This window comes from Burkholderia sp. MSMB1835, assembly GCF_001526365.1.
Taxonomy (GTDB): domain Bacteria; phylum Pseudomonadota; class Gammaproteobacteria; order Burkholderiales; family Burkholderiaceae; genus Burkholderia.
Genome location: NZ_LOYP01000043.1, coordinates 1 through 115,343, shown reverse-complemented (window position 1 = coordinate 115,343; position 115,343 = coordinate 1). Strand labels below are relative to the sequence as shown.

At 66.7% G+C, this 115,343-nt stretch carries 95 protein-coding genes and 1 pseudogene (1 of these 96 running past the window's edge); 59 read left to right on the top strand and 37 right to left on the bottom strand.

Translation table 11 applies throughout. The features are described 5' to 3' along the window. On the top strand, nucleotides 1–4,841 hold the 3' portion of the coding sequence (locus WS96_RS19355) for a glycosyltransferase (RefSeq protein ID WP_059834633.1). It extends 160 nt beyond the left edge of the window; the window shows 4,841 of its 5,001 coding nt (coding positions 161–5,001); its start codon lies beyond the left edge, outside the window; the stop codon is at nucleotides 4,839–4,841. A 182-nt stretch (nucleotides 4,842–5,023) separates the two neighbouring features. After that, nucleotides 5,024–6,835 (top strand): FkbM family methyltransferase, encoded by a 1,812-nt coding sequence (locus WS96_RS19350; RefSeq protein ID WP_257128021.1) that lies wholly within the window; start codon nucleotides 5,024–5,026, stop codon nucleotides 6,833–6,835. Nucleotides 6,836–6,856: 21 nt separating this feature from the next. Here the strand turns inward: WS96_RS19350 and WS96_RS33765 are convergent, their stop codons facing one another. From WS96_RS33765 to WS96_RS19340, 3 genes are all read right to left on the bottom strand, one after another. Then, nucleotides 6,857–8,233 (bottom strand): hypothetical protein, encoded by a 1,377-nt coding sequence (locus WS96_RS33765; RefSeq protein ID WP_156443666.1) that lies wholly within the window; start codon nucleotides 8,231–8,233, stop codon nucleotides 6,857–6,859. A 60-nt stretch (nucleotides 8,234–8,293) separates the two neighbouring features. Further along, a complete protein-coding gene (locus WS96_RS19345; protein ID WP_059834631.1) occupies nucleotides 8,294–9,601 on the bottom strand; it encodes a glycosyltransferase family 4 protein in 1,308 nt (435 codons plus the stop codon). Between the two features lie 103 nt (nucleotides 9,602–9,704). Beyond that, complete coding sequence (locus WS96_RS19340) at nucleotides 9,705–10,877, bottom strand: polysaccharide biosynthesis/export family protein (RefSeq protein WP_059824466.1); 1,173 nt, start codon at nucleotides 10,875–10,877, stop codon at nucleotides 9,705–9,707. 162 nt (nucleotides 10,878–11,039) lie between these two features. Here WS96_RS19340 and WS96_RS32645 point away from each other — a divergent pair, with 162 nt between their 5' ends. The 4 genes from WS96_RS32645 to WS96_RS19325 all read left to right on the top strand — a co-directional run bounded on the left by WS96_RS32645 (nucleotide 11,040) and on the right by WS96_RS19325 (nucleotide 16,724). Beyond that, nucleotides 11,040–12,161: a glycosyltransferase family 4 protein gene (locus WS96_RS32645; protein WP_082720306.1), complete on the top strand. Its 1,122-nt coding sequence runs from the start codon at nucleotides 11,040–11,042 to the stop codon at nucleotides 12,159–12,161. After that, nucleotides 12,162–14,216, top strand: a complete 2,055-nt coding sequence (locus WS96_RS32640; protein WP_082720304.1) for a capsular polysaccharide export protein, LipB/KpsS family — start codon at nucleotides 12,162–12,164, stop codon at nucleotides 14,214–14,216. Nucleotides 14,217–14,301: 85 nt separating this feature from the next. Further along, entirely contained in the window at nucleotides 14,302–15,726 is a 1,425-nt protein-coding gene (locus tag WS96_RS19330; RefSeq protein ID WP_059824469.1) for a mannose-1-phosphate guanylyltransferase/mannose-6-phosphate isomerase, read from the top strand. A gap of 185 nt (nucleotides 15,727–15,911) precedes the next feature. Then, entirely contained in the window at nucleotides 15,912–16,724 is an 813-nt protein-coding gene (locus tag WS96_RS19325) for a mechanosensitive ion channel family protein (RefSeq protein WP_059501051.1), read from the top strand. Between the two features lie 84 nt (nucleotides 16,725–16,808). On the opposite strand, the gene WS96_RS19320 is transcribed toward WS96_RS19325, so the two are convergent. Continuing rightward, complete coding sequence (locus WS96_RS19320; RefSeq protein WP_034206490.1) at nucleotides 16,809–17,492, bottom strand: DedA family protein; 684 nt, start codon at nucleotides 17,490–17,492, stop codon at nucleotides 16,809–16,811. A 183-nt stretch (nucleotides 17,493–17,675) separates the two neighbouring features. On the opposite strand from WS96_RS19320, the gene mutL reads away from it, so the two are divergent. Next, entirely contained in the window at nucleotides 17,676–19,670 is a 1,995-nt protein-coding gene (mutL, locus tag WS96_RS19315; protein ID WP_059834625.1) for a DNA mismatch repair endonuclease MutL, read from the top strand. Beyond that, nucleotides 19,667–20,641 carry a tRNA (adenosine(37)-N6)-dimethylallyltransferase MiaA gene (miaA, locus tag WS96_RS19310; RefSeq protein ID WP_059834623.1) on the top strand — a complete coding sequence of 325 codons (975 nt, stop codon included), beginning with the start codon at nucleotides 19,667–19,669 and terminating at the stop codon, nucleotides 20,639–20,641. The genes mutL and miaA overlap by 4 nt, the downstream gene beginning before the upstream one ends. Nucleotides 20,642–20,645: 4 nt before the next feature. Here miaA and tetR read toward each other — a convergent pair whose 3' ends face one another. After that, a complete protein-coding gene (gene tetR / locus WS96_RS19305) occupies nucleotides 20,646–21,278 on the bottom strand; it encodes a tetracycline resistance transcriptional repressor TetR (protein ID WP_059834621.1) in 633 nt (210 codons plus the stop codon). 56 nt (nucleotides 21,279–21,334) lie between these two features. Here tetR and tet point away from each other — a divergent pair, with 56 nt between their 5' ends. After that, complete coding sequence (gene tet / locus WS96_RS19300) at nucleotides 21,335–22,537, top strand: Tet(A)/Tet(B)/Tet(C) family tetracycline efflux MFS transporter (protein WP_218920985.1); 1,203 nt, start codon at nucleotides 21,335–21,337, stop codon at nucleotides 22,535–22,537. A gap of 34 nt (nucleotides 22,538–22,571) precedes the next feature. Here the strand turns inward: tet and WS96_RS19295 are convergent, their stop codons facing one another. Further along, complete coding sequence (locus WS96_RS19295) at nucleotides 22,572–22,967, bottom strand: YybH family protein (RefSeq protein ID WP_059834737.1); 396 nt, start codon at nucleotides 22,965–22,967, stop codon at nucleotides 22,572–22,574. Nucleotides 22,968–23,077: 110 nt separating this feature from the next. Further along, on the bottom strand, nucleotides 23,078–24,133 hold the full coding sequence (gene purM, locus WS96_RS19290; RefSeq protein ID WP_027783630.1) for a phosphoribosylformylglycinamidine cyclo-ligase: 1,056 nt from the start codon (nucleotides 24,131–24,133) through the stop codon (nucleotides 23,078–23,080). Between the two features lie 250 nt (nucleotides 24,134–24,383). Between purM and hda the strand changes: the two genes are divergently transcribed. From hda to panB, 6 genes are read left to right on the top strand one after another with little or no spacing between them, the layout of a single operon-like run. Next, complete coding sequence (hda, locus tag WS96_RS19285; RefSeq protein ID WP_034206485.1) at nucleotides 24,384–25,118, top strand: DnaA regulatory inactivator Hda; 735 nt, start codon at nucleotides 24,384–24,386, stop codon at nucleotides 25,116–25,118. Nucleotides 25,119–25,129: 11 nt separating this feature from the next. Then, nucleotides 25,130–25,807 carry an HAD family hydrolase gene (locus WS96_RS19280; RefSeq protein ID WP_059824480.1) on the top strand — a complete coding sequence of 226 codons (678 nt, stop codon included), beginning with the start codon at nucleotides 25,130–25,132 and terminating at the stop codon, nucleotides 25,805–25,807. A 5-nt stretch (nucleotides 25,808–25,812) separates the two neighbouring features. After that, on the top strand, nucleotides 25,813–27,360 hold the full coding sequence (pcnB, locus tag WS96_RS19275; protein WP_059834619.1) for a polynucleotide adenylyltransferase PcnB: 1,548 nt from the start codon (nucleotides 25,813–25,815) through the stop codon (nucleotides 27,358–27,360). A 35-nt stretch (nucleotides 27,361–27,395) separates the two neighbouring features. Then, nucleotides 27,396–27,938 (top strand): 2-amino-4-hydroxy-6-hydroxymethyldihydropteridine diphosphokinase, encoded by a 543-nt coding sequence (folK, locus tag WS96_RS19270; protein ID WP_059779268.1) that lies wholly within the window; start codon nucleotides 27,396–27,398, stop codon nucleotides 27,936–27,938. Then, a complete protein-coding gene (locus WS96_RS19265; protein WP_059501043.1) occupies nucleotides 27,935–28,621 on the top strand; it encodes a deoxynucleoside kinase in 687 nt (228 codons plus the stop codon). The genes folK and WS96_RS19265 overlap by 4 nt, the downstream gene beginning before the upstream one ends. A 43-nt stretch (nucleotides 28,622–28,664) precedes the next feature. Further along, nucleotides 28,665–29,480, top strand: coding sequence for a 3-methyl-2-oxobutanoate hydroxymethyltransferase (gene panB, locus WS96_RS19260; protein WP_059834616.1), 816 nt, complete (start codon nucleotides 28,665–28,667; stop codon nucleotides 29,478–29,480). 144 nt (nucleotides 29,481–29,624) lie between these two features. On the opposite strand, the gene WS96_RS19255 is transcribed toward panB, so the two are convergent. The 5 genes from WS96_RS19255 to grpE form a co-directional block, all read right to left on the bottom strand. Next, nucleotides 29,625–31,532: a chorismate-binding protein gene (locus tag WS96_RS19255; protein ID WP_059834615.1), complete on the bottom strand. Its 1,908-nt coding sequence runs from the start codon at nucleotides 31,530–31,532 to the stop codon at nucleotides 29,625–29,627. A gap of 4 nt (nucleotides 31,533–31,536) precedes the next feature. Next, nucleotides 31,537–32,673: a molecular chaperone DnaJ gene (gene dnaJ, locus WS96_RS19250; RefSeq protein WP_034206478.1), complete on the bottom strand. Its 1,137-nt coding sequence runs from the start codon at nucleotides 32,671–32,673 to the stop codon at nucleotides 31,537–31,539. 253 nt (nucleotides 32,674–32,926) lie between these two features. After that, the gene (gene dnaK, locus WS96_RS19245; RefSeq protein WP_059834613.1) at nucleotides 32,927–34,879 is read right to left on the bottom strand and encodes a molecular chaperone DnaK; all 1,953 of its coding nucleotides are present in this window, start codon (nucleotides 34,877–34,879) and stop codon (nucleotides 32,927–32,929) included. Between the two features lie 148 nt (nucleotides 34,880–35,027). Beyond that, nucleotides 35,028–35,471 carry a thioredoxin family protein gene (locus WS96_RS19240; RefSeq protein WP_059834611.1) on the bottom strand — a complete coding sequence of 148 codons (444 nt, stop codon included), beginning with the start codon at nucleotides 35,469–35,471 and terminating at the stop codon, nucleotides 35,028–35,030. Nucleotides 35,472–35,481: 10 nt separating this feature from the next. Further along, entirely contained in the window at nucleotides 35,482–36,027 is a 546-nt protein-coding gene (grpE, locus tag WS96_RS19235) for a nucleotide exchange factor GrpE (RefSeq protein WP_034206475.1), read from the bottom strand. Nucleotides 36,028–36,380: 353 nt separating this feature from the next. On the opposite strand from grpE, the gene WS96_RS34090 reads away from it, so the two are divergent. Then, complete coding sequence (locus WS96_RS34090) at nucleotides 36,381–36,542, top strand: hypothetical protein (RefSeq protein WP_006476841.1); 162 nt, start codon at nucleotides 36,381–36,383, stop codon at nucleotides 36,540–36,542. Here the strand turns inward: WS96_RS34090 and WS96_RS19230 are convergent. From WS96_RS19230 to hrcA, 3 genes are all read right to left on the bottom strand, one after another. After that, nucleotides 36,514–36,921 (bottom strand): RNA-binding S4 domain-containing protein, encoded by a 408-nt coding sequence (locus tag WS96_RS19230; RefSeq protein WP_034206474.1) that lies wholly within the window; start codon nucleotides 36,919–36,921, stop codon nucleotides 36,514–36,516. The genes WS96_RS34090 and WS96_RS19230 overlap by 29 nt on opposite strands. Nucleotides 36,922–37,005: 84 nt before the next feature. After that, complete coding sequence (hemH, locus tag WS96_RS19225; protein WP_059791790.1) at nucleotides 37,006–38,070, bottom strand: ferrochelatase; 1,065 nt, start codon at nucleotides 38,068–38,070, stop codon at nucleotides 37,006–37,008. 175 nt (nucleotides 38,071–38,245) lie between these two features. Further along, a complete protein-coding gene (hrcA, locus tag WS96_RS19220; protein WP_011544637.1) occupies nucleotides 38,246–39,268 on the bottom strand; it encodes a heat-inducible transcriptional repressor HrcA in 1,023 nt (340 codons plus the stop codon). Between the two features lie 131 nt (nucleotides 39,269–39,399). Here hrcA and WS96_RS19215 point away from each other — a divergent pair, with 131 nt between their 5' ends. Together WS96_RS19215 and recN are read left to right on the top strand one after the other, a co-directional pair. Beyond that, on the top strand, nucleotides 39,400–40,302 hold the full coding sequence (locus tag WS96_RS19215) for an NAD kinase (RefSeq protein WP_034206472.1): 903 nt from the start codon (nucleotides 39,400–39,402) through the stop codon (nucleotides 40,300–40,302). Between the two features lie 19 nt (nucleotides 40,303–40,321). Continuing rightward, the gene (recN, locus tag WS96_RS19210) at nucleotides 40,322–41,971 is read left to right on the top strand and encodes a DNA repair protein RecN (RefSeq protein WP_034206471.1); all 1,650 of its coding nucleotides are present in this window, start codon (nucleotides 40,322–40,324) and stop codon (nucleotides 41,969–41,971) included. A gap of 100 nt (nucleotides 41,972–42,071) precedes the next feature. Here recN and glnE read toward each other — a convergent pair whose 3' ends face one another. Continuing rightward, nucleotides 42,072–44,873, bottom strand: a complete 2,802-nt coding sequence (glnE, locus tag WS96_RS19205; protein WP_059834609.1) for a bifunctional [glutamate--ammonia ligase]-adenylyl-L-tyrosine phosphorylase/[glutamate--ammonia-ligase] adenylyltransferase — start codon at nucleotides 44,871–44,873, stop codon at nucleotides 42,072–42,074. Nucleotides 44,874–45,104: 231 nt separating this feature from the next. On the opposite strand from glnE, the gene WS96_RS19200 reads away from it, so the two are divergent. The 7 genes and pseudogenes from WS96_RS19200 to WS96_RS19175 all read left to right on the top strand — a co-directional run bounded on the left by WS96_RS19200 (nucleotide 45,105) and on the right by WS96_RS19175 (nucleotide 53,997). After that, complete coding sequence (locus tag WS96_RS19200; RefSeq protein WP_059834607.1) at nucleotides 45,105–49,304, top strand: YhdP family phospholipid transporter; 4,200 nt, start codon at nucleotides 45,105–45,107, stop codon at nucleotides 49,302–49,304. Between the two features lie 62 nt (nucleotides 49,305–49,366). Then, the gene (locus WS96_RS19195; RefSeq protein ID WP_059834605.1) at nucleotides 49,367–50,194 is read left to right on the top strand and encodes a carbon-nitrogen hydrolase family protein; all 828 of its coding nucleotides are present in this window, start codon (nucleotides 49,367–49,369) and stop codon (nucleotides 50,192–50,194) included. Between the two features lie 85 nt (nucleotides 50,195–50,279). Then, nucleotides 50,280–51,746 (top strand): metalloprotease TldD, encoded by a 1,467-nt coding sequence (gene tldD, locus WS96_RS19190; protein ID WP_059501033.1) that lies wholly within the window; start codon nucleotides 50,280–50,282, stop codon nucleotides 51,744–51,746. 4 nt (nucleotides 51,747–51,750) lie between these two features. Then, nucleotides 51,751–51,951 (top strand): annotated as a pseudogene (locus WS96_RS34790) (hypothetical protein). Nucleotides 51,952–52,143: 192 nt separating this feature from the next. Beyond that, nucleotides 52,144–53,217 (top strand): 3-deoxy-7-phosphoheptulonate synthase AroG, encoded by a 1,074-nt coding sequence (gene aroG, locus WS96_RS19185; RefSeq protein WP_034206466.1) that lies wholly within the window; start codon nucleotides 52,144–52,146, stop codon nucleotides 53,215–53,217. Between the two features lie 124 nt (nucleotides 53,218–53,341). Then, the gene (locus WS96_RS19180; RefSeq protein WP_059834604.1) at nucleotides 53,342–53,611 is read left to right on the top strand and encodes a type II toxin-antitoxin system Phd/YefM family antitoxin; all 270 of its coding nucleotides are present in this window, start codon (nucleotides 53,342–53,344) and stop codon (nucleotides 53,609–53,611) included. After that, complete coding sequence (locus WS96_RS19175) at nucleotides 53,608–53,997, top strand: type II toxin-antitoxin system VapC family toxin (protein ID WP_059834602.1); 390 nt, start codon at nucleotides 53,608–53,610, stop codon at nucleotides 53,995–53,997. The genes WS96_RS19180 and WS96_RS19175 overlap by 4 nt, the downstream gene beginning before the upstream one ends. An 87-nt stretch (nucleotides 53,998–54,084) precedes the next feature. On the opposite strand, the gene hmpA is transcribed toward WS96_RS19175, so the two are convergent. Together hmpA and WS96_RS19165 are read right to left on the bottom strand one after the other, a co-directional pair. Continuing rightward, on the bottom strand, nucleotides 54,085–55,293 hold the full coding sequence (gene hmpA / locus WS96_RS19170) for an NO-inducible flavohemoprotein (RefSeq protein WP_059834600.1): 1,209 nt from the start codon (nucleotides 55,291–55,293) through the stop codon (nucleotides 54,085–54,087). Nucleotides 55,294–55,387: 94 nt separating this feature from the next. Next, nucleotides 55,388–55,939: a cob(I)yrinic acid a,c-diamide adenosyltransferase gene (locus WS96_RS19165; RefSeq protein ID WP_027783609.1), complete on the bottom strand. Its 552-nt coding sequence runs from the start codon at nucleotides 55,937–55,939 to the stop codon at nucleotides 55,388–55,390. Nucleotides 55,940–56,075: 136 nt separating this feature from the next. On the opposite strand from WS96_RS19165, the gene WS96_RS19160 reads away from it, so the two are divergent. The 6 genes from WS96_RS19160 (at nucleotide 56,076) to proC (ending at nucleotide 63,217) form a co-directional block, all read left to right on the top strand. Then, nucleotides 56,076–57,485 (top strand): FAD-binding oxidoreductase, encoded by a 1,410-nt coding sequence (locus WS96_RS19160; RefSeq protein ID WP_059834599.1) that lies wholly within the window; start codon nucleotides 56,076–56,078, stop codon nucleotides 57,483–57,485. Between the two features lie 38 nt (nucleotides 57,486–57,523). Beyond that, entirely contained in the window at nucleotides 57,524–59,017 is a 1,494-nt protein-coding gene (locus tag WS96_RS19155) for an FAD-linked oxidase C-terminal domain-containing protein (protein WP_059834597.1), read from the top strand. Between the two features lie 184 nt (nucleotides 59,018–59,201). Then, nucleotides 59,202–60,290, top strand: a complete 1,089-nt coding sequence (glcE, locus tag WS96_RS19150; RefSeq protein ID WP_059834595.1) for a glycolate oxidase subunit GlcE — start codon at nucleotides 59,202–59,204, stop codon at nucleotides 60,288–60,290. Nucleotides 60,291–60,297: 7 nt separating this feature from the next. Then, nucleotides 60,298–61,524, top strand: coding sequence for a glycolate oxidase subunit GlcF (gene glcF, locus WS96_RS19145; protein ID WP_034206459.1), 1,227 nt, complete (start codon nucleotides 60,298–60,300; stop codon nucleotides 61,522–61,524). 128 nt (nucleotides 61,525–61,652) lie between these two features. Beyond that, nucleotides 61,653–62,351, top strand: a complete 699-nt coding sequence (locus WS96_RS19140) for a YggS family pyridoxal phosphate-dependent enzyme (RefSeq protein ID WP_034206458.1) — start codon at nucleotides 61,653–61,655, stop codon at nucleotides 62,349–62,351. A 53-nt stretch (nucleotides 62,352–62,404) separates the two neighbouring features. After that, nucleotides 62,405–63,217: a pyrroline-5-carboxylate reductase gene (proC, locus tag WS96_RS19135; RefSeq protein WP_059834593.1), complete on the top strand. Its 813-nt coding sequence runs from the start codon at nucleotides 62,405–62,407 to the stop codon at nucleotides 63,215–63,217. A 110-nt stretch (nucleotides 63,218–63,327) separates the two neighbouring features. Here the strand turns inward: proC and ubiA are convergent, their stop codons facing one another. The 6 genes from ubiA to recG form a co-directional block, all read right to left on the bottom strand. Then, nucleotides 63,328–64,191 (bottom strand): 4-hydroxybenzoate octaprenyltransferase, encoded by an 864-nt coding sequence (gene ubiA / locus WS96_RS19130; RefSeq protein ID WP_059834591.1) that lies wholly within the window; start codon nucleotides 64,189–64,191, stop codon nucleotides 63,328–63,330. A 206-nt stretch (nucleotides 64,192–64,397) separates the two neighbouring features. Continuing rightward, nucleotides 64,398–64,886 carry a non-specific DNA-binding protein DpsA gene (gene dpsA, locus WS96_RS19125; protein WP_034206455.1) on the bottom strand — a complete coding sequence of 163 codons (489 nt, stop codon included), beginning with the start codon at nucleotides 64,884–64,886 and terminating at the stop codon, nucleotides 64,398–64,400. A gap of 120 nt (nucleotides 64,887–65,006) precedes the next feature. Then, nucleotides 65,007–65,177, bottom strand: a complete 171-nt coding sequence (locus tag WS96_RS34085) for a hypothetical protein (RefSeq protein WP_179949959.1) — start codon at nucleotides 65,175–65,177, stop codon at nucleotides 65,007–65,009. 110 nt (nucleotides 65,178–65,287) lie between these two features. After that, a complete protein-coding gene (katG, locus tag WS96_RS19120) occupies nucleotides 65,288–67,474 on the bottom strand; it encodes a catalase/peroxidase HPI (protein ID WP_059834589.1) in 2,187 nt (728 codons plus the stop codon). A 622-nt stretch (nucleotides 67,475–68,096) separates the two neighbouring features. After that, nucleotides 68,097–69,056 (bottom strand): LysR substrate-binding domain-containing protein, encoded by a 960-nt coding sequence (locus WS96_RS19115; protein WP_006754461.1) that lies wholly within the window; start codon nucleotides 69,054–69,056, stop codon nucleotides 68,097–68,099. A gap of 126 nt (nucleotides 69,057–69,182) precedes the next feature. Further along, the gene (recG, locus tag WS96_RS19110) at nucleotides 69,183–71,531 is read right to left on the bottom strand and encodes an ATP-dependent DNA helicase RecG (RefSeq protein WP_059834587.1); all 2,349 of its coding nucleotides are present in this window, start codon (nucleotides 71,529–71,531) and stop codon (nucleotides 69,183–69,185) included. A 167-nt stretch (nucleotides 71,532–71,698) separates the two neighbouring features. On the opposite strand from recG, the gene queA reads away from it, so the two are divergent. The 6 genes from queA (at nucleotide 71,699) to WS96_RS19080 (ending at nucleotide 79,613) form a co-directional block, all read left to right on the top strand. Further along, entirely contained in the window at nucleotides 71,699–72,766 is a 1,068-nt protein-coding gene (gene queA, locus WS96_RS19105) for a tRNA preQ1(34) S-adenosylmethionine ribosyltransferase-isomerase QueA (RefSeq protein ID WP_059834585.1), read from the top strand. 180 nt (nucleotides 72,767–72,946) lie between these two features. Then, nucleotides 72,947–74,146, top strand: a complete 1,200-nt coding sequence (gene tgt / locus WS96_RS19100) for a tRNA guanosine(34) transglycosylase Tgt (RefSeq protein WP_059834583.1) — start codon at nucleotides 72,947–72,949, stop codon at nucleotides 74,144–74,146. Nucleotides 74,147–74,401: 255 nt separating this feature from the next. Then, nucleotides 74,402–74,725: a preprotein translocase subunit YajC gene (gene yajC / locus WS96_RS19095; protein WP_006476868.1), complete on the top strand. Its 324-nt coding sequence runs from the start codon at nucleotides 74,402–74,404 to the stop codon at nucleotides 74,723–74,725. A 106-nt stretch (nucleotides 74,726–74,831) separates the two neighbouring features. After that, complete coding sequence (gene secD, locus WS96_RS19090) at nucleotides 74,832–76,862, top strand: protein translocase subunit SecD (protein ID WP_059834581.1); 2,031 nt, start codon at nucleotides 74,832–74,834, stop codon at nucleotides 76,860–76,862. Between the two features lie 18 nt (nucleotides 76,863–76,880). After that, on the top strand, nucleotides 76,881–77,831 hold the full coding sequence (gene secF, locus WS96_RS19085; RefSeq protein WP_034206449.1) for a protein translocase subunit SecF: 951 nt from the start codon (nucleotides 76,881–76,883) through the stop codon (nucleotides 77,829–77,831). 207 nt (nucleotides 77,832–78,038) lie between these two features. Beyond that, nucleotides 78,039–79,613, top strand: coding sequence for a S41 family peptidase (locus WS96_RS19080; RefSeq protein ID WP_179949958.1), 1,575 nt, complete (start codon nucleotides 78,039–78,041; stop codon nucleotides 79,611–79,613). Nucleotides 79,614–79,631: 18 nt separating this feature from the next. Here the strand turns inward: WS96_RS19080 and WS96_RS19075 are convergent, their stop codons facing one another. From WS96_RS19075 to WS96_RS19060, 4 genes are all read right to left on the bottom strand, one after another. Continuing rightward, entirely contained in the window at nucleotides 79,632–80,909 is a 1,278-nt protein-coding gene (locus WS96_RS19075) for an MFS transporter (protein WP_059834580.1), read from the bottom strand. Between the two features lie 216 nt (nucleotides 80,910–81,125). Beyond that, the gene (locus WS96_RS19070; protein WP_006476873.1) at nucleotides 81,126–81,707 is read right to left on the bottom strand and encodes a YceI family protein; all 582 of its coding nucleotides are present in this window, start codon (nucleotides 81,705–81,707) and stop codon (nucleotides 81,126–81,128) included. Nucleotides 81,708–81,772: 65 nt separating this feature from the next. Further along, nucleotides 81,773–82,333 carry a YceI family protein gene (locus WS96_RS19065; RefSeq protein WP_059834732.1) on the bottom strand — a complete coding sequence of 187 codons (561 nt, stop codon included), beginning with the start codon at nucleotides 82,331–82,333 and terminating at the stop codon, nucleotides 81,773–81,775. 8 nt (nucleotides 82,334–82,341) lie between these two features. Then, a complete protein-coding gene (locus WS96_RS19060; RefSeq protein WP_034206446.1) occupies nucleotides 82,342–82,902 on the bottom strand; it encodes a cytochrome b in 561 nt (186 codons plus the stop codon). Between the two features lie 259 nt (nucleotides 82,903–83,161). Here WS96_RS19060 and WS96_RS19055 point away from each other — a divergent pair, with 259 nt between their 5' ends. The 6 genes from WS96_RS19055 (at nucleotide 83,162) to WS96_RS19030 (ending at nucleotide 90,832) form a co-directional block, all read left to right on the top strand. Next, nucleotides 83,162–83,827 carry a paraquat-inducible protein A gene (locus WS96_RS19055; RefSeq protein ID WP_059834578.1) on the top strand — a complete coding sequence of 222 codons (666 nt, stop codon included), beginning with the start codon at nucleotides 83,162–83,164 and terminating at the stop codon, nucleotides 83,825–83,827. Continuing rightward, nucleotides 83,824–84,459, top strand: coding sequence for a paraquat-inducible protein A (locus tag WS96_RS19050; RefSeq protein ID WP_059834576.1), 636 nt, complete (start codon nucleotides 83,824–83,826; stop codon nucleotides 84,457–84,459). The genes WS96_RS19055 and WS96_RS19050 overlap by 4 nt, the downstream gene beginning before the upstream one ends. Then, complete coding sequence (locus WS96_RS19045) at nucleotides 84,452–86,071, top strand: PqiB family protein (protein ID WP_034206443.1); 1,620 nt, start codon at nucleotides 84,452–84,454, stop codon at nucleotides 86,069–86,071. Before WS96_RS19050 ends, WS96_RS19045 begins: the two co-directional genes overlap by 8 nt. Next, nucleotides 86,068–86,787 carry a PqiC family protein gene (locus WS96_RS19040; protein ID WP_059834574.1) on the top strand — a complete coding sequence of 240 codons (720 nt, stop codon included), beginning with the start codon at nucleotides 86,068–86,070 and terminating at the stop codon, nucleotides 86,785–86,787. The genes WS96_RS19045 and WS96_RS19040 overlap by 4 nt, the downstream gene beginning before the upstream one ends. A gap of 471 nt (nucleotides 86,788–87,258) precedes the next feature. Continuing rightward, nucleotides 87,259–89,373 (top strand): site-specific recombinase, encoded by a 2,115-nt coding sequence (locus tag WS96_RS19035; RefSeq protein ID WP_059834572.1) that lies wholly within the window; start codon nucleotides 87,259–87,261, stop codon nucleotides 89,371–89,373. 157 nt (nucleotides 89,374–89,530) lie between these two features. Continuing rightward, nucleotides 89,531–90,832, top strand: a complete 1,302-nt coding sequence (locus tag WS96_RS19030; RefSeq protein WP_034206440.1) for a THUMP domain-containing class I SAM-dependent RNA methyltransferase — start codon at nucleotides 89,531–89,533, stop codon at nucleotides 90,830–90,832. Between the two features lie 73 nt (nucleotides 90,833–90,905). Here WS96_RS19030 and WS96_RS19025 read toward each other — a convergent pair whose 3' ends face one another. Further along, complete coding sequence (locus WS96_RS19025) at nucleotides 90,906–91,370, bottom strand: SRPBCC family protein (RefSeq protein ID WP_059834570.1); 465 nt, start codon at nucleotides 91,368–91,370, stop codon at nucleotides 90,906–90,908. Continuing rightward, the gene (locus tag WS96_RS19020) at nucleotides 91,363–91,695 is read right to left on the bottom strand and encodes an ArsR/SmtB family transcription factor (protein WP_059834568.1); all 333 of its coding nucleotides are present in this window, start codon (nucleotides 91,693–91,695) and stop codon (nucleotides 91,363–91,365) included. Before WS96_RS19020 ends, WS96_RS19025 begins: the two co-directional genes overlap by 8 nt. A 171-nt stretch (nucleotides 91,696–91,866) precedes the next feature. Here WS96_RS19020 and WS96_RS19015 point away from each other — a divergent pair, with 171 nt between their 5' ends. After that, a complete protein-coding gene (locus WS96_RS19015; RefSeq protein ID WP_034206437.1) occupies nucleotides 91,867–92,271 on the top strand; it encodes a VOC family protein in 405 nt (134 codons plus the stop codon). Nucleotides 92,272–92,344: 73 nt separating this feature from the next. Further along, entirely contained in the window at nucleotides 92,345–93,031 is a 687-nt protein-coding gene (locus tag WS96_RS19010; RefSeq protein WP_059501008.1) for a helix-turn-helix transcriptional regulator, read from the top strand. 254 nt (nucleotides 93,032–93,285) lie between these two features. On the opposite strand, the gene WS96_RS19005 is transcribed toward WS96_RS19010, so the two are convergent. The 3 genes from WS96_RS19005 to WS96_RS18995 are packed head-to-tail and all read right to left on the bottom strand — an operon-like array spanning nucleotide 93,286 to nucleotide 96,214. Then, complete coding sequence (locus WS96_RS19005; RefSeq protein WP_006483443.1) at nucleotides 93,286–94,740, bottom strand: NAD(P)(+) transhydrogenase (Re/Si-specific) subunit beta; 1,455 nt, start codon at nucleotides 94,738–94,740, stop codon at nucleotides 93,286–93,288. After that, complete coding sequence (locus WS96_RS19000; protein ID WP_012327914.1) at nucleotides 94,737–95,063, bottom strand: NAD(P) transhydrogenase subunit alpha; 327 nt, start codon at nucleotides 95,061–95,063, stop codon at nucleotides 94,737–94,739. Before WS96_RS19000 ends, WS96_RS19005 begins: the two co-directional genes overlap by 4 nt. Nucleotides 95,064–95,074: 11 nt before the next feature. Next, complete coding sequence (locus tag WS96_RS18995) at nucleotides 95,075–96,214, bottom strand: Re/Si-specific NAD(P)(+) transhydrogenase subunit alpha (RefSeq protein WP_059834566.1); 1,140 nt, start codon at nucleotides 96,212–96,214, stop codon at nucleotides 95,075–95,077. 304 nt (nucleotides 96,215–96,518) lie between these two features. On the opposite strand from WS96_RS18995, the gene WS96_RS18990 reads away from it, so the two are divergent. The 3 genes from WS96_RS18990 (at nucleotide 96,519) to WS96_RS18980 (ending at nucleotide 99,966) form a co-directional block, all read left to right on the top strand. Continuing rightward, complete coding sequence (locus WS96_RS18990) at nucleotides 96,519–97,028, top strand: NUDIX hydrolase (RefSeq protein ID WP_059834564.1); 510 nt, start codon at nucleotides 96,519–96,521, stop codon at nucleotides 97,026–97,028. Next, nucleotides 97,025–98,227, top strand: coding sequence for a tRNA 2-thiouridine(34) synthase MnmA (gene mnmA / locus WS96_RS18985; RefSeq protein WP_059834562.1), 1,203 nt, complete (start codon nucleotides 97,025–97,027; stop codon nucleotides 98,225–98,227). The genes WS96_RS18990 and mnmA overlap by 4 nt, the downstream gene beginning before the upstream one ends. 119 nt (nucleotides 98,228–98,346) lie before the next feature. Further along, nucleotides 98,347–99,966 carry an FMN-binding glutamate synthase family protein gene (locus WS96_RS18980; protein WP_059824515.1) on the top strand — a complete coding sequence of 540 codons (1,620 nt, stop codon included), beginning with the start codon at nucleotides 98,347–98,349 and terminating at the stop codon, nucleotides 99,964–99,966. A gap of 106 nt (nucleotides 99,967–100,072) precedes the next feature. On the opposite strand, the gene WS96_RS18975 is transcribed toward WS96_RS18980, so the two are convergent. Beyond that, entirely contained in the window at nucleotides 100,073–100,687 is a 615-nt protein-coding gene (locus WS96_RS18975) for a glutathione S-transferase family protein (protein WP_027783574.1), read from the bottom strand. Between the two features lie 184 nt (nucleotides 100,688–100,871). On the opposite strand from WS96_RS18975, the gene WS96_RS18970 reads away from it, so the two are divergent. The 10 genes from WS96_RS18970 (at nucleotide 100,872) to WS96_RS18925 (ending at nucleotide 111,468) form a co-directional block, all read left to right on the top strand. After that, on the top strand, nucleotides 100,872–102,269 hold the full coding sequence (locus tag WS96_RS18970; RefSeq protein WP_059779219.1) for an aminopeptidase P N-terminal domain-containing protein: 1,398 nt from the start codon (nucleotides 100,872–100,874) through the stop codon (nucleotides 102,267–102,269). A gap of 74 nt (nucleotides 102,270–102,343) precedes the next feature. Next, nucleotides 102,344–103,531 (top strand): UbiH/UbiF/VisC/COQ6 family ubiquinone biosynthesis hydroxylase, encoded by a 1,188-nt coding sequence (locus tag WS96_RS18965; RefSeq protein WP_059834561.1) that lies wholly within the window; start codon nucleotides 102,344–102,346, stop codon nucleotides 103,529–103,531. 137 nt (nucleotides 103,532–103,668) lie between these two features. Continuing rightward, nucleotides 103,669–104,736: a tRNA dihydrouridine synthase DusB gene (gene dusB / locus WS96_RS18960; RefSeq protein ID WP_034206429.1), complete on the top strand. Its 1,068-nt coding sequence runs from the start codon at nucleotides 103,669–103,671 to the stop codon at nucleotides 104,734–104,736. Then, the gene (locus tag WS96_RS18955; protein ID WP_006476892.1) at nucleotides 104,733–104,966 is read left to right on the top strand and encodes a Fis family transcriptional regulator; all 234 of its coding nucleotides are present in this window, start codon (nucleotides 104,733–104,735) and stop codon (nucleotides 104,964–104,966) included. The genes dusB and WS96_RS18955 overlap by 4 nt, the downstream gene beginning before the upstream one ends. A gap of 44 nt (nucleotides 104,967–105,010) precedes the next feature. Continuing rightward, complete coding sequence (gene purH / locus WS96_RS18950; protein ID WP_034206428.1) at nucleotides 105,011–106,576, top strand: bifunctional phosphoribosylaminoimidazolecarboxamide formyltransferase/IMP cyclohydrolase; 1,566 nt, start codon at nucleotides 105,011–105,013, stop codon at nucleotides 106,574–106,576. Between the two features lie 154 nt (nucleotides 106,577–106,730). Further along, nucleotides 106,731–107,273, top strand: coding sequence for a crossover junction endodeoxyribonuclease RuvC (gene ruvC / locus WS96_RS18945; protein ID WP_006476894.1), 543 nt, complete (start codon nucleotides 106,731–106,733; stop codon nucleotides 107,271–107,273). A gap of 174 nt (nucleotides 107,274–107,447) precedes the next feature. Beyond that, the gene (ruvA, locus tag WS96_RS18940) at nucleotides 107,448–108,029 is read left to right on the top strand and encodes a Holliday junction branch migration protein RuvA (protein WP_021162490.1); all 582 of its coding nucleotides are present in this window, start codon (nucleotides 107,448–107,450) and stop codon (nucleotides 108,027–108,029) included. A gap of 108 nt (nucleotides 108,030–108,137) precedes the next feature. After that, on the top strand, nucleotides 108,138–109,211 hold the full coding sequence (gene ruvB / locus WS96_RS18935; protein WP_059500998.1) for a Holliday junction branch migration DNA helicase RuvB: 1,074 nt from the start codon (nucleotides 108,138–108,140) through the stop codon (nucleotides 109,209–109,211). A gap of 23 nt (nucleotides 109,212–109,234) precedes the next feature. Continuing rightward, nucleotides 109,235–110,188 (top strand): oxygenase MpaB family protein, encoded by a 954-nt coding sequence (locus tag WS96_RS18930; protein WP_059779210.1) that lies wholly within the window; start codon nucleotides 109,235–109,237, stop codon nucleotides 110,186–110,188. Nucleotides 110,189–110,331: 143 nt separating this feature from the next. After that, a complete protein-coding gene (locus WS96_RS18925; RefSeq protein WP_082720301.1) occupies nucleotides 110,332–111,468 on the top strand; it encodes a ParB/Srx family N-terminal domain-containing protein in 1,137 nt (378 codons plus the stop codon). Between the two features lie 59 nt (nucleotides 111,469–111,527). Here WS96_RS18925 and WS96_RS18920 read toward each other — a convergent pair whose 3' ends face one another. The 3 genes from WS96_RS18920 to tyrS are packed head-to-tail and all read right to left on the bottom strand — an operon-like array spanning nucleotide 111,528 to nucleotide 113,910. Next, nucleotides 111,528–112,190, bottom strand: a complete 663-nt coding sequence (locus tag WS96_RS18920; protein ID WP_034206425.1) for a histidine phosphatase family protein — start codon at nucleotides 112,188–112,190, stop codon at nucleotides 111,528–111,530. Between the two features lie 23 nt (nucleotides 112,191–112,213). After that, nucleotides 112,214–112,672, bottom strand: a complete 459-nt coding sequence (gene dtd, locus WS96_RS18915; RefSeq protein ID WP_059834559.1) for a D-aminoacyl-tRNA deacylase — start codon at nucleotides 112,670–112,672, stop codon at nucleotides 112,214–112,216. After that, entirely contained in the window at nucleotides 112,669–113,910 is a 1,242-nt protein-coding gene (tyrS, locus tag WS96_RS18910) for a tyrosine--tRNA ligase (RefSeq protein WP_034206423.1), read from the bottom strand. The genes dtd and tyrS overlap by 4 nt, the downstream gene beginning before the upstream one ends. Before the next feature lie 142 nt (nucleotides 113,911–114,052). On the opposite strand from tyrS, the gene WS96_RS18905 reads away from it, so the two are divergent. After that, on the top strand, nucleotides 114,053–115,201 hold the full coding sequence (locus WS96_RS18905; RefSeq protein ID WP_059834557.1) for an anhydro-N-acetylmuramic acid kinase: 1,149 nt from the start codon (nucleotides 114,053–114,055) through the stop codon (nucleotides 115,199–115,201). Nucleotides 115,202–115,343: the final 142 nt, after the last annotated feature.

The following is a 115,343-nucleotide window of genomic DNA, read 5'->3' as shown; positions in this document are numbered from 1 at the left end:
GTGACCTGATAGAGGATGCGAAGCGGCGTGTGCACACGGGCGCCATCAAGGAGCTGTGCGAAGAATATTTGAAGCATGAGAGCTATCGGATTGCGCGGCGAATTCTCGATCTCGCGAAAAACGCATTTCCTAATGACGCGAGCGTGCATGAACTCTTGGCACGCGCGTGTCACTTCCTTGGTGATCACGCCGCAGAAGCAGACGCTTGGCATCATGCCGCTGAATTGACCAATCGGATCGAGTTCAAGGTCTGCGAAGCGCACGCCCGGATGCGTACCAGCGATTTCACAACAGCCGAGACGATTCTCCAGGCAGTCTCCAGCGACGGCATCACTCGCTTCGACGTCGCCGCTGGCCTTGCGGAATGCGCATACCGGCGCCACGATCTAATGCGCGCTTTCGAGTACTGGACGCGTGCGGCGGAACTCGATCCTGAAGATTTGAATGCCTCACTGCAGCGAACCAATGTCCTGATCGAAATGGGAGACTTGCGTACAGCCGAGGCCATTATCGACGACGCGCAGGAGAGGTGGCCAGGCTCGGCGCTCGTTGCGGAAACAAAGGCACGCGTTCTGAAGAGCCGTGCCGATTATCCTGCGGCGCTCGAGTTCAGCCAGATTGCTGTCGTCATGGATTCGTCACCCAATCTGCATTTGACCCATGCAAGTGTCTTGCTGGCACTCGGTCGCGCAGATGACGCGTGTCAAACGCTACGACAGGCGCTCGTACGGCAGCCTCGAGATACGAGTGTGCTTGCCATGCTCGCTGAATGCGAAGAGGCCGCTGGTCGCCGTTCGATAGCATTGGCAACCTGGCGCGGCTTGCTGCACTTTCAACCGGATTTTGTTCGAGCGCACATTGAGACGGCCAGGTTGGAAAATGTCGGACGTTCTGCACAGGATTACCGCGATGCATTGCTGAAGATTGCTGGACGCTATCCGCTGGCAGCAGAGCCTCTTGTAGCAGTGGCCGATATTGCACGCGACGCTCGTCAACAAACAGAAGTCGCGTCGCTTTGGAATCGAATCCTGACTATCGCACCTGGTCGCAAAGAATTCTGGCTACGGTGTGCAGCAGCCCTGCGCGAGTGTGACAAACTCGACGACGCAGAAAAAATGGTGTGGAATGCTCTCGAACGTTTCCCAGAGGATCGTGATCTTCTGGAGGACGCTCTCGACCTAAGTACCGGCCTGGAACATCAGGGCCGAGCGATTGAAGCCGGTAGGCGTCTGACTTCACTGCTGCGCCGCACCCATAGCGACGAGCCGGGATCACCCGATATGGCCAATCCCCTGTTCAACGCATATACGCGCCTGACTTGGTTGCATTTCAACGTTTGGGATTTTAAGAATTCCCGTGCGGTATGCGAAGAAATCGCGGAAATCTGGCCGAATTGCGCGTTCTATCTTGAACTGCGCGCGATGATGTCGATCCGGGAGCGTAACTGGCAAGATGCGCTCGACTCGGCACGTACCTACAATTACCTGTTCCCGCACTATCCGCGTGGCATTGAACTCGAGTACGAAGCGCTGCTTGGCGCTCGGGAATTCAATGCTGCAGCAGAGCTGCTTACTCGCGAAGACCTCGCGATGCGTTTTCCCGAATGGACTAGCCGATTCGCAGCCTGGCGCGACGCGGTTCGCTCCATTCGTCCTCCTGAACAGCCTACTGATACCCGTCTTGTGCTAGACGTCACAAGCCTCGCCACCGTTGTTGCGGCATCTGCCGCACCTGGCGGGATCGAGCGAACGATCGTCGAAGTCGTACTGGAATTGTTCGAAAGCTGGAAGGGCAACCTTGTACTCGTGAACTGGAAAACGATCGCCGTCGAAGTCGATCAAGCGGATTTCACGTCGGCTATCTTCCCATCGAGCTTCGGCGAAGCATCACAGCAAAAAGTCAATCCGTTCGTCCAACGTACGCTCACGAATGGAGAGAAAGCGTTCGAATCGAGCCCGTACGACATCGTCGTCATTCTCGGCTCGGCTTGGCACTACGATGCAAATAACGCGATTCTCAACGAATACAAGCGAGCTGGATCGCGTGTCGCAATATACATCCACGATCTGTTGCAGTTGTACTATCCAACGCTCGTCAGCGAAAAATGGGCGGCCATTTTCCGCTACTGGATCGGACCTGCGCTCGACCAAGCTGATCTGGTGATGGTCAACTCGAACCACTCCGGACGAGAAATTCAGCAGTTTTGCGCCGAAACCGGCCGCCAGCCGATCGAAGCCATCAAGGTCGAACTCGGTGACGATTATCGTTGCCTGCCTCGGAAACAACGTGTCGACGAGGCAAAAGTCGCGTCCGTTCTTCGCCTTGCGAAAAGCTCCGGCTACGTCATGTTCGTGTCAGCACTTGGCAAACGCAAGAATCACGGGTTCCTCGTCCGTGCGTGGGACAGACTGCGCAAGATGAGCGGTGAGGATTGTCCGACGCTCGTGTTCGTCGGCTCGCCGGGCGATGGCATGACCGCAATCGAGGCAGAACTTCGCGCCACGCAATATGCCGGTGGCAAGGTTGTCCTATTGCACAATGTCGATGATGCGAGTCTGGACAAGCTCTACGAGAATTGCTTGTTCACCGTGTTTCCAAGTCTGTGCGAAGGCTGGGGGTTACCGATTGCTGAAGCCTTGTCTCACGGGAAAGTTTGCCTCGCATCAGCGACAACATCCATGCCGGAAGTCGGCGGCGACTGCGCGGACTATTTCCAGCCAACCGACGAAGACGCATTCATTGCCCTGGCAACCCAATATGTCTACGATCAGCCAAAGCGCAGCGAGCGCGAAGCGTACGTCCGAGAGCACTATCAGCGTCGCAAATGGAGCGCCACGACAGAGCATATCGTCTCCCTAGTCGATACGCGCCTGCTCGCATCGGGCGGCAAGCCGGTCCTGCCAATTCCGAGAACAACGCAAATTGCAGGCGTCATTCAGGTATGCGCGAGCTACGGAAAGCAATGCGGTATCGCTAGCTACACATCCCACGTCGCAGCCGCAATGCGAGGACAAGGTCGGGATACCGTGATCGTCCGCGGGGTCGACGAATGTGAACCGTATCTGGCGACGGGTCGTTATGGCTATGTATTCGTGCAGCATGAATACGGGTTGTATGATTCCTTCAATCCGTCTCTTGCCGGACCGGATACGACCGGAGAATTGATCGAGCGACTCGAAGACTACGCGGAGCGTTACCCGAACGTGAGCTCAGCTGTCGTGATGCACACGATCGACATGAACAAGCCCGATCTACGTGAGCGCAGTCAAATGCTGTTTAACTCGACGATTCCTGTCGTTACTCTAAGCAGTGCCGCTGCACGCAATACCCGTGCAATATTCGTTGAGCACGGCATTCATGTGACGTCACCGATCGCTCCAGTTGAAGCCACCGCACGTGCCAACGGAAATGCTCTAACCGTATCGTCCTTCGGCTTCCTGTCCCCTCATAAACGTATCGATCGGATTCTCCAGGCGTGCGTCGAGTCGAATAGTCGTCTTGTCGCCAACTTCGCATGTGATTCCGCTGAGCGGGCACAGCGAGCTCGAGAACTGGTCGCGAGCATGGGCGTTGCTGGCAAGGTCACTTTTGACTTCCAAACCGACGAGGAAATTCTCGCAACGTTGCGCTCGGGCGATGTCGTGTATTTCCCGCAAGGTCCGATTTCTTATTGGGCGACTACCGGCTCCGCTCGTGTGGCAATGACGGCCGATCGGCCAGTCGTCACCTCCCCGGAAGATCAGTTCGAGGACATGGCCGCCGGCGTTATTTTTGCGACCGATGCCGATTTGCCGACCGTTCTTCGCAGATTGTCGAACCCAACCTACTACGCACAAGTTCTGGGCCGGTTAAGGGCGTTTCGTGACGAAAACACGATCGATGCAGTCTATCGCGACGCGTTGGCTGTGTTGAATTCCGAAAATCGTGCTGCGCGCATTCCGAGTGCCCGGTCCGCAATCATCGTGTCGGATCTACTCGCGCTTCCGGCACGCACGGCTGTAAAGACCCTCTATACTTCTCAATTCGATCGACAACCCACATCAAACGAACTCGAATCGTTCGAAGCTACCGAAGGTGGCTCCGTTGATACTCGACTGGTAGCGATTTTTGATGCTGCTTGCAATGCTCTCACGCAGGGGCGCCCGCTGGATCTGGCCGTTGATCCATGTCATGCTGATCTGCTCGCAAATTCCGAGCTCTCCGCTATAGACGGCAACCGACTCGTCAGTGCACTTTCGCTATTGTTGCTCGACCAAACTGACTTCATCGACACGGCCATGTTGGCCATCGCCAAGCGTCGTCCGTCCGATTCCGAACGCGCGGAACTGGATGCGATGCCCGCCGACGATATCGCTGCACGAATGTCCGTTCTGCGTGCAATCGTACGCATTGCAAATAAGGTACGCGCGACACGCAGCGCAATCGGTGACTTGCAGGCCCACCTATACCTCCAAGCACCGGTTCCCGGTCAAATCCAGCATTCGCGACGCCGTTATCATCTATCGGAATTGTGTGTGTATCCTGCTATCTACCGTGCGATCGCGGTTTATCGCACGCTCTTCAAGCGCGATCCGTCACTCGAGGAGCATCTTGCGCTATCGTCGGTAGATTCATACGAGGCTATCGACAGAATCAGCCAATTGGCAACCACCACCGATGCAGTTCATTTGATCGACAATATCCCCGATCGCGCCGGCTGGTTGATGACAATGCAACGCGTACAGTCGGTGCTCGAAGAAATTAGCGATACACAGGCTGATGAGATGACCGGTGAGAATCTCTGTTCGCTCGAGAAGCGACGGTTGTCACGTGCATTCCCCAGCTTTTTGCTGCTCAACTGAAACCTCATCGTGCGCGCGAATCTATCGCGCGCACGATGTTGGTCACGGTCAATTCAATCCTCGACGCGGAAGATTCTCTACGTCCGGACGACAATATCCCCGCGAACCGGCCATGTTGCGCCGTTTTGCTACCACCGGTGTCTACCGCAGGATATGAACTGCGATCGCACCGCTCTATTTCTATGAAGCTGATTCTCCACATTGGCACAGAGAAGACGGGAAGTTCTTCACTGCAACTCACGCTTGCACACCAACGAGACCGCCTCGCCGACCAAGGTGTATGGTACTCGCGAGTGCTAGGTGAATACGCTCATCGCAAGCTGTCGCTCTATGGGAGGGACCCGCTGAATGTGATGACGGACAGCCGACTCGCCGCATTCGGTGTCCAGAATTCGCAGCAGTACGCGGCGCTTTGCGCGTCGATTGAAAGCGATCTGCAGAGCGACTTCGAAGCGGCACTCTCCCGCAACTGCCGATACTTTATCGTCAGTTGTGAGTATTTCAGCAGCTTGTATCGCAATACAAACGAAACGGCTCGACTTGCCGGCATGCTCTATCGGTACTTTGACGAAATCGAGGTCATTTGCTTTATTCGACCTCAGATCGACGTATTGATTTCCCGAGTATCAACACTCGCCTGCGACGGGATCGAAATCAACGAATCGATGATCCACGATCTCGCTGAAGACGAGCAGTATTTTAATTTTGACCTTCTGCTTGATAGATGGGCACATAGTTTCGGCCACGATTCTATCAACCCGATTCCTTATAAACGGAATCGCGATACCCTCGCTTATCTAACGAACAAAATCGGAATTCGGATTGAAGAGATTGGACTCGAACGTATCAACCAGTCTATTGACGTCGAATCGATTGCACTGCTGAATGCAGCTCGCTTATCAGGTAGCACACTCGAATCGGTTGCGACTTATCTCAAGGATTTCGGTGCAACAAACAAGCTCAATTTGTCGCGCCAAGGTCAACAGAGACTGCAATTAAAATTCGAAGAAAGCAACTCGGCACTTTGCTCGAAATGGCCGATGATTGCGCCAGCGGATCTACAACCAAGCGATGTAGCGGACGATGAGGGCGGAAATCTCCATTTGCTCACTGCAGCAGATCGGTTCGCACCGCAACTTCGCTACGTGCTCGAACGCTTTCAGACCGAAGTGGCTTCACGCGCTCGCCGGCACACCTTCGTCCGCGCGTGCGACTTCACGCTAGCCATTCCGGAGGGACACTTTGCAACCCGCTATCTTCAGGAAGGGGGGCTTTTTCGACCGCGATTTATTCCCGTGTTCGAGAAATTGCTGCATAACGGTCACGTGGTCATCGACGTCGGCGCCAACATCGGTTTCTTCAGTTTGCTCGCGGCCCAACGCGTTGGGCCGAGCGGGAAAGTCATCGCCTTTGACCCGAGTGCCAAGGCGATCTCCGCACTGTTGCACGCATCAGCCATCAACAATCTGTCCAATATCGAGGTGCACAACGTCGCGTTGTACGAGCGATTTGATACGCTGGCGATCGTCCACAACCTAGTATCGACCAACTGTGTCGTAAAGCCAGTCAGCGCGATACCAAGTCATTTGATTGACTACTCACAACTCGATCTTGTTTCTGCAATACAAGCTGACGTTGCGCTCTGCGATCTCACGCGCTGCGATCTCGTGAAGGTCGCCGTAGGCGGCAACGAACTTCCCGTCATGCGTGGTGCGCAAAGATTACTCGATCGATTTAAACCAGTCGTCTTGTCGGAGTACTCCCCCGCTTATCAAGCTGACGTTTCGGGCACTGCACCCGATGCCTACTGGCAAGTGTTCGCCGAACTCGGTTACCGCTGCCGTGTTATCGGGGTTGACGGCCAATACGAAACCATGGCGGATTTATCGCAATTGCTCGAACGTTACGAAGCGGAAGAACGAACATGTGGAGGCGTGACTCACCTTGAGCTCTGCTTCGACCATCCGGCTTCGTCATTGCGGCTCTTCGAATAAACGTCAGTATGTGTACGACGCTTAAAGATCCGCTTCCGTTGTCGTCGCCTCGAGTTCCGCAGCTTCCCATTGACGTCCGACGGCAATGAGTTTTGTACTAAGCTGGGAACTAATTGACTGAATCCAGTGCTTATCGAAGCGATGCACATGTACAAAATGCCGGAACAAGCCGATCGTCCACGATCCGTGGCGTTCAGCACTGGCCAAAAGCAGCGACCGAGCGTAGTGTTGAGACCCGTTTCGAATATCCGTGCGCAACTGGCGCACCGAAATTGGCACATCCTCGATTAGATCGCGAATCAACGTACTCAGTCGACGACATTCGAATAGTGCAGTTGCACTAGGGTGCCCAGAGAAAGGCAATGCAATATCGTCGTGATTCGGGAAAACGAATTTCAGGCACTCTACATGGCGTCGATCAGACGCCATCCTCGAATCATAAATGAAATACGCGTGCTGCCTGACAGGCTCACGCCATCTATGGGAGTAGCCCATGCGGCTACGCACGTCATGCCATCGATCCTCGAATGACGTATCTGCCGGCCTTGGTGAGTATTGCGGACTAATTGCAATAACTTTATCCACACCGAGTGCTTGAGAAAAATACAACGCAGCGTACGCACCCATACTCGAACCATACGAAATACGTCGACTATATCTTTTGAGCAAGGCGCGACAGTAATGCTCGATCATACCGGTGGTGATGTCCTGATACCAAATATTGCGCTTCGGTTTAAAGCACAGTACGTCCAGCCCCAGGGATGAGAAATAATCCTCCCCAAATCCCGGCCTCTCGAAGCCCACATAATCAAATGGCTGAAACGTAATAATAATGGTATCCGAACCAACTGACGTTAATTCGGCAATCGTCTCCTCATTATCAAAAATCACTCGTTTGCAACGCTGACTATTAGCTTCCGTAGACACGAGCTTCGTCACGCTAATCCGGTCAATAGCCACCATCGAGTGTGCGTCAACATGTGTGCGAATTTCGAGATCTTGACAAGGCGCGTCGAGAGTGAAAATCAGGTTCCGAACCAACCTTCGGCTTGACGTGCTCGCTTCGATTTGAGCCACCACGTGCTTTCCAAGATCGACAGTCACTTCGACAAGACATATGCCGCCATCGGCGATCGTACCCTCGCCGTCAATATCGACACGATATCGTCCCTTGTCCAAGGTCAAATACGGTCCGTAGGTCAACCAACCTGCGGCACCTGACGAGACGAGCCGATCGCCTTTGAAGGCGCCCACGACGGACTTGATCTCCTGCTTAGCCGCCAGTAATGAGCAAATTGTCTCGGCAGCCGATGCTGGCGCCGTAGTGGTTGCGATCCGGTTCGACTCATCCGATCGATTACCACCGAACAACTTTGCTGCTCGCCTCAAAAACATCATTGATATCTTGCCTCTATCGAAATATTTCGAAACGACCGTGTGCTCGGGTCGATATGAACATCAAGGCATTATGCGGTTATACATTGCCTGCAGGCGATCGGTATAAGCCGCTGAATCGAACATTTGAGCACGTGCGACTCCACGTACCGCAAGCTGAGCTCGCAACTCAGCGTCCTGTTCGAGTTGACGCAAGCCATGAGCAATCGAGTTCACGTCGTACGGATCGACAATTACGCTAGCATCTCCAGCGATTTCCGGCAGCGAACCGCCCGTCGAACATAGCGTAGGGGTACCAAGCTGCATTGCCTCAAGGATTGGTAGGCCAAATCCCTCGTATAGCGACGGGAACACCACAGCCTTGGCCGCGCGAATAAGGCTGATCAGGAATGAGCGCGGCGTGTAGTCGAACACATGAATTCGGCGCCTCAGGTCGGGCCGCTGCTTCAGCATCGCGTTAATGAGCTTCATTTCCTCGTCCGCCTTCCATGCGAGCGAACCGACAATGACCAACTGCGTGTTCAATCGCGCAGAGAGAAATGCCTCGACCAGGCGCCCAACATTCTTCTTCGGCTCAATTGCACCGAAGAACAAAAAATAACTCCGAGGCTCCAGTCCAAAAATTCCCTCGACCTCAAGCTCCGCATCATACAGACTCTTGCCAGCGGCCACGTCACTTGTGTCAACCGCCTGATAGGTATTGCTGACGTGTTGCGGCGACGTACCGAACAATTCAATAATATCCATCTTGGAACGCTCCGATACCGTACAGATGTGAGCGCTCGTTTCGAGACAAGATTTGATCAATCGATAGTAATAGCGCTTATTGTCGAGAGTGGTATACGGCAATCGCAGCGGTACGAGGTCGTGAATTGTGTAGACGTTAGGTACACCCTCTATACGAATAGGAAGTGGGTAGGTCCAATGCATCACGTCCGGCTTTTGTGGAAGACGAATCGTGAGGAACTTTCCATAACGCCGGAAATGTGCACGCGCGACAGAAAAGAGATCTGTCACATTCCAGATATCGGACTCTCTCGGTAACCGCTCCGCAAAACGGGCAGTTTCCACCTTCCCCGAGACTGGTATGGGGCTGGCCTCGTAGCCGAACGGAGCCGACAGTGTCGACTTTACGTAAGACACGGCAGTCTGGAGCAGCTTGCGATTCGGTGTCGTTCCGCCAAGATAGTCGAAGAATGAAATCTCGCGCAGCAACGGAAGCAGTTTCGGTGAAATGGGGGCGCCATACAGTGTCTGGGTACGCCCCCCCATCTGACTCACGTGATTCGCGAGATTGCGCGCATAGGTGGCAACGCCCGTTCCGCGTTGAAGCGCAAGATTGTGTCCGTCGATAGCAACAACTTTATTCATTGAAACGGGTCACAACATAGATTTCTTGATCAGATGGCCAGCGCACGAGCCGCTCGACCGCACAATAGTGACGGCCGACATCCAGTGCGATGGACGTACACAACTATTTGAAATTCTGGACGCCGGTCACGACCGGATAGGCGACCGAAAACACAAGATTCAGCACCTTTTGAATTTCAGTAACAGGTGCGTTCGAAACATAGAGCAGGTCCTTATTATCCATCATGAAACTCTGGGCGACGAAAAAGGCATTTGGATCGCGCAAATTCACTCGATAAATAACTGGAACCTTGCCGTCGACCGTAGTTCGGACAGGTGAATTGGGCCATGTAATCGCATTCTGATCTTCCAGTCGGAAAATAAACACACCCTGTGCATCCGAACGCGAATCCTCCAATCCGCCGGCCCTTGCCAACGCTTGCGCCAGTGTGATCCCCTGCGCTTCGAAGTTAATTTCTTGGTTCTTGCCGGTAGCTCCAAGCGCCGTAAAGCTGTATGGCTGATATAACGCCGTCACGACATCGCCGGCTCGCAACACGACATTTTGGCGAGGATCCCGGATGATCGCTTCCAGTGGCTGCGAAACGACTGTGTTACCCCGCGTAACCTGTATCGTCACTTTATTGATCGACTCGCGCACGCCGCCTGCGGTCGCCAGCGCGTCAAGTAGGCGCTCACCACGCGCGGTCAGTTGCATCCTGTTGCTGGCGGCGACATCGCCGACGATGGTCACATACGACGTCACATTCTTGGACAACTTGACAAGAACTTGCGGGTTGTGAGCCATGCCGCGCAGCCGTGCGGCGATACGCTCCTGCAATTGCGAAGAAGTACTACCGGCGGCCTTGACCGCGCCGATAAAGGGCACATTTATATTGCCATCACCGTCGATCATTTGATCCGGCAGGACCGTAACACGCGCGCCATTCACGCCGCTAGCCGACTCAAGCTGCTGGCCCGCACCAAACAAAGCCGCGGGCGGCGCCTCCCAAATCGACACGGAAATGGTATCGCCAGTCCCGAGTTGCTGCTGGAATTCCGACCCTCCACCAAGCGTCGAAAAAAAGTCAGTTTGCTTGCGATCTGCATACAGCTGGCGTGCGACTTCATCCGTAACATCGACGATCTGAATGCCGGAAGCGTTATTCCGGGCCTGCCCTGCACCATCGATCTGAGCTCTACTTGGGCCCGACGTCGGAATTGCAGAACAGCCCGCAAGCCATACGACGCCACAGCAGAGCAATCGCCCACCGATACCTCGAAACAAATGCAGCATTTTTGACACACGTGATTGAGTTCGACGCAAATTGTCTCACGTAGTCCATTAGAATGAAGCGTAGAAGCAAAAAAACCACGCTCGAAGTGCGAACGCGTCTCGATTGACTAGCACACAAATGTAACAGCAGTGTTGAATATCTTCCTTGACGTCTCCCGCCTGATGACGCGGTTGTACGATGGCCTGCACCCCACCGGGGTCGATCGCGTAGGACTTGCTTACATCCAGCGATACGGGACAAACGCGCGTGCGGTGCTAAGTGAGCGAGGCTTCTGTTCCATCTTGTCCGCCGTGGACACGCGCGCGACCTTCGACCTACTCCTTTCTTCAAGAATCGACCGCTGGGCAATACGCAAGATTGTGGCGCGAGCATGCGTGCAGAGCGTCTCGAGACAGGCAACGAACGGCGGTATATTGCTACATACCAGTCACAATGGGATGGAGCATGGCCGTTACTATGACGCTCTGGCGCGTCGAAATATTCGCCCAGTCTTCTTGATTCATGATTTGATTCCTGTCACTCACGCCGAATTTTGTCGCCCTGGCGTCGATGCATTACATCGTCATAGAATCGATACTGCGCTGCGACGTGCTGCTGGACTGATCGCGAACTCCAATGCCACCTTGGAGAGTCTTTTAACAGAGGCAGTAAAAGCGGGTATAACAAGACCTCCACCAACTGTCGTTGCGCGCCTCGCGCCGGGCACTGTCGAGTGCCCGTCATCTCCTGCCCCCATCGATGAGCCGTATTTCGTTATGTTGGGCACGATCGAACCTCGCAAGAACCACTGGCTCATTCTTCATGTCTGGCGGCGCCTTGTTGAACAGATGGGTAACGACGCGCCCAAGCTTGTCATTATCGGTCGGCGTGGCTGGGAGTGCGAAAACGTTATAGATATGCTTGAACGCTGCGAGCCGTTGCGTCGAGTGGTCATCGAAGAATCGGATTGCAGCGATATACAACTCAGCGCATGGCTGCAGCACGCACGCGCCTTGTTGTTCCCTTCTTTCGTCGAAGGTTACGGCATGCCGCTTGTGGAAGCGTTGGGCCTTGGTGTACCGGTAATCGCGAGTGACCTGCCGGTGTTCCACGAAATTGCGTCGGATTTCCCGACGTATCTTGACCCGCTCGATGGACCCGCCTGGTATGCAAATATCCGGGCCTATATGGAACATGACAGCCCTGAGCGTCGCCATCGGATTCAAAAAATTGCCAGCTTCCGCACGCCGACATGGAGCGAACATTTCGAGCAAGTTGATAGCTTTCTCGATTCGTTACGTTAAATGATGCCCCCATCACACTCCTACTCCACGTCGATGGCCGACCGCGAATTTGATGCGCGTTCGATAGTTCGCGGCAGACGACTAATCGGATGGATGACCGGTAGGTCACCGCTGATGTGGGTAGACACGTTGCTGGGTCGCATAGCGGCTCGTTCGGCACTCGCCGTCGGAGCCGCCGTGCAGGCGACCTATCCGGGGCCGATACTCGGACACCGCAAGCAACATGCACCTCCGCTTTCGTGGTTCGCGTGTCCTGATGATTGCCTCTCCCGTGGCGGACTCGTTGCCGCACTGGAGTCGCAACTTTTGCGTTCCTCCGATGCCATGTCACAAGAGCATATAGAGGATGCAATGGCCCGCGTTCTCGCAACGGATGCTCTCCATATCCGTCATCGCGACACGCCATTGCCGAAACAATGGCACGACCTATGTGCCACCTCACGAGTCGTTTTGCTGGACGAGCGCGCAACTACGCACATTGACTACTGTACGCCGCGTGCCTCTCGAAGAGCGGCATTCATTGAAATGGTGGCCAATGCAAGCCGCTCGCATCCTGATGCGCAATTCTGGCTACTGAGGTCGTCAGACTCCGGCCACGGCACGTGGCTGTCAAGCCAGACGACACTGCCTCCGGATACGACCTTACTTGAAGTCGACCACTCACTATACGAAATGCTCGGTCGAATAGATGCGGTGTATGTCGTCGGAGCCTCGGAAGGAATGGCCGCTCTGTTGGCAGGCATACCAACTCACGTCTTTGGAACCCCTTACTATGCGGGATGGGGTCTCACTCAAGACTATGCAGCGATGCCCGAACGTACGGCGCGCCCCACGCTCAATATGTTCTTCAACGTAGTGTTTCAACAACTTGCTCGTTATCTCGATTCGACTACCGGTCAGCCTGGTTCGCTCGATGCGGCACTGGATAGTGTCGCCCTGCAGCACTCGGTCGCTAGTCGCTTCGTTGACTTGAAGGCGATCGCTGCATTGCGCTTTCAGTGGTGGAAACGCGCATATGTCGCTCCTTACCTGCTTGCTGGCGGCTCCAACTTGCGTTGGGTTGGAAAAACCGGGGACATTAGCTCTGACGAGACCGCAGCCGTTTGGGGTGGCCGCACCGCAGACGGCTTGCCCGCCGGCACGCGCGTGGTTCGTATAGAAGACGGGTTTCTGCATTCGGCGGGTCTCGGTTCGGACATGTCAGCGCCGTATAGTCAGGTAGTCGATTTTCAAGGAATCTACTTCGACGCCACCCGTCCAAGCGACTTAACCACGATACTCAATACCGCGCAGTTTGACGAACGGGAACTTGAACGCGCAGCAGCGTTGCGTCACGCTATCGTGCGATTCGGGCTGACCAAATACAATCTTGGCAGGCGCGCGCCTGCATGGCGCGCCCCGTCTGGACGACGCATTGCATTGGTTGCCGGCCAGGTTGCGGATGACGCTTCAATCAGGCTGGGAACCGGAAGTATCGCAACGACCGAGGCTTTGCTTAAGGAAGTGCGCTCACGCTATCCCGACACGTTCATCGTGTATAAGCCGCACCCTGACGTGATGTCCGGAAATAGGCCCGGTGTCATCGATGGAGCGAAACTCGCTGACATCGTCGACGACCGATCAGACCTCGTATCGCTCATCAACGCAGTAGACGAAGTCCATACGTTGTCTTCATTGACGGGCTTCGAAGCACTGTTGCGCCGTAAAAAAGTCTACACCTACGGACTGCCGTTCTATGCCGGCTGGGGACTAACCCACGACGCGCTACCCCAGCCCTGGAGAACTCGAACGCTAACGCTCGACATGCTGACAGCCGGTGTATTGCTCCGGTATCCAATCTATTGGGACTGGGATCTTGCACTATTCACCAGCCCCGAGGCGGTCGTTCTGCGGTTATCGCGGATGGCCAATCGCCCTCTTGGCGAAATCCGCAAGGACCGCAAACGCCTGTTCGTCAAAGCAGCACGATGGAGTCGCAATGTGCTTTGGCATGCGCTATGGCACTGCCACCACCACCCGAACAATTCCCGATCGAGGTGGCGCAGGCAGACATAAAGGGCTTCCTGCAATATTGCATTTCACCCTTTCCTCTATGTCGGTCGAAAACTGATATCAGAGGTATTTCAACTCGAGGCATCCTATGATTTATCCGGTCATCCTATGCGGTGGTAGCGGCACTCGGCTCTGGCCGATGTCACGCGGCGGCTATCCCAAACAGTACCTGAAACTCACGGGTGACAATACGCTCGTGCAGCAAACGGCGCTACGTCTGCGCAACATACCGGACGCTATTAACCCGATTGTCGTCACGAACAATGAGCAACGTTTCTTGGTCGCGGAACAACTTCGACAGATCGGCGTCGTACCATCCTCGATCGTGCTGGAGCCAATCGCTCGCAACACTGCACCAGCGATAGCAATCGCCGCTCTGCTGGCACAACAGAGCAATCCTGATGCATTGCTGCTGGTGCTGCCGTCCGACCATGTCATCCAGAATGAAGCTGCGTTTGTAGCGACAGCCGCAGAATCGGCATCGATTGCCAAACAGGGACATCTCGTCACCTTCGGCATCAAACCGGCCGAACCACATACCGGGTATGGTTATATTCGTCGCGGCGTGCCCGTCGCCGACGGCATTGCGGCTTTTCTGGTCGACGCATTCGTCGAAAAACCCGACGCCCCGACCGCCGAACGCTTCCTCAGCGACGGCAATTACTACTGGAACAGCGGCATGTTCATGCTGAAGGCGTCCACGTACATGGAGGAGCTCCATCGCCATGCACCGGAAATCGCCCGCCAGGCAGAACTCGCGTTCGAATCCGCCAAGCGGGACAACGACTTCCTCCGTCTCGACGCCGAAGCGTTCGCGGCCTGCCCGAATGTCTCGATCGACTACGCGGTGATGGAGAAAACCGAGCGCGCCGCCGTCGTCGCGGCGGCCGACCTCGGCTGGAACGACATCGGCTCGTGGAGCGCACTCGCGGAAATCGCGGAAGCCGACGACCAAGGCAATGCACTCATCGGTGACGTCTTCACCGATTCGGTAAAGAACTCGTACATCCGCGCGGAACACCGGATGGTCGCCGCCCTCGGCCTCGACAACATCGTGATCGTGGAAACGGCCGACGCCGTCCTCGTCGCGCATCGCGACAAGGCGCAGGACGTCAAGAAAATCGTCGAATGGCTGAACGAGTCGGGCCGCCACGAATCGGTCACCCACCGCCGCGTCGTCCGCCCGTGGGGCTCGTACGAAGGCATCGACCAGGGCGACCGCTTCCAGGTCAAGCGCATCATCGTGAACCCTGGCGCACAGCTCAGCCTGCAGATGCACCACCATCGCGCCGAGCACTGGATCGTCGTGAAGGGCACGGCGATGGTCACGAACGGCGACAAGGAAATCATGCTGACCGAGAACCAGTCGACCTACATCCCGCTCGGCGCAACTCACCGTCTGACGAACCCCGGCAAGATTCCGCTCGAGCTGATCGAAGTCCAGTCGGGCGCGTATCTCGGCGAGGACGACATCGTCCGCTTCGAGGACACCTACGGCCGCGCAGCGCGGTAAGCCACTCGACACCCGGCGCGCGCAGCATGCCGTGCACAAACGGGCAGCACGCACAAGCGTCCTGCCCGTTTTTCATGACGTCAACCAATGTCAGCCCGGTTGCCCGCCCCTCACGGCTCGGGTTATAAAAGCGCCACTCATTCCGGTGCATGCGCCGCCTTTTTACCCTTGACTTCGGAGAACGCATGATCGATCTCGCCACCGCCCAGCAATTCCTGATGACCCGCGGCCTCGACTTCGGCCTGAACCTCCTCGCCGCGATCGTCCTGTGGTTCGTCGGCCGCTGGGCGATCCGCATCGGTACCCGCCTGCTCGGCAAGGTCGTCCGCCGCAGCGGCAAGGTCGATCCGACGCTCACCGACTATCTGACCTCCGTCGTCGGCGTGCTGCTGACGATCCTGCTGATCCTCGCGATCCTGCAGCTCTTCGGCGTACAGACCACGTCGTTCGCCGCGTTGCTCGCCGGCCTCGGCCTCGCGATCGGCACGGCCTGGGGCGGCCTGCTCGCGCATTTCGCCGCCGGCGTGTTCATGCAGGTGCTGCGCCCGTTCAAGATCGGCGACGTGATCAGCGCGGGCGGCGTCACCGGCACCGTGAAGGAGCTCGGCCTGTTCGGCACGACGATCATCACCGCAGACAACATCGTGACGATCGTCGGCAACAACAAGATCTTCTCGGACAACATCGCGAACTACAGCGCGACGCCGCACCGCCGCGTCGACCTGACCGCGAAGATCGCGAACAGCGTCGACGCGGCCGATGCGATCAACCGTCTGAAGACGCAGATCCAGTTGGTGCCGAACGTGCTGAAAGTGCCGGCGCCGGACGTCGGCGTGCTGCAGTTCACGCCGGAAGGTCCGCTGCTGTTCGTTCGCCCGTCGACTCAGCCGGAGAACTACTGGCAGGTGTACTGCGACACCAACCGCGTGATCCTCGAAACGTTCCGCGACGCCGGCTATCCGACGCCCGAAACGCCGATCTCGCATCGCAACACGTAACGCAAGCGGCGGAGCCGCACGAACGAAAAAAAAGCGTGGCTCTCTCGCCACGCTTTTTACTGCTCCAGAAAAGAAGCAACGCGCTCAGCGCCCGCCCGCCTTCGGCGCCCCATCCGAGCGCCGCCCGCGCACGAGCTTCCACACCGCGCCGAGCGCAACCGGCACGATCGCCGCGCCGATCCCGACCAGCACGATCACGTTCAGATACTGGCGGATGAACGGGATGTTGCCGAAGAAATAGCCGAGCAACACGAGCAGCAGCACCCACACCAGCGCGCCGATCACGTTGAACAACTGGAAGCGCGCGACGCTCATCGACGACGCGCCCGCGACGAACGGCGCGAACGTGCGCACGACCGGAATGAAGCGCGCGAGCACGATCGTCTTGCCGCCGTGCTTGTCGTAGAACGAATGGGTCTTCTGCAGCGCGGCGCGATCGAGGAAGCGCTCGAGCACCGGAATATGCGTATTGAACACCTTCGGGCCGATCCAGCGGCCGATCAGGTAGTTCACGGTGTTGCCGGAAATCGCCGCGACGAGCAGCAGCACGATCAGCAGGCCGACGTTCATTTCGCCCGTCGCCGCGAACGCGCCGCCGATGAACAGCAGCGAATCGCCGGGCAGGAACGGGAACACGACGAGCCCCGTCTCGCAGAACACGATCAGAAACAGGACGAGATAGACCCACGCGCCGTACTGCCGGATGAAATCGCCGAGGAAAGCGTCGATATGCAGGACAAGGTTGACGAAATGAAGCAGCGTATCCAAATGCGATTCCTCGAAGGCGGTAGGGCCGGAACGGCCGGAACAGGCCAGGGATGGCCGAGGCGCCCGCCAGCCAAGGCGGCGCGTGCAACCCAGCGATGATACCGAAACTACCTTAAGGCTCCGTGAAAAAACGTAACGGCCGGCCGCCCCGGCACGCGTTCGCCGCCTCGCTATAATTCGGCCATGTCCGATATCACCGAAACGGCCGCGGGCGCCGCGCCCGCCCCCGCCGCGCGCCCGCTGCGCGCGATCCAGCCCCTGCCCGACCAGTTGATCAGCCAGATCGCCGCCGGCGAGGTCGTCGAACGCCCGGCGTCGGTCGTCAAGGAACTGCTCGAGAACGCGATGGACGCCGGCGCGACGACGCTGCGCATCGTGCTGGAAGAAGGCGGCGTCAAGCGCATCTCGATCACCGACGACGGCTGCGGGATCCCGCCCGACGAACTGGCGCTCGCGCTGATGCGCCACGCGACCAGCAAGATCCGCTCGCTCGAGGAGCTCGAGGCGGTCGCGACGCTGGGCTTTCGCGGCGAAGCGCTCGCGTCGATCGCGTCGGTGGCCGAGATGTCGATCACGAGCCGGACGGCCGATGCCGCGCACGCGACGAAGATCGATGCGCAGACGGGCGTGCTGTCGCCCGCCGCCGGCTCGATCGGCACGACGATCGAGGTGCGCGAGCTGTACTTCAACACGCCCGCGCGGCGCAAGTTCCTGAAGAGCGAGCAGACGGAATTCGGCCACTGCCTGGAAATGATCCGCCGCGCGGCGCTCGCACGGCCGGACGTCGCGATCTCGGTGCTGCACAACGGCAAGGCCGTCGAGCACTGGAATGCGACCGAGCCCGCGCAGCGCGTCGCGAAGATTCTCGGCGAAAGCTTCGCGACGGCGCACCTGCCGCTTGACGAGCAGGCGGGCCCGCTCGCCGTCTACGGCTGCGCCGGCCTGCCGACCGCGAGCCGCGGGCGCGCGGACCAGCAGTATTTCTTCGTGAACGGCCGCTTCGTGCGCGACAAGCTGCTGACGCACGCGGTGCGGGCGGCCTACGAGGACGTGCTGCACGGCGACCGCTACCCGTCGTACGTGCTGTTCCTCGACCTGCCGCCCGAAGCCGTCGACGTGAACGTGCATCCGTCGAAGATCGAAGTGCGGTTCCGCGATTCGCGCTCGATCCACCAGTACGTGTTCCACGCGGTGCAGCGTGCGCTCGCTCGCCATGCGGGCGCATCGCCGGAAACCACCGCGGGCGGCCACGCCGCGCATATCGAACCCGCGCCGCGCGGGCCGGCATCGTTCGTCGATACGCCGCTCGGCCAGGGCGCGAGCGCCGCGACCGGCGGCAGCGGCGGCAGCGGTTTCTCGGCGCCGTCGTCTTCGTCGTCGGCGGGCAACACATGGATGCGCCAGGCGCGGATGACGCAGGGCACGCTGCCCGTCGCGCAGCCGCTCGCGCTCTACGACGCGCTGTTCGGCCGCAAGGACAGCGGTGCGGGCACGCCGGACGGCACGACGCTCGTAGCGCGCGATGCCGCCGATGCCCCGGCCGCGCCGCTGCCGGGCTTCGCCGCGTCGCCGCTCGCCGCCGGTGCGCACGACGAGCAGCCGCTCGGTTTCGCGCTCGGCCAGATCCACGGGATCTACGTGCTCGCGCAGAACGCGTACGGTCTCGTGATCGTCGACATGCACGCGGCGCACGAGCGGATCCTGTACGAGCAGTTCAAGAACGCGCTCGCGGATCGCTCGGTCGCCGTGCAGTCGCTGCTGCTGCCGATCTCGATGACGGCCACGCCGGTCGAGATCGGCACGGTCGAGGAAGAGCGCGACACGCTCGAATCGCTCGGCTTCGACCTCGCGGTGCTGTCGCCGACGACGCTCGCGATCCGCGCGGTGCCGGCGCTGCTGAAGGATGCGGACCTGCAGTCGCTCGCGCGCGCGGTGCTCGCCGACCTGCACGCGTTCGGCGGCTCGCGCGTGCTCACCGAGCGCCAGCACGAACTGCTCGGCACGCTCGCGTGCCATCACGCGGTGCGCGCGAACCGGCGCCTGACGCTCGACGAGATGAACGCGCTGCTGCGCCAGATGGAGGCGACCGAGCGCGCGGACCAGTGCAATCACGGCCGGCCGACCTGGTATCAGCTCACGCTGAACGATCTCGACCGTCTCTTCATGCGCGGGCAATGAGCGCTTCTTCGCAGTCCGGCCCGACGACGATCGCCTGCCTGCTCGGCCCCACCGCTTCCGGCAAGACGGCCGCGGCGCTGGCGCTCGCCGCGCGCCGCCCGATCGAGATCGTCAGCGTCGATTCGGCGCTCGTCTACCGCGACATGGATATCGGCACCGCGAAGCCGTCGCGCGACGAGCGCGCGAGCGTGCCGCATCATCTGATCGACATCATCGACCCGGCCGACGCGTATTCGGCCGCGGAATTCCGCGCGGACACGCTGCGCCTGATCGGCGAGATCGTCGCGCGCGGCCGCACGCCGTTGCTCGCGGGCGGCACGATGCTGTACTACAAGGCGCTGACGCAGGGGCTCAACGACCTGCCGGGCGCCGACCCGGAGGTCCGCGCCGCACTCGACGCCGATGCCGCGCGCGACGGCTGGCCCGCGCTGCACGCGCGGCTCGCGCAGGTCGATCCCGACACGGCCGCGCGGCTCGCGCCGAACGATTCGCAGCGGATCCAGCGTGCGCTGGAAATCTTCATGTTGAGCGGGCAGCCGATGTCGGTGCTGCTCGCCGCGCCGCGCCGCACGGACGATGCGGCCGCCGCGTACCGCTTCGTGCCGGTCGCGCTCGAGCCGTCGGATCGCGCGGTGCTGCACGCACGGATCGCGCAGCGCTTCGACGCGATGCTCGACGCGGGCTTCATCGACGAAGTCGAACGGCTGCGGCGCCGCGACGATCTCCATCCCGACCTGCCGTCGATGCGCTGCGTCGGCTACCGGCAGGCGTGGGAATTCCTCGACGGCGTCACCGACTACCGGACGATGCGCGACAAGGGCATCTTCGCGACACGGCAGCTGTGCAAGCGCCAGATCACGTGGCTGCGCGCGATGCCGGAGCGGATCGTGGTCGACTGCATCGCGCCGGATTCGACGGCCCGCGCACTCGACGCGCTCGAACGCGTCCTCGACGGCCGCTCGCCGGGCTGACGCGTCAGCCCACCCGCCGCGCCGCCAGACGCGCGCGGGCGCCGTCGATGATCCATGCGATGCCGCGCTCGAACGCCTCGTCGCCGCTGCGCTCCCGCAGCGCGGCCCAGCCTTGCGCGAGCCGCGGGTACTCGGCCTCGTCCGGCAGCGGCGCATCGGCGTCGCCGTCCGGCGCCGCCTGCTCTTCCAGCACCCATCCGACCACGAAGCGGCCGATCGCGACCATCACGTCGACCGCTTCGTCCGGCGTGAACCCCGCGTCGCCGAGCAGCGCGACCTTGCGTTCGATCGAGCTGAAATGCAGGGCGCGGGGCCGCGTGCCGGCATGCAGGCGTGCGCCGTCGCGATAGGCCAGCAGCGCTCGGCGAAAACTGCGCGCATTCTCCGCGAGCCATGCATCCCACACGTCGCCCGGCCGCGGCAGCGACGCGCCGTGACGCTCGAGCATGATCGCCTCGGCCATTGCGTCGAGCAGCTCGGCCTTGTTCCTGAAATGCCAGTACAGCGTCGGCGATTGCACGCCGAGCCGCTCGGCAAGCCGTCGCGTCGACAGTCCGTCGATCCCCACTTCATCCAGCAATTCGAGCGCCGCGCGCAATACCGTGTCGCGCGTCAGCCGCGCCCCCGTGTCCTTCATCTCTATCACCGATAGGGAAACTGTGGAATACTTCGCACTCTATCATCGATAGAGTAATCCTCTTGAACCCGTCCCTGATTGCCATCCTGGCCACGGTCCTGCTCGACGCGATCGGCGTCGGGATCGTGATGCCGATCCTCCCCGGGCTGCTGCGCTCGCTCGCCGGCGCGGGCAGCACCGACACCCACTACGGAATCCTGCTCGCGCTGTACGCGTTCGCGCAGTTCCTGTGTGCGCCGCTGCTCGGCGCGCTGAGCGACCGTTTCGGCCGCCGCCCGGTGCTGCTCGCATCGCTCGCGGGCGCCGCGCTCGACTATCTGCTGATGGCGCTCGCGCCGACGCTCGCGTGGCTTTACGTCGGGCGGCTGATCGCGGGCATCACCGGCGCGAACGTCGCGGTCGCGACCGCGTACGTGACCGACGTGACGGACGAACCGGATCGCGCCCGGCGCTTCGGCCAGCTCGGCGCGATGATGGGCATCGGCTTCATCGCCGGCCCGCTGATCGGCGGGCTGCTCGGCGTGCTGCACCTGCGTGCGCCGTTCGTCGCGGCCGCGTTGCTCAATGCGCTGAACCTGGTGCTCGTGTGGCGCGTGCTGCCGGAATCGCGGCCGGCCCGGGAAGGCCGGGAAGCCCGGACAGTCGGCGCGCTGAACCCGTTCGCGAGCCTGCGCCGGCTGAGCGGCGCGCCCGCGCTCGCGCCGCTGGTCGGCATCTACGTGATCGTGGCGCTCGTGTCGCAGGCGCCCGCGACGCTGTGGATCCTGTACGGCCAGGAACATTTCGGCTGGTCGACGGCGGTCGCCGGGCTGTCGCTCGCCGGTTACGGCGCGTGCCACGCGCTCGCGCAGGCCTTCGCGATCGGGCCGTTGATCGCGCGGCTCGGCGAGCGGCGCGCGCTCGCGCTGGGCCTCGCAGGCGACGCGCTCGGGCTGGCGGTCATCGCGTGCGCCACCGCCGCCTGGGTGCCGTTTGCGCTGCTGCCGCTGTTCGCGGCCGGCGGCATGACGCTGCCGGCGTTGCAGGCGATGCTCGCTCGGCAGGTCGACGACGCGCGCCAGGGCGAACTGCAGGGCACGCTGGCGAGCGTGGCGAGCCTGATCGGCGTCGCGGGGCCGCTGGTCGTCACCGCGACCTACGCGGCGACGCGCGCGACCTGGCCGGGGCTCGTGTGGGCTGCGGCCGCGCTGCTGTACCTGCTCGTGCCGCCGTTGCTGGCCGGCGCGCGCCCGGCGAACGCACCGCGGGCGTCCGCGTAAGCGTGGGCGTGGACGTGGGCGTGCGCCGTCGCGCTCAGCCCGCGAGCGTGACGAGATTCGCGTCGCGCACGAGCTGCCAGCGGCCGTCGGCCTTGCGGAAGATCGTCAGCGTGCGGCCCGAGCGGCGGATCGTCTCGCCGCCCGGCGGCGTCGCGTCGATCTCGATGAAATTGCGCATGTATGCCCAATCGCCGATCACGCGCAGTTCGTCGATCCGGTAGCGGCCGTCGATCTTCGGCGGGTGGTCCGCGCCGGCGTTCGCGTCGCGCGACGCGGCCGCGAACGCCGCCTTGTCGAATGGCGGCTTGCCGGCCACCATGAAGATCGCGTCGTCGGCGATCAGGTCGAGCACGGTCGCCAGATCGCCGCGCCGGCTCGACACGAACCAGGTTTCCACGAGTTCGCGGATCGCGCGTTCGTCTTCGGTCATCGTCGCCCCTCCTTCATCGGCGCGCGTCCGTACGCACGCGGCGCCCGAAAAAAAGCCGCCCGGAGCGATGCCGGGCGGCTTTCCATACTGCATTCTGCTGCTGCCGTGCGTCAGACCACGACCGTCTGCGCCTCGCCTTCGCGGGTCGCACGCACGGTGCCGATCTTCCACACCTGTTCGCCGGCGGCGGTCAGGTCGGCGATCGCTGCGTCGGCATCGGCCGCCGAGACGATCACGGCCATGCCGATCCCGCAGTTGAACACGCGGTGCATTTCCGCGTCGGCGACGCCGCCGTGCTCCTGCAGCCACTTGAACAGCGGCGGCAGCGGCCATGCGTGCTGGTCGAGCTCGGCGGTGAGGCCTTCGCGCAGCACGCGCGGGATGTTCTCGACGAGACCGCCGCCCGTGATGTGCGCCATGCCCTTCACCGTCAGCTTCTGCATCAGCGCGAGCAGCGGCTTCACGTAGATGCGCGTCGGCGCCATCAGCGCGTCGGCCAGCGAGCGGCCGTGGAAATCCGCCGACAGATCGGGATTCGCGCGCTCGATGATCTTGCGCACGAGCGAGAAGCCGTTCGAGTGGATGCCGCTCGATGCGAGGCCGAGCACCACGTCGCCTTCGGCGATCGTGCTGCCGTCGATGATCTTGCTCTTCTCGACCGCGCCGACCGCGAAGCCGGCCAGGTCGTATTCGCCGTCCGGGTACATGCCCGGCATTTCGGCGGTTTCGCCGCCGATCAGCGCGCAGCCCGACAGTTCGCAGCCCTGCGCGATACCCTTGACGACGGTTGCGGCCGTGTCGACGTCGAGCTTGCCGCACGCGAAGTAGTCGAGGAAGAACAGCGGCTCGGCGCCCTGCACGAGGATGTCGTTGACGCTCATCGCGACGAGATCCTGGCCGACGGTGTCGTGTTTGTTCAGATGAAAGGCCAGCTTGAGCTTGGTGCCCACGCCGTCGGTGCCCGACACGAGCACGGGCTCCTTGTACTTCTTCGGCACTTCGAACAGCGCGCCGAACCCGCCGATGCCGCCGAGCACGCCGTCGCGCAAGGTTTTCTTCGCAAAAGGCTTGATCTTGTCGATGAGCGCGTCGCCTGCGTCGATGTCGACGCCTGCGTCGCGGTAGGACAGACCCTGAGCGTCGGGAGCGGATTTCGGAGGATTCATGGGGGAATGCGAGAAGGTCGGTAAAATGCGATTTTACCCGAAGCCGGCCCGTTGGCCGGAATTCCCAGCACCGAATCGTCAGGGATCGCATCTTGGTCAACACGTCCCCGTTTTCATCGCCGGGCGAAGCGCGCCGAAACCCGCGCCGCGCCGTGCGTACGGTCGCGCGTGAAGCCAGCCGGGGCGCCTTCCCTCGCGCGTGCCCGGCGTACGGCACGCGTTTTTTCAACCGACCCGCATTGTGACTGCTGTGTCCCGTCAACTGACGCTCGATCTCGGCACGCCGCCGCCCGCCACGTTCGACAACTTCATCATGAGCGACGAGAACGACGAGCTCGTCACGCGCCTGCAGAAGCTCGATCTCGCGCTCGCGGCCGGCCCCGTGCCGGACCGGTCGTTCTATATCTGGGGCGAACCGGGCAGCGGCCGCACCCACCTGCTGCAGGCGCTCGTGAGCGACGCGTCGTACGGCTACGCGCGCTACCTGACGCCGCAGAGCCCGCTCGGCGCGTTCACGTTCGACCCGCGCATCGGCATTTACGCGATCGACGACTGCGACCGGATGAGCGACACGCAGCAGGTCGCGCTGTTCAACCTGTTCAACGAAGTACGCGCGCACCCGTCGAGCGCGTTCGTCGCGGCGGGCCCGGCGGCGCCGCTCGCGCTCGACGTGCGCGAGGACCTGCGCACGCGGCTCGGCTGGGGGCTCGTGTTCCACCTGTCGCCGCCGTCGGACGCCGGCAAGATCGCCGTGCTCAAGCTCGCGGCGAAGGAGCGCGGGATCGCGCTCACCGACGACATCGCCGCGTACCTGCTCACCCATTTCCGCCGCGACATGCCGAGCCTGATGGCGTTGCTCGACGCGCTCGACCGCTTCTCGCTCGAGCAGAAACGCGCGGTCACGCTGCCGCTGCTGCGCCGGATGCTCGCGCGTCCCGGCGACGACATCGCTCCACCGGGCACGGGCCCGAACCGCTTCGAGTAAAATGCGCTTCCATGACTAATCTGGCACTCTTTGACCTCGATCACACGCTGATCCCGACCGATAGCGACCACGAATGGGGCCGCTTCATGGTGAAGCTCGGCATCGTCGACGCGGAAAGCTTCTCGCGTCAGAACGATCAGTTCTTCGCCGACTACAAGGCCGGCAAGCTCGACATCCACGCGTACCTGTGCGCGATGCTCACGCCGCTCGCGAAGTATTCGCGCGCGCAGCTCGCCGAATGGCACGAGCAGTACATGCACGAGGTGATCCGCCCCGCGATGACGCCCGCCGCGCTCGAGCTCGTGCGCAAGCACATCGACGCCGGCGACCTGTGCTGCGTCGTGACGGCCACCAACGAATTCATCACGCGCCCGATCGCGACCGCGTTCGGCGTCGACACGCTGATCGCGTGCGAGGTCGAAACGACCGACGGGCATCCCGATTCGCCGTACACGGGCCGGCCGACCGGCACGCCGAGCTATCGCGAAGGCAAGATCGTGCGCACCGAAGCGTGGCTCGCGTCGCTCGGCAAGCACTGGGACGACTTCGAACACAGCTATTTCTACAGCGACTCGCACAACGACATTCCGTTGCTCGAGAAAGTCACCGACCCGATCGCGACCAACCCCGACGACACGCTGCGTGCGCACGCAAGCAACCGCGGCTGGCGCATCCTGGATCTCTTCTGAACGTCGTGATCAAAAAATTCATTCGCAAGCTGCTCGGGCAGGACGAAACCGAGCAAACGCCTCCCGCCGCGGCCCCGGCCGACGAAGCGGCCCCTGCTGCCCCGCGCGCGCCGAAGGGCGCCCGCGGCGGCGCGAAGCAATCGCGCAGCAACCATGCGCCGACCGTCGTGCCGGCCAGCGTGCACGGCATCAACCCGGCGCTGATCTCGAGGAACGCGGTGCGCGTGACCGACACGCTGCAGCAGGCGGGCTTTCGCGCGTTCATCGTCGGCGGCGCGGTGCGCGACCTGCTGCTCGGCATCGCGCCGAAGGACTTCGACGTCGCGACCGACGCGACGCCCACCGAGGTGCAGCGCCTGTTCCGCCGCGCGCGCCTGATCGGCCGCCGCTTCCAGATCGTCCACGTGCAGTTCGGCCAGGAGCTGATCGAGGTATCGACGTTCCGCGCGCTGGTCGACGCGCCGCCCGAGGCGGCCGCGGCCGAGCCGCCGAAGCGCCTGAAGCGCGACGAACTCGATCGCCGCACGCACGCGGTCGATGCGAGCGGCCGCGTGCTGCGCGACAACGTGTGGGGCGAGCAGCACGAGGACGCCGCGCGCCGCGACTTCACGATCAACGCGATGTACTACGACCCGTCGACGCAGACGGTGCTCGACTATCACGACGGGATGGCCGACGTACGCGCGCGCCTGTTGCGGATGATCGGCGATCCGGCCACCCGCTTCCGCGAGGATCCGGTGCGGATGCTGCGCGTCGTGCGCTTCGCGGCGAAGCTCGATTTCGAGATCGAACCGCATACGCGCGAGCCGATCCACGCGCTCGCCGACCTGATCAACAACGTGCCGGCCGCGCGCCTGTTCGACGAAATGCTGAAGCTGCTGCTGTCGGGGCACGCGCTCGCGTGCCTGCAGCGGCTGCGCAAGGAAGGCCTGCATCACGGGCTGCTGCCGCTGCTCGACGTCGTGCTCGAACAGCCGCAGGGCGAGAAGTTCATCACGCTCGCGCTGAACAACACCGACGCACGCGTGCGCGCCGGCAAGCCGGTGTCGCCCGGTTTCCTGTTCGCGACGCTGCTGTGGCACGACATGCGCCAGCGCTTCGAGCAGTACACGGCCGCGGGCGAAATCCCGGTGCCGGCGCTCCATCGCGCGATGGACGACGTGCTCGACATGCAGACCGAGAAACTCGCGATCCACAAGCGTTACTCGGCCGACATGCGCGAGATCTGGGGCCTGCAGTTGCGCCTTGAGAAGCGCTCGGGCCGCAGCGCGATGCGGCTGCTGGAACACCAAAGGTTTAGAGCGGGGTATGATTTCCTCCTGTTACGCTGCGAATCCGGCGAGCTCGACGCGGAAGTCGGACAGTGGTGGACGGATTTCATCGAAGGCGACGCGGCCGCTCGCGAGGCATTGCTCACGCAGGGCGGCTCGAAGGAAAAATCGCCCCGCAAGCGGCGCCGCCGCGGCGGTGCGCGAAACCGCAATCCGGGTGAAGGCGCCGCCGCGCAGGCGCCGGATACCGCGAGCGGTACCGCGGGCGGTTCCGACGACTGACGCATGCGCCGGCGAACGACGTAGGAAGTGATGCCATGACGGTTGCATATATCGGATTGGGGGCGAATCTCGGCGATGCACGCCAGACCCTGAAGGACGCGGTGGTGTGCCTCGCGCAGCAGCGCACCATCTCGATCCTCGGCAAGTCGAGCCTGTATCGCACGGCGCCGTTCGAAGCCGGCGGCGACGACTACTACAACTGCGTCGTCAAGCTCGACACGACGCTGTCGGCCCGCGAGCTGCTCGCGCTCTGCCAGAAGATCGAACATCACTTCGGCCGCGAGCGCCCGTACCGCAATGCGCCGCGCACGCTCGACCTCGACATCCTGCTGTTCGGCGCCGATTCGATCGACGAACCCGACCTGATCGTCCCGCACCCGCGCCTCACCGACCGCGCATTCGCGCTCGTGCCGCTCGTCGAAATCGAGCCGGCGCTCGACATCCCCGCGCGCGGCCGTGCCGACGCCTTTCTCGCCGCGGTCGCGGATCAGCGCGTCGAAAAGGTGCAAACCTGCCAGTGCCCGATGCAGAAGGCGCTCGCCGCCGGCGAAAACGCCGACAAGACCCGCTGCCGATGAACTCGACTCCGCTGACCGTCACCGCGCCCGACCTGCGCGCCCCGCACCGCTATCTCGTGATCGAAGGCCCGATCGGCGTCGGCAAGACGACGCTCGCGCGCCTGCTCGCCGAGCGCTGGTCGATGCAGACGCTGCTCGAACGCCCGCAGGACAACCCGTTCCTCGAGCGCTTCTATCGCGACACCGCGCGCTACGCGCTGCCCGTCCAGCTGTCGTTCGCGCTGCAGCGCGCGCAGCAGGCGCGCGAGCTGATCGGCGCGCTCGACACGGGCCGGCCCGTGATCGCCGATTTCATGCCGCAGAAGAACGACATCTTCGCGCGGCTGAACCTGCCGGAAGACGAGTGGCAACTGTATCGCTCGGTCGCCGCGCACGTCGACGTGCCGCAGGCGCCGTCGCCCGATCTCGTCGTCTACCTGCAGGCCAGCCCCGAAGTGCTGTTCTCGCGCATCCAGAAGCGCGGGACGCCGATGGAGCTGCAGATCAGCGACGCGTACCTGCGCTCGCTCGTCGACGCGTACAACGAATTCTTCTACCACTACGACCGCACGCCGGTGCTGACGGTCGCAGCCGAACACCTGAACCCGCTGGATTCCCCCGAGGATCTCGCCCTGCTGGTCGAGCGCATCGAGACGATGCGCGGCCGCAAGGAATTCTTCGTCAAGGGCGAGACGGCGCGTTGACGCGTCCCGCCTGTCGTTCCTCCCTCATCGACCCGGATTTCCCATGACCTATCTCCAGGAATCGAGCCGGCCTGCCGTGACGGTACCCAAGCTGCAGGCAATGCGCGACGCCGGCGAGAAGATCGCGATGCTCACGTGCTACGACGCGAGCTTTTCGGCGCTGCTCGATCGCGCCGGCACCGACGTGCTGCTGATCGGCGATTCGCTCGGCAACGTACTGCAGGGCCATACGACCACGCTGCCCGTGTCGCTCGACGACATCGCTTATCACACGGCCTGTGTCGCACGTGCGCAGCCGCGTGCGCTCGTCGTCGCCGATCTGCCGTTCGGCACGTACGGGACGCCGGCCGACGCGTTCGCGAATTCCGTCAAGCTGATGCGCGCGGGCGCGCAGATGGTCAAGCTCGAAGGCGGCGAATGGCTCGCCGATACGATCCGCTTCCTCGTCGAACGGTCGGTACCCGTGTGCGCGCACCTCGGCCTCACGCCGCAGTCGGTGCATGCGTTCGGCGGCTTCAAGGTCCAGGGCAAGACCGAAGCGGGCGCCGCGCAACTGCTGCGCGATGCGCGCGCGATCGAGGAAGCCGGTGCGCAACTCGTCGTGCTCGAAGCCGTGCCGACGCTCGTCGCATCCGAAGTCACGCACATGCTGAAGATTCCGACGATCGGCATCGGCGCGGGCGTCGACTGCTCCGGGCAGGTACTCGTGCTGCACGACATGCTCGGCGTGTTCCCCGGCAAGCGGCCGCGTTTCGTGAAGGATTTCATGCACGGACAGCCGAGCATTCAGGCGGCCGTCGAAGCCTACGTGAGCGCGGTGAAGGACCAGTCGTTCCCGGGCCCGGAACACTCGTTCTGACGCGCACCCGGCGGCTCGTTCGCCGGTGCCCTGCCGATAAAAAAAACGCGGCGCCCTTTGCGGGCGCCGCGCTTTTTTTACGGAAGCCGCGTGGCCGATGCTCGGCGGCCGCGGTCCGGGCAAGCTGCCCGAGCCGTCACCCCGTCACTTCAGCACCGCGTCGAGCGCCCCGCGCAGTGCGTTGGTCAACAGCAACGCCTGCGCGCGCGCCAGATCGTCGCGCATGACGACCCGCTCCACCGCGCCGAACGCGCGATCGTCGAGCAACACGCCGCGCATCACGCCCGGCAGCACGCCGCTCGTCAACGGCGGCGTCACCCACTGGCCGTCGAGCTTCACGAACAGGTTCGAGCGCCCGCCTTCCGTCACCTCGCCGCGCTCGTTGACGAACAGCATGTCGAACCCGCCGAGCGCCTCCGCCGCCTGCCACGCGCGGTCGTATTCGGCACGGCGCGTGGTCTTGTGCAGCAGCAGCGCATCGCTCGCGCGGGTCGGCGCGAAGCCGTGCGCGCAGGCCAGCAGCACGCCGACCGGCCCCGCCGGCAGCGGCTTGAGCGGTGCCGCGACGATCTCGATCGTGCCGTCCTTCGCCAGCGCGAGCTTCATCCGGTACGCGCCGTCGCCGTCGAGCGCCGCGCAGCGCGCATCGATCTCGCGACGCAACGCGTCGGCATCGAAGCGAAACCCGAACGCATCCGCGCTGCGTTGCAGCCGCGCGAGATGGCGATCGAGATGGCGAATTCCGTCCGCCCGCGTCGCGGCCGTCGTTTCGAACAGCTGGAAGCCGGGGTCGGCATCCGTCAGGAATCGTGCTTTCAATTCGCACTCCGCGTATTCATCGGCCGCGACGCTGTCGAGCACGATGCCCGCGCCGACACCCATCGTGCCGCGCCGCCGGCCGGCAGCGGCCGTTGCCGCGTCGCGCGTGGCGATCGTCGCGGCGGGATCGGCTGCGACCGCATCGAGCGTCAGCGTCCGGATCGCGACCGACAGGCAGAAATCGCCGCACCCGGCCGCAGCACCTGCCGACGCGGCCTCGTCCTTCGGTGCATCGAGCCAGCCGATCGCACCGGTATACAGCCCGCGCGGCGTCGACTCGATCGCATCGATCAATTGCATCGTCCGGTACTTCGGCGCACCCGTGATCGACCCGCAAGGAAACAGCGCACGCAGCATCTGCGCGAACGTCGTGCCGTCGCGCCAGCCGGCTTCGACCGTCGACGTCATCTGCCACACCGACGCATACGGCTCGACGGAGAACAGCGCCGGCACCTTGACGCTGCCCGTGCGCGCGATCCGCGACACGTCGTTGCGCAGCAAGTCGACGATCATCACGTTTTCCGCGCGGTTCTTCGGGTCGCTCGCGAGGAACGCGGCCGCCGCCGCGTCTTCACGCGGGTCGGCCGAGCGCGGCGCGGTGCCCTTCATCGGCCGCGCGCGCAGCACGTCGCCATGCTTCTCGACGAACAGCTCCGGCGAGCACGACACGACCCACGCACCGTCGGGCAGGGCGATCAGCGCGCCGTACCGCACCGGCTGGCGCGCGCGCAGCCGCCGGTACAGCGCGAGCGGCGTGCCGAATACGTCGAAATTCAGCCGGTACGTGTAGTTGACCTGATACGAATCGCCCGCGCGCAGCGCGTCGTGCACCGCGGCGATCGCCGCGTCGAACGCATCGCGCGACACGCTCTTCGCGACATGCGCGACGCCCGCGATCGACGGCGTGCCGCCGCCGTCCTGCTGCGCGAGCCACGCGTCGACGTCGTCGCGCGACAGCCGCTCGCAGCGCGCATACAGCAAAAAGCGCAGCGGAGCATCGCCCGGCTGCGCCCGTTGCAGGTTGCGTCCGAATTCGTAATCGCCGACGACGACCGCATGCAGCCCGTCGCGCAGATCCTGCGCGAGCGCCGCGTCGATGGCGTCGAGCTGCGCCGGGTCCGTGCACACGCGTTCGCGCACGAAGCCCGAATACAAACGACTCGACCGCGCGGACGCGGTCGAGTCGCAATCGTCCAAGAGCGCGAACGACGCGCTCTCGTTGCCTTCAGTCATGCCGTTACTCGAAGAAGCTCTTCACCCGATCGAACCAGCTCTTGCTCTGCGGGCTGTGACGCGCGCCGCCCTCGGCCAGCGACTTCTCGAACTGCTTGAGCAGGTCGCGCTGGTGATCGGTCAGCTTCACCGGCGTCTCGACCTGCACGTGCACGTACAGATCGCCCGCAATGCTCGAACGCAGCCCCTTGATGCCCTTGCCGCGCAGGCGGAACGTCTTGCCCGACTGCGTGCCTTCCGGCACCGGGAACGACGCGCGGCCGGCCAGCGTCGGCACCTCGATCTCGCCGCCGAGTGCGGCGGTCGTGAACGGAATCGGCATCTGGCAGTGGAGATCGTCGCCGTCGCGCTCGAACACCGCGTGCGGCTTGATGTGGATCTCGACGTACAGGTCGCCCGGTGGCCCGCCGTTGATGCCCGGCTCGCCGTTGCCGGCCGAGCGGATCCGCATCCCGTCGTCGATCCCGGCCGGGATCTTCACTTCGAGCGTCTTGGTTTCCTTCACCTTGCCCGACCCGTGGCAATGCGCGCACGGCTCGGGGATGTAGGTGCCGGTGCCGTGGCACTTCGGGCAGGTCTGCTGGATGCTGAAGAAGCCCTGCGACATGCGCACCGTGCCCTGGCCGTGACAGGTCGGGCAGGTTTCCGGCTTCGTGCCGGGCTTCGCACCCGAGCCGTGACAGACTTCGCACGACACCCAGCTCGGCACGCGGATCTGCGTGTCGTAGCCGTGCGCGGCCTGCTCGAGCGTGATTTCCATGCTGTAGCGCAGGTCGGCGCCGCGATACACCTGCGGGCCGCCGCGGCCGCCGCGCGCGGCGCCGCCCGCGGCCTGGCCGAAGATGTCGCCGAAGATGTCGCCGAATGCATCCGCGAAGCCGCCGAAGCCCTGCGCGCCCGCACCGCCCATGTTCGGATCGACGCCCGCGTGGCCGTACTGGTCGTACGCGGCCCGCTTCTGACCATCCGACAGCATTTCATAGGCTTCCTTCGCCTCCTTGAAATGCTCTTCCGCATCCTTGCTGTCCGGATTGCGGTCAGGGTGATACTTCATCGCAAGCTTGCGATATGCCTTCTTGATTTCGTCGTCGCTCGCGTTCTTCGCGACGCCCAGAACCTCGTAGTAATCCCGTTTCGCCATATCGATTCACTGTGCCGCCACGCATCGCGCACGCGGCGGCTCCTTTCGCCCGCAGTAAAGTCTCTCGACTCGTCTGGCGCTGCACCGTCCGCGGACGGCTCACGCAGCACCCGCCAAAAAACAAATGTGCCCGGAGGGCCGCAAGGCCCGCCAGGCGTGGAGTCGATCCGGCCATCCGGAAGGAAAGACAGACCGCTTGTCAGCCGCGCCGCGCGCATTTCGCGCGCGGCGTACGGTGCCATGGCAACCCGGCTTAGTCCTTCTTCACTTCCTTGAACTCGGCGTCGACGACGTCGTCGGCAGCCTGTTGCGCACCACCCGCATGGGCCGCGCCTTCCGCCGCACCGGCCGCGCCGGCCGCACCCGCCTGCTGGGCCTGCATGTCGGCGTACATCTTCTCGCCGAGCTTCTGCGACACCTTGCCGAGCTCCTCGACCTTCGCGTCGATCGCCGCCTTGTCGGCCGACGTGTCCTTCAGCACGTCCTCGAGCGACTTCAGCGCCGCTTCGATCGCGTCCTTCTCGCCCGCGTCCAGCTTGTCGCCGTACTCGGTCAGCGCCTTCTTCGTGCTGTGGACCAGCGCGTCGCCCTGGTTGCGCGAATCGGCCAGCTCGCGCAGCTTGTGGTCTTCCGCTGCGTTCGCTTCCGCGTCCTTGATCATCTGGTCGATTTCAGCCTCGGACAGGCCCGAGTTCGCCTTGATCGTGATCTTGTTTTCCTTGCCGGTCGCCTTGTCCTTCGCGCCGACGTGCAGGATGCCGTTCGCGTCGATGTCGAAGGTCACTTCGATCTGCGGCACGCCGCGCGGTGCCGGCGGGATGCCTTCGAGGTTGAACTCGCCGAGCAGCTTGTTGCCCGCCGCCATTTCGCGCTCGCCCTGGAACACCTTGATCGTCACGGCCGACTGGTTGTCGTCGGCCGTCGAGTACACCTGGGCGTGCTTCGTCGGGATCGTCGTGTTCTTGCTGATCATCTTCGTCATCACGCCGCCGAGCGTCTCGATACCGAGCGACAGCGGGGTCACGTCGAGCAGCAGCACGTCCTTGCGGTCGCCCGACAGGACCTGGCCCTGGATCGCCGCGCCAACCGCGACGGCTTCGTCCGGGTTCACGTCGCGGCGCGGATCCTTGCCGAAGAATTCCTTCACCTTGTCCATGACCTTCGGCATGCGCGTCTGCCCGCCGACCAGGATCACGTCGTCGATGTCCGACACCTTGACGCCTGCGTCCTTGATCGCGATGCGGCACGGTTCGATCGTGCGCTCGACGAGGTCTTCCACCAGCGCTTCCAGCTTCGCGCGGGTGATCTTCAGGTTCAAGTGCTTCGGGCCCGACGCGTCCGCCGTGATGTACGGCAGGTTGATTTCGGTCTGCTGGCTCGACGACAGCTCGATCTTCGCCTTTTCGGCCGCTTCCTTCAGGCGCTGCAGCGCGAGCACGTCCTTCGACAGGTCGACGCCCTGCTCCTTCTTGAACTCGCCGATGATGTAATCGATGATGCGCTGGTCGAAGTCTTCGCCGCCGAGGAACGTGTCGCCGTTGGTCGACAGCACTTCGAACTGCATTTCGCCGTCGACGTCCGCGATCTCGATGATCGACACGTCGAACGTGCCGCCGCCGAGGTCGTACACGGCGATCTTGCGGTCACCCTTCTCGGCCTTGTCGAGGCCGAACGCGAGCGCGGCTGCCGTCGGCTCGTTGATGATCCGCTTGACTTCGAGGCCCGCGATGCGGCCGGCGTCCTTGGTCGCCTGGCGCTGGCTGTCGTTGAAGTACGCCGGCACCGTGATCACGGCTTCCGTGACCGGCTCGCCGAGGTAGTCTTCCGCCGTCTTCTTCATCTTGCGCAGCACTTCGGCCGACACCTGCGGCGGCGCGAGCTTTTCGCCGTGCGCTTCGACCCATGCATCGCCGTTGTCGGCCTTAATGATCGAGTACGGCATCAGGCCGATGTCCTTCTGGACTTCCTTCTCTTCGAAACGGCGGCCGATCAGGCGCTTCACGGCGAACAGCGTGTTCTTCGGGTTGGTCACCGACTGGCGCTTGGCCGGCGCGCCGACGAGGACTTCGTTGTCGTCCATGTAGGCGATGATCGACGGCGTGGTGCGCGCGCCTTCCGAGTTCTCGATGACCTTGACCTGGTTGCCTTCCATGATGGCGACGCACGAGTTCGTGGTGCCGAGGTCAATACCGATGATCTTTCCCATTTTTTCCTAATCTCCAGAAATGCTTGTTTGCTGCACGAAACGCCGCGTTTTTGGGCGGTTTCGCACGCCAGAATTCAACTCTGTTCCCGAAATGCGTCCGTCCGATCCGTTTTCAAGACCTGACGAGCGATGCGGATATTAAATTTTTTCAATCGCCGCCGGCTAGCGGATCGTGCCGGCCGCCGGCGTTTTCGCCGGACGGCGCGCCTCCTGCCGCAGCCATCTTCGCGCGTGCCGCCGCGACGGCTGCCTGGAACTGCGCGAGGCCATGCCAGCCGGTCGCGCGGCCCAGCCGCTTGCCGCGGTGGAAGAAGAACCACGTCGGCACGCCGTGCAGCCCGAAGCGGCGCCCCAGCTGTGGGTGCTCGTACACGTTGCAATGGAACCACTTCAGGCCCAGCGCGCGGATCGCGTCGGGCTGCGCGAGCATCGCCTTCTTCGCGATCTCGCAGTTGAAGCAGTCGACGCCCCAGAAGAACACCACGGCCAGTGCGTCGCCCGCGCCGTCGATGGCTGCGTCGAACGTGCCGGCGTCGAGCGCCTGCATGTCGAACGCGTCGAACGCGGCCGGATCGACGCCGGCGGGCACCATGTCGGCCGCCTTACTTCGGCTGGGCGACGGTGACGAGCGCCGGGCGCAGCACGCGGTCGGCGATCATGTAGCCCTTTTGCAGCACCGTGACGACGGTGTTCGGCTCCTGCTCGGCCGGCACCATCGAAATGGCCTGGTGCTGGTGCGGATCGAACTTCTCGCCGACCGGGTTGATCGCGACGACGCGGCCCTTCTCGAGCGCGCTCGTCAACTGCCGCAGCGTCAGCTCGACGCCTTCGCGCACCTTCGCGATGTCGCCGGAGGTATCGCTGACGGCCGCTTCCAGGCTGTCCAGCACGGGCAGCAGGTGTTCCGCGAAGCTCTCGATCGCGAACTTGTGCGCCTTCGACACGTCGTCCTGCGCGCGGCGGCGCACGTTCTCGGTCTCGGCCTTCGCCCGCAGGAAGCTTTCCTGGAGCTCGGCGACCTTGGCTTGAGCCTCCGCGAGCGCCGCGTCGGCGGCTTCGGCGGCGGGTGCGGCGCCTTGCGCCGCCTGCTTTTCGCTACCGATGTCTTCGGCCGATTGGGTAGCCGGGTTCTCTTGCGTGTTTTCCATGTCGCTGAAAGTCGATTAGAGGTTGAAGCCAAATCGGCAACCGTCGGACGTATACCCGACGGCACCGCACATTGGTGGTGCAAATAAGGGCGAAAACTGCGATTTCAAGAGGGTCTTTCGCCGACATTCGCCAATGCCGTGAAACAACCGCGCGTTTCCTGGTGCAGGCGTCGCATCGTTCGCCGGATCGGGCGAAACGGCCTGTAACAACGCTTACCCGGCAAGTACTAGCTCCGCACAGGCCCGCTGCACTACACTCCACTCAAGCGTCGGAAAAGCGTGTTTACCCGTAGCTGACCGCCGCCCGACATCCACCTGGCGCCGTTTTCACCCTTGTTCTCGAGGGGAGTACCGTGAAACTGACCTTTGCGATATCGGTGGTCGCGCTGGTACTCATTGCCGGCACCACCACCATCTGCCTGTCGGGAGCCGTCACCGACCGCACGACCGAATACGGAAGCGCGCGGGCGACGTTCGACCAGATGTTCAGCTCCCACCAGAAAATCTGTCGATGATGCGCCGGTCGCGCTTGGTCGGCCGGCCGTGCAGCCCGGCCGCCGGCTCGCGATACGTGCGGCGCCGCTCCAGTTCGGCGAGCCGCGCGGCCCGCCCCGCTTCCGTTTCCTCGTAGAGCGTCTGCGCGACGCTCGCGGGGCCGCGCACGTCGCACACGCCCAGCACGGCAATGTGCCAGACGATGCCGTCGATCGCAATCTCGACCTCGTCGCCCACTCGCACGTCCTTCGCCGGCTTGACCGCTGCACCGCCGATCTTCACGTGTCCCTTGTCGACCGCATCGGTCGCGAGCGAGCGCGTCTTGAAGAACCGGGCCGCCCACAGCCATTTGTCGATGCGCAGCTTCGCGCCCGGCTCGGTGGAAATCTTGTAGTTCATGTCAGTCTCCGCAGGGCCGCCCCAAGGAGGCTGACCGCCCCCTCGGGGGGCAGCGAACGAAGTGAGTGTGGGGGGCGTTTCATCTCAACCGACCGTTTCGGGCTGCGCGGCCTTGACGGGCCAGCCCTGCAGATTCTCCGCGACGATCTCGCCGAGCGCGCCGATCCACGCGGACGCGCCGTTCAGACACGGAATGCGGTGAAAGGTCTTGCCGCCGCCGGCGAGGAACTCGTCGCGCACTTCCATGCCGATTTCCTCGATCGTCTCCAGGCAATCGGCCGTGAAGCCGGGACAGAACACGTCCGCCCGCCGCACGCCGGCCTCGCCGAATTCGCGCAACGTCGGCGCGGTGTACGGCTGCAGCCATTCGGCCTTGCCGAAGCGCGACTGGAACGTGACGCGGCATTCGGTACCCGACAGCCCGAGCGCAGCCATCAGCAACGCGCCGGTCTGCTGACACTGGTCGTGATACGGGTCGCCGAGGTCGAGCGTGCGCTTCGGCACGCCGTGGAAACTCAGCACCAGCTTGTCGCCGGCCGCGAAATCGGGCCGGCCGTGCTGCGCCCAGTACTGGCGCACCTGTTCGGCCAGCGCATGGATATAGGCCGGATGGTCGGCGTAGTGCCGCACCGTGCGCACTTCCGGCTGGTTGCGCATGCGCGCGAGCGCGTCGAACGCGGCATCGAACGCGGTGGCCGTGGTCGACGCCGAGTATTGCGGATACATCGGCATCAACAGCACGCGCTCGACGCCCGCGCGCTTGAACTGCGCGAGCGCATGCGCAATGTTCGGGCTGCCGTAGCGCATCGCGTAGTCGACCGTCACGTGATAGCCGTTCGACACGAGCAGGTGCCGCACGCTGTCGGTCTGACGCTCGGTGTACACGCGCAGCGGCGAGCCCTCCGGCATCCAGACGGCCGCGTATTTCTTCGCGGAGGCACGGCCGCGCAGCGGCAGGATCAGCGTGCGCAGCAGCACCTGCCAGACGGCCTGCGGGATTTCGACGACCCGTGGGTCCGACAGGAATTCGGCCAGGTAGCGCCGCACCGCGCGCGGCGTGGGCGCGTCGGGCGTGCCGAGATTGATCAGCAGCACACCGATGCGATGGGCGGCCGCGATATTCGAAGGCGGCTCGAGATCGAAACGCATGGGCAAGGACGTGCTCGAGGCACGGGACCGGACGGCTCTCAATTATAGCGGGCCGCCCCGTGCCGTTCGGCCGACTGTCGCCGCAAGCGGCGGCGCGGCACGATAGCGGGGCGGGATCGGGCCGGCGATCGCCGGTTATTGCCGGTTATTGCCGGTTATTGCCGGTTATTGCCGGCTATTGCTGGCTCAGCGTGAGCGACAGCAGGCGCGCGGTGATGTCGACGATCGGTATCACCCGGTTGTACGCCATCCGGGTCGGGCCGATCACGCCGAGCGTGCCGACGATCTGCCCGTTCACCTCGTACGGCGCGGTGACGACGCTCATTTCCTCGATCGGCACGAGCGTCGATTCCCCGCCGATGAAGATCTGCACGCCCTGGGCGTGGCTCGACACGTCGAGCAGTTGCAGGAGGCCCGTCTTTTGGTCGAATACGTCGAACAGCTTGCGCAGCCGCGCCATGTCGGACGACAGGTCCGCCACTTCGAGCAGGTTGCGCTCGCCGGAAATCAGCACGGTGTCCTCGGTGTCGGGCACCTCGGTGCTGGCCGTCACGGCCGCGTGCATCAGCGTCGTCATGTCGCCGCGCAGCTGGTCGATCTCGTCGCGCAGGCGGCGGCGCACCTCGTCGAACGACAGCCCGGCGAAATGCGCATTGATGTAGTTGGACGCCTCGGTCAGCTGCGACGGCGAATAGTCGCGCGGCGTCGCGAGCATGCGGTTCTGCACGTCGCCCTCGGGCGTGACGATGATCAGCAGGATGCGCTTGTCGGACAGGCGCATGAACTCGATCTGCTTGAACACGTGGCTGCGGCGCGGCGTCAGCACGACACCCGCGAACTGCGACAGGTTCGACAGCACGCTCGCGGCGGCGGCGACCACCCGCTGCTGCGGCTCGCCGGCCTGCAGCGTGTTCTGCACCTGGCGCGCGACGGCCTCGGCGTCGATCGGCGCCTCGACCGTCAGCATCGTATCGACGAACAGCCGGTAGCCGCGCGGCGTCGGCACCCGGCCGGCCGACGTGTGCGGGCTCGACACGAGGCCGAGCTCCTCCAGGTCGGACATCACGTTGCGGATCGTCGCCGGGCTCAGCTCGAGCCCGGAGTAACGGGACAACGTGCGCGATCCGACCGGCTGACCGTCGGCGATATACCGTTCGATCAGGGTTTTCAGGAGGGTTCGTGCGCGAGGATCTAGCATGGTGGAAAATTTTAGCGCAACCGCGCGAGCGCGGCGAGTGGCGTCGACCACCATTGCGCGGGCCGGCCCGATCCGGCCCCGTCGGCGCACAGCCGGTTCTTTTCGTCAACGAGCTATGGTGTAATGCCGGCATGAAAACCGGTAATCAGTTCAACACTGTCGCGCTCGTCGGCCGGAGCAACACGCCCGGCATCGCCGAGCCGCTCGCCACGCTGGCCGACAGCATCGCCACGCTCGGCTTCGAGGTCGTGTTCGAAGGCGAGACAGCACGCGAAATCGGCATCGCCGGGTACCCGGCGCTCACGCCGGCCGAAATCGGGGCGCGAGCAGACGTGGCGATCGTGCTCGGCGGCGACGGCACGATGCTCGGCATCGGCCGCCAGCTTGCGCCCTACCGGACTCCGCTGATCGGGATCAACCACGGGCGGCTCGGCTTCATCACCGACATCGCGGCATCCGACATGCAGGCGCTCGTGCCCGTGATGCTGGCCGGCAAGTTCGAGCGCGAGGAGCGCTCGCTGCTCGAGGCGCGGATCGTGCGCGACGGCGAACCGATCTACCACGCGCTCGCGTTCAACGACGTCGTCGTGAACCGCAGCGGCTTCTCCGGGATGGTCGAGCTGCGCGCGTCGGTCGACGGCCGCTACATGTACAACCAGCGCTCGGACGGCCTGATCGTCGCGACGCCCACCGGCTCGACCGCCTATGCGCTGTCGTCGGCCGGCCCGATCCTCCATCCGCAGCTGGCGGGCATCGTGCTCGTGCCGATCGCGCCGCACGCGCTGTCGAACCGGCCGATCGTGCTGCCCGACGATTCGAAGATCGCGATCCAGATCGTCGGCGGCCGCGACGTCAACGTGAACTTCGACATGCAGTCGTTCACGTCGCTCGAACTGAACGATACGATCGAGGTGCGCCGCTCGAAGCACACGGTGCCGTTCCTGCACCCGATCGGCTACAGCTACTACACGACGCTGCGCAAGAAGCTGCATTGGAACGAACACGCATCGAACGAAGACGACAAGGCGTCCTGACGCCGCTCCGCCCGATACCATGCTCCGCCACCTCTCGATCCGCGACTTCGTCATCGTCGCCGCGCTCGATCTCGAATTCGACAGCGGCTTTTCCGTCTTTTCCGGCGAAACCGGCGCCGGCAAATCGATCCTGATCGACGCCCTCGCCCTCGCGCTCGGCGAACGCGCCGACGCGAGCGTCGTGCGCACCGGCTGCGGCCGCGCCGACATCACGGCCGAATTCACGCCGCACGACCGCGTCGCGCGCTGGCTCGACGAGCACGCGTTCGACGCCGAGGACACCGTGATGCTGCGCCGCGTGATCGACGCGAACGGCCGCTCGCGCGCATTCATCAACGGCACCAGCGCGACGCTCGCGCAACTGCGCGAGCTCGGCGAGATGCTCGTCGACATCCACGGCCAGCACGCGCATCAGTTGCTGATGCGGCCCGACGCGCAACGCGAGCTGTTCGACACGCACGCGGGGCTCGTCGCCGAGGCCGCGAACGTCGCGCGCGCGTGGCGCGTGTGGCGCGACGCGACGCAGGCGATCGACGCCGCGAAGGCGCACGAGCGCGAGCTGCAGCTCGAACGCGAAAAGCTCGCATGGCAGCTCGCCGAACTCGACAAGCTCGCGCCGCAAGCCGGCGAGTGGGACGAAGTCAGCAACGAACACAAGCGCCTGTCGCATTCGGCGAACCTGATCGAAGGCGTACGCGGCGCGCTCAACGCACTGTCCGAGTCCGACGACGCGATGCTCGCGCAGCTCGGCGCGATCGTGTCGAAGCTGCGCGGCCTGGCCGACTACGACACCGCGCTCGGCGACGCGCTCGCGTCGCTGGAGCCCGCCGAGATCCAGTTGCAGGAAGCCGTCTATTCGCTGTCGCACTATGCACAGCGCGTCGATCTCGACCCCGAGCGGCTCGCGCAGGTCGAAACGCGTCTCGACGCGCTGCACTCGACCGCCCGCAAGTTTCGGCTGCCGCCCGACACGCTGCACGAAGAGCATGCGGCGCGCCGCGCGCAACTCGCCGCGCTCGACGCGGCCGCCGATCTCGGCGCGCTCGAGGCGGCACAGGCCAAGGCGAGGGAAGCCTATCTCGCCGACGCCAAACGCCTGTCGAAGGCGCGCGCGCAGGCCGCCAAGGCGCTCGGCGCGGCCGTCACGGCCGGCATGCAGGAATTGTCGATGGCGGGCGGAAGCTTCGAAGTCGCGCTCGTGCCGCTCGCGGACGGCGGCCCGCACGGGCTCGAGCAGGTCGAATTCCGCGTGGCCGGTCATCCGGGCGTGCCGCTGCGGCCGCTCGCGAAGGTCGCGTCGGGCGGCGAACTCGCGCGGATCAGTCTCGCGCTCGCGGTGATCGCCAGCGCGGCGAGCCCGACGCCGACGCTGATCTTCGACGAAGTCGATACGGGAATCGGCGGCGGCGTCGCCGAAGTGGTCGGCCGCCTGCTGCACCAGCTCGGGCGCGACCGCCAGGTGTTGTGCGTGACGCACCTGCCGCAGGTCGCCGCGCGCGGCGACCATCATTTCCAGGTGGCGAAGGGCGCCGACGAACGCGGCGGCACGGTATCGACCGTCGTTGCGCTCGACCGCGCCAGCCGGATCGAGGAAGTCGCGCGGATGCTCGGCGGGCTCGAAATCACGGCCACCACGCGCAAGCACGCGAAGGAAATGCTGGCGGCCTGACATGGCTGCCGCCTGTCCCGCTCGAGTCGAACGGGCTCGCCCATTCGACTCGGGGCGGTAGGCGGATCGATGCCGCGCCCGCCCCGCTTTCCGCTTTCGTTCAAACGCCCGTTTCAACCGCGCCGAACACGCGCGTCCACAGCGCCGTCACGGCCGCGCGCTCGTCCGCCACCACCGCCGGATCGACGCGCGCCTTCTCCATCCCGTCGAGCCGCAGCTTGTGCTGCAGCTTCCGGTATGTGCGGTACGCCGCGCCGACGCGCTCGGCCTCGTCCTCGCCCATCAGCCCGAAGCGCGCGACTTCGCGCAGCAACGCGATGTTGCCGGTATTGCGGATCAGCTCGGCGTCGCTCGACGCATGCAGCAGCACCCAGTACTGGACGATGAATTCGATGTCGACCATCCCGCCGCGATCGTGCTTCAGGTCGAACAGCGCGGTCTGGTTCGGGTGGCCGGCAAACACCTTGCCGCGCATGTCGACGATCTCCTTCGCGAGCACGCCGCCGTCGCGCGGCGTCGTCAGCACCTGCTGGCGGATCGCCTCGAAATCCGCGCCGATCTGCGCGTCGCCCGCGCTGTAGCGGGCGCGCGTCAGCGCCTGGTGCTCCCACACCCACGCGGTGTTCGCCGCATCGCCCTCGCGCAGCTGATAGCGGCGGAACGCGTCGAGATCGGTGACGAGCAGCCCGGCCTCGCCGTTCGGCCGCAGCCGCAGGTCGATGTCGAACAGCGCGCCCGCGCCGGTCGCGGTCGTGAGCCACGTGATCAGGCGCCGCGTGAAGGTCGTGTAGACGTCCGCCGAGCGCTCGTCCGGGTCGTCGTACAGGAAGATCAGGTCGAGATCCGACGCATAGCCGAGCTCCTTGCCGCCCAGCTTGCCGTACGCGATCACCGCGAACTTCGGCACGTCGCGATGGCGCTTCGCGAGCTGCGACCAGACGACTTCGATCGTCACGTCGAGCACCGCGTCGGCCAGCTCGGACAGCCGGTCGCTCACGTGCTCGACCGACAGTTGCCCGGCCAGATCGATCAGCAGGATCCGGAACACCTCCGCATGCTGCGCGTGGCGCAGCAGGTCCATCTGCTGCTCGGGGCCGTCGGCCGCCGCGAGCCGCGCGCGCAGCGCATCCTTGAACGCGGGCCAGTCGAACGGGCTCGCGATCGCCTCGTCGTCGAGCAATTCGTCGAGCAGCTGCGGGTGGCGGATCAGGTAGCCGCCGCCCCAGCGCGTCGCGCCGAGCACCGACAGCACGCGGTCGAGCGCGGCCGGATATTCGGTCAGCAGCGCGAGATAGACGCCGCGCCGGCTGACCGTCTCCAGCAGGTCGAACAGGCGCACGATCGTGTCGTCGCGACGCGCGGCGTCGATCTTCGGCGCGGCGTCGAGCGCGCGCTGCGCGACGCTGTCGAAGCGCTGCCGGCTCTTTTCCGGCAGCCCGGTGTAGCGCGACGATTGCCAGATCGCGCGCAGCCGCGCGAGCACGGCGGCCGGATCGGCGAAGCCCAGGCCGTCGAGGCGCGCGATCAGCGCGTCGTCCTCGCCGTCGTCGGCCAGCGCGCCGCTCCAGATCCACGCGGCGGCCGTGTCGTCGCCGGCCGCGCACGGCGCGCCGCTCGCCTTGTCGGCGAAAATCTGGTCGAACTGCGCTTCGACGAACGTGCGGTGGCCATCCAGCACCGTCATCAGCGCCGCGTAGTCGGCAAAACCGAGCGACGCGGCCAGCGCCGCGCGCTCGTCGGGCTCGACCGGCATCGCGTGCGTCTGTGCGTCGTTGCGGTACTGCAGCCGGTGCTCGAGCGTGCGCAGGAAGTTGTAGGCGTCGGTCAGGCGGGCGCACACGTCGTCGCCGATCAGCCCGCGCGCCTGCGCATGCCGCAGCACCGCGAGCGTCGGCCGCACGCGAAATCCCGCATCCTGGCCGCCGCGGATCAACTGGAACACCTGCGCGCTGAACTCGATCTCGCGGATCCCGCCGCGCCCGAGCTTGATGTCGTCGGCCTTGTCGGGCCGCATCGACGCGCGCCGCGCCGCTTCGTGCCGGATCTGCTGGTGCAGCGAACGGATCGCGCCGATCACGCCGAAATCGAGATAGCGGCGGTAGACGAACGGCTTGACGATCGACTCGAGCTGCGACGCGAGCCGCTGTGCCGCGTCGCTGTCGCCTTCCGACACGAGCCGCCCCTTGATCCACGCATAGCGCTCCCACTCGCGCCCCTGCACGTAGAAATATTCCTCGAGCATGCCGAGGCTGCACACGAGCGGCCCCGAATCGCCGTTCGGGCGCAGCCGCATGTCGACGCGAAACACGTAGCCGTCGGCCGTGACCTCGGACAGCACGCCGATCAGGCGCCGGCCGAGCCGCGTGAAGTATTCCTGCGTGGACAGCGGCGAACGTGCGCCGCCGGTGGTCTCGCCGTCGTCCTCGTAGACGAAGATCAGGTCGATGTCCGACGACACGTTCAGCTCGCGGCCGCCGAGCTTGCCCATCCCGACCACGCCGAGCACGACGCGCTGGCCGTCGGCGCCGCGCGGCTCGCCGTACAGCGCCTCGAGTTCGGCCGACAGCAGCGCCAGCGAGCGCTGCACGGCCACCTCGGCGAGATCGGTCATCGCGCCCGTGACCTCGGCGACGTTCGCCAGCCCGCGCAGGTCGCGCTCCGCGACCGCACCGAACGCCTCGGCGCGCAGTTGCCGCAGCGCGCGCTTCAGTTGCTCGTCGCCCGGCGCAGCCGTGCCGGCCGGCGTCGCGAGCAGCTCGGTCAAGCGCGCGTCGAGCTGCGCGCGGCCGAGCGGCGCGGCCGCCCACGCGGCGACCTGCTCGGCCAGCGCGGGCCGGGCGGCCGCCGCGCGCGCGAGGTATCGGGAATAGGACGTGCTGATCAGGTCGGAAGCGTCGGTCATCGAGAAGCGGGCCTGGCGAAAGGCCGGGGGCGGCGGGCCGGCGCGTGCGCGCCCCGCTGCCGGCCGGCCCCATGGACTCGGCGCGGCGTCGCGACGGACGCTCGTGCGCCCGTCGCGACGCCGCGCGCCGGAAAGCCCGTGCCGCGCTGCCCCAACGGCCGCCGGCACGAACCCGTGTGATACATTTCAACGTCAGTCTGCAAAACTACCATATCGCCGCCCGTCCGCCGCATGTCCGACCGTCAGGAATCCGCCGTAGCTGCGCCCGAAGCGGGACCTCCGAAGCACGATCATCCGGTCCTGCGTCGCGTGTTCAGGGTGACGCTGGCAGTCGGGATCGGCACCTACTTCGTCGCGTCCGGCGCCCTCCTCGGGCTGCGCTACGTACTGCTGCCCCGCATCGACGAATTCCGCCCGCGCATCGAGCGCGCGGTGTCCGACAAGCTCCATGCGCAGCTTTCGATCGGCAAGCTTTCCCCGAACTGGTCCGGCATGCAGCCGGGCGTCGAACTCACGAACCTGACGATTCGCGGCCGCGACGGCCAGGTCGCGCTGTCGGTGCCGCACGCGACGGCCGCGCTGTCGTGGATGTCGCTGCTGCGGCTGTCGCCCGCGCTGTCGAGCCTGATCGTCGACCAGCCCGACCTCGTCGTCGCGCGCGCGGCCGACGGCTCGCTGAGCGTCGCCGGCGTCGGTGTGGCCACCACCCACGGCGGCAACGACACGTTCGGCACCTGGTTGCTGAAGCAGGAGGCGATCGTGCTGCGCGGCGGCACGCTGCGCTGGCGCGACGCGCAGCACGACGCGCCGGAGCTCGTGCTGTCGGGCATCCGGCTCGCGGTGCTCAACGACGGCCGCGTGCACAAGGCCGCGCTGCAGGCGCCCGCGAACGGCACGCTGCTGCTCGGCCCGCTCGATTTCCGCGCGCGCTTCAGGCACAAGCCGCTCGCGCCGATCGGCAAGCCGGCGAACTGGACCGGCGACGCCTACCTGTCGACCGGCCCCGTCGACCTGCAGACGCTCACGCGCTATCTCGACGTGCCGCTCACGATCCACGCGGGCCGGATCGACAACGCGATCTGGGCGACCTTCGGCGACGGCCACCTGCGCTCGGCGGGCGGCGACCTGCAAGGCGCCGACGTCGCGCTGCGCGTGCGCCCGACGCAGCCGCGGCTCGACGTGCCGACGGTCGGCTTCGGCTGGGACATGGTGCTCGACGCGGGCCACGACTACACGCTGCACCTGACGCGCTTCAATGCGGAGCTCGGCCAGCCGCCGCTGCCGGACGGCACGCCGCTCGCGCGCTCGCTCGCGCTGTCGACGCTGACCGCGCGCTACCGCGTGCCGACCGCGAACCAGGGGCAACTGCTCAGCGTGGTCGGCGACCGCGTCGATCTCGGCATCCTCAGCGAATTCATCCGCGGGCTGCCGCTGCCGGCGCGCCTGCGCAACGAGCTGATCAAGATCGACCCGCGCGGAATGGTGTCGAACTATCACATCGAGGTCGAGCGCGCGAAACCCGCGCACGCCGATCTCGCCGACGAGGAGCGGCGCATGGGCGCCGCGCCGATCGTCCGCTACCGCTTCCTCGGCGATCTGCAGGGCATCAGCTTCGCCGCGCAGGAGCCGCCGCCCGGACTCTCGCCGCGCGGCCACCCGCGCGCCGGCTGGCCGGGCGTCGAGAACCTGTGGGGCCGCGTCGACGCGAACGAGACGGGCGGCGCCGCGCATATCGACACGGTCAACGCGGCCGTCACCGTGCCCGGCGAATTCGACGAGCCGCGCCTGACGTTCGACCGGCTGCGCGGCAATGCCAAGTGGACGATCACGCCCGCGCCCGGCGACAAGCACGCGCGCGTCGACGTGTCGCTGCCGGACCTGCTCGTGTCGAACCCCGATGCCGAGATCGCGGTGTCGGGCTCGTACACGAACCCCGGCCACGGCCGCGGCTCGCTCGACCTGCGCGCCGATTTCGCGCGCGCGTCGGTCGCACGCATTCCGCGCTACCTGCCGACCGGGATGTCCGAACACCTGCGCGACTATCTCGGCCACGCGTTGCAGGACGGCAAGGTGACCAAGGGCGCGTCGATCGTCGCGCGCGGCCCGCTCGAGAAATTCCCGTTCGAACACGAGCCGGACGCCGGCGTGTTCCACATCGTCGCGCCGTTCACCGGCGGCCGCTTCGAGCCGACGCCGTACCCGCCGCGCAAGCTCGCGAACGGCACGCCGAGCGTCTGGCCCGCGCTCGACGGCATCGACGGCGTGTTCGAGCTCGCGCAGAACAAGCTGCGCTTCGACATCGAGCGCGCGCACTACAAGCGCGTCGCGCTGACGAAGGTCGCCGGCCGCATCGACGATCTCGGCAATCCGTCGCACTCGCCGCTGATCATCGACGGCCATGCCCAGGGCCCGCTCGCCGACCTGATCGACTACGCGGACAACAGCTCGCTCGGCACGATGAGCAACCACATCGGCCAGCGGATCGATGCGCAGGGCCCCGCGTCGCTCGCGCTCAAGATCACGATTCCGCAGCACGTCCCCCATCCGCACACGCACGTCGAAGGCACGCTCGCGTTCGGCGGCAACACGCTGTCGACCAGCGGCGTGCCGCCGCTGTCGGCCCTGCGCGGCAGCGTCGGCTTCACCGAGGCCGGCGCGTCGCTGCACGCGCTGTCGGGGCGCTTCCTCGGCGGCCCGGTGCGCGCGAACGGCAACTTCCAGTCGCACGGCCCGTACGCGGTGGATGTCGACGGCCGGCTCGCGCTCGACGCCGCGCGCGGCCTGAACCTGCACGGCGCGGCCGCCGCGCTGCTCGAGCACGTGGTCGGCGACGCGCCGTACAAGATCGCCGTGCGCGGCGCGCCGGGCCGCCTGCCCGACGTCAGCGCGCAATCCGACCTGACCGGCGTGGCGCTGAACTTCCCGGCGCCGTTCGCGAAACCGGCCGGCACGCCGATGCCGTTCCGCTTCACGCTGCAGCCGGCGCCGCAAACGGACGGCAAACGCCTCGAACACGCCGACCTGACGCTCGGCCCGGTGAGCGCGACCTACCTGCTCGACGCGACGCGCGGCCAGCCGCTGCGCGCGGTGCGCGGCGCGATGGGCATCCACCGGATGCCCGACATGCCGCAGGACGGCGTGAGCGCGGCCGTCGACGTCGGCGAACTGGACGCCGACGCGTGGCTCGCCCTCGCCCATACGCTGCAGCCCGACACGCCGCGCGCGCCGGCGCCGCAGGCCGCGCCGCGCGTCGATTTCGCGAGCTTCGCGCCGAAGCGCTTCGCGTTCCATTTCGGCACGCTGAAACTGCTCAAGCGCAACTGGGAGAACGTGATCGTCGGCGCGTCGCACGTCGACGACCTCTGGCAGGCGAACATCGCGTCGAACCAGGTGTCGGGCTACCTGTCGTGGGCGCCGGGCGGCGGCCATAACGGCGCGGGCGTGCTCAACGCGCGGCTCGCGAAGCTCGTCGTGCCGCAGAGTTCGCAGCACGACCTCGTCGGCCGCGCGATGAACCTGCCGACGCCGGCCGACCGGCCGATGCCGTCGATCGACCTGATCGTCGACCAGGTCGTCGCGCGCGATCACGACATCGGCCGGCTCGTCGTCAACGCACGCAACATCGACGAAGACGGCACGCCCGTGTGGCAGCTCGACAAGCTGGAACTGTCGAACCCGGCCGCGAAGCTGACGGCGACCGGCAACTGGCGCACGTCGCGCCGCGCGCTCGCCCGCGGCGCCGACGAACCCGACGCGCCGCGCCGCACCGTGTTCGACTTCAAGCTCGACATCGACAACGCGGGTGCGCTGCTCGACCGCGTCGGCCTGCCGCGCACGCTCGCGGACGGTCACGGCTCGGTCACGGGCAAGGTCGGCTGGCGCGGCGGCCCGACCGCGCTCGACTTCCCGTCGCTCGGCGGCCAGGTCGCGGTCGACCTCGAACACGGGCAGATCCTGAAGGTCGATCCGGGCGCGGCGAAACTGCTCGGCGTGCTGAGCCTGCAAAGCCTCGCGCGCTTCCTGACGCTGAACTTCCGCGACGTGGTCGGCAAGGGGCTGCCGTTCGACAAGATCACCGGTACCGGCCGGATTTCGAACGGGATCGCGCGCACCGACGACTTCTCGATGATGACGGGCCCCGCGAACGTCACCGTGCGCGGCGCGGTCGATCTCGGCGCCGAAACGCAGGATCTGCATGCGCACGTCGCACCGAAAATCAGCGCGGGCGCGGCCGCGATCGGCGCGGCCATCATCAACCCGCTGCTCGGCGTCGGCGTGCTGGCCGCGAACTATGCGCTGTCCGAGACGCTGTCGCGCGCGTTCGCGCTCGACTACGCGATCACCGGCTCGTGGGCGCACCCGCACATCGAGCGGGTGCGCGGCGATCAGGGTAAGATGAATCACGGTCCGGCCGATGCAGCGAGCCATTGAGCGCGCATCGAAGCGCGCAGGCCGCCGGGCCGCACCCCATTTATGACGCAACCGATTCCGCGATGACCGACCACGCCCGTTCCGCCACGCCCTTCCGGGTCGCCGCGCTGCAGATGGTGAGCACGCCGGACGTCACACGCAATCTGGCCGAAGCGCGCCGCCTGATCGCGGAAGCCGCCGGCGAAGGCGCGCAGCTCGTGCTGCTGCCCGAGTATTTCTGCTTCATGGGTCACCGCGACACCGACAAGCTCGCGCTCGCCGAACCGTACCGCGACGGCCCGATCCAGCAGTTCCTCGCCGACGCCGCGCGCCGCCACGGCATCTGGGTGATCGGCGGCACGCTGCCGCTGAAGGCGCCGGAGCCCGATCGCGTGCTGAACACGACGCTCGTGTTCGATCCGTCCGGCCACGAGGCCGCGCGCTACGACAAGATCCACCTGTTCAACTTCGAGAAAGGCGACGAGTCGTTCGACGAGGCGCGCACGATCCGCGCGGGCGACACGGTCGTCGCGTTCGACGCGCCGTTCGGGCAGGTCGGCCTGTCGGTCTGTTACGATCTCCGCTTTCCGGAGCTGTACCGCCGCATGGGCGACTGCGCGCTGATGGTCGTGCCGTCGGCGTTTACGTATACGACGGGCCGCGCGCACTGGGAAACGCTGCTGCGCGCGCGGGCCGTCGAGAACCAGTGCTACGTGCTCGCGGCCGCGCAGGGCGGCAAGCACGAGAACGGCCGGCGCACGTGGGGCCACAGCATGCTGATCGACCCGTGGGGCGAGATCGTCGCGGTGCGCGACGAGGGCGCCAGCGTCGTGCTCGGCACGATCGATCCGCAGCGCATCGCCGACGTGCGCCAGAGCCTGCCCGCATGGCGACACCGCGTGCTGACCTGAATCCGCCGCACCGCTTGACACGCCGTGCGGCCCACCCGTCTGCCCGGCAGCACCCGACAACTTTTTGAGAACTCCCGATATCCGCATGAACATCATCGAACCCGGCATCCGCAACCTCGCGCTGGCGAAGGACATCCTGCTCACGCCGTACGGCCTCGACGAAAGCCTGCTCACGCGCACGATCGCCGACATCTTCACGCATCGCGTCGACTACGCGGACCTGTACTTCCAGGCAACCCGCAGCGAAGCGTGGAGCCTCGAGGAAGGCATCGTCAAGTCGGGCAGCTTCAGCATCGACCAGGGCGTCGGCGTGCGTGCGGTCGCGGGCGACCGCACCGCGTTCGCGTATTCGGACGACCTGTCGCCCGAAGCGATCGCGCAAGCCGCCGCCGCGACCAAGGCGATCGCGGCGGCCGGCGGCGGCCGCCAGAAGATCAAGGCCGCCACGTCGCTGACGGGCATCTCGGGCCGCGACCTGTACCTGCCGTCCGATCCGCTCGCGTCGCTCGACGCGACGGCCAAGGTCAAGCTGCTCGAACGCATCGAGCAGATGGCGCGCGGGCGCGACCCGCGCGTCACGCAGGTGATGGCTGGGCTCGCCGGCGAATACGACGTCGTGCTGGTCGCGCGCAGCGACGGCGCGCTCGCGGCCGACATCCGGCCGCTCGTGCGCGTGTCGGTCACGGTGATCGCCGAACAGAACGGCCGCCGCGAAATCGGCTCGGGCGGCGGCGGCGGCCGCTTCGACTACGGCTACTTCACCGACGAAGTCCTGTCGCGCTATGTCGACGACGCCGTGCACGCGGCGCTCGTCAACCTCGATGCACGCCCCGCGCCGGCCGGCGCGATGACGGTCGTGCTCGGGCCGGGCTGGCCGGGCGTGCTGCTGCACGAGGCGATCGGCCATGGCCTCGAAGGCGACTTCAACCGCAAGGGTTCGTCGGCGTTCGCGGGCCGGATCGGCGAGCAGGTCGCCGCGAAGGGCGTGACCGTCGTCGACGACGGCACGCTGCCGAACCGCCGCGGCTCGCTGAACATCGACGACGAAGGCAACCCGACGCAGTGCACGACGCTGATCGAGGACGGCATCCTGAAGGGCTACATCCAGGACACGCTGAACGCGCGGCTGATGAAAATGCCGGTCACGGGCAACGCGCGGCGCGAGTCGTACGCGGCGCTGCCGATGCCGCGCATGACGAACACCTACATGCTGAACGGCGACAAGGATCCGCAGGAAATCATCGCGTCGGTGAAGAACGGCCTGTACGCGGTGAATTTCGGCGGCGGCCAGGTCGACATCACGAACGGCAAGTTCGTGTTCTCGGCGTCCGAGGCGTACATGATCGAGAACGGCAAGATCACCTACCCGGTGAAGGGCGCGACGCTGATCGGCAGCGGCCCGGAATCGCTGAAGTACGTGAGCATGATCGGCAACGACATGTCGCTCGACACGGGCGTCGGCGTGTGCGGCAAGGAAGGCCAGAGCGTGCCGGTCGGCGTCGGCCAGCCGACCCTGCGGATCGACAAGATGACGGTCGGCGGTACGGCATAACCGCATCGCGGCGCAGACAATCCGCGCTTTTTGACGAAAACGCGCGGATTGTCCGCATTTTTTACGGTTCCCGGTTGCCAGCCGTCCGGGGACGGGGTATAAATTCCGAATCAACTTTTTGACGAGCCGAATTTCCGTCATGTCCGCCAAGTTTTACTTTTACTTTTTTTGGTATCTCAGACCGCTGGCGGATCGAGAGGGTTGATGGCGCGTAAAGCGCAACCGAAATTCCCGAAAAAACCGCCGGCGAACCCGGCGGTTTTTTTTCGCCCTTCGCCAGCCGGTCGCCGCCGCAGCGGTCCCGCGGCCCCGGCCGGCACCACCGAATTGCCCGAATCGATGAATCCGCCGCACGCGCACTGACCGAACGGCGCCCCGGAAAACCAGGAGAAACAGCATGCCCCCGCACAACACCGACGACGTCCGCATTCGCGAACTCAAGGAACTGACGCCGCCCGCCCACCTGATCCGCGAATTCGCGTGCTCCGAAGCCGCGTCCGAGCTGATCTACCACTCGCGCCAGTCGATGCACCGCATCCTGCACGGGATGGACGACCGGTTGATCGTCGTGATCGGGCCGTGCTCGATCCACGACACGAAGGCGGCGATCGAATACGCGGGCCGGCTCGTGAAGGAGCGCGAGCGTTTCAAGGGCGAACTGGAAATCGTGATGCGCGTGTACTTCGAGAAGCCGCGCACGACGGTCGGCTGGAAGGGGCTCATCAACGATCCGCACCTCGACAACAGCTTCAAGATCAACGAAGGGCTGCGCACCGCGCGCGAGCTGCTGCTGCAGATCAACGAAATGGGGCTGCCGGCCGCGACCGAATACCTCGACATGATCAGCCCGCAGTACATCGCCGACCTGATCTCGTGGGGCGCGATCGGCGCGCGCACGACCGAGTCGCAGGTGCACCGCGAGCTCGCGTCGGGGCTGTCGTGCCCGGTCGGCTTCAAGAACGGCACCGACGGCAACGTGAAGATCGCGGTCGACGCGATCAAGGCCGCGTCGCAGCCGCATCATTTCCTGTCGGTGACGAAGGGCGGCCATTCGGCGATCGTGTCGACGGCCGGCAACGAGGATTGCCACGTGATCCTGCGCGGCGGCAAGACGCCGAACTACGACGCGGACAGCGTGAACGCCGCCTGCGCGGACATCGGCAAGGCCGGCCTCGCCGCGCGCCTGATGATCGACGCGAGCCACGCGAACAGCTCGAAGAAGCACGAGAACCAGATCCCCGTGTGCGCCGACATCGGCCGCCAGATCGCGGCCGGCGACGAACGCATCGTCGGCGTGATGATCGAATCGCACCTCGTCGAGGGTCGCCAAGACCTGAAGGAAGGCTGCGCGCTGACCTACGGCCAGAGCATCACCGACGCGTGCATCGCGTGGGACGACAGCGTGAAGGTGCTCGAAGGCCTGGCGGAAGCCGTGAAGGCGCGCCGGGTCGCGCGCGGCAGCGGCAACTGACGGACGCAAGCAGGCTGCATCGTCATGGCGCCGCGTGCCAGCGGATTGGCCATGCGGTCAGCCTGCGCTCGGCATCCGGCTCTGCTAGACTAGCTAACACAGCCTAGCTAATCAGGAAACGACCATGCCGACCGTCAATATGCACGCCGCCAAATCGCGGCTCTCGAGCCTCGTCGAAGCACTCGAATCGGGGCGCGAATCCGAGGTCGTGATCGCCCGCAACGGTCATCCGGTCGCCCGGATCGTTCCTTACGCGGCACCGAAGCGAATCGGTGCGGCCCGTCAGTTGCTTGCCGGGCTGAACATCCCGACCACCATCGAGACATTCAATGCCGGCGACGAATCGATCGCCGCCGACTTCGATGCCAGCACGGAACGGGGGCTCCGGCCGTGAAACTGCTGCTCGATACGCATATCGCGCTGTGGGCCGCTGAAGGCGCGCCTCAACTTTCTTCGACTGCGGTCGCGTTGATCGAGGATCCTGCGAACACCCTGTATGTCAGTGCCGCATCCATCTGGGAAATTGCGATCAAATACCGCAAAGGCAACCTGCCCGTTCATCCGCGCGACGCACGTTCGGCGTTCCGGCTCGCCGGTTTCGCGGAGCTGTCGATCAGCAGCGATCACGTCGAGGCGGTCGCCGCGCTGCCGGATTTCCCGGACCATGCCGACCCGTTCGATCGCGTGATGGTTGCCCAGGCGCTTCATGAGGGCATGCCGCTCGTCAGTGCCGATCCAAAAGTATGGCGCTATCACGCGACGCTGATGCTGCGTGCCTGACGCCATCCGTGCGACAGCGCAAGCGACACAATCGCAGCCCGGCTCGCGCCGGGCTTTCTCATTGGCCGGCAACCCTCGGTGCGTGCATCACTCGAGCGCGCCCGACCCGAAGATCTCGGTATTCACGCGTTCCGGCGCGACGCCGAGCGCGACAAGCGCGTCGCGCTGCGCCTTCATGAACGCGACCGGCCCACAGACGTAGTAGTCGGCGTCCGGCACCAGCGCGTACTGCTGCACGCGTTCCGGCGTGAGGCGCCCTTCGAGATCGTGATCGATGCCGAGACGATCGTGCGGGCCGACCAGCTCGTACAGCACCGTTCGCTTGACGTTCGCGTGCTCGCCGACGGTGTCGTTCAGCCAGTCGCGGAACGCGTGCACCGCGCCCGAACGGCATGCGTGAATGAACCGCACGTCGCGCTTGCTGCCTTCGGCGACCAGCGTCGACGCCATCGACATCATCGGCGTGATGCCGACCCCGCCCGAGATCAGCACGACCGGCGTAGCCACGTCGCGCTTCAGCGAGAAGTCGCCCATCGGCGCGGTCACCTCGACGATCGCGCCCTCCTCCACACCGTCGTGCATCAGCGTCGATACCTTGCCGGCCGGGATCGCTTCGGCCTTGCCGGCCTCGCGCTTCACCGAGATGCGCAGCCACTTGCCGTGCGGCGCGTCGGACAGGCTGTACTGGCGCGGCTGGTCGACGCCGAGATCGCCGACGAAGCGCTTCACGGTGAGGTACTGGCCCGGCTCGAACGTCGGCGCCGCGCCGCCGTCGGCGGGCGTCAGGTAGAACGACGTGATCTCGTCGCTTTCGCGCACCTTGCGCGCGACCTTGAACGGGCGGAAGCCGCTCCACGCGGCGTTCGCGTACAGATCGGCCTCGGCGCCGATCATGATCTGCGCGAGCTGGCCGTACGCGACGCGCCACGCTTCGAGCGTGTCGGCATCGACCGCGTCGCCGAGCACTTCGACGATCGACGCAAGCAGGTTCTCGCCGACGATCGGGTAGTGCTCGGGGCGAATGTTCAGGCTCGCGTGCTTGTGCGAGATGCGCGACACCGCGCCGCCGAGCGCGCCGAGGTTGTCGATGTTGGCCGCGTACGCATAAACGGCCTTCGCGAGCGTTTCGGGCTGGCTGCCGGTCTTCTGGTGCGTCTGGTTGAACAGGTTCTTCAGTTCCGGATGACGCGCGAACATGCGCTGATAGAAATGCTTCGTGATCGTCGCGCCGTGCTCGGCGAGGACGGGGGCCGTGGCCTTCACACGGGCCATCTGGTCAGCGGTGAGGTGGGTCATGTGCGTTCTCCGTTAAACATGCTCATACAATACATGTTTAAAAACGGACGCCCGCCGGACAAATTGTCGCAGTGCGCAAAAACGTGGCGGCGCGCTAGCGGACGCGCCCCCGCTCCCACAGCACGTCGGCGCCGCCGCCGGCGCGGTTCAGCACGCGCGCCAGCACGAACAGCAGGTCGGACAGCCGGTTCACGTACCGCCGCGGTGCGTCGTTGAGCGTGTCGCCACGCCCGAGCGCGACGATCGAGCGCTCCGCGCGGCGGCACACGGTGCGGCAGACATGCGCGAGCGATGCGGCGCGCGAGCCGGCCGGCAGGATGAATTCCTTCAGCGGCGGCAGCGTCGCGTTGTAGTCGGCGAGCCACTGGTCGAGGCGCGCGAGATGCGTATCGTCGAGCACCGTATGGCCGGGAATGCACAGCTCGCCGCCGAGATCGAACAGGTCGTGCTGGATCGTGACGAGCGCCGTGCGCACGTCGTCCGGCAACGCCTCGGCCAGCAGCACGCCGAGATTCGAGTTCAGTTCGTCGACGTCGCCGATCGCGGCGATCCGCGCGTCGTCCTTGCCGATGCGCCGCCCGTCGCCCAGCCCGGTGGTCCCGTCGTCGCCCGTGCGCGTCGCGATCTTGCTCAAGCGGTTGCCCATGCGAATGTCCTCTCGTACGCGGCCGCCACGCGGCCCGGTTGGCTGGAACGCGATTATCGCAGCCCGCGGCGGCAGGCGCAGCGGACGTTACAGCGTAGAATGAGCCGACAGTACGACAAGCAGTCAGGAGACATTCGTGAATCACCCTGCCCCGCCGGCCGCCACGCGCCGCCCGCTGCCCCCCGCCATGCTCGATGCGCTGCGCGCCGCTTTCGGCGAGCGCGTGTCGACCGCCGACGCGGTTCGCGCCCATCACGGCCGCGACGAATCCCCGTTCGATCCGCAACTGCCCGACGCCGTCGTGTTCGCGCGCAGCACCGACGACGTGCGCGAAGTCGTGTCGCTGTGCTCGCTCTACGGCGTGCCGCTGATCCCGTACGGCGCCGGCTCGTCGCTCGAGGGCCACCTGCTCGCGGTGCGCGGCGGCGTGTCGCTCGACCTGTCGGACATGAACCGCGTGCTGTCGATCAACGCCGAAGACCTGACCGTGACGGTCGAGCCGGGTATCACCCGCAAGGCGCTCAACGAAGCGTTGCGCGACACCGGCCTGTTCTTCCCGATCGATCCGGGCGCCGACGCCAGCATCGGCGGGATGACCGCGACCCGCGCGTCGGGCACCAACGCCGTGCGCTACGGCACGATGCGCGAGAACGTGCTCGGCCTGAGCGCGGTGCTCGCGGACGGCCGCGTGATCAAGACCGGCTCGCGCGCGCGCAAGTCGTCGGCCGGCTACGACCTCACGCGGCTGTTCGTCGGGTCCGAAGGCACGCTCGGCGTGATCACCGAGATCACGCTGCGCCTGCACCCGCTGCCCGAGGCCGTGTCGGCCGCGATCTGCACGTTCCCGACGATGGGCGACGCGGTCCGCACGGTGATCGAGACGATCCAGATCGGCGTGCCGATCGCGCGCGTCGAATTCGTCGACGCACTCGCGGTGCGCTCGATCAACCGTCACTCGAATCTGACGCTGACCGAAGCGCCGACGCTGTTCTTCGAATTCCACGGCACCGACGCCGGCGTGAAGGAACAGGCCGAACTCGTGCAGGCGCTCGCCGGCCAGCATTCCGGCCAGGGCTTCGAATGGGCGACGCGCCCCGAGGATCGCACGCGGCTCTGGTCCGCGCGTCACAACGCGTACTTCGCGATGCTGCAGTTGAAGCCCGGTTGCCGCGCGGTGACGACCGACGTGTGCGTGCCGATCTCGCAGCTCGCCGCGTGCGTCGAGGAAACCGAGCTCGACCTGCGCGCGTCGTCGCTGCCCTGCCCGATCGTCGGGCACGTCGGCGACGGCAATTTCCACGTCGCGATCCTGATCGACCCCGACAAGCCCGAGGAACTCGCCGAAGCCGAACACATCAACGACCGGATCGTCGAACGCGCGCTGCGCCTGGGCGGCACTTGCACGGGCGAGCACGGCGTCGGGCTGCACAAGATGCGCTTCCTGCCGAAGGAGCACGGCGACAACGCCATCGACACGATGCGCGCGATCAAGCTCGCGCTCGATCCGCGCAACCTGATGAATCCGGGCAAGATTTTCACGTGCTGACACGGCGGCGCGGCACCGCGCCCCACGCAGGAGACCTCATGAACGCTCCCGTCGAACTGTCGAGCGCCGCACGCGCGCAGCGCCAGCGCGAAGTCGTGCAGGCGCTGATGGCCGTGCTGCCGACGCACTGCCTGCTGTACCGCGACGAGGACACGGCGCCGTACGAATGCGACGGCCTGTCCGCGTACCGCCGGCTGCCGCTCGCGGTCGCGTTGCCCGAGACGGAGTCGCAGGTGCAGCGCATCGTGCAGATCTGCCGCCGCATGGAAGTGCCGATCGTGCCGCGCGGCGCCGGCACCAGCCTGTCGGGCGGCGCGCTGCCGATCGCGCTCGGCGTCGTGCTGTCGCTCGCGCGCTTCACGCGCATCGTCGAAGTCGATCCGTACGCACGCACGGCGACCGTGCAGCCCGGCGTGCGCAACCTCGCGATTTCGGAAGCGGCCGCGCCGTACGGCCTGTATTACGCGCCCGACCCGTCGTCGCAGATCGCGTGCACGATCGGCGGCAACGTCGCGGAAAATTCCGGCGGCGTCCACTGCCTGAAATACGGGCTGACCGTGCACAACGTGATGCGCGTGCGCGCGGTGACGATCGACGGCGAGATCGTCGAATTCGGCTCGCTCGCGCTCGACATGCCGGGCCTCGACCTGCTCGCCGTGATGATCGGCAGCGAAGGGATGTTCGCGATCGTCACCGAGGTCACGGTGCGACTGATCCCGAAGCCGCAGACCGCGCAGCTCGTGATGGCGAGTTTCGACGACGTCGTCAAGGGCGGCGAGGCCGTCGCGGCGATCATCGCGTCGGGCATCATCCCGGCCGGGCTCGAGATGATGGACAAGCCGGCGACGCAAGCCGTCGAGACGTTCACGCACGCGGGCTACGACCTCGACGCGAAGGCGATCCTCTTGTGCGAATCGGACGGCACGCCCGAAGAAGTCGCCGAGGAGATCGTGCGGATGACGGCCGTGCTGCGCGAACACGGCGCGACGCGCATCCAGGTGTCGCGCAACGAAAGCGAACGGCTCCGCTTCTGGTCCGGCCGCAAGAACGCGTTCCCGGCCGCCGGCCGCATTTCCGCCGATTACTACTGCATGGACGGCACCGTGCCGCGCCGCGCGATCGGCCTGCTGCTCGCGCGCATCGAGCAGCTCGAAACGCGCTACGGGCTGCGCTGCATCAACGTGTTCCATGCGGGCGACGGCAACATGCATCCGCTGATCCTCTACAACGCGAACGATCCGGACGAGCTGCACCGCGCCGAGCAGTTCGGCGCGGAGATCCTCGAATGCTGCGTGGAATTCGGCGGCAGCGTGACGGGCGAGCACGGCGTCGGTATCGAAAAGCTCAATTCGATGTGCGTGCAGTTCTCGCCGCAGGAGCGCGATGCGTTCTTCGCGGTCAAGCGCGCATTCGATCCGGCCGGGCTGCTGAACCCGGACAAGGGCATCCCGACCCGCGCGCGCTGCGCCGAATACGGGCGTCAGCACGTGCGCGGCGGGCTGCTGCCGCACCCGGACCTGCCGCGCTTCTGAGCGGCGCGCGCGGGTCGCGGCCCGCGCCGGCGGCCGCTGTGCGCGGGTCTGCCGTGCCCGCGCGGCGCGTTCGCGTGCCGGCCGCACATGCCGGCTGCGGGACGGGGCTTAGGGATAGTCGCGATGTGGAATCGCGCCACCCCGGTACAATCGACCGGACAACGAGACGAGAAAGCAACGGAACATGGAAGAGGACGACATCGTCGCCGGATGGGCCGAGCGCATCCGCGCCGCCAGTGCCGACGGCCGGCCGCTGCGGATTCGCGGCGGCGGCACCAAGGACTGGTACGGCCAGGCGCTCGAGGGCGAAATACTCGACACGCGCGCGTTTCAGGGCGTCGTGTCGTACGACCCGGCCGAACTCGTCGTCACGGTCCGCGCGGGCACGCCGCTCGCGCAACTTGAAACCGTCCTTGCCGAGTGCGGCCAGATGCTGCCGTTCGAGCCGCCGCACTTCGGCCGTTCGGCCACCGTCGGCGGCTGCGTCGCGGCCGGCCTCGCGGGCCCGCGCCGCGCCACCTGCGGCGCACCGCGCGATTTCGTGCTCGGCACCACGCTGATGAACGGTCGCGGCGAAACGCTGCGCTTCGGCGGGCAGGTCGTGAAGAACGTCGCCGGCTACGACGTGTCGCGGCTGATGGCCGGCGCGCTCGGCACGCTCGGGCTGATGCTCGACCTGTCGATCAAGGTGCTGCCGATGCCTGTCGCCGAAGTCACGCTCAAATTCGAGATGACCGCGACCGACGCGGTGCGCAAGCTCAACGAATGGGGCGGCCATCCGCTGCCGGTCAGCGCGAGCGCATGGCGCAACGGCACGCTCGTGCTGCGCCTGTCGGGCGCGGAAGCCGCCGTGAAATCCGCGAAAGCGCTGCTCGGCGGCGAAGTCGTCGACGCGGTCGAGGCCGAGCGCTTCTGGTCCGGCCTGCGCGAGCATACCGATCCGTTCTTCAACGGCATCCCGCCCGGCTACGCGCTGTGGCGCCTGTCGCTGCCGTCGATCACCGAACCGATGCACCTGCCCGGCACGCAGTTGATGGAATGGGGCGGCGCGCAGCGCTGGTGGATCACCGACGCCGACGCGCAAACCGTGCGCATGAGCGCGAAGCAGGCCGGCGGCCATGCGACGCTGTTCCGCGCGGGCGACACCTACGACCGCAGCGCGGGCGTGTTCACGCCGCTGCCCGCGCCGATGATGAAGATCCACCGCGGGCTGAAGAGCGCGTTCGATCCCGCGCGCATCTTCAATCGCGGCCGGCTGTACCCAGAACTTTGAGGGCAGGATGCAAACGAACCTCGCCGATTTCATCCGCAATACGCCCGACGGCGACGAGGCCGACGCGATCCTGCGCAAATGCGTGCACTGCGGGTTCTGCACCGCGACCTGCCCGACCTATCAACTGCTCGGCGACGAACTCGACGGCCCGCGCGGACGCATCTACCTGATCAAGCAGATGGTCGAAGGCGCGCCCGTCACGCGCAGCACGCAACAGCATCTCGACCGCTGCCTCACCTGCCGCAGCTGCGAGACGACCTGCCCGTCCGGCGTCCAGTACGGCCGGCTCGTCGAGATCGGCCGCAAGCACGTGGAGGCGCAGGTGGAACGCCCCGCGCAGCAGCGGCTCATGCGCCGCGTGCTCGCGAGCGTCGTGCCGAACGCCGCGCTGTTCTCGCCGGCGATGCGGCTCGGCCAGCACGTGCGGCCGCTGCTGCCGAAGCGGCTGCGCGACAAGGTGCCGCCGCGCACGCGGCTGCTCGAATGGCCGCACCGCACGCATACGCGCAAGATGCTGATGCTCGGCGGCTGCGTGCAGCCGTCGATGCTGCCGAACATCAACATCGCGACCGCACGCGTGCTCGACGCGCTCGGCATCGAGACGGTCGTCTCGCCCGACGCGGGCTGCTGCGGCGCGATCCGCCTGCATCTGAACTATCACGACGAAGCGCTCGACGACGCGCGCCGCAACATCGACGCGTGGTGGCCCCACGTCGAACAGGGCGCCGAGGCGATCGTGATGAATGCATCGGGCTGCGGCGCGACGGTGCTCGAATACGCGCACCTGCTGCGCGACGATCCGGCCTATGCGGAGAAAGCGCAGCGTATCGTGTCGCTGACGCGCGACATCTCCGACGTGCTGCTCGCGTTCGAGGCCGAACTCGCGACGATCGCCCGGCGCCGCGCGATCCATACGGTCGCGTACCACCCGCCGTGCACGCTGCAGCACGGGCAGCAGTCGCGCGGCAAGGTCGAGCGCCTGCTCGAAACGCTCGGCATCGACGTGCGGCTGCCGGCCGACAGTCATCTGTGCTGCGGCTCGGCCGGCACCTATTCGCTGACGCAGCCGTCGCTGTCGTACCGGTTGCGCAAGCAGAAGCTGCTGAAGCTGCAGGCGCTCGAACCGCAGATGATCGTGTCCGGCAACATCGGCTGCATCGCGCATCTGCAAAGCGGCACGCAGGTGCCGGTCGCTCACTGGATCCAGCTCGTCGAGCATCTGCTGTACGGCTAGCGCCCGTTCACGCATGACGGGTAGGCGCGCGGCGTCCGTATAATGAGCGGATCGATGCGCGGCGGATCGCCGCGCATCGGCTTCATGCCCGTTTCCGCGCTGCCTGCGTGCCTGCTTCCGTGCCCGTCATGTCCGATCTCGCCGCCCGTCTCGACTCCGTTCACCGCCGCATCGCCGACGCCGCCCGCGCGGCCGGCCGCGATCCCGCCACCGTATCGCTGCTCGCCGTGTCGAAGACGTTTCCGGCCGACGACGTGCGCGCCGCGCATGCAGCTGGGCAGCGCGCCTTCGGCGAGAACTACGTGCAGGAGTCGATCGACAAGATCGACGCGCTCGCCGACCTGCGCGCGAGCCTCGAATGGCATTTCATCGGACCGCTGCAATCGAACAAGACGCGCCCCGTCGCCGAGCGCTTCGACTGGGTCCATTCGGTGGACCGGCTGAAGATCGCGCAGCGCCTGTCGGAACAGCGCCCCGCGCACCTGCCGCCGCTCAACGTATGCGTGCAGGTGAACATCAGCGGCGAGGCGTCGAAGAGCGGCGTCGCGCCGGCCGACGTGGCCGAGGTCGCGCGGGCGGTCGCCGCGCTGCCGTCGCTGCGGCTGCGCGGCCTGATGGCGATTCCCGAACCGGCCGCCGACACCGACGCGCAGCGCGCGCCGCACCGCGCGCTGCGCGCGTTGTTCGACGCGTTGCGCGCCGACGGTCTGCCGCTCGACACGCTGTCGATGGGCATGTCCGCCGATCTCGACGCGGCCGTGCTCGAAGGCGCGACGATCGTGCGCGTCGGCACCGCGATCTTCGGCGCGCGCGACTACTCGCGCTGAACGCCGCGTTCTTTTCCGCCTTTCCGTTCACTCACTCGCTCATTCCCGACATCATGAAAATCGCATTCATCGGCGGCGGCAACATGGCCGCGGCCCTGATCGGCGGCCTGATCAAGCGCGGCGTCGCCGCGGACGGCCTGTATGCCATCGACATCAACGAAGACGTCCGCGCGCGCGCCGCGCAGCAATTCGGCGTGCGCACCGGCGCGGCCGTCGACGCCACGCTCGCCGATTACGACGCGATCGTGCTCGCGGTGAAGCCGCAGGTGCTGAAGGACGTCGCGCAGGCGCTCGCGCCGCACCTGAAGTCGCAGCTCGTGATCAGCATCGCGGCCGGCATCCGCGGCACGGATCTCGCCCGCTGGCTCGGCGGCTACGCGCGCGTCGTGCGCACGATGCCGAACACGCCGGCGCTGGTCGGCATGGGCGTGACCGGCCTGGCCGCGCTGCCGGGCGTCGACGCGGCAGGCCGCGAACTCGCGTCGAGCGTGCTCGGCGCGGTCGGCGAGATCGTGTGGTTCGACGACGAATCGCAGCTCGACGCGGTCACGGCGATTTCGGGCAGCGGCCCCGCGTACGTGTTCTATTTCATCGAAGCGCTGCAGGAAGCCGCGCGCCGTCTCGGCATGAACGACGAACAGGGCCGCGCGCTCGCGGTCGCGACGTTCGCGGGCGCCGCGCAACTGGCCGCGCAATCGGGCGAGCCGGCGAGCGTGCTGCGCGAACGCGTGACGTCGAAGGGCGGCACGACGGCCGCCGCGCTCGCGGCGTTCGACGCGCAGGGCGTGAAGGAAGCGATCGTGCGCGGCGCGCTCGCAGCCGACGCGCGCGCGAAGGAAATGGGCGACGAGCTCGGCCGCGCGTAAGCGCGACAAGCGGCGTCGGTTTGCGCCGGTGCCTGGCGTAAAAAAAGCGACCGTCGGGTCGCTTTTTTCGTTGGCGCCGCCCGCAAAGGCGCGATATGTCGGGGTGTCGTTCAGCGAGCGGCCAGCAGGTAATGCGCGGCGATGCCCGCGAACAGCACGCCGCCGAGCCAGTTGTTGTGGCGGAACGCCGCGAAGCACGGCATCCGTTCGCGACCCTTGATCAGCGTGTAGTGATACAGCGCGCAGCCGAGCGCCGCCGCCCAGCCGGCCCAGTACGCGATGCCGAAGCCGAGCGTCACGCCGATCCACACGTAGATGCCGAGCGTCACCGCGTAGCACGCCATCACGGCCGCGACGTCGAAGCGGCCGAACGTCAGCGCGGACGTGCGGATGCCGATCTTGATGTCGTCGTCGCGATCGACCATCGCATATTCGGTGTCGTACGCGACCGACCAGAAGATGTTCGCGACCAGCATCACCCACGCCAGCACCGGCACCGTGTCCTGCACGGCCGCGAACGCCATCGGGATGCCGAAGCCGAACGCGATGCCGAGATACGCCTGCGGAATCGCGAAGAAGCGCTTCATGAACGGGTAGGAGCCGGCGACGAACAGCGCGACGACCGACAATTCTTTCGTCAGCGTATTGAGCGGCAGGATCAGCAGGAACGCGACGAACGACAGCCCGACCGCGATCGCGACGGCCTCCCATGCCCGGATCTTGCCCGACGTCAGCGGCCGGTCGGCCGTGCGCTTCACGTGGCGATCGAAATCGCGGTCGGCATAATCGTTGATCGCGCAGCCGGCCGAGCGCATCAGCAGCGTGCCGAGCGTGAAGATCACGAGCAGCGGCCAGCGCGGCTGGCCGTCCGATGCGATCCACAGCGCGTTGAGCGTCGGCCACAGCAGCAGCAGGCTGCCGATCGGCTTGTCCATCCGGACGAGCCGCAGATACAGGGGAAAGCGGGCAAGCATGGCGAAGCACCAGGAAGAGAATCCCGGCATTTTAGAGCCGAGCGGCGCCGCGCGTCATGTCGGCGCGACCCGCAGCCCACGGTCGCGGCGGGCGGGCCGGCCGCCGCGGCCCGCTGCGCACGGCCGCGCGGCGACGGACATCGATCCAGGGACAGATTCGGAGCCGGCCCGCCCGGGCCCGGCCCGACGCGCCAGCGGCTTCGGGCTCACGCGAGCAGCGACCGCAGCATCCATGCGGTCTTTTCGTGCGTCTGCAGGCGCTGCGTGAGCAGGTCGGCGGTCGGCTCGTCGCTCGCCGCATCGGCGATCGGGAAGATTTCGCGCGCGGTGCGCACGACCGTCTCGTGCCCTTCGACGAGCTGGCGGATCATCTCCTCGGCGGCCGGCACGCCCTTCGCTTCCGGGACCGACGACAGTTTCGCGAAATCGCCGAACGTGCCGGGCGCGACGACGCCCAGCGTGCGAATGCGCTCGGCGACGGAGTCGACCGCGAGCCATAGTTCGTTGTACTGCTCCTCGAACATCAGGTGCAGCGTGTTGAACATCGGTCCGGTCACGTTCCAGTGGAAATTGTGGGTCTTCAGGTACAGCGAAAACGTATCGGCGAGCAGGCGCGACAGGCCCTCCGCGATGTTCTTGCGATCCTTGTCGCTGATGCCGATGTTGATCTGCGTGGCGTTGCCTTTCTTGGCCATCTTCGGGACTCCTCATTCGAAATGTCGAACCGGCGAAAATGCATCGGGCAATCCGCATGCCGCATCGCGCGGCATCCGTTCGCGACTCGCCAGTCTAGCGTCGCGAATCCGTTGCCGCCATCAACCGCCGGCGGCCGACACGACCGGCGCGAGCGCGTGCAGCGCCTGCGAGGCCAGCTCCGCCGCTCCGCCGACGACGATCGCGAAGCCGACGACGTAGCGCGCCAGCTCCATCGGCGATCGCAGAATGGGCAACGCGGCCGCGCGCATGTCGAGCATCATTTGCGTCATGGTCGTCACTCCTTTGACAAGACATCGTTCAGGGAAGAAACGGCCGGTCGCCGGACCGGCCGTTTCACGTTACTGCATCACCGCATCACCGCATCGGGATGCGGCCGGGTTCATGCGAGGTCGAAGCGGTCGAGGTTCATCACCTTGTTCCAGGCCGCGACGAAATCGCGCACGAACTTCTCCTTCGCGTCCGCGCTGCCGTACACCTCGGCCAGCGCACGCAGTTGCGCATGCGAACCGAAGATCAGGTCGACGCGCGTGCCCGTCCACTTGAGCTCGCCCGTCGCGCGATCGCGCCCTTCGAACACGTCGTTCGCGGCCGACACCGGCTTCCATTCCGTGCCCATGTCGAGCAGGTTCACGAAGAAGTCGTTCGTCAGCGTTTCCGGACGATCGGTGAACACGCCATGCTTCGCATCGCCGGCATTCGCACCGAGCACGCGCAGGCCACCGACGAGCACCGTCATCTCCGGTGCGCTCAGCGTCAGCAACTGGGCCTTGTCGACCAGCAGCGCCTCGGCCGGCGTCTTGTACGCGTGCTTCAGGAAGTTGCGGAAACCGTCGGCGAGCGGCTCGAGCACGGCCATCGCGTCGACGTCGGTTTCTTCCTGCGACGCATCCATCCGGCCCGGCGCGAACGGCACGGCGACCGCGATACCCGCATTCTTCGCGGCCTGCTCGACGCCGGCCGCACCGGCCAGCACGATCAGGTCGGCCAGCGACACCTTCTTGCCGTCCGTCTGCGCATCGTTGAACGCCTTCTGCACGCCTTCGAGCGTTTCGAGCACCGCCGCGAGTTCGGCCGGGCGGTTCACTTCCCAGTCCTTCTGCGGCGCGAGGCGAATGCGCGCACCGTTCGCGCCGCCGCGCTTGTCCGAGCCGCGGAACGTCGACGCGGACGCCCAGGCGGTCGACACGAGCTGCGACACCGACAGGCCCGTCGCCAGCACCTTCGCCTTCAGCGCGGCGACGTCGGCGGCGTCGATCAGCGGGTGATCGACGGCCGGGATCGGGTCCTGCCACAGCAGGTGTTCCGCCGGGACTTCCGGGCCGAGATAACGGGCGCGCGGCCCCATGTCGCGGTGCGTGAGCTTGAACCACGCGCGTGCGAACGCGTCGGCGAATTCGTCCGGGTTCTCGTAGAAACGGCGCGAGATCTTTTCGTAGGCCGGGTCGAAACGCAGCGACAGGTCGGTCGTCAGCATCGTCGGACGATGCTTCTTCGATGCGTCGTACGCGTCCGGAATGATCTCGTCCGCATCCTTCGCGACCCACTGGTGCGCGCCGGCCGGGCTCTTCGTGAGCTCCCACTCGTAGCTGAACAGGTGCTTGAAGAAGTCGTTGCTCCACTTCGTCGGCGTCGACGTCCACGTGACTTCGAGACCGCTCGTGATCGTGTCCTTGCCCTTGCCCGTGCCGAACGTGCTCTTCCAGCCGAGGCCCTGCTGCTCGAGGCCCGCGGCTTCCGGCTCGGGACCGACGTTCGAGGCCGGGCCGGCGCCGTGCGTCTTGCCGAACGTGTGGCCGCCCGCGATCAGCGCGACCGTTTCCTCGTCGTTCATCGCCATCCGCGCGAACGTCTCGCGGATGTCGTGCGCGGCGGCGACCGGGTCGGGGTTGCCGTCCGGGCCTTCCGGGTTCACGTAGATCAGGCCCATCTGCACCGCGGCGAGCGGGCTTTCGAGCTCGCGCTTGCCCGTGTAGCGGCTGTTCGGGCCGCCGCTCAGTTCCAGCCAGATCTTTTCCGAGCCCCAGTAGACGTCGTCCGGTTCCCACGTATCGACGCGGCCGCCGGCATAGCCGAACGTCTTGAAGCCCATCGATTCGAGCGCGACGTTGCCGGTCAGGATCAGCAGGTCGGCCCACGAGATGTTGCGGCCGTACTTCTGCTTGATCGGCCAGAGCAGGCGGCGCGCCTTGTCGAGGCTCACGTTGTCCGGCCAGCTGTTGAGCGGCGCGAAGCGCTGCTGCCCGCCGCCCGCGCCGCCGCGGCCGTCGGCCGTGCGGTACGTGCCGGCGCTATGCCATGCCATGCGCACGAACAGGCCGCCGTAGTGGCCGAAGTCGGCCGGCCACCAGTCCTGCGACGTCGTCATTAGCGCGTGCAGGTCCTGCTTCACCGCGGCGAGATCCAGCTTCTTGAACGCCTCGGCGTAGTCGAAATCCGCGTCCATCGGATCGGACAGCGCCGAGTGCCGATGCAGGACGTTCAGGTTCAGCTGATTCGGCCACCAGTCCTTGTTCGTCGTGCCGCTGCCTGCGGTGTGGTTGAACGGGCACTTCGTTTCGTTCGACATGCTTTTTTCTCCTTCACTGGCTCGTAGGCCCCCACGTGCCGGGCGCGGTTCGTGGAGCGTTGCGGGGGGATAAGAAACGGAACAGGCGGGTCCTCCTGTCGTACTACGGGATGTCGTGCGCGGCCCTGGACGCGCGTTCCCGTTGCCGTGCGCCGCAGGCGGGGCACTCGGGGAAGCGGCTGCCGGCAGTCGTCGTGCCGACGACGCGGGCGGTTTTTCGACTATCGGACATGCGATGCTCCCTCATGGCTCGACGGCAGGTGAATCGGGGGAACACAGGACCGGCGTGCGGCGGCACTCATCCGCCATACACACGGTCCGCCAGGTACGCGAACGCAATCGGGCGCAGGCCGCGAACCGCCGCCCTGGCGCGATGTACGACCGTGTCGCGCGACGGGATGTTCCGCTGCGCGTGCTTCAATACCGACCGCATCATGACATCCTCCTTTGACGCTTGCATCCAACGTGCATCTCGCACATCGGCTCGACATCGATCCATGTAGAGGATTCTATCTATATCTATTAATTATTTGAATTTGATAAATTTCATCTATGCAATAGGGAAAAATAAACGGGGTCGCACGACCCCGTTCATCACGCTGCCACACGCCTCGTCGGCGCGTCAGTTCATCGTGGCCGGCATGTCGAGCTTCGCGACGCCCGGCAGCTCGCATGCGGCAATCGCGTCGCTGATCGCGTCGATCGCCGGCATCCGCGTGAAGCTCTTGCGCCACACGAGCACCACGCGGCGGTCGGGCACCGGTTCGTTGAACGGCACGTACGACAGCAGCTCGGCATCGGGGCCGTTCGCGCGCGGGCCGATCTCGGCGACCGACATCCGCGGCAGCACGGTGATGCCGACGCCGCTCGCGACCATGTGGCGAATGGTTTCGAGCGACGAGCCCTCGAACGTCTTCTGGATGCCGTCGGCCGTCTGCGAGAAGCGCATCAGTTCCGGACACACGCCGAGCACGTGATCGCGGAAGCAGTGGCCGTTGCCGAGCAGCAGCATGGTTTCCTGCTTCAGATCCTCGGCGTCGATTTCGTCGCGCTTCTCCCACGGATGGCCGGCCGGCAGCGCGACGACGAACGGCTCGTCGTACAGCGGTCGCACCATCAGGCCGGTTTCGGGGAACGGCAGCGCCATGATCGCGGCGTCGATCTCGCCCTGCTTCAGCAGTTCGAGCAGCTTCAGCGTGTAGTTCTCCTGCAGCATCAGCGGCATCTGCGGGACACGCTGGATCATCTGCTTGACGAGCGTCGGCAGCAGGTACGGCCCGATCGTGTAGATCACGCCGAGGCGGAACGGGCCGACGAGCGGGTCCTTGCCCTGCTTCGCGATCTCCTTGATCGCGAAGGTCTGCTCGAGCACGCGCTGCGCCTGGGTGACGATCTGGTCGCCGATCGGCGTCACGCTCACTTCGCTCGCGCCGCGCTCGAAAATCTGCACGTTGAGCTCGTCTTCGAGCTTCTTGATCGCCACCGACAGGGTCGGCTGGCTCACGAAGCACGCTTCGGCCGCGCGACCGAAATGCCGCTCGCGCGCGACCGCGACGATGTACTTCAATTCAGTCAGGGTCATTGTGGGTCAATCAGAGATATACAGGCGATAGGTTTAATTTATACACCCTCTGACCCAGGTTCGCCAAGTTTCTCTGCATCGCGATGCGTCGAGTGGCGGCCTCCGATCCGGCCCCAAGCCGGTCGATCAGGCCTTCAGGTACTGCTCGCGCGCGCCGAGCCAGCGCGCGAGATGCTGCGTGACGACCTCCGGATACGCGGCGATCAGCCGCGCCGCGGCCTCGCGGGCAGGATCGATCAGCCAGCCGTCGGTCTCGAGGTTCGCAAAACGCAGCATCGCCGCGCCCGACTGGCGCGCGCCGAGGAATTCGCCGGGCCCGCGGATTTCGAGGTCGCGCCGCGCGATCTCGAAACCGTCGGTCGTTTCGCGCATCGTCTTCAGCCGCTCGCGGCCGGCGATCGACAGCGGCCCGGTGTACAGCAGCACGCACACCGACGCCGCGGTGCCGCGCCCGACGCGGCCGCGCAACTGGTGCAGCTGCGCGAGGCCGAACCGCTCCGCGTGCTCGATCACCATCAGCGACGCGTTCGGCACGTCGACGCCGACTTCGATCACGGTCGTCGCGACCAGCAACTGCACTTCGTTGCGCGTGAACGCTTCCATCACGGCCGCCTTGTCGGCCGGCGACAGGCGGCCGTGCACGAGGCCGACCTTCAACTCGGGAAGCGCCGCGGCCAGCGTCTCGTAGGTTTCGACGGCCGTCTGCAACTGCAGCGTCTCGCTCTCCTCGATCAGCGGGCACACCCAATACACCTGGCGCCCGGTCAGCGCGGCCTCGCGCACGCGGGCGATCACTTCGTCGCGCCGCGCGTCGCCGACGAGGCGCGTCAGCACGGGCGTGCGGCCGGGCGGCAACTCGTCGATCGTCGATACCTCGAGGTCCGCGTAGTACGTCATCGCGAGCGTGCGCGGAATCGGCGTGGCCGACATCATCAGCTGGTGCGGCTGAAAGTCGCGCGCGCCGTTGGCGGCATTCGCGGCCTTCGCGCGCAACGCGAGACGCTGCTCGACGCCGAAACGGTGCTGCTCGTCGACGATCACGAGGCCGAGCCGCGCGAATTCGACCGTGTCCTGGATGATCGCGTGCGTGCCGATCACGAGCTGCGCGGTGCCGAGCGCGGCGGCCTCGATCGCCGCGCGTTTCTCCTTCGCCTTCAGGCTGCCCGCGAGCCATGCGACCGTGACGCCGAGCGGCTCGAGCCATGCGCGCAGCTTGCGCGCGTGCTGTTCCGCGAGGATTTCGGTCGGCGCCATCAGCGCGGCCTGGTAGCCGGCGTCGATCGCCTGCGTGGCGGCCAGCGCCGCGACGACCGTCTTGCCGCTGCCGACGTCGCCCTGCAGCAGGCGCTGCATCGGATGCGCGAGCGTGAGGTCGTGCGCGATCTCGTCGACGACGCGCGCCTGCGCGCCGGTCAACGTGAACGGCAGCGCCGCGTAAAGGCGCGTGGTCAACGCGTCGGTATCGGTCGCGGCGCGGCGCGGCATCGCGGGCGCGGCGCGGGTGCGGCGCTCCTCGTGCGCCCGCTTGAGCGACAGTTGCTGCGCGAGCAGCTCCTCGAACTTGATGCGCGTCCATGCCGGATGCGAGCCGTCCATCAGCGCGGCTTCGTCGGAATCGACGCCCGGGTGGTGCAGGATCCGCACGGCCTGCGCGAGCGTCGGCACGCCGAGCGGCTTCAGGTAGTCGCGCTCGATCTCGGGCGGCAGCAGCTCGGGCAGCGGCGTGCGCTCGACCGCGTTCTCGATCGCCTTGCGCAGATACGCCTGCGACACGCCGGCCGTGCTCGGGTAGACGGGCGTGAGCACCTGCGGCAGCGGCGCATCGGCTTCGACGACGCGCACGGCCGGATGCACCATCTCCATCCCGAAGAAGCCGCCGCGCACGTCGCCGCGCACGCGCAGCCGCTGGCCGACGGCCATCTGCTTGACCTGCGAGCCGTAGAAATTCAGGAAGCGCAGCACGAGCTGCTCGCCGTCGTCGTCCTGGATCTTCACGACGAGTTGGCGGCGCGGCCGGTACGCGACCTCGTTGTCGAACACGACGCCTTCGGTCTGCGCGATGCCGCCCGGCAGCAGTTCGCCGATCGGCGTGAGCGTGGTTTCGTCCTCGTAGCGCATCGGCAGATGCAGCACGAGATCGATCGAGCGCGTGAGGCCGAGCTTCGCGAGCTTGTCGGCGGTTTTCACGGGTTTGTCCGCGGCCGGCTTCTTCTTGCGGTTCGTGCCGGATGCGCCGGGTGCGCCCGCTTCCGCCGCTTCGTCGCCGTCCGCGCCGGGTTCGACGCCGGGCGCGGCCGCGGCCGGCTGCGCGAGCCGCCCGTCGGCGCCGCGCTTCGGGCCCGCGCGACGCGATGCCGCGCCACGCGGCGCGGCGCGCTCGCCCGCGGCTTGCGCGGGCGGCACGGCATCGTCCGCGTCGAACGGATCGGCGGAATCGGCAACGGCGGCGGAGGAGCGGCGGGGTGATACGGGCATCGGATCGTCTGGGTGCTTCGCAAGGCAAGTACAATAGCGGCTTTCACGTCGTCCGAACGAACGGCGCCGGCCAGGCCGCGCATCCCGCCATCATAGCGGCTCGCGCGCGCCGTTTACGCGTTTCCGCCCTGTCGGCGGCGCCCGCCGGCCGTTTCGAACCAGCCCGCATGTTCACGCTTTCCGATTTCGATTTCAATCTGCCGCCCGAGCTGATTGCACAGACCGCGCTGCCCGATCGCACCGCGAGCCGCCTGCTCGAGGTCGACGGCACCGCCGAGCCCGCGCGCCTCGTCGACCGTCGTTTCACCGAGCTGCCGTCGTGCATCGCGGCAGGCGACCTGCTCGTGTTCAACGATACCAAGGTGCTGAAGGCGCGGTTCTTCGGCCAGAAGGCCAGCGGCGGCAAGATCGAGGTGCTGATCGAGCGCGTGACCGGCACGCACACGGCGCTCGCGCAGATCCGCGCGAGCAAGTCGCCGGGCGCCGGCACGACGCTGCGCCTCGCCGATGCGTTCGACGTGACGGTCGGCGAGCGCGTCGAGCCGTTCTTCACGCTGCACTTCCCCGCGCCGTGCCTCGAGCTGATCGAGCAGTACGGCCGCCTGCCGCTGCCGCCCTACATCGAGCACGATCCCGACGCGACCGACGAAACGCGCTACCAGACCGTCTACGCGAGCAACCCGGGCGCGGTCGCCGCGCCGACGGCCGGGCTCCATTTCGACCAGCCGCTGCTGGAGAAGCTCGACGCGATGGGCGTCGAGCGCGCGACGCTGACGCTGCACGTCGGCGCCGGCACGTTCCAGCCGGTGCGCGTCGAGAACATCGCCGAGCACAAGATGCACAGCGAGTGGTACGACCTGCCGCAGTCGCTCGTCGAAAGGATCGCCGCGACCCGCGCCCGCGGCGGCAACGTGATCGCGGTGGGCACGACGTCGATGCGCGCGCTCGAAGCCGCCGCGCGCTCGGCCGACGAAGCGGGCCGCCCGCTCGCGGCGACGCAGGCCGAAACCGACATCTTCATCACGCCCGGCTACCGTTTCCGCGTGGTCGACCGGCTCGTCACGAACTTCCACCTGCCGAAATCGACGCTGCTGATGCTGGTATCCGCGTTCGCGGGCGTCGAGACGATCCGCGCCGCGTACCGGCACGCGATCGCCGAACGCTACCGCTTCTTCAGCTACGGCGACGCGATGCTGCTCACGCGACGCGACACGCCGGAGGCGCCGCGCGCGTAAGTACAGCGGGCGCGACGGCCCGCGCGCCACGCACCGCGCGGCCGCCGTTGCATCGCGACGCCCGTATTCCCGCTGCGCGCGCTACGCTTTTGCGCGCCCCCGCTTTTCCCCGCCGCCGGCTGCCCGGCGGCGTTACCAACATGCGCCGGACTGTTTTCCGGTGGCAAGGAGAATGACGCGATGACCGAAGGTTCATCCCACGATACGCCCGCTGATACGCACGCCCCCGTGCAGGACCGCCCCGCGAACGGGCTCGAATTCGAACTGCTGACGACCGACGGCCACGCGCGCCGCGGCCGCGTGAAGCTCAACCACGGCACGGTCGAGACGCCGATCTTCATGCCGGTCGGCACGTACGGCACCGTGAAGGCGATCCAGCCGCGCGAACTGCACGAAATCAAGGCCCAGATCATCCTCGGCAACACGTTCCACCTGTGGCTGCGCCCGGGCCTCGACACGATCGACGCGCACGGCGGCCTGCACGGCTTCATGGGCTGGAACAAGCCGATCCTGACCGACTCGGGCGGCTTCCAGGTGTTCTCGCTCGGCGACCTGCGCAAGATCACCGAGGACGGCGTCACGTTCGCGTCGCCGATCAACGGCGACAAGCTGTTCCTGTCGCCGGAAGTGTCGATGCAGATCCAGAAGGTGCTGAACTCGGACATCGTGATGCAGTTCGACGAATGCACGCCGTACGCGACCAACGGCGTGCCGACCACGCACAAGGAAGCGGCCGACTCGATGCGCATGTCGCTGCGCTGGGCGAAGCGCTCGCTCGACGAATTCGACCGGCTCGGCAATCCGAACGCGCTGTTCGGGATCGTGCAGGGCGGGATGTTCGAGGACTTGCGCGACGAATCGCTCGCGGGCCTGTCCGAACTCGGCTTCCACGGCCTCGCGATCGGGGGGCTGTCGGTCGGCGAGCCGAAGGAGGACATGATGCGCGTGCTGCGCCACGTCGGCCCGAAGCTGCCGGCGAACAAGCCGCACTACCTGATGGGCGTCGGCACGCCGGAGGATCTGGTCGAAGGCGTCGCGAACGGCGTCGACATGTTCGACTGCGTGATGCCGACCCGCAACGCGCGCAACGGCTGGCTCTTCACGCGCTTCGGCGACGTGAAGATCCGCAACGCGACGCACAAGAACTCGCTGAAGCCGCTCGATGCGAGCTGCACGTGCTACACGTGCCAGAATTTCTCGCGCGGCTACCTGCATCACCTGCACCGGGTCGGCGAAATCCTCGGCGCGCAGCTCAACACGATCCACAACCTGCACTACTACCTGCAACTGATGAGCGAGATCCGCGACGCGATCGAAACGCATACGTTCGACGCGTTCCGGCAGCGCTTCGCGGAGGATCGCGCGAGAGGGGTCGACTGACCGGCCGGCGGGCGGCCCCTGTAGGACACGACCTGAAAGAAAACCATATCCAATAGGACACGCACTAAAAAACCCCGGCCCGCCCGCCGAACCGAGCCATCAAACATTACAATTGCCTTTCCAGGCAAGCCGCAACGGTATCGGTTCGCGCTTTAACAGCTTGATCCGAAAGCGCATTTGCCGCGCCGTTTGCGCATGGGGCCGGTGGTAGAATAACCGGCTTATTTTTCGATCTTCCCCTACGGAGAGACCAACGTGCCGTTCATTTCCAATGCCTTCGCGCAAGGTGCCGGTGGCGCCGAATCGAGCCTGATGAGCTTCCTGCCGCTCATCCTGATGTTCGCGGTGCTGTACTTCATCATGATCCGTCCGCAGATGAAGCGCCAGAAGGAACACCGCAACATGCTCGCGGCCATGGCGAAGGGCGACGAAGTCGTCACGAGCGGCGGCCTCGTCGGCAAGGTGACGAAGGTCACCGAAGGCTACATCGGCGTCGAAATCGCCGAAGGCACCGAAATCACCGTGCAGAAGGCTGCCGTCACGACCATTCTGCCGAAGGGCACGATCAAGTCGCTGTAAGGCTTATACCGAGCGTCCGGCTCCCCGCGCCGTGCCCGCCTGAGAGAGCGGGCCGCCGCGGCGCCGGACGCGACGCTTTCACGCCAACCACCCGTTCGGCCCCCTCATGAATCGTTATCCACTCTGGAAATATGTCGTGATGGTCGTGGCGCTCGCCATCGGCCTTCTGTACACATTGCCCAACTTCTTCGGCGAAGCGCCGGCGGTGCAGGTGTCGAGCGGCAAGGCCACGGTCAAGCTCGACTCGGCCACGCTGACCCAGGTCGAATCGGCGCTCGCGTCCGCGCAGATCACGCCGGACGACGTCACCTTCGAGAACACGGCGACCAACGCGAACATCCGCGTGCGCCTGAAGGACACCGATACGCAGCTGCGCGTCAAGGACCTGCTGCAGAAGTCGCTGAACGCCGACCCGAACGATCCGCAGTACGTCGTCGCACTGAACCTGCAAAGCGCGTCGCCGCGCTGGCTGACCGCCCTGCACGCGCTGCCGATGTATCTCGGCCTCGACCTGCGCGGCGGTGTGCACTTCCTGCTCCAGGTCGACATGACGGGCGCGCTCACGAAGAAGCTCGACTCCGACGCGTCCGACGCGCGCACGCTGCTGCGCGACAAGAACATCCGCGACGGCGGCGTGAGCCGCGTCGAGCAGTCCGTGGTCGTCAACTTCAGCGATGCGCAGACGGCGGAAGACGCCCGCAAGGTGCTCGCCGCGTCGATCACCGAGCTGCAATGGGCGACGCAGCCCGGCGGCGGCGGCACGCAGGTGGTCGGCACCTTCACGCCGGCCGTGCAGAAGTCCGTGGAAGACGCCGCGCTCAAGCAGAACCTGACCACCCTCCACAACCGCGTGAACGAACTCGGCGTGTCCGAGCCGATCCTGCAGCAGCAAGGCAGCGACCGCATCGTCGTCGAACTGCCGGGCGTGCAGGACACCGCGAAGGCGAAGGACATCATCGGCCGCACCGCGACGCTCGAGGCGCGCCTCGCCGACCCGATCAACACGCACCCGAACCCGAACGACCCCGTGCCGCCGGGCGAGGAACTGTTCACGCAGGGCAACCAGGCGCCCGTGCTGCTGAAGAAGGACGTGATCTTCACCGGCGATCGCATCATCGACGCGTCGGCCGGCTTCGACGATCACCAGCGTCCGTCGGTCAACATCCGCCTCGATTCGGCGGGCGGCCGCGCGGTGCGCGCGGTGTCGCGCGAGAACATCGGCAAGCCGATGGCGATGGTGCTGTTCGAGAAGGGCAAGGGCGAAGTGCTGACGGTCGCGACGATCCAGTCCGAACTCGGCGACCGCTTCCAGATCACGGGCCAGCCGACGCCGCAGGCCGCGGCCGACCTCGCGCTGCTGCTGCGCGCCGGTTCGCTCGCCGCGCCGATGGACATCATCGAGGAACGCACGATCGGCCCGAGCCTCGGCGCCGACAACATCAAGATGGGCATCCACTCGGTGATCTGGGGCTTCTGCGCGATCGCCGTGTTCATGGTCGCGTACTACATGCTGTTCGGCGTGGTGTCGGTGATCGGCCTGTCGGTGAACCTGTTGCTGCTCGTCGCCGTGCTGTCGCTGATGCAGGCGACGCTGACGCTGCCGGGCATCGCGGCCATCGCGCTCGCGCTCGGCATGGCGATCGACTCGAACGTGCTGATCAACGAGCGCGTGCGCGAGGAACTGCGCGCCGGCCAGCCGCCGCAGCTCGCGATCCAGGCCGGCTACGCGCACGCGTGGGCGACGATTCTCGACTCGAACGTCACGACGCTGATCGCCGGCCTCGCGCTGCTCGCGTTCGGCTCGGGCCCGGTTCGCGCGTTCGCGATCGTGCACTGCCTCGGCATCCTGACGTCGATGTTCTCCGCGGTGTTCTTCTCGCGCGGGATCGTCAACCTCTGGTACGGCGGCCGCAAGAAGCTGAAGTCGCTCGCGATCGGCCAGGTGTGGAAGCCGGAAGGCGCCGCTGCCGGTGCCGCCGGCGCGTCGTTCGACGCGGCCGACGAATCGACCGACACCGCCCGTGCCGCGAAGCTCGCCGCCCCCGCGAAGAGCAACGCGCCGCGCGCCGGCAAGCCGCAGTTGCGCAACCGCGCGCAGCAAGGCGTGTCGCCGAAGAAACCGGGCTCGACCCAATAAGGCCCCGGAGACGAAGCCATGGAATTTTTCCGCATCCGTAAAGACATTCCGTTCATGCGGCACGCGCTGGTGTTCAACGTGATCTCGCTGGTCACGTTCCTCGCCGCCGTGTTCTTCCTGTTCCACCGCGGGCTGCACCTGTCCGTCGAATTCACCGGCGGCACGGTGATCGAGGTCCAGTACCAGCAGGCCGCGCAGCTCGAACCCGTGCGCGCGACGCTCGGCAAGCTCGGCTATGCCGATGCGCAGGTGCAGAACTTCGGCACGTCGCGCAACGTGCTGATCCGCCTGCAACTGAAGGAAGGCCTCACGTCCGCGCAGCAGAGCGACCAGGTGATGGGCGCGCTGAAGGCGCAGAGCCCGGACGTGACGCTGCAGCGCGTCGAGTTCGTCGGCCCGCAAGTCGGCCGCGAGCTCGCGACCGACGGTCTGCTCGCGCTCGCGTGCGTCGTGATCGGCATCGTGATCTACCTGTCGTTCCGCTTCGAATGGAAGTACGCGGTGGCCGGCATCATCGCCAACCTGCACGACGTCGTGATCATTCTCGGCTTCTTCGCGTTCTTCCAGTGGGAGTTCTCGCTGGCGGTGCTCGCGGCGATCCTCGCGGTGCTCGGCTACTCGGTCAACGAGTCGGTCGTCATCTTCGACCGGATCCGCGAAACGTTCCGCCGCGAACGCAAGATGAGCGTGCAGGAAGTGATCAACCACGCGATCACGACCACGATGTCGCGCACGATCATCACGCACACGTCGACGGAAATGATGGTGCTGTCGATGTTCTTCTTCGGCGGCCCGACGCTGCACTACTTCGCGCTCGCGCTGACGGTCGGCATCATGTTCGGCATCTACTCGTCGGTGTTCGTCGCGGGCTCGCTCGCGATGTGGCTCGGCATCAAGCGCGAAGACCTGATCAAGGAAAAGAAGGCCGCGCACGATCCGGACGATCCGAACGCCGGCGCGCAGGTTTGAGCGCCACGCCGTTTCGGCTTCGAAAAACCGGCCCGTTTGGGCCGGTTTTTTTATGTGCGGGGCCACCGCGGTACGGCACGCGGTCGGCGCGGTCGCGAGGGTCGGCTACAATCGTCACCGCCCTGCCCCGTCGCGTGCCGGTTGCCTTCGCGCACCCGGCACGCGCCTCGCCACCCGTCCGAACGTGCGGTCCCGATGATGCCTCCCATGCGTGTCGTTCGTCGCCTCGCCGTCTGCGCAGCCGTCGCGACCGCGTGCCCGTATGCGCCGCTCGCCGGTGCGCAACCGGCATCCGCGCCGCCCGCCGCTTCACCCTCCGCCGCTTCACCCTCCGCCGCTTCGCTGCCTGCCGCTTCACCCGCCGCCGCTCCGGCGCCCGCCGCCCAACCGCCGTCGCCCTGCCCGCCCGACTGGGAGCCGCAGCTCTGCGAACTGAAAGCGGCGGTCGAAGTGCTGAAGAAACAGCACCTGACCGACGTCGATATCGGCGCGCTGCTCGACGCCGCGACCCACGAAGGCATCAAGACGCTGCCGTACGCACGCTTCTTCAACGCGAAGGAAGAGCAGGAACGGCGCGACGACGAACGGCGCGCGCGCGACGGCACGCCGGGCATCGGCATCGTGTTCGAGACGCGGCCCGACGGGCTGCACATCATCGACGTGATTCCCGATGCGCCGGCCGAAAAAGCCGGCGTGCGGCCCGACGATCTCGTCGTCGCGATGAACGACCGAAGCGTCGTCGGCATCGACGGCAGCGAGTTGATGAAGCTCGCGAAGGGCGACGCGGGCGTGCCGCTGAAGCTCACCGTGCAGCGCGGCCCGAAGCATGCGGTGCTGAGCTTCGCGCCCGTGCGCACGATCGTCAAACCGCATCCGGCGACCGCGAAGCGGCTCGACGGCGACATCCTGTACACGCGGCTGTCGAGCTTTCCGGAGCCGGCGGTCGGCGACTATATCGACGCGGTGCAGGCCGCTCGCCGCACGGGACCGCCGCCGAAGGGCGTGATCCTCGACCTGCGCATCAACGGCGGCGGCGCGCTCAATGCGGCGATCGGCATCACCGCGCTGTTCGCGGGACGCGACCGCACCGCGATGGTGACGGTCGAGCGCGGCGACACGCACCGCCGCCGCTACACGACCAACTGGCCCGACTACGAACTGCCCGTCATGCACGGCCAGGACCCGCTCGCGCCGCTGCAGGCCGACGACTGGTGGCGCACGGTGCCGCTCGTGGTGCTGGTCGACGGGCAGAGCGCGTCGGCGGCCGAAGCGACCGCGGCCGCGCTGAAGGATCTCGGCCGCGCGAAACTGCTCGGCATGCCGACCTACGGGAAAGGGCTCGCGCAGACGGGCGTCGACCTGATCGACGGCACGCGTCTCAATTTCACGTTCGCGCGCAACCTGCGGCCGAACGGCTGCCCGATGGACGGCTATGGCGTCGTGCCGGACTGGCTCGTGCCGCCGCGCGTCGATTCGGACGTCGACGGCGTGCTGCTGTGGTACCGGGAAGTCGATCTTCCGCGCGCACCGTACGCGGACCGCCAGGCGCCCGATCCGTTCGCGAAGGTGCGCAAGGATCGGCAGAAGCTGCGCGAGCGGCGCGCATTCGCGAAGATCGATACGGCGAGGAGCGCGGCGCTGCCGCAGCGCGCGTTCGGCACGGCCGCCGACTGGCAGCTCCGACAGGCGCTCGCCGCGCTCGCGGGGCGCCCGGTCCGGAGCGTCGACGCGCCGCCGCAACTGATGCCGGCGCAACCGGTGTGCGAGCGCGGCGGCAACTGACGCGCCGCCCGCCCCCTTTCAGCGAAACCCGAACCGCCGCCGCAGCACGACCAGCGCCGCGAGGCTCAGCACGGCCGCGAACATCAGGTAGAAGCTCGGCGCGGTCTTCATCCCGGTCTCGCGGATCAGCCACGCGATGATGAACGGCCCGAAGCCGCCGAAGATCGTCACCGCGACGTTATACGCGAGCGACATCCCGGTCGTGCGCGTCTGCACCGGAAACACCTCGGACAACAGCCCCGGCAGCGCCGCGAAGTAGCCGGTCATCAGGAACGCGAGCAGCACCTGCAGCGCGATCAGCGTGCCGAAGCCCGGATGCGCGACGAGATACGCGAACGCCGGATAGATCAGCACGAGAATGCCGAGCGCCGGCGCGATCATCACGCGCACGCGGCCGTAGCGATCCGACCAGTGGCCGACGAGCGGCGCGAACGCCATCTGGATCACGCCGACGACGAGAATCGCCGCGAATGCGGCCGACGGCGCGAGGCCGAGCTGCTTCACGCCGTAGGTCGGCATGAACAGCACGAGATAGGTCGCGACGGTGCCGAGCACAACCACGCCCATTGCCGCGACGAGGCGCGCCTTGTGCGACGCGAACGTATCGCGCAGCGGGTTCGCGGTGCCTTCGGCCGCGAGGAATTCGGGCGTCTCGTCGACCTTGGTGCGGATGTAGTACGCGACCGGCCCGAGCAGCAGCCCGAAGAAGAACGGCACGCGCCAGCCCCACGACGCCATCTGCGCGGCCGACAGCTGCGCGTTCAGCACGGTGCCGAAGCCCGCGGCGAGCAGCGTCGTGAGTCCCTGGCTCGCGACCTGCCAGCTCGCGAAGAAGCCGCGCCGGCCCGGCACGTGCTCGGCGAGGAACGCGGTCGCGCTGCCGAACTCGCCGCCTGCCGAAAAGCCCTGCATCAGCCGCGCGGCGACGAGGATCACCGGCGCGGCGACGCCGATCGTCTCGTAGGTCGGCAACACCGCGATGATCAGCGTGCCGGCCATCATCAGCAGGATCGACAGCGTGAGCGCGGCCTTGCGGCCCGCGCGGTCGGCATACGCGCCCAGCACGATCGCGCCGAGCGGCCGCATGAAGAACGACACGCCGAACGTGCCGAGCGTGAGCAGCAACGACACGGTGTCGTTGCCGGCGGGGAAGAACAGCTTCGAGATCGTCACCGCGAAAAAACCGTAGACGACGAGATCGAACCACTCGAGCGCGTTGCCGATCGACGCGGCGATCACCGCGCGCCAGACGCGCGGCGACGAGGCAATGGAACGGGACTGCGTGACGGCATGCATCGGCGATCTCCTTGTCGTTGTACGTTCTGTTCGAGGCGGCCGCCGTCGCGCCGTCGGCCTGCCGGCGCCGCATGACCGCATGGCCGCATGGCCGCATGGCCGCATGCTGCGCTCGGGCGATTATAGGCGCGCAAAAAAAACCGCCGTGCCCCGGTCACGGGAGCGCGGCGGTTTGCCCGCAGGGGCCGGCACGATGGCCGGCCCGGCCGGAGCGTCTTACTGCTGCTTGACCGCTTCGGCCGTGATCAGCAGCTTCGTCTTCATCTTGAAGCCGTACTGCTTGCCGTAGTCGAGACCGAAATCGTCGCGGCTGAATTCGCCGACCGCGTCGACGCCGCACACTTCACGCTTGAGCATCGGGTGCGGCATGCACTTGAACGAATCGATCTTCAGCGTGAGCGGCTTCGTGACGCCGTGCAGCGTCAGATTGCCGACCACCGACACCGGCTTGTCGCCGTCGAACTTGATCGTGCCCTTGTAGTTCGCCTGCGGGAACTTCGCCGCATCGAAGAACTCGGCCGTCTGCAGGTGCTCGTCGAGCTTCGCGCTGCCCGTGTGGATCGACGCGATGTCGGTCGTCACGTCGACCGTGCCGGTCTTCGCCGCGCGATCGAGCGTCACGGTGCCGCTCGACTTGTCGAACTTGCCGCGCCAGACCGACAGGCCGCCGAAGTGGTCGGCCTCGAAGCTCGGGTACGTATGGCTCGGGTCGAACTGGTAGGTCGCGCTTTCGGCGAAGGCCGAGAACGACAGCGAAGCAGCCAGCGCGCCGGCGGCGATGATCAGATGCTTTTTCAAACTTTTTCTCCTGGAAACGGCGCCGCGCCCTCGCGCGGCATACAGTTGAGGCGGCAACCTGCCGCTTACTTCGTGGCGACGAGATGGAACTTGATCTGCACTTCGTCCGCGACGATCGACGTGTCCTTCCACTCGCCGGTGCCGACGTTGAAGGCCGAGCGCTTGATCGGCAGCACGCCGTCGAACGTCTGCGTCGCGCCGTTTTGCGCGACCGTGACGGGCACCGTGACGGTCTCGGTCTTGCCCTTGATCGTCAGCTTGCCGGTCACGTTGTACTTGTTGCCGCCGGCCGGCGCGATCGCCGACGACACGAACGTCGCCTGCGGATAGGCCTTCGCGTCGAACCAGTCCTTGCCGGCGACCTGGTCGTTGTACATCTTGTCGCCGAGGTCGAAGCTCGCGACGTCGACCGTCATTTGCGCGCTGCCCTGCGCGGCCTTCGCCGGGTCGAACTTCACCTGCGCGGAAAACTTCTTGAACGCGCCTTCGGTCGGCACGTTCATCTGCTTCGACACGGCGGACACCTTGCTCTTCGCGAGATCGACGTCGGCATGCGCCGCGCCCGACGCGACAAACGCCGCCGCGGCGAGCGCGGTCAGCATGGAGCGGGAGAAAGACACTTTCATGGGATCCTTCATTTGGCAAAGGGAAGCATGCGCGACAACAGGCCGTCGCGGTCCAACAACTGATGCTTGAGCGCCGCGAGCACGTGCATCGCGACGAGCGCAAGCAGAATGTAATTCAAAGACACGTGCAGCGTCTTGAAGGTTTCCTTGAGCGCCGGATCGGGGTCGATCAGGCGCGGCAGCGGCACGATGCCGAGATAAACGACCGGGATGTTCGACGCCGAGCTGTACAGGTAGCCCGTCGCCGGAATCACGATCATCAGCACGTACAGCAGCATGTGCACGCCGTGCGACGCCGCGCGCTGCCACGCCGGCGTGTCGCCCGGCAGCGGCGGCGGCACGTGGGTCGCACGCCAGAGCACGCGCACGACGGCGAGTGCGAACACCGTCACGCCGATCCACTTGTGCCACGAGAAGTACTTCAGCTTGGTGGGCGTGAAGCCGGGAATGTCCGTCATCACCCAGCCGAGCGCGAAGCCGCAGACGATCAGCAGCGCGATCAGCCAGTGCAGGGCGATCGCGGTAGGCGCGTAGCGTGCCGGTGCGGCCGGCGGCGATTTCGATGCCATCTTGGGTTCCTCAGTTCAGCGAACGGCTGCGCCGGTAAATTCGGCCGACGCATGTCGAGGGCGCCATGCTACCGCAACCTTTTGACGCGCGCGGACTCTGAGGACTGGCGCGCCAGCCGGCTGACGGCTTCGCGCCATGTTACCGACCGGTCACGCAACTCACGATCCTTGACCCATCGAAAAAGCCCTTTTGGTAAGATTGGCGCGGGTTCCGGCCCCGTCGACGCGTTCCCCCGGCCGTCGCAGCACCGCCTTTTCCATGCAACGATACGACCTGATTGCCTGCCACGAATGCGACGCACTGTTGCATAAACCGCGCCTGAGCGGCCGCGAGATCGCACGCTGTCCGCGCTGCGACGCGCTGCTCTATCGCAACAGCACCACGCAGATCGAGCGCATCACCGCGCTCGCGGTCGCGGCGCTCGTCACGTTCGTCATCGCGCAGACGTTCCCGATCCTCGAAATGGACCTGAACGGCACACGCGTGCAGACGACGCTGATCGGCGCGATCGACGCGCTGTGGCATCAGGACATGGCGATCGTCGGCGTGATGGTGTTCTGTTCGACCGTGCTGTTCCCGCTCGTCGAGATGGCCGCGCTCCTTTACGTGCTGCTGCCGATCCGGCGCGGCATCGTGCCGCCCGGCCTCAACCTCGTGCTGCGCACGATCCAGCTCGTGCGGCCGTGGGGGATGATCGAGGTGTTCATGCTCGGCATCGTGGTCACGATCGTGAAGATGGTGAGCCTCGCGCGCGTCGTGCCCGACGCGGCGCTGTTCGCGTTCGGCGCGCTCACGCTGATGACCGCCGTCGTGCTGATGTTCGACCCGCGCACGGTATGGGACATCGCCGACGACCTGCGCGCCGGCCGCGCGCCCGAGCGGCCCGACCCGGCCGCGCCGCTGCCGGACGCGCCCCGCCGATGACGCAGCCCACGCCTACCGCCGCCCGCGAGGGCTACGCCAGCTGTCACGCGTGCGGGCTCGTGCAGACGATCGACCGGCCGCACGCGCATTGCGCGCGCTGCGGCAGCGCGCTTCACGTGCGCACGCCGAACAGCATCATGCGCACGTGGGCGCTGCTGCTCGCGGCCGCGATCCTCTACATTCCGGCGAACCTGCTGCCGATCATGCGGACGTCGTCGATCGTCGGGTCGCAGCAGGACACGATCATGAGCGGCGTCATCTATTTCTGGACGTCCGGCGACTGGCCGCTCGCCGTGGTCGTGTTCGTCGCCAGCATTCTCGTGCCGATGCTCAAGCTCGCCGTCCTGACGATCCTCGTCACCAGCGCGCAGCGCCGCGCCGCCTGGCGGCCGCTGCAGCGCACGCGCCTCTATCGGATCGTCGAGCGCATCGGCCGCTGGTCGATGCTCGACATCTTCGTCGTGACGCTGACCGTCGCGCTCGTCCATTTCCGTTCGCTCGCCGTCATCACGGCCGGCCCCGGCGCACTCGCGTTCGGCTCGGTCGTGATCCTGACGATGCTCGCGTCGATGCAGTTCGATCCCCGTCTGATCTGGGATCCAGTCGAAACCTCAGGGAATCACCATGAATAGTCCACAAGGCCCGCAGCACGACGCGCCCCGGCCGCCCGATCCGGCGATCTCGACGAAAAGCGGCTGGCTGCCGTCGCTCGTCTGGCTCGTGCCGCTGATCGCCGCGCTGATCGGCATCGGCCTCGTGATCAAGTCCGTGCGCGAGCGCGGCCCGGAAATCACGATCAGCTTCCACAGCGCCGAAGGGCTCGAGCCGGGCAAGACCCAGGTCAAGTACAAGGACGTCGAGATCGGCATGGTCAAGACGATCAAGCTGTCGAAGGACCTGTCGCGCGTGCTGGTGCAGGTGCAGCTCAAGAAGGAAGCCGAGGACTTCGCGGTCCAGGGCTCGCGCTTCTGGATCGTGCGCCCGCGCGTGGGCGCGACCGGCGTGTCGGGGCTCGGCACGCTGCTGTCCGGCGCGTACATCGGCGTCGACGCCGGTCACGGGCAGGACACGCTGACCGACTTCACCGGCCTCGAGACGCCGCCCGCCGTCACGGGCGACCAGAAAGGCACGCAGTACGTGCTGCGCGGCGATTCGCTCGGCTCGGTCGACATCGGCTCGCCGGTCTACTACCGCCGCGTCCAGGTCGGCCAGGTGGTCGGCTTCTCGCTCGACAAGGACGGCACGGGCGTCACGTTCAACGTGTTCGTCAATGCGCCGTACGACCAGTACGTCGGCATGAACTCGCGCTGGTGGCAGGCGAGCGGCGTCGATCTGCGGCTCGACTCGAGCGGCCTGAAGCTGAACACGCAGTCGCTCGCGACGGTGATCCTCGGCGGCATCGCGTTCCAGACGCCGCCGAACCAGGGCAGCGGCACGACCGCGCCGAACAACACGACGTTCCGTCTCGGCTCCGACGAGGGCGACGCGATGCGCGACCCGGACGGCCAGCCGCTGCAGGTCGTGATGAACTTCAACCAGTCGCTGCGCGGGCTCGCCGTCGGCGCACCGGTCGACTTCCGCGGCATCGTGCTCGGCGAAGTGACGAACATCGGCATCGACTTCGATCCGAAGACGAAGAACTTCCTGATGCCGGTGACGATGAACGTGTATCCGGAACGCCTCGGCCGCCGCTTCCGCGAGACGATCGAGAGCAAGGGCGAACCGGCGCGCCGCGAAATCGTCGAGCGGCTCGTCCAGCACGGGCTGCGCGGCCAGCTGCGCACCGGCAACCTGCTGACGAGCCAGTTGTACGTCGCGCTCGACTTCTTCCCGAAGGCGCCGGCCGTGAAGATCGACACGGCCCGCCAGCCGCTCGAGCTGCCGACCGTGCCGAATACGCTCGACGAGCTGCAGTTGCAGGTCGCCGACATCGCGAAGAAGCTCGACAAGGTGCCGTTCGACCAGATCGGCGCGAACCTGAACAGCGCGCTCGCGAACGCCGACAAGCTGTTCAAGCAGCTCGACACGCAGGTCGCGCCGGAAGCGCGCGACACGCTGTCGGCCGCGAAGCAGACCTTCTCGACCGCCGAGGCGACGCTGCAGCAGGATTCGCCGCTGCAGTCCGACGTGCGCGGCGCGCTGAAGGAACTCACGCGCACGCTGCAATCGCTGAACGCGCTCGCCGACTATCTGGAGCGCCACCCCGAATCGCTGCTCAAGGGCAAGCCAGGAGATAAACCATGACGACACGCGTGAACGGTTTCGCGAGCGGCGCGGCGGCAGTCTTCGCCGCACTCGCGCTCGCCGCGTGCAGCTCGCCGCCCGCGCGGTTCTACACGCTCAGCCCGGCCGACGCCGCGGCGCCGCTGCGCACCGCGCCGGCCAACCCGGCGTTCCTGATCGAGGTGCCGTCGGTCGGCGTGCCGGAGCAGGTCGCGAGGAACCAGTTGGTCGTGCAGAAGAACGCCGCGCAGGTCGACGTGCTCGAGCAGGAACGCTGGGCGTCGCCGCCCGCCGACGAGATCCGGCGCGCGCTGTCGGACGATCTCGCCGCTCGGCTCGGCACGATCGACGTCGCGAATTCCGCCTATCCGGCCGGCGTGCCCGTGTATCGCATCAGCGTGAACGTGCAGCGCTTCGAGTCGTGGCCCGGCAAGCGGGCCGCGATCGACGCCGTGTGGAGCGTGCGCTCGCTCGCCACGCAGGCTGTGATGACCTGCCGCACGAGCGTCGCCGAACCGGTCGCCGACGGCTACGACGCACTCGTCGCCGGCCACCGGCGCGCGCTCGACGCGCTTGCCACGCAGGCCGCGGACGGCGTGCGCGCGATGGCCGCCCGCCGCGGCGCGCCGGCCGCGCCCGCCGCCGGCGGCAAGACGACGGCCGCGCCGGTCGTACCGTGCCCGGCCAATCCGACGTCCGGCGGCGACGCCGGCGCGACGGGCAAGTCCGGCGCATAAGCGAACGCCGACGGCGCGCAGGCGAACGTTCGGCACGGCGTTCGCCCGCGCGGTGCCGAACGGCGCGGCGCGACCGGCCGCGCGCGCCGCCCGTCGGAGGCTGCACGCCGCCGGCCTCGCGCACCGCCTTCATCGGCCGAACGGCCCTTTACATTCTTTGTCAAAGCCGCCGGAACCCGCGCCATGCAACGCGGTCGGCTTGCGTTTTCCGGCCCGATTGACGATCCTACGCACTTTCGGGCTCGCGCCGTTCGTCGTGCGCACCAGCCAGCGGCGCCGAGCCGCGTTCGGCCCGGCCGCCGTGCCTCCCGGCGCTGCGCGCGGTCGGCGTGCACCGCAGCGGGGCAGCCGCATCGCGGGTCGCCGCGCCCCGTCCGGCGCCGGCTCCGTCTCACCCGTTCTCCCGGCGCCGCGCCGTTTCCCCGGCCGGCATCCCGAACCCGCCCGTCCCGGGCTTTCGCTATTCCGTTTATGTTTCGTTCCCTGACGACCCTGATCAAGAAGTGGCGCGCGTCGCGCAATGCCGGTCACCAGCTCGATGCGCTGCTCGCGCATGCCGACGCCGACGCGTCGTACGCCGAGCGCAGCGAATGGCTGATCGAGCTCGCGCACTGGCTGCGCCGCAACGGCACGGTGCAGGACGCGCCGGCCGAGCGCGACGCCGACACGCGCGCGTATCCGGCGCATGCGCGGCTGCGCTACCTGTTTCACGTGCTCGATCGCAACCCAGCGTGGAAAGCGCACGCCGCGCGCATCCTGCGCGGCATCCTGCGCGAGTGCGACGGCATCTCGCTGCTATGCGACGCCGGCATGCCCGTGCATTCGGGCTTCTTCGGCGCGCTGTTCGAGCGGATCGATTCGTCGCTGATCCCGCCCGCGCCGAACCGCCGCGAGCTGTCGGCGCTGTTCACGCTGATGTTCCCGACGCCCGAGGACGCGAAATGGATCGACGCGCTGCCCGACGATCTGCTCGCGCGCCTCGCCGAGCTGATCTCGTTCGACGTCACCGACGAAGAGCGCCACGAGCCCGGCTCGTTCTCGCGCGACCTGCTGGCCGCGCTGCACAACCTGACCTGCCAGATCAGCTCGACCGGCCTGTCGCAGACGGTGCGCAGCCGGCTGTCCGACGACGATGCGCGCAAGCCGCTCGAATCGCAGCCGTTCTACCGCCTCACGCGCGCGATGCTCGCGGTCGAGACCGCGCACGCGGCCGTCGAGGACGGCGGCGACCCGAGCAAGCTGCTGCACGAGGTGAACTACCTGCGCGTGCTGCTCGACGAATGCCGGATCGCCGTCGACAACGTGTTCGCGCACCTGTACCGCAACGGCGTGTCGGTCGACATCGTGTTCCAGGTCGAGCGGATGCGCATGCGCATCCTGCGCGCGGAAATGCTGCTCAACGCGTGGATGGCGCGCGACGACCTGCACGGCATGGCGCACCTGACCGCCGAGCTCGTCGACGCGAACCAGAGCAGCCAGAGCGTCGCGCACCTCGTGCGCAGCAACTTCTCGCTGTTCGCGCGCAAGCTCGTCGAGACCAACGCGGACACCGGCGAGCACTACATCTCGCGCGGCCGGGCCGAGTATCTGAAGATGTTGCGGATGGCGGCCGGTGGCGGCCTCGTCACGGTCGCGACCGTGTGCGTGAAGTTCGCGATCACGGGTGCGCACCTGCAGTCGATGCTCGAAGGGCTGCTGGCGGGCATCAACTACGCGGCCAGCTTCATGCTGATGCACTTCCTGCATTTCACGCTCGCGACCAAGCAGCCCGCGATGACCGCGCCGACGCTCGCGCGCGAACTCGACGACACCGGTCACGAGGAAGGCGTGAAGGCGTTCGTCGCGTCGGTGATCGCACTGATCCGCACGCAGGCGGCCGCGATTTCCGGGAACGTGGTCGTCGTGCTGCCCGTGTGCCTGCTCGTGCAGCTGTTCGCGGCCAACGTCATGCATACGAACCTGATCTCGCCGGAGAAGGCGCACGCGACGCTGCATTCGTTCTCGCTGCTCGGCCCGACGCCGTTCTATGCGGCGCTCACCGGCGTGCTGCTGTGGGCGTCGAGCCTGCTCGCGGGCTGGGCCGACAACTGGTTCGTGCTGCACCGCGTCGGCGACGCACTCGCGTACAACCGCCGGCTGCGCCTGACGCTCGGCGCGGCCGGCGCCGCGAAGCTCGCGCATTTCTGCCGGTCGAACGTCGCCGGCGTGGTCGCGAACGTCGGCCTCGGCCTGATGCTCGGCCTCGTCCCGGCGATCGTCACCGTGTTCATGTTCCCGTTCGAGGTGCGGCACGTGACGCTGTCGGCCGGCTCGATCGGGGTCGCGCTCGGCGTGCTGGGCAAGGATGCGCTCGGCACGCCCGAACTGTGGTGGGCCGGCGCCGGCGTGCTCAGCATGGCCTTCCTCAACGTGCTCGTGAGCTTCGCACTCGCGTTCACGATGGCCGTGCGCTCGCGCAGCCTGCGCCCGACCAAGGTGCGCGCGCTCGTCGCCGCGATCGTCCGCACGGTGCTCGCGAAGCCGTCCGCGCTGTTCTGGCCGGCGGGCAACCCGGCCGCGCGCGCCGGCCAGCCGGGCGCGCACTGACCGGCGGCGGGGAGGTGGAGCGGCGGCGCCCCGCCGCCCCCGCCGCCCTCCCGGCACGCGCGAGCGGCCGCCGCGCCGGCGCCGCCGCGCCGAAACGCCGGCCCCGGTCGGCCGCGCCGCGTACAATAGTGGACTTTTGCACGTCCTCACCCGCCTTATGTCCTCGCCCACCCTGTTCGAATTCTTCGCCCCCTGCCCGCGCGGCCTCGAAGCGGCGCTTGCCGCCGAGCTGGCCGAAATCGCCGGCCGCCACCTGAACGGCGCGCCGTTCGCCGCGGGCGCGCAGGTGCCGGGCGGCGTCCATTTCAGCGGCGGCTGGGCCGCCGGCATGGCCGCGAACCTCCATTCGCGGATCGCGAGCCGGATCCTGCTGAAGATCGCGCACCGCGCGTACCGCAACGAGCAGGACGTCTATGCGCTCGCGCTCGAGCAGCCGTGGGAGCGCTGGTTCGCCGCCACGCAGACGCTGCGGGTCGACATCACCGCGATCAAGTCGCCGCTGAAGAGCCTCGAATTCGCGACGTTGCGCGTGAAGGACGCGATCTGCGACCGGATGCGCGACAAGACCGGCGCGCGCCCGAGCATCGACACCGGTGCGCCGGACGTGCGCGTGTTCGCGTTCCTGACGGCGGGCGAATGCACGCTGTACCTCGATACGTCGGGCGAGCCGCTGTTCAAGCGCGGCTGGCGTCTCGACAAGGGCGCGGCGCCGCTGCGGGAGAACCTCGCGGCCGGCATCCTGCGCCTGACCGGCTGGACGCCCGGCACCGCGCTGTACGACCCGATGTGCGGCAGCGGCACGTTCCTCGCGGAAGCCGCGCAGATCGCGCTCGGCGTGGCGCCCGGCGTCGAGCGCCGGTTCGGCTTCGAAAAGCTCAAGCAGTACGACATCACCGCGTGGCAGGGGCTGAAGGTCCCCGCGCTCGACGCGAAGCGCGCGGCGCGGGCCAGGCGCGGCGACGCGCTCGGCGTGTACGGCAGCGACATCTCCGGCGACATGCTCGAGAAAGCGCGCGCGAACCTCGAGCGCGCGGGCGTGCCGTCGGTGTGGCTCAAGCAGGTCGATGCGCGCGGGATGACGCCGCCGTGCGACGGGCCGGGCATCCTCCTCGCGAACCCGCCGTACGGCGAGCGGATCGAAGTGCGCGGCCGCAGCGCGCGCGGCGAGGTGCGCGAAACCGGCCGCAACCGCGGCAACGACGACGCATTCCGTCGCACGCACACCGACGCGCCGGACAGCGAGTTCTTCAACGCGCTCGGCGATGCGCTGAAGCAGCGCTTCACGGGCTGGCAGGCGTTCCTGCTGACGTCCGACCGTTCGCTGCCGGGCCAGTTGCGCCTGCGCGAATCGGCCAAGACGCCGCTGTTCAACGGCGCGCTCGAATGCCGGCTGTTCCGCTTCGACCTGATCGCCGGCAGCGTGAAGGCACGCGCGGCCGCGCCGGAGGGCGACGCGTAAGCCATCCGTGCGCTTGCGCAAGCCACGACGTGCAGGGGCCGCCATCGCGGCCCCTGTGCTTTTCCGCTGCCGGTCAATGCTTCGACTGCGACCAGCGCGCCATCGTGAACGGCAGTGCATGCCCCGTCTCGAGCAGCGTCTTCAGGCTCGACAGCACGACCGGCCAGCCGCCGCGAATCCCGCGGTCCATCTCCGAACCGGGCACCAGCCCGTCGTGCGTGACGGTCAGCTTCACGACGCCCTCGTGCGGCTCGACCAGATAGGTCACGCGCGATTCCTCGCCCTCCCCCGACGGCGTGCGCCACGTGACGACCAGCCGGCGCGGTGGATCGTGCTCGACCACTTCGCCGACGATGTCGACCCGCGACGGATCGTCGTAGTCCTGATGTTCCCACCGCGAACCCGGCCGCCAGTCGGGCGACGCATTGCGATGCCGCACCCAGTAGTCCTTCGTCAGCTCGGCATTGGTCAGCGCGTCGAACACGCGCTCGGGCGTGGCCGCGATGAAGGTCACGTACACGAAGTCGGGATTACTCATTGTCGTCTCCCGTGTCGCGGGGCGCTTCCAGCCCCCGCTTGAGGTCCGCCAGCGCCTGCAGGCGCTGACGCTCGAACTTGCCGATCCAGCGTTGCGCGATGTCGTGGATCGGCACCGGATTCAGGTAATGCAGCTTCTCCCGGCCGCGCCACGTCGTCGCGACGAGATTCGCGGCCTCGAGCAGCGCGAGATGCTTGCTCACGGCCTGCCGGCTCATCGCGAGCCCGTCGCACAGCTCGGACACGGTCTGGCCGTTTTTTGCGTACAGCAGATCGAGCAACCGACGGCGCGTGGCGTCGGCCAGCGCCTTGAAAACGAGGTCCATGCCGCTCCCGGGTCGATGGCCTTATTATGCAACCGAATGGTTGCATGTCAAGGGTGACAACTCTACTGACAATACGGTGTCAGCAGCCCGCGATCACACTGCAATCCCGGCGCAATGCAGGCTGGTTTTCCCCATCGAATCCGCATAACAACGCACCACAAGGAGCTCGTCATGACGTCAGCAACCGCCACTGCAACCGTGGAACGCGCGATCGCCTGGTTCGACATTCCGTCCCTCGATTTCGACCGCGCGATCCGCTTTTACGAAACCGTGCTGCAAACCACGTTGCAGCGCGAGGTCATCGGCGGCGTGCCGATGGCGACGTTCGATCGCGACGCATCGAGCACGGGCGGCAGCATCGTGTTCGATCCGCAGCAGATGAAGCCGAGCGCGAACGGCGTGCTCGTCTACCTGAACGCCGGCGAATCGGTCGTCGCGGCGCTCGAACGCGCGAAGCGCGCGGGCGGCGTCGTGCAGGGCTCCGTCGTCGAGCTGCCGAACAACTACGGCTACGTCGGCTACCTGATCGACACGGAAGGCAACCGCGTCGGCCTGCACGCGCCGAAATGCCACTGAACGCAGCGGTCGGCGGGCCCGCGCGGCGCTATCATCGCGAAGTCCCCGTAGCCAGAGGAATCGAGGTGCCGTCATGACCCGCCGTGCCGACCGCCTGTTCCAGATCGCCGAGCTGTTGCGCGGGCGTCGTCTCACGACCGCGCAGCAACTGGCCGACTGGCTGTCGGTGTCGCCGCGCACGGTCTACCGCGACGTACGCGATCTGCAACTGTCGGGGGTGCCGATCGAAGGCGAGGCCGGCATCGGCTACCGGCTGAACCGCAACGCGAGCCTGCCGCCGCTCACGTTCACGGCCGAGGAGCTGGCGGCGCTCGCCACCGGCGCGCGCATGCTCGAGACCTGGGGCGGTGCGCGCTTCGCGAGCGGCGCGCGCTCGGCGCTCGCGAAGATCGCGTCGGCGATGCCGGCCGACAAGCGTACGGCGCTCGACCGGCTGCCCGTGTTCGCGCCGTCGTTCCACATCGACGCGACGTTTTGCGCGAAGGTCGACGCGATCCACCAGGCGATCGACACGCGCCACATCGTCAGCTTCGACTATCGCGACCGGCTCGGCGCGCATTCGCAGCGTCGCGTCTGGCCGCTCGGGCTCGTCTACTGGGGCGGGCGCTGGACGATCGGCGCGTGGTGCGAGCTGCGCGACGATTTCCGCACCTTCGACATCGCGCGGATGGGCGACATCACCGTGCACGAGCAGTTTCCGGACATGGAGGGCCGGCGGATCGCCGACTACATGCGGATCGCGGAAGCGCCGATGCGCTGACGCGGCGTGGCGGCGCGCGCGATCGGATCGGGGCGGGTTCTCCGCGACCGGGCTCAACCGATATGCGTCGCGACGGACGGCTATGCGCGCCTGATCGATCCGGCCGCCCGCGTGCGCGACACGATGGCCGCCTGCGTCGCACACCTCGTCGCACCATGAAAAAGGCCCGGCCGGCTCGAGAACTGCGCCGGTCGGGCCTGTCCGCGGCCGCGGCGCCCGCGCATCGAAGCGGGCGCCGCGTGCCGGTGCCTGCGTTACTCGACCGCCTTCACCATGTCCTCGATGACCTTCTTCGCATCGCCGAACACCATCATTGTCTTGTCCATGTAGAACAGGTCGTTGTCGAGGCCCGCGTAGCCGGCCGCCATCGAACGCTTGTTGACGATCACCGTGCGCGCCTTGTACGCCTCGATGATCGGCATCCCCGCGATCGGCGATTTCGGATCGTTCTTCGCGGCCGGGTTCACGACGTCGTTCGCGCCGAGTACGAGCACCACGTCCACCTGGCCGAATTCGCCGTTGATGTCCTCCATCTCGTGCACGATCTCGTACGGCACTTCCGCTTCCGCGAGCAACACGTTCATGTGGCCCGGCATCCGGCCGGCGACGGGATGGATCGCGTACTTCACGTCGATGCCCTTCTCGACCAGCTTGTCGGTCAGCTCCTTCAGCGCGTGCTGCGCACGGGCGACGGCGAGCCCGTAACCCGGCACGATCACGACCGATTCCGCGTTGCCGAGCATGAACGCCGCGTCGTCGGCCGAACCCGACTTCACCGGCCGCTGCTCCTGCGCGCCCGCCGCGCCGCCGGCCGCCGCTTCCCCGCCGAACCCGCCGAGGATCACGTTGAAGAACGAGCGGTTCATCGCGTGGCACATGATGTACGACAGGATCGCGCCCGACGAGCCGACCAGCGAACCCGCGATGATCAGCATCGCGTTGTTCAGCGAGAAGCCGATGCCGGCCGCCGCCCAGCCCGAGTACGAGTTCAGCATCGACACGACCACCGGCATGTCCGCGCCGCCGATCGGAATGATGATCAGCACGCCGAGCACGAACGCGATCGCCGTCATGATGATGAACGGCAGCCACGCCTGCGTGATGAAGAACAGGATGCCGAAGCCGAGCATCGCGATCGCGAGCATCAGGTTGATCAGGTGCTGGCCCGCGTACACGACCGGCGCGCCCTGGAACAGCCGGAACTTGTACTTGCCCGACAGCTTGCCGAACGCGATCACCGAACCGGAGAACGTGATCGCGCCGACGAACGTGCCGATGAACAGCTCGACGCGGTTGCCGTACGGGATGAAGCTCGACGACACCGCGTCCTGCGGCACGAGGCCGAACGCTTCCGGCTCCGACACCACCGCATACGCGATGCACACGGCCGCGAGACCGATCAGCGAGTGCATGGCCGCGACGAGTTCCGGCATCTTCGTCATCTCGACGCGCGCGGCGACGAACGCGCCGACGCCGCCGCCGACGATCAGCGCGCCGAGCACGAGCGCGAGGCCGAGCGGCAGGTTCGCGCCGAGCCACGCGGCCTGCTTGACGATCAGCGCGATCGTCGTGAGGATCGCGATGGCCATCCCGACCATCCCGAACAGGTTGCCGCGCCGCGCGCTCTTCGGATTCGACAGGCCCTTCAGCGCCTGGATGAAGCACACCGACGCGACGAGGTACAGCAGCGTAACGACGTTCATGCTCATCGCGCGCCCTCCTTGCCGCCCTCGATGCGCTTGGGCTCCTTCTTGCGGAACATCTCGAGCATGCGCCTCGTCACGAGAAAGCCGCCGAACACGTTGACGGCCGCGAGCGCGACCGCGAGCGTGCCGAAGAACTTGCCGGTCGCGCCGACGGTGAGCGCCGCCGCGAGCATCGCGCCGACGATCACGATCGCCGAGATCGCGTTGGTCACGGCCATCAGCGGCGTATGCAGCGCCGGCGTGACGTTCCAGACGACGTGGTAGCCGACGTACACCGCCAGCACGAAGATGATCACGTTGATCACCGTGTGATTGATGACTTCCATGGTCTCCTCCGTTATTTGCGCGTGACTTCGCCGTCGCGGCACAACAGCGTCGCGGCGACGATGTCGTCGGTCAGGTCGATGTTCAGCGTGCCTTCCTTCGTGACGATCAGCTTCGTGAAGTCGAGCAGGTTGCGCGCGTACAGCGCCGACGCGTCCGACGCGACCATCGACGCGAGATTCGTGTAGCCGGCGATCGTCACGCCGTCGTGCACGATCACCTGGTCGGCGACGGTCAGCGGGCAGTTGCCGCCCCGGCGGCCGTCGATTTCCGGGCCGCGGCCGGCCGCGAGATCGACGAGCACCGAGCCGGGCTTCATCGCCTGCGCGGTGTCGACCGAGATCAGCGTCGGCGCCGGGCGCCCGGGAATCAGCGCGGTGGTGATCACGATGTCGGCCTGCCTCGCCCGCTCGTGCACGAGCGCGGCCTGGCGGCCGAGCCACGATGCCGGCATCGGGCGCGCATAGCCGCCGACACCCTGCGCGGCTTCGCGCTCTTCGTCGGTTTCGAACGGGACGTCGAGGAATTTCGCGCCGAGCGACTCGATCTGCTCCTTCACGGCCGGCCGCACGTCGGACGCCTCGATCACCGCGCCCAGCCGCTTCGCGGTCGCGATTGCCTGCAGGCCCGCGACGCCCGCGCCGAGAATCAGCACGCGCGCCGCCTTCACGGTGCCCGCGGCCGTCATCAGCATCGGCATGAAGCGCGGATACAGCGACGCGGCCACCAGCACGGCCTTGTAGCCGGCGATGTTCGCCTGCGACGACAGCACGTCGAGACTCTGCGCACGCGTGGTGCGCGGCGCGGCCTCGAGCGCGAAACCGGTCACGCCGGCCGCGGCGAGTTTCGCCGCCTGCTCGCCGTTGAACGGCTCGAGCATGCCGATCAGCACGGTGCCGCGCTTGAGCAACGGCAGTTCGGCGTCGGTGGGCGCCTGGACCTTCAGGACGAGATCGGCGTCGAACGCGGCCGACTGGTCGGTCAATTCGGCGCCGACGGCCGCATAGGCTTCGTCGGGATAGCTGGCTGCGCTGCCGGCCCCTTTCGCGATACTGACGCGATGGCCGGCCGCCGCGTATTTCTTCACGGTTTCCGGCGTCGCAGCCACACGCGCCTCGTTGGCCCGCGTTTCAGCAGGCACTCCAATATGCATCGTCAGTTCCTCCAGTCATTGTCAGTATTTCTTTTCTTGCGATCTTTACTGCACAACGAGCCGGACAGGCTGACTTACCGGCTCACGAGCAACGGCTTTCACGCTGCACTTTAACCGAAAGCGATGGTCGCGCCAGCACTTTCCGCACGACCGTGCTCGAATGCGACAGGCGCTTGGCCCGCGCCGTCACGCAGCGTCGCCACGCAGCGCCGGGACGGGCGATCTGCGAGGGTCGGATCGTCCGACGAACGGCCGACGGCGAACGACCGGCAGCGTTCGGGCGCAACCGGTAAAATGCCGAACCATGAAACCCGAAATCTGGACCCCGCATGTGACGGTCGCCGCGCTCGTCGAGCACGCCGGCCGCTTCCTCGTGATCGAGGAAGAAACCTCGACGGGCCTGCGCATCAACCAGCCGGCCGGTCATCTCGAAGCCGGCGAAACGCTGGCCGACGCCGTGATCCGCGAAACGCTCGAGGAGACCGCGCGCCCGTTCACGCCCGACGCGCTCGTCGGCGTCTATCTCGCGCATTACGATCGCCCCGGCAGCGCCGGCGCGACCTACCTGCGCTTCACGTTCTGCGGCACCGCCGGCGAACCGGTCGCGGGCCATGTGCTCGACGACGGCATCGTCCGCACGCTGTGGATGACGGCCGACGAACTGCGCGCCTGCAGCGAGCGCCATCGCTCGCCCGCGGTGATGCGCTGCGTCGACGACTATCTCGCCGGGCGGCGCATTCCGCTCGATTTCGTGCACACGCACTCGGTCGCCCCGCGCCCCGAGGCATTCGAACGTCAGGCGGTCGGCAAATGAGCAAGCGCCGTGTAGTGGTGGGCATGTCGGGCGGCGTCGATTCGTCGGTGACCGCGTGGCTGCTGAAGGAACAAGGCTACGACGTGGTCGGCCTGTTCATGAAGAACTGGGAAGACGACGACGACGGCGAGTACTGCTCGACGCGCCAGGACTGGATCGACGTCGTGTCGGTGGCCGACCTGATCGGCATCGACGTGGAAGCCGTCAACTTCGCCGCCGAATACAAGGACCGCGTGTTCGCCGAATTCCTGCGCGAATACTCGGCCGGCCGCACGCCGAACCCCGACGTGCTGTGCAACGCCGAGATCAAGTTCAAGGCGTTCCTCGACCACGCGATGTCGCTCGACGCGGAGATGATCGCGACCGGCCACTACGCGCGCGTGCGCGAGCGCGACGGGCGTTTCGAACTGCTGAAGGCCTTCGATCATACGAAAGACCAGTCGTACTTCCTGCACCGGCTGAACCAGGCGCAACTGTCGAAGACGATGTTCCCGCTCGGCGAGATCCCGAAGACGAAGGTGCGCGAGATCGCCGCGCAGATCGGGCTGCCGAATGCGAAGAAGAAGGATTCGACCGGCATCTGCTTCATCGGCGAACGGCCGTTCCGCGATTTCCTGAACCGCTATCTTCCGACGAAACCCGGCCCGATGAAGACGCCCGACGGCAAGGTGGTCGGCGAGCACATCGGCCTCGCGTTCTATACGTTCGGCCAGCGCAAGGGCATCGGCCTCGGCGGCAGCAAGAGCGGCAGCGGCGAGCCGTGGTTCGTCGCCGCGAAGGACATCGCGTCGAACACGCTGTACGTCGTGCAGGGTCACGATCATCCGTGGCTGCTGTCGCGCGCGCTCGTCGCCGGCAACGTGAGCTGGGTCGCCGGCGAGCCGCCGGCGGACGGCTTCGCGTGCGGCGCGAAGACGCGCTACCGGCAGGCCGACGCGGCGTGCAGGTTCGGCCGGGCCGCGATAGGCCGGGCCGCGATAGGCCGGGCCGCGACAGGCGCCGCGGTAGCCGACCCGGCAGGCGAAGCGCGCTTCTCGCTCGCGTTCGACGACGCGCAGTGGGCCGTCACGCCCGGCCAGTCGGCCGTGCTGTACGACGGCGAGATCTGCCTCGGCGGCGGCATCATCGAGTTCGCGGCCACCGGCCAACCCGATCAGGCTGCGCCGGCCCACGCGCCGGCGCTCGCCGAAGCACGCTGACATCCATTCGGTTTAGACTTGCGGCACGCCGCGCCCGGCGGAACACGATTCCGCCACGGCCGGTGTGCCGCCTTCGCAGCGCACGCATGGCGGTATCTCAAGATTCTTATGGAGTCCCCATGCTTTCAAGACGCTACCTCGCGATGTGGTGTGCCGTGCTGCTGCTCGTCGCAGCAGCCGCGCTCGCGTCGGCCCACGTTCTTTCCTGGCTGTGGATCGTCATCCCCATCGCCCTCGTCGCGCTCGGCCTGTACGACCTGAACCAGGACCGCCACGCGATCCTCCGGAACTACCCGCTCTGGGGCCACTTCCGCTTCCTGTTCGAATTCATCCGACCTGAAATCCGCCAGTACTTCGTCGAGGACGACACCGACGAAAAACCGTTCTCGCGCGCGCAGCGCAGCCTCGTCTACCAGCGCGCGAAGAACGTCGCGGACAACCGCCCGTACGGCACCGAGCTGAACGTGAAGGCCGTCGCGCACGAATGGATCAGCCATTCGCTCGCGCCGACGAAGCTGCCGAGCCACGACTTCCGCATCCGCGTCGGCGCGAATCGCGCGCAACCGTACGACATTTCGATCTTCAACATCTCGGCGATGAGCTTCGGCTCGCTGTCCGCGAACGCGATCCGCTCGCTGAACCTCGGCGCGAAGAAAGGCGGCTTCGCGCACGACACCGGCGAAGGCTCGCTGTCGAAGTACCACCGCGAGCACGGCGGCGACATCATCTGGGAAATCGCGTCCGGCTACTTCGGCTGCCGCAACGACGACGGCACGTTCAACCCCGACAAGTTCGCGAAGCAGGCGGCCGATCCGCAGGTCAAGATGATCGAGGTGAAGCTGTCGCAGGGCGCGAAGCCCGGCCACGGCGGCGTGCTGCCGGCCGCGAAGATCACGCCGGAAATCGCCGAGACGCGCGGCGTGCCGATGGGCAAGGACTGCATCTCGCCCGCGACGCACTCGGAATTCTCGACGCCGCGCGGGCTGCTCGAATTCGTCGAGAGGCTGCGCACGCTGTCCGGCGGCAAGCCGACCGGTTTCAAGCTGTGCATCGGCCATCCGTGGGAATTCTTCGGGATCGCGAAAGCGATGCTCGAGACGGGCATCGTGCCCGACTTCATCGTCGTCGACGGCGCGGAAGGCGGCACGGGCGCGGCGCCGCTCGAATTCACCGACCACGTCGGCGTGCCGCTGCAGGAAGGGCTGCTGCTCGTGCACAACACGCTCGTCGGGATCGGCGTGCGCGATCGCGTGAAGCTCGGCGCGAGCGGCAAGATCATCACCGCGTTCGACATCGCGCGCACGCTCGCGATCGGCGCGGACTGGGTGAACTCGGCGCGCGGCTTCATGTTCGCGGTCGGCTGCATCCAGGCGCAGCACTGCCACACCGACCGCTGCCCGACCGGCGTCGCGACGCAGGACCCGGTGCGCCAGCGCGCGCTCGTCGTGCCCGACAAGGCCGAGCGCGTGTACAACTTCCACCGCAATACGCTGCATGCGCTGCAGGAACTCGTGCAGGCAGCCGGCCTCGCGCATCCGTCCGAGCTGCGCGCGCATCACATCGTGCAGCGGGTCGCGCCGCACGAGGTGCGGCTGATGTCGCAACTGCTGAAATACCTGAAACCCGGTGCGCTGCTCGACGGCCAGACCTGCGGCTTGTCCCTGTACGACAAGTGGTGGCCGATCGCGCGCAGCGATTCGTTCGCGCTCGGCGAAGCCGTGTACGCATCGATCGAGTGACGCGTGCGGCTGCCCCGCGCCGGCAGCGGCCGGCTCGGCAAAAAGAAAAGCGCCCCGCGGGGCGCTTTTCTTTCGTCTGCCGAATGCGTGAAGGCCGGGCCGCGGCTCAGTTCTGCGGCAGCGTATCGGCGAACGACTGTCGCTGCTGCAGCTTCACGAAGTGCTTGTCGAGGTTCGGGTGGCGATCGCGCCAGTCGAGCTCGGGCATCCGGAAATCGAGATAGCCGAGCGCGCAGCCGAGTGCGATGTCGGCGAGCGTGTAATGATTGCCGACGCACCACGTCTTGCCGCCGAGACCCTGCGACATCGCGACGAGCGCGTCGTCGATCTTGCGTTGCTGGCGCGCGATCCAGCTCGCGCTGCGCTGCCCTTCTTCCCGCAGCGTGTGTTCGAGACGGATCGCGACCGCCGCGTCGAGCACGCCGTCGCCCAGTGCTTCCCAGCAGCGCACTTCGACGCGCTCGCGGCCCGACGGCGGAATCAGCTTGCCGACCGGCGACAGCGTATCGACGTATTCGCAGATCACGCGGGAATCGAACACCGCGGCGCCATCCTCCATCACGAGGCACGGGACCTTGCCGAGCGGATTCGAGGCATGAATATCCGTCTCCGGCGCCCATACGTTCTCGAGCTCCAGCTTGTAGTCGATCTTCTTTTCAGCAAGCACGATCCGCGCCTTTCGGACGTACGGGCTGCTGAGCGAACCGATTAATTTCATCATCTGCCTTTTCAAGGGAACCGCCGAGAGTATACGTTGTCGCCGATCATAACCGGCACGCGCGGCCGGGTAGAAAATCGCCCGTCCGGCCTGTGGATGGTTTGCAACAACCGCCGCGCGGGCCTTGGCCGGAGCGGCTTGCGGCCCCACCCTCACGCACCGCGTCGCGCGGCGCTACAATCGCACGATGAATGCGCCCCTCGATACCGCCATTGCCGTCGACGTCTACCGCCAGCGCCGCGAACGCGTGCTTGCCGCACTGCGTGCCGCGGGCGGCGGCGTCGCCATCGTCCCCACCGCGCCGGAAATGCTGCGCAACCGCGATACGGCCTACCCGTACCGGTTCGACAGCTACTTCCATTACCTGACGGGCTTCACCGAGCCGGATGCCGTGCTCGTGCTGAACGCGGCCGCGCCGCACGGCGCGCCGGAATCGATCCTGTTCTGCCGCGGCAAGAACGTCGACCGCGAGATCTGGGAAGGCTTTCACTACGGGCCCGACGCCGCGCGCGACGCGTTCGGCTTCGATGCGGCATTCGCGGTCGACGTGATCGACACCGAAATGCCGCGCCTGCTCGCCGATGCGGGCACCGTGCACTACCGGTTCGGCGCATCGGCCGACTTCGAACGCCAGCTCGCAGGCTGGATCGACGCGGTACGCGCACAGGCACGCACGGGCGTCGCCGCGCCGGACGCGCTGCTCGACCTCACGCCGCTGCTCGACGACATGCGGCTCGTGAAGGACGAACACGAACTCGCGATCATGATGCGCGCCGCGCACATCTCCGCGCTCGCGCACCGCCGCGCGATGCAGGTGTGCCGCCCCGGCATCCGCGAATACGAGCTCGAGGCCGAGCTGCTGTACCTGTTCCGCAAGCACGGCGCGCAGGCGCCCGCGTACGGTTCGATCGTCGCGGCCGGCGCGAATGCGTGCGTGCTGCACTATCCGGCCGGCAACGCGGCCGCACGAGACGGCGACCTGATCCTGATCGACGCCGCCTGCGAACTCGACGGCTATGCGTCGGACATCACGCGCACGTTCCCGGCCAACGGCCGCTTCTCGCCCGCGCAGCGCACGCTGTACGACATCGTGCTCGCCGCGCAGCAGGCCGCGATCGACGCGACGCGCGCCGGCGTGCCGTTCGAGGCGCCGCACGACGCGGCCGTGCGCGTGCTCGCGCAGGGGCTGCTCGACACCGGCATCATCCCGAAAACGCGCTTCTCGAACGTCGACGACGCGATCGCCGAGCGCGCGTACACGCGCTTCTACATGCATCGCACCGGCCACTGGCTCGGGATGGACGTGCACGACTGCGGCGACTACCGCGAGCGGCTCGCCGCGCGCGACGCCAACGGCGCGCTGCCGTGGCGCACGCTGAAAGCCGGCATGACGCTCACCGTCGAGCCCGGCCTGTACGTGCGCGCGGCCGACGACGTGCCGCCCGAATACTGGAACATCGGCATCCGCATCGAGGACGACGCGATCGTGCGCGAGCACGGCTGCGAACTGATCACGCGCGACGTGCCGGTCGCGGCCGACGAGATCGAGGCGCTGATGCGCGAGGGCGCCGCGCACGGCGCGTGAGCGGCCGCGTGCCGCCGGCGACTGCCTGGACCGCTTGAACCGCTTCGACTGCCAACACCGTTTCACGAACCCTGATGACGACCGCTTCCCCCTCCGCCACGCCGGATTACGACCTCGCCATCGTCGGCGCAGGCCCCGTCGGGCTCGCGCTCGCCGGCTGGCTCGCGCGCCGCAGCGCGACGCAGCATGCATCGATCGCGCTGATCGATGCGCGCGACCCGGCCGCGAGCGCGAACGACCCGCGCGCGATCGCCGTGTCGCACGGCAGCCGCGTGCTGCTCGACACGCTCGCGTGGCCCGCCGACGCCACGCCGATCGAACATATCCACGTGTCGCAGCGCGGCCATTTCGGCCGCACGCTGATCGACCGCGACGAGCACGCCCTCGCCGCGCTCGGCTACGTGGTGCGCTACGGCTCGATCGTGCAGGCGCTCGCGAATGCGGTGCGCGGCACGCGCGTCGACTGGCTCACGTCGACCACCGCGCGCGCGCCGCAGCAGGACGCCGACGGCGTCGCGCTGACGCTCGACGGCCCGCAAGGCGAGCGCACGCTGCGCGCGCGCATCGTCGTCAATGCCGAAGGCGGGCTGTTCCACGAACAGCAGGCCGATACGGGCAAGCATCGCCGCGACTACGGACAGACCGCGCTCGTCGGCACGGTCACGGTATCGGCGCCGCGCCCGAACGTCGCGTGGGAACGCTTCACGCACGAGGGCCCGCTCGCGCTGCTGCCGCTCGGCGGCCCGCGTCAGGCCGATTACTCGCTCGTCTGGTGCTGTACGCCCGACGAAGCGGCGCGACGTGCCGCGCTGCCCGACGATGCGTTCCTGCGCGAGCTCGGCAGCGTGTTCGGCGAACGCATGGGCGAATTCGTCGCGATCGCCGGGCGCGCGTCCTTCCCGCTCGGCCTGAACGCCGCGCAGACGCTCGTCAGCGGCCGCGTCGCGATCGTCGGCAATGCCGCGCAAACGCTGCACCCGGTGGCGGGCCAGGGGCTCAACCTCGGGCTGCGCGACGCGCACACGCTCGTCGACGCACTGTCCGCACAAGGCTTCGAAGCGACCGCGCTCGCGACCTTCAACGCGCGCCGCGCGCTCGACCGGCGCTTCACGATCGGCGCGACCGACACGCTGGCGCGCCTGTTTACGATCGACTCGGGCCCGCTGCCGCTGCTGCGCGGCGCCGCGCTCACCGCGCTCGAGTTCGTGCCGCCGCTCAAGAAGGCGATCGCGCGCCAGATGATGTTCGGCCAGCGTAGCTGACGCGCGGCACACCGCATGGCGCGCCCGGGCAAACCAGGCAAACCGGGTCAAATCGGCGGGGCATGGGAATACGGTAAAATGCCCGCTTTCCGTCTTCCCTTCCCCTGCCCGCGCTCGTCGCGGGCGGCGCCATTGCGATGCCCGTTATCGGCTCTCACGTATTGCGTAACAACCTGTTCGTCGCCCCGATGGCCGGGGTGACGGATCGTCCGTTCCGCCAGCTGTGCAAACGGCTGGGGGCCGGTTACGCCGTGTCCGAGATGGTCGCGTCCAACGCGCAGCTGTGGAAAAGCGCGAAGACGATGCGGCGCGCGAACCACGAAGGCGAAGTCGAGCCGATCGCGGTGCAGATCGCCGGCGCCGATCCGGCGATGATGGCCGAGGCGGCCCGCTACAACGTCGACAACGGCGCGCAGATCATCGACATCAACATGGGTTGCCCGGCGAAGAAGGTCTGCAACGTCGCGGCCGGCTCCGCGCTGCTGCAGAACGAGCCGCTCGTGCAGCGGATCGTCGAGGCCGTCGTCGCGGCGGTCGGCACGGGGCCCGACGCGGTGCCCGTCACGCTGAAGATCCGCACCGGCTGGGACCGCGAGCACAAGAATGCGATCACGGTCGCGCGCCTGGCCGAAGCGGCCGGCATTTCGATGCTCACCGTGCATGGCCGCACGCGCGCCGATCTGTATCGCGGCGACGCCGAGTACGACACCATCGCGGCCGTGAAGGCGGCCGTGCGGATTCCGGTCGTCGCGAACGGCGACATCACGTCGCCCGCCAAGGCGAAGGCCGTGCTCGACGCAACCGGCGCCGATGCGCTGATGATCGGTCGCGCCGCGCAAGGCCGGCCGTGGTTGTTCCGCGAAATCGATCATTTCCTGCAAACCGGCGAGCTGCTGCCCCCGCCGCGGATCGACGAGATCCAGCACGTGATGAACGAACACCTGGAAGACCACTACGCTTTCTATGGCGAATTCACCGGCGTCCGTACTGCGCGCAAGCACATCGGCTGGTACACTCGCGGCCTTTCCGGTGCCAACGGGTTCCGGCACCGAATGAACACGCTCGATTCCACCCGCGAGCAGCTCGCCGCCGTCAATGCATTCTTCGAGGCGCAAAAGGCGCTGTCGGACCACCTCGTCTACGTCGACGACGAAGCGGAAAACAGCCAGGGCGAGTCGGACGACCATAACCAGTTAGCAGCATGAGCAAGCACAACATCGAACAATGTGTCCGCGAGAGCCTGGACGTGTATTTCCGGGATCTAGACGGCTCCAATCCGCACGACGTCTATGAAATGGTGATGTCCTGCGTCGAAAAGCCGATGCTCGAGGTCGTGCTCGTACAGGCCGGCGGCAACCAGTCGCTCGCCGCCGAGTACCTCGGCATCAATCGCAATACGCTGCGCAAGAAGCTGCAGCAGCACGGCCTGCTGTAGGCGGCCGTCCCGTCCCCGTTTCCCTGGCTATTGGTGGTTCCATCATGATCAAGCAAGCGCTCATTTCCGTTTCCGACAAGACCGGCATCGTCGACTTCGCGAAGTCGCTGTCCGACCTCGGCGTCAAGCTGCTGTCGACGGGCGGCACCGCGAAACTCCTCGCCGACGCCGGCCTGCCCGTGACCGAAGTGGCCGATTACACGGGCTTCCCGGAAATGCTCGATGGGCGCGTGAAGACGCTGCACCCGAAGGTACACGGCGGCATCCTCGCCCGCCGCGACCTGCCCGAGCACATGCAGGCGCTCGAACAGCATGGCATCCCGACGATCGACCTGCTCGTCGTGAACCTGTATCCGTTCGTCGCGACGATCGCGAAGGACGACTGCACGCTCGCCGACGCGATCGAGAACATCGACATCGGCGGCCCGACGATGCTGCGCTCGGCCGCGAAGAACCACCGCGACGTGACGGTCGTCGTCGATCCGGCCGACTACGCGGTCGTGCTCGACGAAATGAAGGCGAACGGCAACACGGTCGGCTACCCGACCAACTTCCGCCTCGCGACGAAGGTGTTCGCGCACACCGCGCAATACGACGGCGCGATCACGAACTACCTGACGAGCCTGACCGACGAGCTGCAGCACGCATCGCGCAGCGCGTACCCGGCCACGCTGAACATGGCGTTCGACAAGGTGCAGGACCTGCGCTACGGCGAAAACCCGCACCAGAGCGCCGCGTTCTACCGCGACCTCGCGGCGCCGGCCGGCGCGCTGGCGAACTACCGCCAGCTGCAGGGCAAGGAACTGTCGTACAACAACATCGCGGATTCGGACGCGGCGTGGGAATGCGTGAAGACGTTCGACGCGCCGGCCTGCGTGATCATCAAGCATGCAAACCCGTGCGGCGTCGCGGTCGGCAACGACTCGGCAGACGCGTACGCGAAGGCGTTCCAGACCGACCCGACCTCGGCATTCGGCGGGATCATCGCGTTCAACCGCGAAGTCGACGAAGCGGCCGCGCAAGCCGTGGCGAAGCAGTTCGTCGAAGTGCTGATCGCCCCGTCGTTCTCCGACGCCGCGAAGCAGGTGTTCGCCGCGAAGCAGAACGTGCGCCTGCTCGAAATTGCGCTCGGCGACGGCCACAACGCATTCGACCTGAAGCGCGTGGGCGGCGGCCTGCTCGTGCAGTCGCTCGACGCGAAGAACGTGCAGCCGAGCGAGCTGCGCGTCGTCACGAAGCGCCAGCCGACCGCGAAGGAAATGGACGACCTGCTGTTCGCATGGCGCGTCGCGAAGTACGTGAAGTCGAACGCGATCGTGTTCTGCGGCAACGGCATGACGCTCGGCGTCGGCGCCGGCCAGATGAGCCGTGTCGATTCCGCGCGCATCGCGAGCATCAAGGCGCAGAACGCGGGCCTGACGCTCGCCGGCTCGGCCGTCGCGTCGGATGCGTTCTTCCCGTTCCGCGACGGCCTCGACGTCGTCGTGGCGGCCGGCGCGACTTGCGTGATTCAGCCGGGCGGCTCGATGCGCGACGACGAAGTGATCGCGGCGGCCGACGAGCATGGCATCGCGATGATCCTGACGGGCGTGCGCCACTTCCGTCACTGACCGCAGCATGCGGCCCGCGCGGCCGCTGCACGAAAACCCGGCGGCATCCCCTGCGCCGGGTTTTTTATTGCGCGGCGCCTTCGCGTCGGCCCGGGCGGCCGGCTTGCCGCACCATTCGTTGTAGTATCGCTGCATCACGCCATTCTCCTCACTCATGCGAATTCTCGGCATCGACCCCGGCCTGCGCGTCACCGGCTTCGGCGTCATCGACGTCAGCGGCCACCGGCTCGCCTATGTCACGAGCGGCGTGATCCGCACGCCGACGGCCGATCTGGCCACCCGCCTCGGCACGATCTTTCAGGGCGTCTCGACGATCGTGCGCGAACACGCGCCCGACCAGGCCGCGATCGAAAAGGTGTTCGTCAACGTGAACCCGCAGTCGACGCTGCTGCTCGGCCAGGCGCGTGGCGCCGCGATCTGCGGCCTCGTCGCGGGCGGGCTGCCGGTCGCCGAATACACCGCGCTGCAGCTCAAGCAGGCCGTGGTCGGCTACGGCCGCGCGACCAAGACGCAAATGCAGGAAATGGTCACGCGGCTGCTCAACCTGTCCGGCCAGCCCGGCTCCGACGCGGCCGACGCGCTCGGCATGGCGATCTGCCACGCACACGGCGGCAACACGCTCAGCACGCTGGGCGGCCTCGCGCCGGCGCTCGCGCAGAAAGGGCTGCGCGTGCGGCGCGGCAGGCTGGTCGGCTGACGCCGCCGCGCGCCGCGGCCCGGCACGTCGGCTCGACCGCGTTGGCGCCTTGACCGCCCTACCCACGCCCGACATGCTCGCGACGCGCGCCGCTTCGGGCCGACGGACGCGCCCCATCGGCATTGCGCCGCGCGTGCGCTACACTCGCGCTTTCTTCCTCGCATCCCGTCCTCCATGATCGGTCGCATCGCCGGCATCCTGCTCGAAAAGAACCCACCTCATCTGCTAGTCGACTGCAACGGTGTCGGCTACGAAATCGACGTGCCGATGAGCACCTTCTACAACCTGCCGCAAACGGGCGAGCGCGTCGTGCTGCTCACGCAGCAGATCGTCCGCGAGGACGCCCACCTGCTGTACGGCTTCCTGACGCCCCAGGAACGCACGACCTTCCGCGAACTGCTGAAGATCACCGGCATCGGCGCGCGCATGGCGCTCGCCGTGCTGTCCGGCATGAGCGTTCAGGAGCTCGCGCAAGCGGTGACGATGCAGGACGCCGCCCGCCTCACGCGCCTGCCCGGCATCGGCAAGAAGACGGCCGAGCGCCTGCTGCTCGAACTGAAGGGCAAGCTCGGCGCCGACCTCGGCGCGCTCGCCGGAGCCGCATCGCCGTCCGACCACGCGACCGACATCCTCAACGCGCTGCTGGCGCTCGGCTACTCCGAGAAGGAAGGCCTTGCCGCAATCAAGAACGTGCCGGCCGGCACCGGCGTGTCCGAAGGCATCAAGCTCGCGCTGAAGGCGCTGTCGAAGGCGTAACGCGCGGTCGCTCCGGCCGTCGAAGCCAGTGTCGCGCCGCCGCGCGGCGCTCGCCAGTCGGCCGTTCGGCCAGGTGGTCCGCGCGTCGTCGCGCGGTACAATGGCCGCATGATTGAAACCGACAAACTCGCCACCGAGCAGCGGATCATCGCCGCCACGCCTGCCTCGTCGCACGAGGAGGTGTTCGAACGTGCGTTGCGGCCGCGCCAGCTCGACGACTACGTCGGCCAGGAAAAGGTGCGCGGCCAGCTCGAGATCTTCATCGAAGCCGCGAAGCGCCGCTCCGAGCCGCTCGATCACGTGCTGCTGTTCGGGCCACCGGGGCTCGGCAAGACGACGCTCGCGCACATCATTGCGCGCGAGATGGGTGTGAACCTGCGCCAGACGTCAGGCCCCGTGCTCGAGCGCGCGGGCGATCTCGCCGCGCTGCTGACGAACCTCGAGGCGAACGACGTGCTGTTCATCGACGAGATCCACCGGCTGTCGCCGGTCGTCGAGGAAATCCTGTATCCGGCGCTCGAGGATTACCAGATCGACATCATGATCGGCGAAGGGCCGGCGGCGCGCAGCGTGAAGCTCGACCTGCAGCCGTTCACGCTGGTCGGCGCGACCACCCGCGCGGGGATGCTGACCAACCCGCTGCGCGATCGTTTCGGGATCGTCGCGCGCCTCGAGTTCTACGACGCCGATCAACTGTCGCGCATCGTGCGGCGCTCGGCGTCGCTGCTGAATGCGCAGATCGATCCGAACGGCGCGCTGGAAATCGCGAAGCGCGCGCGCGGCACGCCCCGGATCGCGAACCGTCTGCTGCGCCGCGTGCGCGACTTCGCGGAAGTGAAGGCCGACGGCCAGATCACCGCGGCCGTGGCCGATGCCGCGCTCGCGATGCTCGACGTCGACCCGGTCGGCTTCGACCTGATGGACCGCAAGCTGCTCGAAGCGATCCTGTACAAGTTCGACGGCGGCCCGGTCGGCATCGACAACCTCGCGGCGGCGATCGGCGAGGAGCGCGATACGATCGAGGACGTGCTCGAACCGTACCTGATCCAGCAGGGCTTCCTGCAGCGTACGCCGCGCGGCCGGGTCGCGACGCTGCTCACGTATCGCCACTTCGGGCTGTCGGTACCCGATGCGCGCCGCATCACCGAGCACGACGCGTGGGATACCCCCGACGGGAAGTAATCCGTCGCCGCGCCGCACCCGCCATGACGACGCCGCCCAGCCGCCACCCCACCGCACCCGTGCCGGGCCCGCGCTGGGCCGAGCCGATCCGCCAGCGGCTCGTGGCCGGTATCACGCACCTGACGGCCGGCGGCGGCGGCCCGTCGATCGATCTCTCTTCACCGCCCGGCGACCCGGGGCTGTTCGGCCCCGACGCCGTCTGCTGGCGCGTGCATGCCGATTTCACGTCGATGATGACGGGCGGCATCGCCGCGCTGCTGCTGCAGGCGCTCCACCCGCTCGCGCTCGCGGGCGTCTGGGATCATTCGTCGTTCCGCACCGACATCTTCGGCCGCTTGCGGCGCACCGCCACGTTCATCACGGGCACGACGTTCGGCAGCCGCGCGGACGCGCTCACGCTGATCGAGCGCGTGAAAACGATCCACACGCGCATATCAGGTACCGCGCCCGACGGCCGGCCGTACCGCGCCGACGATCCGGCGTTGCTCACCTGGGTGCATGTCGCGGAAGTGTCGAGCTTCCTCGCCGCGCATCTGCGTTACGTGAATCCCGCGCTGCCGGGCGAACTGCAGGACCGCTATTACGCGGAGACGGCGCTGATCGCCGAGCTCCTCGGCGCTCGCGAGATTCCGCGTTCGCGCGCCGAGGTGGCCGCTTATCTCGCGCGCATGCTGCCCGAACTCGAAGCCGGGCCGCGTACCTTCGAAGTCATGTCCATCCTGCTGAATGTGCCGGTCGCGAAGCCCACGCTGCGGCCTGCCGCGTCGCTGGTGATGCATGCCGGGATCGACCTGTTGCCGCCGTGGGCGCAGCGCATGCTCGGCGTGTCGACCTTCGCGCCGTTACGGCGCGCGGTGGTCCGACCCGGCATACGCGCCATCGCGCCCGTGCTGCGCTGGGCGCTCGTGAACGGCGCGTCGAAGCGTGCGCGCCGCCGCGCGACGGCCACGCCGTCCGACGGCACCCCGCCTGCCTGACGATCAGCTTGTTCGGATCATTTCAATTTGCTGTCAAATAGCAGTGGCAAACTGACTGGCTTGCACCCGCGCACGGTCGCACGTCCTGCTCGTCACGCGCGACCGTGACCCGCGCGGTGTCCCGCCCACCCGACCGACGCCCGATGCCCGCGATGCCACGCCTGCCGATCCGTTTCGCCCTTGCCGCCAGCCTGTCCACCGTCTTCGCGCTCGCCGCGTGCGGCGGCGACGATGTCGCCGCCGTCGCGCGCACGGACGCGCAACCGCCGTCCGGCGGCACGACGACGACGCCGGCGCCCACGCCGCCCGCCACCACCACGCCGCAGCCGGGCAAATGGAAGGCTGCCCGCGTCGGCGACCTGATCGACGTCACGCTCGGCGACCTCCATCCGACGCAGGGTGCGATCGGCTACGACCAGATCTACTACAAGCTCGGCCGCTACGAACTCCAGCCCGACAAGAAATTCGACGACTTCTGCGCGGACGAAGGCCTCGGCGGCGTCACAGCGAGCGGCTACACGGCCAAATCGTCGCTGCGCGATCCGGCGAGCTACACGTGCGCGACGACCGACGCGAACGCGCGCGACCGCTCGGTGCTGAACCCCGTCGTGATCGGCCCCAACGGCGATACGCTGTACCTGACCGACGGTCATCACGGGCTGTCGACCTATTACGAAACGCCCGACGGCGGCCCGACGCTGCACGTGCACGTCGTCGTCAAGGACAACCTCGGCGACTATTCGGGCGACGCGTTCTGGCAGCAGATGCAGAGCCGCGGCTATCTGCGCCTGAAGAACGGCGACGGCAAGCCGATCACGACCGCGCAACTGCCGACCGGCCTCGGCCTGACGCTCGGGATGACGAACGACCGCTACCGCTCGCTCGTCTATTTCACGCGCGACATCGGCTACAGCAAACCCGCACAAGCGACCGACTACCTCGAGTTCTACTGGGCCGACTGGCTGCGCGCGCAGCCGGGCACGTTCGCGTTGGCCGGCTACGACCTGACGCGGCTGGGCACGACCGATCCCGATCCGGCGAAGGCCGACACGGGCTACCTGAATGCGGTCTGGAATGCGTCGACGCGGATGGTCGCGGCCACCGACCCCGTGATCGACGGCAAGACGGGCGCCGACCTCGGGCGCGCCGATGCGATCAACGGCGGGAAGAAATACAGCAAGGGGGAATTCGACAAGCTGCGCCAGCCGATCACGGCCGACAAACCCGGCAAGATCGCATACGCGCTCGACTACAAGACGCGCCACGGGCTGCCGCAGTAAGCGTCACGCGCAAGGCAACGCAACCCCGAGGCCGGCCATGCCGGACGGGGTTGGCGTACTCAGAGCACCTTGCGGTATCCGTCGTCGTCGCTCGCGGCGTCGAGATGCGACACGTCGGCCCACCGCACGACCTGCGCACGGCCGTCCACGTAATCGACGACGTTGATGCTGGTGTTGAGCAGCTGATAGTTACGCGGCGCCGACAACTCGATCCCGTTGGCGAAGCGATACACGCAATCGAGCACGCCGCCGTGCGCGACGCACGCGATCCGGCCGCCCGGATGCGCGGCGACGATCGGTTCGAGCGCATGCAGCACGCGGTGATAGAACTGGCGCTGCGACTCGCCGCCTTCCGGCGCGAAACCCGGATCGCGCGTCTGCCAGGCCGCGTACGCGTCCGGAAACAGCGCTTCGATCTCGGTGCTGTCGTGCCCCTGGAACGCGCCGTACGACCGTTCGCGCAACCCTTCGCGCAGCAGCAGCGGCAGCCCGAGCACATCGGCGAACGGTTGCGCGGTCTGTTGCGCGCGCATCAGGTCGCTCGAATACACCGCGTCGATCCGCGCGCCGTCGCGCGCCTCGCGCCCGAGCCGGGCCGCCAGCCGCTGCGCCTGCGCGAGCCCCGTGTCGGCCAGCGGAATGTCGATATGCCCCTGGATGCGCTTGATGCGGTTCCAGGCCGTCTCGCCATGGCGGATGAAAAGAATCTGCGTAGTGGCCATCGCGGCGCGCCTCCGGGGAAGAATCAGGGCCGCACTTGCAGCCAGAACGTCACGGGACCGTCGTTGACGAGCGACACCTGCATGTCGGCGCCGAACTCGCCCGTCTCGACGACGGGATGGCGCGCCCGCGCGGCCGCGACGAAATAGTCGAACAGCCGCGCGCCTTCGTCCGGCGGCGCGGCCGGCGTGAAGCTCGGCCGCAGCCCGCTGTTGGTGTCGGCCGCGAGCGTGAACTGCGACACGAGCAGCAGGCCGCCTGCACGGCCTTCGCCGTCAATGTTCGACACCGGCAGGTTCATCTTGCCGGCCGCGTCACTGAACACGCGATAGCCGAGCAGCTTCGCGAGCAGCTTGTCGGCCGCGGCCTCGGTATCGCCGCGCTCCGCGCAGACGAGCGCGAGCAGGCCCGCGCCGATCTCGCCGGTCGTGCGCTCGCCGACGCGCACGTCGGCGCGCTTCACGCGCTGGATCAGCGCGATCATGCGGTCAGCGTGACGCGCGCGAAGCGGCGCTTGCCGACCTGCACGACGAACTCGCCGGCCTCGACCTTCAGGCCCTTGTCGGACACGGTCGCGCCGTCGATCTTCACGCCGCCCTGCTCGATGTTGCGCAGCGCTTCGCTCGTCGACGGCACGAGGCCGGCCTGCTTCAGCAACTGACCGATCGCCAGCGGCGCGCCGGCCAGCGTGACCGACGGAATGTCGTCCGGCACGCCGCCCTTCGCGCGGTGGTTGAAGTCCTCGAGCGCGCGCTCGGCGTCGGCCTGCGAGTGAAAGCGCGCGACGATTTCCTGCGCGAGCAGCACCTTGAAGTCGCGCGGGTTGCGGCCGCCTTCGGCGTCGCGCTTGAAGCCGGCGATTTCTTCGATGCTGCGGAACGACAGCAGTTCGAAGTAACGCCACATCAGCGTGTCCGAGATGCTCATCAGCTTGCCGAACATGTCGGTCGGCTTCTCGCTGATGCCGACGTAGTTGCCCTTCGACTTCGACATCTTCTCGACGCCGTCGAGCCCTTCGAGCAGCGGCATCGTCAGGATGCACTGCTGTTCCTGGCCGTACTGCTTCTGCAGCTCGCGGCCGACCAGCAGGTTGAATTTCTGGTCGGTGCCGCCGAGCTCGAGATCGGCGTTCAGCGCGACCGAATCGTAGCCCTGCATCAGCGGGTACAGGAATTCGTGAATCGAGATCGGCACGCCGCCCTGGAAGCGCTTCGTGAAATCCTCGCGCTCGAGGATCCGCGCGACCGTGTAGCGCGACGCGAGCTTGATCATCCCGTCCGCGCCGAGCGGCATCGACCATTCGCTGTTGTAGCGGATCTCGGTCTTGTCGCGATCGAGCACGAGCGCGGCCTGCTCGAAGTAGGTCTTCGCGTTCGCTTCGATCTGCTCGCGCGTGAGCGGCGGCCGCGTCGCGTTGCGGCCCGACGGATCGCCGATCAGCGACGTGAAATCGCCGATCAGGAAGATCACCGTGTGGCCGAGGTCCTGCAGCTGGCGCATCTTGTTCAGCACGACCGTATGGCCGATGTGGATGTCGGGCGCGGTCGGGTCGAGGCCGAGCTTGATGCGCAGCGGCGTGCCCGTGGCTGCGCTGCGCGCGAGCTTCTGCGCGAACTCTTCCTCGATCAGCAGCTCGTCGACGCCGCGCTTCGTGACGGCGAGCGCATGCCGGACTTCGTCGGTGATCGGGAAAACGGGCTTGGAACTGGGTTCGGTGCTCATCGGTGCCAGGAAGAATGTCGCAAAAACAGGGATTTTCCCATAACTTGCGCGCGCATCGCTTAACGACGCGCCACGTTGCGCGGATAATCGGGCGCAAGGCGCGCGGCACCGGCCCGCGCCGCACGATCGAGGAGAACCCAACGTGCCGCAACGACCGCCGCAGAATGCCCATCCGGCAGACGGCATCTACTTCGGGCTGATGTCGGGAACCAGCATGGACGGCGTCGACGGCGTCGCCGTGCGTTTCGAGGCCGGCCGCGCGCCGGCCGTGCTCGCGGAAGCGTTCGTCGGCTTCGCGCCATCGCTGCGCGACGCGCTGTTCGCGCTGCAGCAGCCCGGCGACAACGAGATCGACCGCGAATCGCTCGCGGCGAATGCGCTCGTCACGCGCTATGCGGTGTGCTGCCATGAATTGCAGCGTACGGCCGGACTGGCGCGCGACGAGATTCGCGCGATCGGCGTGCACGGCCAGACGGTGCGCCATCGCCCCGAGCGCGGCTATACGCGCCAGCTCAACAATCCGGCGCTGCTCGCCGAGCTGACCCAGATCGACGTGATCGCCGATTTCCGCAGCCGCGATGTGGCCGCGGGCGGCCACGGCGCGCCGCTCGCACCCGCCTTCCATGCGACGGTGTTCGGCGCGCCGGGCGAAACGCGCGTCGTCTGCAATCTCGGCGGGATCAGCAACATCACGATCCTGCCCGACACGGGCGGCGAAGTGCGCGGCTTCGACTGCGGCCCCGCGAATGCGCTGATCGACGCATGGGCGACGCGCCATCTGGGCAAGCCGTACGACGACGGCGGGAAGTTCGCCGCACGCGGCAGCGTCCGCGCGCCGCTGCTCGACGCGTTGCTCGACGAACCGTATTTCATCGCGCCGCCGCCGAAAAGCACCGGACGCGACCTGTTCAATCCCGCCTGGCTCGATGCGAAGCTCGCCGCGTTCCCGCAGGTTGCGCCGGAGGATGTGCAGGCGACGCTCACCGCGCTCACCGCGGTGTCGGTGGCGCGCGAGATCGCGCAGCACGCGCCGGGCTGCAAGGCCGTCTTCGTATGCGGCGGCGGCGCACGCAATCCGGTGCTGCTCGACGCGCTCCGGCACGCGCTGCGCGAGGCCGGCGTGCCGGCCACCGTCGATACGACGGCCGCGCTCGGCGTACCGCCGCAGCAGGTCGAAGCGCTCGCGTTCGCGTGGCTCGCGTACCGCTTCACCGCGCGCCAGCCCGGCAATCTCGCGAGCGTGACGGGTGCCGCCGGCGAGCGCGTACTCGGCGCGCTCTATCCGCGCTGAAGCGATACCCGCTGCGCGGCGGGCGCTGCAAGGCGAGCGCGCATGAAAAACGGGGCATCAAGCCCTAATGCCGTTCAGTTAAGGTTCCGAGTCAAGTATCGAACGGTGTAGCGGAACGGTCTGGACTTGACGGCCCGAGCGC

Excerpts from the sequence above, each read along its gene's own strand:
- WS96_RS19140 (WP_034206458.1), top strand. The coding sequence starts at position 61,653 with ATGTCCGATCTCGCCGCCCGTCTCGACTCCGTTCACCGCCGCATCGCC.
- WS96_RS19230 (WP_034206474.1), bottom strand. The coding sequence starts at position 36,921 with ATGAACTACAAGATTTCCACCGAGCCGGGCGCGAAGCTGCGCATCGAC.
- dusB (WP_034206429.1), top strand. The coding sequence starts at position 103,669 with ATGCCCGTTATCGGCTCTCACGTATTGCGTAACAACCTGTTCGTCGCC.
- WS96_RS19255 (WP_059834615.1), bottom strand. The coding sequence starts at position 31,532 with ATGACTGAAGGCAACGAGAGCGCGTCGTTCGCGCTCTTGGACGATTGC.
- recN (WP_034206471.1), top strand. The coding sequence starts at position 40,322 with ATGCTCCGCCACCTCTCGATCCGCGACTTCGTCATCGTCGCCGCGCTC.
- WS96_RS19010 (WP_059501008.1), top strand. The coding sequence starts at position 92,345 with ATGACCCGCCGTGCCGACCGCCTGTTCCAGATCGCCGAGCTGTTGCGC.
- WS96_RS19115 (WP_006754461.1), bottom strand. The coding sequence starts at position 69,056 with ATGACCCTGACTGAATTGAAGTACATCGTCGCGGTCGCGCGCGAGCGG.
- hrcA (WP_011544637.1), bottom strand. The coding sequence starts at position 39,268 with ATGCTAGATCCTCGCGCACGAACCCTCCTGAAAACCCTGATCGAACGG.
- hmpA (WP_059834600.1), bottom strand. The coding sequence starts at position 55,293 with ATGACCCACCTCACCGCTGACCAGATGGCCCGTGTGAAGGCCACGGCC.
- tetR (WP_059834621.1), bottom strand. The coding sequence starts at position 21,278 with ATGAAGGACACGGGGGCGCGGCTGACGCGCGACACGGTATTGCGCGCG.
- WS96_RS19055 (WP_059834578.1), top strand. The coding sequence starts at position 83,162 with ATGCAACGATACGACCTGATTGCCTGCCACGAATGCGACGCACTGTTG.
- WS96_RS19060 (WP_034206446.1), bottom strand. The coding sequence starts at position 82,902 with ATGGCATCGAAATCGCCGCCGGCCGCACCGGCACGCTACGCGCCTACC.
- WS96_RS19325 (WP_059501051.1), top strand. The coding sequence starts at position 15,912 with ATGATCGATCTCGCCACCGCCCAGCAATTCCTGATGACCCGCGGCCTC.
- WS96_RS19165 (WP_027783609.1), bottom strand. The coding sequence starts at position 55,939 with ATGGGCAACCGCTTGAGCAAGATCGCGACGCGCACGGGCGACGACGGG.
- WS96_RS19035 (WP_059834572.1), top strand. The coding sequence starts at position 87,259 with ATGTTTCGTTCCCTGACGACCCTGATCAAGAAGTGGCGCGCGTCGCGC.
- purM (WP_027783630.1), bottom strand. The coding sequence starts at position 24,133 with ATGAATCCTCCGAAATCCGCTCCCGACGCTCAGGGTCTGTCCTACCGC.
- dpsA (WP_034206455.1), bottom strand. The coding sequence starts at position 64,886 with ATGGCCAAGAAAGGCAACGCCACGCAGATCAACATCGGCATCAGCGAC.
- tldD (WP_059501033.1), top strand. The coding sequence starts at position 50,280 with ATGAACATCATCGAACCCGGCATCCGCAACCTCGCGCTGGCGAAGGAC.
- WS96_RS19330 (WP_059824469.1), top strand. The coding sequence starts at position 14,302 with ATGATTTATCCGGTCATCCTATGCGGTGGTAGCGGCACTCGGCTCTGG.
- folK (WP_059779268.1), top strand. The coding sequence starts at position 27,396 with ATGACGGTTGCATATATCGGATTGGGGGCGAATCTCGGCGATGCACGC.
- glcE (WP_059834595.1), top strand. The coding sequence starts at position 59,202 with ATGGAAGAGGACGACATCGTCGCCGGATGGGCCGAGCGCATCCGCGCC.
- mutL (WP_059834625.1), top strand. The coding sequence starts at position 17,676 with ATGTCCGATATCACCGAAACGGCCGCGGGCGCCGCGCCCGCCCCCGCC.
- WS96_RS34085 (WP_179949959.1), bottom strand. The coding sequence starts at position 65,177 with ATGACGCAAATGATGCTCGACATGCGCGCGGCCGCGTTGCCCATTCTG.
- WS96_RS18990 (WP_059834564.1), top strand. The coding sequence starts at position 96,519 with ATGAAACCCGAAATCTGGACCCCGCATGTGACGGTCGCCGCGCTCGTC.
- katG (WP_059834589.1), bottom strand. The coding sequence starts at position 67,474 with ATGTCGAACGAAACGAAGTGCCCGTTCAACCACACCGCAGGCAGCGGC.
- mnmA (WP_059834562.1), top strand. The coding sequence starts at position 97,025 with ATGAGCAAGCGCCGTGTAGTGGTGGGCATGTCGGGCGGCGTCGATTCG.
- ubiA (WP_059834591.1), bottom strand. The coding sequence starts at position 64,191 with ATGCTTGCCCGCTTTCCCCTGTATCTGCGGCTCGTCCGGATGGACAAG.
- WS96_RS19155 (WP_059834597.1), top strand. The coding sequence starts at position 57,524 with ATGAACGCTCCCGTCGAACTGTCGAGCGCCGCACGCGCGCAGCGCCAG.
- secF (WP_034206449.1), top strand. The coding sequence starts at position 76,881 with ATGGAATTTTTCCGCATCCGTAAAGACATTCCGTTCATGCGGCACGCG.
- WS96_RS18995 (WP_059834566.1), bottom strand. The coding sequence starts at position 96,214 with ATGCATATTGGAGTGCCTGCTGAAACGCGGGCCAACGAGGCGCGTGTG.
- tyrS (WP_034206423.1), bottom strand. The coding sequence starts at position 113,910 with ATGAGCACCGAACCCAGTTCCAAGCCCGTTTTCCCGATCACCGACGAA.
- WS96_RS19040 (WP_059834574.1), top strand. The coding sequence starts at position 86,068 with ATGACGACACGCGTGAACGGTTTCGCGAGCGGCGCGGCGGCAGTCTTC.
- queA (WP_059834585.1), top strand. The coding sequence starts at position 71,699 with ATGTTCACGCTTTCCGATTTCGATTTCAATCTGCCGCCCGAGCTGATT.
- grpE (WP_034206475.1), bottom strand. The coding sequence starts at position 36,027 with ATGGAAAACACGCAAGAGAACCCGGCTACCCAATCGGCCGAAGACATC.
- hemH (WP_059791790.1), bottom strand. The coding sequence starts at position 38,070 with ATGCGTTTCGATCTCGAGCCGCCTTCGAATATCGCGGCCGCCCATCGC.
- WS96_RS19000 (WP_012327914.1), bottom strand. The coding sequence starts at position 95,063 with ATGGAAGTCATCAATCACACGGTGATCAACGTGATCATCTTCGTGCTG.
- WS96_RS19240 (WP_059834611.1), bottom strand. The coding sequence starts at position 35,471 with ATGGTGCCCGCCGGCGTCGATCCGGCCGCGTTCGACGCGTTCGACATG.
- WS96_RS18975 (WP_027783574.1), bottom strand. The coding sequence starts at position 100,687 with ATGATGAAATTAATCGGTTCGCTCAGCAGCCCGTACGTCCGAAAGGCG.
- WS96_RS19045 (WP_034206443.1), top strand. The coding sequence starts at position 84,452 with ATGAATAGTCCACAAGGCCCGCAGCACGACGCGCCCCGGCCGCCCGAT.
- secD (WP_059834581.1), top strand. The coding sequence starts at position 74,832 with ATGAATCGTTATCCACTCTGGAAATATGTCGTGATGGTCGTGGCGCTC.
- WS96_RS19075 (WP_059834580.1), bottom strand. The coding sequence starts at position 80,909 with ATGCATGCCGTCACGCAGTCCCGTTCCATTGCCTCGTCGCCGCGCGTC.
- WS96_RS19350 (WP_257128021.1), top strand. The coding sequence starts at position 5,024 with ATGAAGCTGATTCTCCACATTGGCACAGAGAAGACGGGAAGTTCTTCA.
- WS96_RS18930 (WP_059779210.1), top strand. The coding sequence starts at position 109,235 with ATGACGACGCCGCCCAGCCGCCACCCCACCGCACCCGTGCCGGGCCCG.
- WS96_RS18965 (WP_059834561.1), top strand. The coding sequence starts at position 102,344 with ATGACGACCGCTTCCCCCTCCGCCACGCCGGATTACGACCTCGCCATC.
- WS96_RS33765 (WP_156443666.1), bottom strand. The coding sequence starts at position 8,233 with ATGATGTTTTTGAGGCGAGCAGCAAAGTTGTTCGGTGGTAATCGATCG.
- WS96_RS19050 (WP_059834576.1), top strand. The coding sequence starts at position 83,824 with ATGACGCAGCCCACGCCTACCGCCGCCCGCGAGGGCTACGCCAGCTGT.
- WS96_RS18925 (WP_082720301.1), top strand. The coding sequence starts at position 110,332 with ATGCCCGCGATGCCACGCCTGCCGATCCGTTTCGCCCTTGCCGCCAGC.
- ruvC (WP_006476894.1), top strand. The coding sequence starts at position 106,731 with ATGCGAATTCTCGGCATCGACCCCGGCCTGCGCGTCACCGGCTTCGGC.
- aroG (WP_034206466.1), top strand. The coding sequence starts at position 52,144 with ATGCCCCCGCACAACACCGACGACGTCCGCATTCGCGAACTCAAGGAA.
- ruvB (WP_059500998.1), top strand. The coding sequence starts at position 108,138 with ATGATTGAAACCGACAAACTCGCCACCGAGCAGCGGATCATCGCCGCC.
- WS96_RS19020 (WP_059834568.1), bottom strand. The coding sequence starts at position 91,695 with ATGGACCTCGTTTTCAAGGCGCTGGCCGACGCCACGCGCCGTCGGTTG.
- recG (WP_059834587.1), bottom strand. The coding sequence starts at position 71,531 with ATGCCCGTATCACCCCGCCGCTCCTCCGCCGCCGTTGCCGATTCCGCC.
- miaA (WP_059834623.1), top strand. The coding sequence starts at position 19,667 with ATGAGCGCTTCTTCGCAGTCCGGCCCGACGACGATCGCCTGCCTGCTC.
- dnaK (WP_059834613.1), bottom strand. The coding sequence starts at position 34,879 with ATGGGAAAGATCATCGGTATTGACCTCGGCACCACGAACTCGTGCGTC.
- dtd (WP_059834559.1), bottom strand. The coding sequence starts at position 112,672 with ATGATCGCGCTGATCCAGCGCGTGAAGCGCGCCGACGTGCGCGTCGGC.
- WS96_RS19200 (WP_059834607.1), top strand. The coding sequence starts at position 45,105 with ATGTCCGACCGTCAGGAATCCGCCGTAGCTGCGCCCGAAGCGGGACCT.
- proC (WP_059834593.1), top strand. The coding sequence starts at position 62,405 with ATGAAAATCGCATTCATCGGCGGCGGCAACATGGCCGCGGCCCTGATC.
- WS96_RS19280 (WP_059824480.1), top strand. The coding sequence starts at position 25,130 with ATGACTAATCTGGCACTCTTTGACCTCGATCACACGCTGATCCCGACC.
- WS96_RS32640 (WP_082720304.1), top strand. The coding sequence starts at position 12,162 with ATGATGCCCCCATCACACTCCTACTCCACGTCGATGGCCGACCGCGAA.
- WS96_RS32645 (WP_082720306.1), top strand. The coding sequence starts at position 11,040 with ATGACGCGGTTGTACGATGGCCTGCACCCCACCGGGGTCGATCGCGTA.
- WS96_RS19180 (WP_059834604.1), top strand. The coding sequence starts at position 53,342 with ATGCCGACCGTCAATATGCACGCCGCCAAATCGCGGCTCTCGAGCCTC.
- WS96_RS19065 (WP_059834732.1), bottom strand. The coding sequence starts at position 82,333 with ATGAAAGTGTCTTTCTCCCGCTCCATGCTGACCGCGCTCGCCGCGGCG.
- WS96_RS19015 (WP_034206437.1), top strand. The coding sequence starts at position 91,867 with ATGACGTCAGCAACCGCCACTGCAACCGTGGAACGCGCGATCGCCTGG.
- WS96_RS18955 (WP_006476892.1), top strand. The coding sequence starts at position 104,733 with ATGAGCAAGCACAACATCGAACAATGTGTCCGCGAGAGCCTGGACGTG.
- panB (WP_059834616.1), top strand. The coding sequence starts at position 28,665 with ATGACCTATCTCCAGGAATCGAGCCGGCCTGCCGTGACGGTACCCAAG.
- WS96_RS18970 (WP_059779219.1), top strand. The coding sequence starts at position 100,872 with ATGAATGCGCCCCTCGATACCGCCATTGCCGTCGACGTCTACCGCCAG.
- WS96_RS19025 (WP_059834570.1), bottom strand. The coding sequence starts at position 91,370 with ATGAGTAATCCCGACTTCGTGTACGTGACCTTCATCGCGGCCACGCCC.
- WS96_RS18980 (WP_059824515.1), top strand. The coding sequence starts at position 98,347 with ATGCTTTCAAGACGCTACCTCGCGATGTGGTGTGCCGTGCTGCTGCTC.
- tgt (WP_059834583.1), top strand. The coding sequence starts at position 72,947 with ATGACCGAAGGTTCATCCCACGATACGCCCGCTGATACGCACGCCCCC.
- WS96_RS19080 (WP_179949958.1), top strand. The coding sequence starts at position 78,039 with ATGCGTGTCGTTCGTCGCCTCGCCGTCTGCGCAGCCGTCGCGACCGCG.
- WS96_RS19005 (WP_006483443.1), bottom strand. The coding sequence starts at position 94,740 with ATGAGCATGAACGTCGTTACGCTGCTGTACCTCGTCGCGTCGGTGTGC.
- WS96_RS19345 (WP_059834631.1), bottom strand. The coding sequence starts at position 9,601 with ATGAATAAAGTTGTTGCTATCGACGGACACAATCTTGCGCTTCAACGC.
- ruvA (WP_021162490.1), top strand. The coding sequence starts at position 107,448 with ATGATCGGTCGCATCGCCGGCATCCTGCTCGAAAAGAACCCACCTCAT.
- WS96_RS19265 (WP_059501043.1), top strand. The coding sequence starts at position 27,935 with ATGAACTCGACTCCGCTGACCGTCACCGCGCCCGACCTGCGCGCCCCG.
- WS96_RS19195 (WP_059834605.1), top strand. The coding sequence starts at position 49,367 with ATGACCGACCACGCCCGTTCCGCCACGCCCTTCCGGGTCGCCGCGCTG.
- dnaJ (WP_034206478.1), bottom strand. The coding sequence starts at position 32,673 with ATGGCGAAACGGGATTACTACGAGGTTCTGGGCGTCGCGAAGAACGCG.
- glcF (WP_034206459.1), top strand. The coding sequence starts at position 60,298 with ATGCAAACGAACCTCGCCGATTTCATCCGCAATACGCCCGACGGCGAC.
- WS96_RS19340 (WP_059824466.1), bottom strand. The coding sequence starts at position 10,877 with ATGCTGCATTTGTTTCGAGGTATCGGTGGGCGATTGCTCTGCTGTGGC.
- WS96_RS18920 (WP_034206425.1), bottom strand. The coding sequence starts at position 112,190 with ATGGCCACTACGCAGATTCTTTTCATCCGCCATGGCGAGACGGCCTGG.
- glnE (WP_059834609.1), bottom strand. The coding sequence starts at position 44,873 with ATGACCGACGCTTCCGACCTGATCAGCACGTCCTATTCCCGATACCTC.
- WS96_RS19215 (WP_034206472.1), top strand. The coding sequence starts at position 39,400 with ATGAAAACCGGTAATCAGTTCAACACTGTCGCGCTCGTCGGCCGGAGC.
- WS96_RS19030 (WP_034206440.1), top strand. The coding sequence starts at position 89,531 with ATGTCCTCGCCCACCCTGTTCGAATTCTTCGCCCCCTGCCCGCGCGGC.
- purH (WP_034206428.1), top strand. The coding sequence starts at position 105,011 with ATGATCAAGCAAGCGCTCATTTCCGTTTCCGACAAGACCGGCATCGTC.
- WS96_RS19295 (WP_059834737.1), bottom strand. The coding sequence starts at position 22,967 with ATGACCGAAGACGAACGCGCGATCCGCGAACTCGTGGAAACCTGGTTC.